At 67.8% G+C, this 107,467-nt stretch carries 126 protein-coding genes and 1 tRNA gene (2 of these 127 cut by a window edge); 35 read left to right on the top strand and 92 right to left on the bottom strand.

The window, feature by feature from the left end:
• Both AC07TY_RS10850 and AC07TY_RS10845 read left to right on the top strand, forming a co-directional pair.
• Positions 1 to 1,917: the 3' portion of a beta-glucosidase family protein gene (locus AC07TY_RS10850; RefSeq protein ID WP_494785350.1), read on the top strand. Its footprint begins 546 nt before the window's first position; 1,917 of the gene's 2,463 nt are visible here — the last part of the coding sequence; its start codon lies off the left edge, out of view; the stop codon is at positions 1,915 to 1,917.
• A 72-nt stretch (positions 1,918 to 1,989) separates the two neighbouring features.
• Entirely contained in the window at positions 1,990 to 2,601 is a 612-nt protein-coding gene (locus tag AC07TY_RS10845) for a TetR/AcrR family transcriptional regulator (protein WP_123506378.1), read from the top strand.
• A gap of 2 nt (positions 2,602 to 2,603) precedes the next feature.
• Here the strand turns inward: AC07TY_RS10845 and AC07TY_RS10840 are convergent, their stop codons facing one another.
• Positions 2,604 to 3,608, bottom strand: a complete 1,005-nt coding sequence (locus AC07TY_RS10840) for a LacI family DNA-binding transcriptional regulator (protein WP_488625588.1) — start codon at positions 3,606 to 3,608, stop codon at positions 2,604 to 2,606.
• A gap of 170 nt (positions 3,609 to 3,778) precedes the next feature.
• Between AC07TY_RS10840 and AC07TY_RS10835 the strand changes: the two genes are divergently transcribed.
• From AC07TY_RS10835 to AC07TY_RS10815, 5 genes are read left to right on the top strand one after another with little or no spacing between them, the layout of a single operon-like run.
• On the top strand, positions 3,779 to 5,107 hold the full coding sequence (locus AC07TY_RS10835; protein ID WP_494785349.1) for an MFS transporter: 1,329 nt from the start codon (positions 3,779 to 3,781) through the stop codon (positions 5,105 to 5,107).
• Positions 5,104 to 5,478 carry an L-rhamnose mutarotase gene (locus AC07TY_RS10830; RefSeq protein ID WP_123506377.1) on the top strand — a complete coding sequence of 125 codons (375 nt, stop codon included), beginning with the start codon at positions 5,104 to 5,106 and terminating at the stop codon, positions 5,476 to 5,478. Before AC07TY_RS10835 ends, AC07TY_RS10830 begins: the two co-directional genes overlap by 4 nt.
• Positions 5,475 to 6,641: an L-rhamnose isomerase gene (rhaI, locus tag AC07TY_RS10825; protein WP_488625591.1), complete on the top strand. Its 1,167-nt coding sequence runs from the start codon at positions 5,475 to 5,477 to the stop codon at positions 6,639 to 6,641. Before AC07TY_RS10830 ends, rhaI begins: the two co-directional genes overlap by 4 nt.
• A gap of 4 nt (positions 6,642 to 6,645) precedes the next feature.
• Positions 6,646 to 8,712, top strand: a complete 2,067-nt coding sequence (locus AC07TY_RS10820) for a bifunctional aldolase/short-chain dehydrogenase (protein WP_123506375.1) — start codon at positions 6,646 to 6,648, stop codon at positions 8,710 to 8,712.
• Positions 8,713 to 8,726: 14 nt separating this feature from the next.
• Positions 8,727 to 10,220: a rhamnulokinase gene (locus AC07TY_RS10815; RefSeq protein WP_494785348.1), complete on the top strand. Its 1,494-nt coding sequence runs from the start codon at positions 8,727 to 8,729 to the stop codon at positions 10,218 to 10,220.
• Between the two features lie 97 nt (positions 10,221 to 10,317).
• On the opposite strand, the gene AC07TY_RS10810 is transcribed toward AC07TY_RS10815, so the two are convergent.
• Positions 10,318 to 11,556 carry an alpha-hydroxy acid oxidase gene (locus AC07TY_RS10810; protein WP_494785347.1) on the bottom strand — a complete coding sequence of 413 codons (1,239 nt, stop codon included), beginning with the start codon at positions 11,554 to 11,556 and terminating at the stop codon, positions 10,318 to 10,320.
• 27 nt (positions 11,557 to 11,583) lie between these two features.
• On the bottom strand, positions 11,584 to 12,231 hold the full coding sequence (locus AC07TY_RS10805; RefSeq protein WP_494785346.1) for a GntR family transcriptional regulator: 648 nt from the start codon (positions 12,229 to 12,231) through the stop codon (positions 11,584 to 11,586).
• Between the two features lie 282 nt (positions 12,232 to 12,513).
• On the opposite strand from AC07TY_RS10805, the gene AC07TY_RS10800 reads away from it, so the two are divergent.
• Positions 12,514 to 12,933 (top strand): hypothetical protein, encoded by a 420-nt coding sequence (locus AC07TY_RS10800; protein WP_494785345.1) that lies wholly within the window; start codon positions 12,514 to 12,516, stop codon positions 12,931 to 12,933.
• Between the two features lie 178 nt (positions 12,934 to 13,111).
• Here AC07TY_RS10800 and AC07TY_RS10795 read toward each other — a convergent pair whose 3' ends face one another.
• The 4 genes from AC07TY_RS10795 to AC07TY_RS10780 form a co-directional block, all read right to left on the bottom strand.
• Positions 13,112 to 14,473 (bottom strand): RbtT/DalT/CsbX family MFS transporter, encoded by a 1,362-nt coding sequence (locus AC07TY_RS10795; RefSeq protein WP_494785344.1) that lies wholly within the window; start codon positions 14,471 to 14,473, stop codon positions 13,112 to 13,114.
• A gap of 324 nt (positions 14,474 to 14,797) precedes the next feature.
• Positions 14,798 to 15,865 (bottom strand): hypothetical protein, encoded by a 1,068-nt coding sequence (locus tag AC07TY_RS10790; protein WP_494785343.1) that lies wholly within the window; start codon positions 15,863 to 15,865, stop codon positions 14,798 to 14,800.
• Positions 15,846 to 16,613, bottom strand: a complete 768-nt coding sequence (locus AC07TY_RS10785; protein ID WP_494785342.1) for a TIGR03943 family putative permease subunit — start codon at positions 16,611 to 16,613, stop codon at positions 15,846 to 15,848. The genes AC07TY_RS10790 and AC07TY_RS10785 overlap by 20 nt, the downstream gene beginning before the upstream one ends.
• Positions 16,606 to 17,640: a permease gene (locus tag AC07TY_RS10780; protein WP_494785341.1), complete on the bottom strand. Its 1,035-nt coding sequence runs from the start codon at positions 17,638 to 17,640 to the stop codon at positions 16,606 to 16,608. Before AC07TY_RS10780 ends, AC07TY_RS10785 begins: the two co-directional genes overlap by 8 nt.
• A gap of 162 nt (positions 17,641 to 17,802) precedes the next feature.
• On the opposite strand from AC07TY_RS10780, the gene AC07TY_RS10775 reads away from it, so the two are divergent.
• Positions 17,803 to 19,023, top strand: coding sequence for a GAF domain-containing protein (locus tag AC07TY_RS10775; protein ID WP_494785340.1), 1,221 nt, complete (start codon positions 17,803 to 17,805; stop codon positions 19,021 to 19,023).
• A 203-nt stretch (positions 19,024 to 19,226) separates the two neighbouring features.
• Here the strand turns inward: AC07TY_RS10775 and AC07TY_RS10770 are convergent, their stop codons facing one another.
• The 4 genes from AC07TY_RS10770 to AC07TY_RS10755 all read right to left on the bottom strand — a co-directional run bounded on the left by AC07TY_RS10770 (position 19,227) and on the right by AC07TY_RS10755 (position 21,585).
• Positions 19,227 to 20,204 (bottom strand): epimerase, encoded by a 978-nt coding sequence (locus AC07TY_RS10770; RefSeq protein WP_494785339.1) that lies wholly within the window; start codon positions 20,202 to 20,204, stop codon positions 19,227 to 19,229.
• A gap of 19 nt (positions 20,205 to 20,223) precedes the next feature.
• Positions 20,224 to 20,844: a DUF4166 domain-containing protein gene (locus AC07TY_RS10765; protein WP_494785338.1), complete on the bottom strand. Its 621-nt coding sequence runs from the start codon at positions 20,842 to 20,844 to the stop codon at positions 20,224 to 20,226.
• Positions 20,845 to 20,920: 76 nt separating this feature from the next.
• Entirely contained in the window at positions 20,921 to 21,109 is a 189-nt protein-coding gene (locus AC07TY_RS10760) for a YegP family protein (RefSeq protein WP_123506366.1), read from the bottom strand.
• Positions 21,110 to 21,195: 86 nt separating this feature from the next.
• On the bottom strand, positions 21,196 to 21,585 hold the full coding sequence (locus AC07TY_RS10755; RefSeq protein ID WP_199738263.1) for a hypothetical protein: 390 nt from the start codon (positions 21,583 to 21,585) through the stop codon (positions 21,196 to 21,198).
• Positions 21,586 to 21,752: 167 nt separating this feature from the next.
• Between AC07TY_RS10755 and AC07TY_RS10750 the strand changes: the two genes are divergently transcribed.
• Both AC07TY_RS10750 and AC07TY_RS10745 read left to right on the top strand, forming a co-directional pair.
• Positions 21,753 to 25,574, top strand: coding sequence for an AAA family ATPase (locus tag AC07TY_RS10750; protein ID WP_494785337.1), 3,822 nt, complete (start codon positions 21,753 to 21,755; stop codon positions 25,572 to 25,574).
• A gap of 4 nt (positions 25,575 to 25,578) precedes the next feature.
• Positions 25,579 to 25,782 (top strand): hypothetical protein, encoded by a 204-nt coding sequence (locus tag AC07TY_RS10745; RefSeq protein ID WP_494785336.1) that lies wholly within the window; start codon positions 25,579 to 25,581, stop codon positions 25,780 to 25,782.
• A 127-nt stretch (positions 25,783 to 25,909) separates the two neighbouring features.
• On the opposite strand, the gene mscL is transcribed toward AC07TY_RS10745, so the two are convergent.
• The 3 genes from mscL to AC07TY_RS10730 all read right to left on the bottom strand — a co-directional run bounded on the left by mscL (position 25,910) and on the right by AC07TY_RS10730 (position 27,454).
• Complete coding sequence (gene mscL / locus AC07TY_RS10740; protein ID WP_123506363.1) at positions 25,910 to 26,416, bottom strand: large conductance mechanosensitive channel protein MscL; 507 nt, start codon at positions 26,414 to 26,416, stop codon at positions 25,910 to 25,912.
• A 69-nt stretch (positions 26,417 to 26,485) separates the two neighbouring features.
• Positions 26,486 to 26,848 (bottom strand): FmdB family zinc ribbon protein, encoded by a 363-nt coding sequence (locus AC07TY_RS10735; RefSeq protein WP_494785335.1) that lies wholly within the window; start codon positions 26,846 to 26,848, stop codon positions 26,486 to 26,488.
• Positions 26,849 to 26,872: 24 nt separating this feature from the next.
• Complete coding sequence (locus tag AC07TY_RS10730) at positions 26,873 to 27,454, bottom strand: 5-formyltetrahydrofolate cyclo-ligase (RefSeq protein ID WP_488625605.1); 582 nt, start codon at positions 27,452 to 27,454, stop codon at positions 26,873 to 26,875.
• Positions 27,455 to 27,505: 51 nt separating this feature from the next.
• Between AC07TY_RS10730 and galU the strand changes: the two genes are divergently transcribed.
• The 4 genes from galU (at position 27,506) to AC07TY_RS10710 (ending at position 30,346) form a co-directional block, all read left to right on the top strand.
• Positions 27,506 to 28,402, top strand: coding sequence for a UTP--glucose-1-phosphate uridylyltransferase GalU (gene galU / locus AC07TY_RS10725; protein WP_123506360.1), 897 nt, complete (start codon positions 27,506 to 27,508; stop codon positions 28,400 to 28,402).
• A gap of 59 nt (positions 28,403 to 28,461) precedes the next feature.
• A complete protein-coding gene (locus AC07TY_RS10720) occupies positions 28,462 to 29,106 on the top strand; it encodes a GNAT family N-acetyltransferase (protein ID WP_233579998.1) in 645 nt (214 codons plus the stop codon).
• 38 nt (positions 29,107 to 29,144) lie between these two features.
• Positions 29,145 to 30,212, top strand: a complete 1,068-nt coding sequence (locus tag AC07TY_RS10715; RefSeq protein WP_494785334.1) for a DUF3040 domain-containing protein — start codon at positions 29,145 to 29,147, stop codon at positions 30,210 to 30,212.
• A 61-nt stretch (positions 30,213 to 30,273) separates the two neighbouring features.
• A tRNA-Ala gene (locus AC07TY_RS10710) sits at positions 30,274 to 30,346 on the top strand.
• A 376-nt stretch (positions 30,347 to 30,722) separates the two neighbouring features.
• Here the strand turns inward: AC07TY_RS10710 and AC07TY_RS10705 are convergent.
• Positions 30,723 to 30,878 carry a hypothetical protein gene (locus tag AC07TY_RS10705; RefSeq protein WP_494785333.1) on the bottom strand — a complete coding sequence of 52 codons (156 nt, stop codon included), beginning with the start codon at positions 30,876 to 30,878 and terminating at the stop codon, positions 30,723 to 30,725.
• An 84-nt stretch (positions 30,879 to 30,962) separates the two neighbouring features.
• On the opposite strand from AC07TY_RS10705, the gene AC07TY_RS10700 reads away from it, so the two are divergent.
• From AC07TY_RS10700 to AC07TY_RS10690, 3 genes are all read left to right on the top strand, one after another.
• Positions 30,963 to 31,196, top strand: a complete 234-nt coding sequence (locus AC07TY_RS10700; RefSeq protein WP_494785332.1) for a hypothetical protein — start codon at positions 30,963 to 30,965, stop codon at positions 31,194 to 31,196.
• Positions 31,197 to 31,230: 34 nt separating this feature from the next.
• Positions 31,231 to 31,518: a hypothetical protein gene (locus AC07TY_RS10695; protein ID WP_494785331.1), complete on the top strand. Its 288-nt coding sequence runs from the start codon at positions 31,231 to 31,233 to the stop codon at positions 31,516 to 31,518.
• Positions 31,519 to 31,836: 318 nt separating this feature from the next.
• On the top strand, positions 31,837 to 32,151 hold the full coding sequence (locus tag AC07TY_RS10690; RefSeq protein ID WP_494785330.1) for a hypothetical protein: 315 nt from the start codon (positions 31,837 to 31,839) through the stop codon (positions 32,149 to 32,151).
• Positions 32,152 to 32,676: 525 nt separating this feature from the next.
• On the opposite strand, the gene AC07TY_RS10685 is transcribed toward AC07TY_RS10690, so the two are convergent.
• The 30 genes from AC07TY_RS10685 to AC07TY_RS10540 form a co-directional block, all read right to left on the bottom strand.
• Complete coding sequence (locus AC07TY_RS10685; RefSeq protein ID WP_494785329.1) at positions 32,677 to 33,021, bottom strand: GNAT family N-acetyltransferase; 345 nt, start codon at positions 33,019 to 33,021, stop codon at positions 32,677 to 32,679.
• 483 nt (positions 33,022 to 33,504) lie between these two features.
• Positions 33,505 to 33,948, bottom strand: a complete 444-nt coding sequence (locus tag AC07TY_RS10680; RefSeq protein WP_494785328.1) for a hypothetical protein — start codon at positions 33,946 to 33,948, stop codon at positions 33,505 to 33,507.
• Positions 33,945 to 34,409, bottom strand: a complete 465-nt coding sequence (locus AC07TY_RS10675; protein ID WP_494785327.1) for a hypothetical protein — start codon at positions 34,407 to 34,409, stop codon at positions 33,945 to 33,947. The genes AC07TY_RS10680 and AC07TY_RS10675 overlap by 4 nt, the downstream gene beginning before the upstream one ends.
• A gap of 27 nt (positions 34,410 to 34,436) precedes the next feature.
• Positions 34,437 to 34,907, bottom strand: coding sequence for a hypothetical protein (locus AC07TY_RS10670; RefSeq protein WP_494785326.1), 471 nt, complete (start codon positions 34,905 to 34,907; stop codon positions 34,437 to 34,439).
• A gap of 12 nt (positions 34,908 to 34,919) precedes the next feature.
• Positions 34,920 to 35,720, bottom strand: coding sequence for a M15 family metallopeptidase (locus tag AC07TY_RS10665; RefSeq protein WP_494785325.1), 801 nt, complete (start codon positions 35,718 to 35,720; stop codon positions 34,920 to 34,922).
• On the bottom strand, positions 35,717 to 35,887 hold the full coding sequence (locus AC07TY_RS10660; RefSeq protein WP_494785324.1) for a hypothetical protein: 171 nt from the start codon (positions 35,885 to 35,887) through the stop codon (positions 35,717 to 35,719). The genes AC07TY_RS10665 and AC07TY_RS10660 overlap by 4 nt, the downstream gene beginning before the upstream one ends.
• A gap of 2 nt (positions 35,888 to 35,889) precedes the next feature.
• The gene (locus AC07TY_RS10655; RefSeq protein WP_494785323.1) at positions 35,890 to 36,096 is read right to left on the bottom strand and encodes a hypothetical protein; all 207 of its coding nucleotides are present in this window, start codon (positions 36,094 to 36,096) and stop codon (positions 35,890 to 35,892) included.
• Entirely contained in the window at positions 36,093 to 38,495 is a 2,403-nt protein-coding gene (locus tag AC07TY_RS10650; protein WP_494785322.1) for an autotransporter outer membrane beta-barrel domain-containing protein, read from the bottom strand. Before AC07TY_RS10650 ends, AC07TY_RS10655 begins: the two co-directional genes overlap by 4 nt.
• A gap of 4 nt (positions 38,496 to 38,499) precedes the next feature.
• Positions 38,500 to 39,942, bottom strand: coding sequence for a hypothetical protein (locus AC07TY_RS10645; RefSeq protein ID WP_494785321.1), 1,443 nt, complete (start codon positions 39,940 to 39,942; stop codon positions 38,500 to 38,502).
• A complete protein-coding gene (locus AC07TY_RS10640) occupies positions 39,939 to 40,889 on the bottom strand; it encodes a hypothetical protein (protein ID WP_494785320.1) in 951 nt (316 codons plus the stop codon). Before AC07TY_RS10640 ends, AC07TY_RS10645 begins: the two co-directional genes overlap by 4 nt.
• Before the next feature lie 10 nt (positions 40,890 to 40,899).
• Complete coding sequence (locus AC07TY_RS10635) at positions 40,900 to 41,766, bottom strand: hypothetical protein (RefSeq protein WP_494785319.1); 867 nt, start codon at positions 41,764 to 41,766, stop codon at positions 40,900 to 40,902.
• On the bottom strand, positions 41,766 to 45,008 hold the full coding sequence (locus AC07TY_RS10630; RefSeq protein ID WP_494785318.1) for a phage tail tape measure protein: 3,243 nt from the start codon (positions 45,006 to 45,008) through the stop codon (positions 41,766 to 41,768). The genes AC07TY_RS10635 and AC07TY_RS10630 overlap by 1 nt, the downstream gene beginning before the upstream one ends.
• 30 nt (positions 45,009 to 45,038) lie before the next feature.
• Positions 45,039 to 45,449 carry a hypothetical protein gene (locus tag AC07TY_RS10625; RefSeq protein WP_494785317.1) on the bottom strand — a complete coding sequence of 137 codons (411 nt, stop codon included), beginning with the start codon at positions 45,447 to 45,449 and terminating at the stop codon, positions 45,039 to 45,041.
• A gap of 95 nt (positions 45,450 to 45,544) precedes the next feature.
• Positions 45,545 to 46,096, bottom strand: coding sequence for a hypothetical protein (locus AC07TY_RS10620; RefSeq protein ID WP_494785316.1), 552 nt, complete (start codon positions 46,094 to 46,096; stop codon positions 45,545 to 45,547).
• 82 nt (positions 46,097 to 46,178) lie between these two features.
• Positions 46,179 to 46,691, bottom strand: coding sequence for a phage tail tube protein (locus AC07TY_RS10615; RefSeq protein ID WP_494785315.1), 513 nt, complete (start codon positions 46,689 to 46,691; stop codon positions 46,179 to 46,181).
• The gene (locus tag AC07TY_RS10610; protein WP_494785314.1) at positions 46,688 to 47,041 is read right to left on the bottom strand and encodes a hypothetical protein; all 354 of its coding nucleotides are present in this window, start codon (positions 47,039 to 47,041) and stop codon (positions 46,688 to 46,690) included. The genes AC07TY_RS10615 and AC07TY_RS10610 overlap by 4 nt, the downstream gene beginning before the upstream one ends.
• 15 nt (positions 47,042 to 47,056) lie before the next feature.
• Complete coding sequence (locus AC07TY_RS10605; protein WP_494785313.1) at positions 47,057 to 47,497, bottom strand: hypothetical protein; 441 nt, start codon at positions 47,495 to 47,497, stop codon at positions 47,057 to 47,059.
• On the bottom strand, positions 47,494 to 47,904 hold the full coding sequence (locus AC07TY_RS10600) for a hypothetical protein (RefSeq protein ID WP_494785312.1): 411 nt from the start codon (positions 47,902 to 47,904) through the stop codon (positions 47,494 to 47,496). Before AC07TY_RS10600 ends, AC07TY_RS10605 begins: the two co-directional genes overlap by 4 nt.
• On the bottom strand, positions 47,897 to 48,307 hold the full coding sequence (locus tag AC07TY_RS10595) for a DUF6093 family protein (RefSeq protein ID WP_494785311.1): 411 nt from the start codon (positions 48,305 to 48,307) through the stop codon (positions 47,897 to 47,899). The genes AC07TY_RS10600 and AC07TY_RS10595 overlap by 8 nt, the downstream gene beginning before the upstream one ends.
• Positions 48,304 to 48,675, bottom strand: a complete 372-nt coding sequence (locus AC07TY_RS10590; protein ID WP_494785310.1) for a Gp19/Gp15/Gp42 family protein — start codon at positions 48,673 to 48,675, stop codon at positions 48,304 to 48,306. The genes AC07TY_RS10595 and AC07TY_RS10590 overlap by 4 nt, the downstream gene beginning before the upstream one ends.
• Positions 48,676 to 48,748: 73 nt before the next feature.
• Entirely contained in the window at positions 48,749 to 49,093 is a 345-nt protein-coding gene (locus AC07TY_RS10585) for a hypothetical protein (RefSeq protein ID WP_494785309.1), read from the bottom strand.
• Positions 49,093 to 50,124 carry a major capsid protein gene (locus AC07TY_RS10580; RefSeq protein WP_494785308.1) on the bottom strand — a complete coding sequence of 344 codons (1,032 nt, stop codon included), beginning with the start codon at positions 50,122 to 50,124 and terminating at the stop codon, positions 49,093 to 49,095. The genes AC07TY_RS10585 and AC07TY_RS10580 overlap by 1 nt, the downstream gene beginning before the upstream one ends.
• A 13-nt stretch (positions 50,125 to 50,137) precedes the next feature.
• Positions 50,138 to 50,527 (bottom strand): head decoration protein, encoded by a 390-nt coding sequence (locus AC07TY_RS10575; RefSeq protein ID WP_494785307.1) that lies wholly within the window; start codon positions 50,525 to 50,527, stop codon positions 50,138 to 50,140.
• 11 nt (positions 50,528 to 50,538) lie between these two features.
• Positions 50,539 to 51,144 carry a hypothetical protein gene (locus AC07TY_RS10570; RefSeq protein ID WP_494785306.1) on the bottom strand — a complete coding sequence of 202 codons (606 nt, stop codon included), beginning with the start codon at positions 51,142 to 51,144 and terminating at the stop codon, positions 50,539 to 50,541.
• Between the two features lie 90 nt (positions 51,145 to 51,234).
• On the bottom strand, positions 51,235 to 52,281 hold the full coding sequence (locus tag AC07TY_RS10565; RefSeq protein ID WP_494785305.1) for a hypothetical protein: 1,047 nt from the start codon (positions 52,279 to 52,281) through the stop codon (positions 51,235 to 51,237).
• Entirely contained in the window at positions 52,265 to 53,683 is a 1,419-nt protein-coding gene (locus AC07TY_RS10560; protein ID WP_494785304.1) for a phage portal protein, read from the bottom strand. Before AC07TY_RS10560 ends, AC07TY_RS10565 begins: the two co-directional genes overlap by 17 nt.
• A 15-nt stretch (positions 53,684 to 53,698) precedes the next feature.
• Positions 53,699 to 55,315 (bottom strand): terminase large subunit domain-containing protein, encoded by a 1,617-nt coding sequence (locus tag AC07TY_RS10555; protein ID WP_494785303.1) that lies wholly within the window; start codon positions 55,313 to 55,315, stop codon positions 53,699 to 53,701.
• On the bottom strand, positions 55,315 to 55,707 hold the full coding sequence (locus AC07TY_RS10550; RefSeq protein ID WP_494785302.1) for a hypothetical protein: 393 nt from the start codon (positions 55,705 to 55,707) through the stop codon (positions 55,315 to 55,317). The genes AC07TY_RS10555 and AC07TY_RS10550 overlap by 1 nt, the downstream gene beginning before the upstream one ends.
• A 116-nt stretch (positions 55,708 to 55,823) precedes the next feature.
• The gene (locus tag AC07TY_RS10545) at positions 55,824 to 56,168 is read right to left on the bottom strand and encodes a hypothetical protein (RefSeq protein WP_494785301.1); all 345 of its coding nucleotides are present in this window, start codon (positions 56,166 to 56,168) and stop codon (positions 55,824 to 55,826) included.
• A 333-nt stretch (positions 56,169 to 56,501) separates the two neighbouring features.
• Positions 56,502 to 56,753, bottom strand: a complete 252-nt coding sequence (locus AC07TY_RS10540) for a hypothetical protein (RefSeq protein WP_494785300.1) — start codon at positions 56,751 to 56,753, stop codon at positions 56,502 to 56,504.
• Positions 56,754 to 56,791: 38 nt separating this feature from the next.
• On the opposite strand from AC07TY_RS10540, the gene AC07TY_RS10535 reads away from it, so the two are divergent.
• Both AC07TY_RS10535 and AC07TY_RS10530 read left to right on the top strand, forming a co-directional pair.
• Complete coding sequence (locus AC07TY_RS10535; RefSeq protein ID WP_494785299.1) at positions 56,792 to 57,307, top strand: hypothetical protein; 516 nt, start codon at positions 56,792 to 56,794, stop codon at positions 57,305 to 57,307.
• A gap of 213 nt (positions 57,308 to 57,520) precedes the next feature.
• The gene (locus tag AC07TY_RS10530; RefSeq protein WP_494785298.1) at positions 57,521 to 57,934 is read left to right on the top strand and encodes a hypothetical protein; all 414 of its coding nucleotides are present in this window, start codon (positions 57,521 to 57,523) and stop codon (positions 57,932 to 57,934) included.
• Positions 57,935 to 58,171: 237 nt separating this feature from the next.
• Here the strand turns inward: AC07TY_RS10530 and AC07TY_RS10525 are convergent, their stop codons facing one another.
• The 3 genes from AC07TY_RS10525 to AC07TY_RS10515 all read right to left on the bottom strand — a co-directional run bounded on the left by AC07TY_RS10525 (position 58,172) and on the right by AC07TY_RS10515 (position 60,204).
• The gene (locus tag AC07TY_RS10525) at positions 58,172 to 59,104 is read right to left on the bottom strand and encodes a hypothetical protein (RefSeq protein ID WP_494785297.1); all 933 of its coding nucleotides are present in this window, start codon (positions 59,102 to 59,104) and stop codon (positions 58,172 to 58,174) included.
• A gap of 147 nt (positions 59,105 to 59,251) precedes the next feature.
• Positions 59,252 to 59,836 (bottom strand): hypothetical protein, encoded by a 585-nt coding sequence (locus tag AC07TY_RS10520; protein ID WP_494785296.1) that lies wholly within the window; start codon positions 59,834 to 59,836, stop codon positions 59,252 to 59,254.
• Positions 59,833 to 60,204: a hypothetical protein gene (locus AC07TY_RS10515; RefSeq protein ID WP_494785295.1), complete on the bottom strand. Its 372-nt coding sequence runs from the start codon at positions 60,202 to 60,204 to the stop codon at positions 59,833 to 59,835. The genes AC07TY_RS10520 and AC07TY_RS10515 overlap by 4 nt, the downstream gene beginning before the upstream one ends.
• 67 nt (positions 60,205 to 60,271) lie before the next feature.
• On the opposite strand from AC07TY_RS10515, the gene AC07TY_RS10510 reads away from it, so the two are divergent.
• A complete protein-coding gene (locus tag AC07TY_RS10510) occupies positions 60,272 to 60,721 on the top strand; it encodes a hypothetical protein (protein WP_494785294.1) in 450 nt (149 codons plus the stop codon).
• Between the two features lie 6 nt (positions 60,722 to 60,727).
• Here the strand turns inward: AC07TY_RS10510 and AC07TY_RS10505 are convergent, their stop codons facing one another.
• Genes AC07TY_RS10505 through AC07TY_RS10460 form a run of 10 tightly spaced genes read right to left on the bottom strand, consistent with a single transcriptional unit; the run spans position 60,728 to position 66,088 of the window.
• Positions 60,728 to 60,931: a response regulator transcription factor gene (locus AC07TY_RS10505; protein WP_494785293.1), complete on the bottom strand. Its 204-nt coding sequence runs from the start codon at positions 60,929 to 60,931 to the stop codon at positions 60,728 to 60,730.
• A 20-nt stretch (positions 60,932 to 60,951) separates the two neighbouring features.
• Complete coding sequence (locus tag AC07TY_RS10500) at positions 60,952 to 61,485, bottom strand: single-stranded DNA-binding protein (protein ID WP_494785292.1); 534 nt, start codon at positions 61,483 to 61,485, stop codon at positions 60,952 to 60,954.
• Positions 61,485 to 61,985, bottom strand: coding sequence for a hypothetical protein (locus AC07TY_RS10495; protein WP_494785291.1), 501 nt, complete (start codon positions 61,983 to 61,985; stop codon positions 61,485 to 61,487). Before AC07TY_RS10495 ends, AC07TY_RS10500 begins: the two co-directional genes overlap by 1 nt.
• Positions 61,982 to 62,494: a hypothetical protein gene (locus AC07TY_RS10490; protein WP_494785290.1), complete on the bottom strand. Its 513-nt coding sequence runs from the start codon at positions 62,492 to 62,494 to the stop codon at positions 61,982 to 61,984. The genes AC07TY_RS10495 and AC07TY_RS10490 overlap by 4 nt, the downstream gene beginning before the upstream one ends.
• Positions 62,491 to 63,000, bottom strand: coding sequence for an ASCH domain-containing protein (locus AC07TY_RS10485; RefSeq protein ID WP_494785289.1), 510 nt, complete (start codon positions 62,998 to 63,000; stop codon positions 62,491 to 62,493). The genes AC07TY_RS10490 and AC07TY_RS10485 overlap by 4 nt, the downstream gene beginning before the upstream one ends.
• Positions 62,997 to 63,446 (bottom strand): hypothetical protein, encoded by a 450-nt coding sequence (locus AC07TY_RS10480; protein ID WP_494785288.1) that lies wholly within the window; start codon positions 63,444 to 63,446, stop codon positions 62,997 to 62,999. The genes AC07TY_RS10485 and AC07TY_RS10480 overlap by 4 nt, the downstream gene beginning before the upstream one ends.
• Positions 63,443 to 65,170, bottom strand: coding sequence for an SNF2-related protein (locus AC07TY_RS10475; RefSeq protein ID WP_494785287.1), 1,728 nt, complete (start codon positions 65,168 to 65,170; stop codon positions 63,443 to 63,445). The genes AC07TY_RS10480 and AC07TY_RS10475 overlap by 4 nt, the downstream gene beginning before the upstream one ends.
• The gene (locus AC07TY_RS10470) at positions 65,167 to 65,526 is read right to left on the bottom strand and encodes a hypothetical protein (RefSeq protein ID WP_494785286.1); all 360 of its coding nucleotides are present in this window, start codon (positions 65,524 to 65,526) and stop codon (positions 65,167 to 65,169) included. The genes AC07TY_RS10475 and AC07TY_RS10470 overlap by 4 nt, the downstream gene beginning before the upstream one ends.
• On the bottom strand, positions 65,523 to 65,819 hold the full coding sequence (locus AC07TY_RS10465) for a hypothetical protein (RefSeq protein WP_494785285.1): 297 nt from the start codon (positions 65,817 to 65,819) through the stop codon (positions 65,523 to 65,525). Before AC07TY_RS10465 ends, AC07TY_RS10470 begins: the two co-directional genes overlap by 4 nt.
• The gene (locus AC07TY_RS10460) at positions 65,816 to 66,088 is read right to left on the bottom strand and encodes a hypothetical protein (protein WP_494785284.1); all 273 of its coding nucleotides are present in this window, start codon (positions 66,086 to 66,088) and stop codon (positions 65,816 to 65,818) included. Before AC07TY_RS10460 ends, AC07TY_RS10465 begins: the two co-directional genes overlap by 4 nt.
• 56 nt (positions 66,089 to 66,144) lie before the next feature.
• Here AC07TY_RS10460 and AC07TY_RS10455 point away from each other — a divergent pair, with 56 nt between their 5' ends.
• Positions 66,145 to 66,753 (top strand): hypothetical protein, encoded by a 609-nt coding sequence (locus tag AC07TY_RS10455; protein WP_494785283.1) that lies wholly within the window; start codon positions 66,145 to 66,147, stop codon positions 66,751 to 66,753.
• Positions 66,754 to 66,764: 11 nt separating this feature from the next.
• Here AC07TY_RS10455 and AC07TY_RS10450 read toward each other — a convergent pair whose 3' ends face one another.
• The 16 genes from AC07TY_RS10450 to AC07TY_RS10375 form a co-directional block, all read right to left on the bottom strand.
• Positions 66,765 to 67,457, bottom strand: coding sequence for a hypothetical protein (locus tag AC07TY_RS10450; RefSeq protein WP_494785282.1), 693 nt, complete (start codon positions 67,455 to 67,457; stop codon positions 66,765 to 66,767).
• Complete coding sequence (locus AC07TY_RS10445) at positions 67,450 to 67,791, bottom strand: GIY-YIG nuclease family protein (protein WP_494785281.1); 342 nt, start codon at positions 67,789 to 67,791, stop codon at positions 67,450 to 67,452. The genes AC07TY_RS10450 and AC07TY_RS10445 overlap by 8 nt, the downstream gene beginning before the upstream one ends.
• A gap of 39 nt (positions 67,792 to 67,830) precedes the next feature.
• The gene (locus tag AC07TY_RS10440) at positions 67,831 to 68,280 is read right to left on the bottom strand and encodes an HNH endonuclease (protein WP_494785280.1); all 450 of its coding nucleotides are present in this window, start codon (positions 68,278 to 68,280) and stop codon (positions 67,831 to 67,833) included.
• A complete protein-coding gene (locus AC07TY_RS10435; RefSeq protein ID WP_494785279.1) occupies positions 68,277 to 68,564 on the bottom strand; it encodes a hypothetical protein in 288 nt (95 codons plus the stop codon). The genes AC07TY_RS10440 and AC07TY_RS10435 overlap by 4 nt, the downstream gene beginning before the upstream one ends.
• Positions 68,561 to 68,944 (bottom strand): Lrp/AsnC family transcriptional regulator, encoded by a 384-nt coding sequence (locus AC07TY_RS10430; RefSeq protein ID WP_494785278.1) that lies wholly within the window; start codon positions 68,942 to 68,944, stop codon positions 68,561 to 68,563. Before AC07TY_RS10430 ends, AC07TY_RS10435 begins: the two co-directional genes overlap by 4 nt.
• Positions 68,941 to 69,309, bottom strand: coding sequence for a hypothetical protein (locus AC07TY_RS10425; RefSeq protein WP_494785277.1), 369 nt, complete (start codon positions 69,307 to 69,309; stop codon positions 68,941 to 68,943). Before AC07TY_RS10425 ends, AC07TY_RS10430 begins: the two co-directional genes overlap by 4 nt.
• Entirely contained in the window at positions 69,306 to 70,226 is a 921-nt protein-coding gene (locus AC07TY_RS10420; protein WP_494785276.1) for an AAA family ATPase, read from the bottom strand. Before AC07TY_RS10420 ends, AC07TY_RS10425 begins: the two co-directional genes overlap by 4 nt.
• Positions 70,223 to 70,426: a hypothetical protein gene (locus AC07TY_RS10415; protein WP_494785275.1), complete on the bottom strand. Its 204-nt coding sequence runs from the start codon at positions 70,424 to 70,426 to the stop codon at positions 70,223 to 70,225. The genes AC07TY_RS10420 and AC07TY_RS10415 overlap by 4 nt, the downstream gene beginning before the upstream one ends.
• 70 nt (positions 70,427 to 70,496) lie before the next feature.
• A complete protein-coding gene (locus tag AC07TY_RS10410) occupies positions 70,497 to 71,339 on the bottom strand; it encodes a PD-(D/E)XK nuclease-like domain-containing protein (RefSeq protein WP_494785274.1) in 843 nt (280 codons plus the stop codon).
• Positions 71,336 to 71,713 (bottom strand): hypothetical protein, encoded by a 378-nt coding sequence (locus tag AC07TY_RS10405; RefSeq protein WP_494785273.1) that lies wholly within the window; start codon positions 71,711 to 71,713, stop codon positions 71,336 to 71,338. The genes AC07TY_RS10410 and AC07TY_RS10405 overlap by 4 nt, the downstream gene beginning before the upstream one ends.
• A gap of 171 nt (positions 71,714 to 71,884) precedes the next feature.
• Entirely contained in the window at positions 71,885 to 72,067 is a 183-nt protein-coding gene (locus AC07TY_RS10400) for a hypothetical protein (RefSeq protein WP_494785272.1), read from the bottom strand.
• The gene (locus AC07TY_RS10395) at positions 72,060 to 72,209 is read right to left on the bottom strand and encodes a hypothetical protein (protein WP_494785271.1); all 150 of its coding nucleotides are present in this window, start codon (positions 72,207 to 72,209) and stop codon (positions 72,060 to 72,062) included. Before AC07TY_RS10395 ends, AC07TY_RS10400 begins: the two co-directional genes overlap by 8 nt.
• Positions 72,206 to 73,069: a hypothetical protein gene (locus tag AC07TY_RS10390; RefSeq protein ID WP_494785270.1), complete on the bottom strand. Its 864-nt coding sequence runs from the start codon at positions 73,067 to 73,069 to the stop codon at positions 72,206 to 72,208. The genes AC07TY_RS10395 and AC07TY_RS10390 overlap by 4 nt, the downstream gene beginning before the upstream one ends.
• Positions 73,070 to 73,494: 425 nt before the next feature.
• On the bottom strand, positions 73,495 to 74,238 hold the full coding sequence (locus AC07TY_RS10385) for a phage antirepressor KilAC domain-containing protein (RefSeq protein ID WP_494785269.1): 744 nt from the start codon (positions 74,236 to 74,238) through the stop codon (positions 73,495 to 73,497).
• On the bottom strand, positions 74,238 to 74,435 hold the full coding sequence (locus AC07TY_RS10380) for a helix-turn-helix domain-containing protein (RefSeq protein WP_494785268.1): 198 nt from the start codon (positions 74,433 to 74,435) through the stop codon (positions 74,238 to 74,240). Before AC07TY_RS10380 ends, AC07TY_RS10385 begins: the two co-directional genes overlap by 1 nt.
• Positions 74,432 to 74,653, bottom strand: coding sequence for a hypothetical protein (locus tag AC07TY_RS10375; protein ID WP_494785267.1), 222 nt, complete (start codon positions 74,651 to 74,653; stop codon positions 74,432 to 74,434). Before AC07TY_RS10375 ends, AC07TY_RS10380 begins: the two co-directional genes overlap by 4 nt.
• Before the next feature lie 91 nt (positions 74,654 to 74,744).
• Between AC07TY_RS10375 and AC07TY_RS10370 the strand changes: the two genes are divergently transcribed.
• The gene (locus AC07TY_RS10370) at positions 74,745 to 75,182 is read left to right on the top strand and encodes a helix-turn-helix domain-containing protein (RefSeq protein WP_494785266.1); all 438 of its coding nucleotides are present in this window, start codon (positions 74,745 to 74,747) and stop codon (positions 75,180 to 75,182) included.
• Positions 75,183 to 75,203: 21 nt separating this feature from the next.
• Positions 75,204 to 75,566: an ImmA/IrrE family metallo-endopeptidase gene (locus tag AC07TY_RS10365; protein WP_494785265.1), complete on the top strand. Its 363-nt coding sequence runs from the start codon at positions 75,204 to 75,206 to the stop codon at positions 75,564 to 75,566.
• Here AC07TY_RS10365 and AC07TY_RS10360 read toward each other — a convergent pair.
• The 3 genes from AC07TY_RS10360 to AC07TY_RS10350 form a co-directional block, all read right to left on the bottom strand.
• Positions 75,514 to 76,788, bottom strand: coding sequence for a tyrosine-type recombinase/integrase (locus AC07TY_RS10360; protein ID WP_494785264.1), 1,275 nt, complete (start codon positions 76,786 to 76,788; stop codon positions 75,514 to 75,516). The two genes, AC07TY_RS10365 and AC07TY_RS10360, sit on opposite strands and share 53 nt — an antisense overlap.
• Positions 76,788 to 77,213, bottom strand: a complete 426-nt coding sequence (locus AC07TY_RS10355) for a hypothetical protein (RefSeq protein WP_494785263.1) — start codon at positions 77,211 to 77,213, stop codon at positions 76,788 to 76,790. The genes AC07TY_RS10360 and AC07TY_RS10355 overlap by 1 nt, the downstream gene beginning before the upstream one ends.
• A gap of 203 nt (positions 77,214 to 77,416) precedes the next feature.
• Positions 77,417 to 77,665: a hypothetical protein gene (locus tag AC07TY_RS10350; RefSeq protein ID WP_494785262.1), complete on the bottom strand. Its 249-nt coding sequence runs from the start codon at positions 77,663 to 77,665 to the stop codon at positions 77,417 to 77,419.
• Positions 77,666 to 77,955: 290 nt separating this feature from the next.
• On the opposite strand from AC07TY_RS10350, the gene AC07TY_RS10345 reads away from it, so the two are divergent.
• The 3 genes from AC07TY_RS10345 (at position 77,956) to AC07TY_RS10335 (ending at position 80,822) form a co-directional block, all read left to right on the top strand.
• Positions 77,956 to 78,777, top strand: a complete 822-nt coding sequence (locus tag AC07TY_RS10345; RefSeq protein WP_123506358.1) for an alpha/beta fold hydrolase — start codon at positions 77,956 to 77,958, stop codon at positions 78,775 to 78,777.
• A gap of 42 nt (positions 78,778 to 78,819) precedes the next feature.
• Positions 78,820 to 79,095, top strand: a complete 276-nt coding sequence (locus AC07TY_RS10340) for a hypothetical protein (RefSeq protein ID WP_123506357.1) — start codon at positions 78,820 to 78,822, stop codon at positions 79,093 to 79,095.
• Between the two features lie 179 nt (positions 79,096 to 79,274).
• Positions 79,275 to 80,822 (top strand): DUF7059 domain-containing protein, encoded by a 1,548-nt coding sequence (locus AC07TY_RS10335; protein WP_494785261.1) that lies wholly within the window; start codon positions 79,275 to 79,277, stop codon positions 80,820 to 80,822.
• Between the two features lie 21 nt (positions 80,823 to 80,843).
• Here the strand turns inward: AC07TY_RS10335 and AC07TY_RS10330 are convergent, their stop codons facing one another.
• On the bottom strand, positions 80,844 to 81,734 hold the full coding sequence (locus AC07TY_RS10330) for an NAD-dependent epimerase/dehydratase family protein (RefSeq protein ID WP_494785260.1): 891 nt from the start codon (positions 81,732 to 81,734) through the stop codon (positions 80,844 to 80,846).
• Between the two features lie 633 nt (positions 81,735 to 82,367).
• Here AC07TY_RS10330 and AC07TY_RS10325 point away from each other — a divergent pair.
• Positions 82,368 to 84,830 carry a DEAD/DEAH box helicase gene (locus AC07TY_RS10325; protein ID WP_494785436.1) on the top strand — a complete coding sequence of 821 codons (2,463 nt, stop codon included), beginning with the start codon at positions 82,368 to 82,370 and terminating at the stop codon, positions 84,828 to 84,830.
• On the opposite strand, the gene AC07TY_RS10320 is transcribed toward AC07TY_RS10325, so the two are convergent.
• The 3 genes from AC07TY_RS10320 to AC07TY_RS10310 form a co-directional block, all read right to left on the bottom strand.
• The gene (locus AC07TY_RS10320) at positions 84,827 to 85,354 is read right to left on the bottom strand and encodes an RNase H family protein (protein ID WP_123506353.1); all 528 of its coding nucleotides are present in this window, start codon (positions 85,352 to 85,354) and stop codon (positions 84,827 to 84,829) included. The two genes, AC07TY_RS10325 and AC07TY_RS10320, sit on opposite strands and share 4 nt — an antisense overlap.
• An 82-nt stretch (positions 85,355 to 85,436) precedes the next feature.
• Positions 85,437 to 86,267, bottom strand: coding sequence for an aldo/keto reductase (locus tag AC07TY_RS10315; RefSeq protein WP_494785259.1), 831 nt, complete (start codon positions 86,265 to 86,267; stop codon positions 85,437 to 85,439).
• 24 nt (positions 86,268 to 86,291) lie between these two features.
• The gene (locus AC07TY_RS10310; protein WP_494785258.1) at positions 86,292 to 87,503 is read right to left on the bottom strand and encodes an MFS transporter; all 1,212 of its coding nucleotides are present in this window, start codon (positions 87,501 to 87,503) and stop codon (positions 86,292 to 86,294) included.
• Between the two features lie 346 nt (positions 87,504 to 87,849).
• On the opposite strand from AC07TY_RS10310, the gene nrdH reads away from it, so the two are divergent.
• The 4 genes from nrdH to nrdF are packed head-to-tail and all read left to right on the top strand — an operon-like array spanning position 87,850 to position 91,708.
• On the top strand, positions 87,850 to 88,083 hold the full coding sequence (gene nrdH, locus AC07TY_RS10305; RefSeq protein ID WP_123506349.1) for a glutaredoxin-like protein NrdH: 234 nt from the start codon (positions 87,850 to 87,852) through the stop codon (positions 88,081 to 88,083).
• A gap of 28 nt (positions 88,084 to 88,111) precedes the next feature.
• Positions 88,112 to 88,528 (top strand): class Ib ribonucleoside-diphosphate reductase assembly flavoprotein NrdI, encoded by a 417-nt coding sequence (nrdI, locus tag AC07TY_RS10300; RefSeq protein WP_123506348.1) that lies wholly within the window; start codon positions 88,112 to 88,114, stop codon positions 88,526 to 88,528.
• Positions 88,529 to 88,548: 20 nt separating this feature from the next.
• Positions 88,549 to 90,654, top strand: coding sequence for a class 1b ribonucleoside-diphosphate reductase subunit alpha (gene nrdE / locus AC07TY_RS10295; protein WP_488625614.1), 2,106 nt, complete (start codon positions 88,549 to 88,551; stop codon positions 90,652 to 90,654).
• A gap of 34 nt (positions 90,655 to 90,688) precedes the next feature.
• Entirely contained in the window at positions 90,689 to 91,708 is a 1,020-nt protein-coding gene (nrdF, locus tag AC07TY_RS10290; protein ID WP_488625615.1) for a class 1b ribonucleoside-diphosphate reductase subunit beta, read from the top strand.
• Positions 91,709 to 91,885: 177 nt separating this feature from the next.
• Here the strand turns inward: nrdF and AC07TY_RS10285 are convergent, their stop codons facing one another.
• Genes AC07TY_RS10285 through AC07TY_RS10275 form a run of 3 tightly spaced genes read right to left on the bottom strand, consistent with a single transcriptional unit; the run spans position 91,886 to position 93,320 of the window.
• Entirely contained in the window at positions 91,886 to 92,347 is a 462-nt protein-coding gene (locus AC07TY_RS10285) for a GNAT family N-acetyltransferase (protein WP_494785257.1), read from the bottom strand.
• Positions 92,348 to 92,351: 4 nt separating this feature from the next.
• Positions 92,352 to 92,513, bottom strand: a complete 162-nt coding sequence (locus AC07TY_RS10280; protein ID WP_494785256.1) for a hypothetical protein — start codon at positions 92,511 to 92,513, stop codon at positions 92,352 to 92,354.
• Between the two features lie 39 nt (positions 92,514 to 92,552).
• On the bottom strand, positions 92,553 to 93,320 hold the full coding sequence (locus AC07TY_RS10275; protein ID WP_494785255.1) for a class I SAM-dependent methyltransferase: 768 nt from the start codon (positions 93,318 to 93,320) through the stop codon (positions 92,553 to 92,555).
• An 80-nt stretch (positions 93,321 to 93,400) separates the two neighbouring features.
• Here AC07TY_RS10275 and AC07TY_RS10270 point away from each other — a divergent pair, with 80 nt between their 5' ends.
• Both AC07TY_RS10270 and AC07TY_RS10265 read left to right on the top strand, forming a co-directional pair.
• Positions 93,401 to 95,383 (top strand): bacteriocin-associated integral membrane family protein, encoded by a 1,983-nt coding sequence (locus AC07TY_RS10270; RefSeq protein WP_494785254.1) that lies wholly within the window; start codon positions 93,401 to 93,403, stop codon positions 95,381 to 95,383.
• Entirely contained in the window at positions 95,380 to 96,045 is a 666-nt protein-coding gene (locus tag AC07TY_RS10265; RefSeq protein WP_494785253.1) for an ATP-binding cassette domain-containing protein, read from the top strand. Before AC07TY_RS10270 ends, AC07TY_RS10265 begins: the two co-directional genes overlap by 4 nt.
• A 134-nt stretch (positions 96,046 to 96,179) precedes the next feature.
• On the opposite strand, the gene AC07TY_RS10260 is transcribed toward AC07TY_RS10265, so the two are convergent.
• Both AC07TY_RS10260 and AC07TY_RS10255 read right to left on the bottom strand, forming a co-directional pair.
• Entirely contained in the window at positions 96,180 to 97,388 is a 1,209-nt protein-coding gene (locus tag AC07TY_RS10260; RefSeq protein ID WP_123506339.1) for a kynureninase, read from the bottom strand.
• A complete protein-coding gene (locus AC07TY_RS10255) occupies positions 97,385 to 98,419 on the bottom strand; it encodes an amidohydrolase family protein (RefSeq protein ID WP_494785252.1) in 1,035 nt (344 codons plus the stop codon). Before AC07TY_RS10255 ends, AC07TY_RS10260 begins: the two co-directional genes overlap by 4 nt.
• A 54-nt stretch (positions 98,420 to 98,473) precedes the next feature.
• Between AC07TY_RS10255 and AC07TY_RS10250 the strand changes: the two genes are divergently transcribed.
• Positions 98,474 to 99,025, top strand: a complete 552-nt coding sequence (locus tag AC07TY_RS10250; RefSeq protein WP_488625623.1) for a GNAT family N-acetyltransferase — start codon at positions 98,474 to 98,476, stop codon at positions 99,023 to 99,025.
• Here the strand turns inward: AC07TY_RS10250 and arfA are convergent.
• From arfA to hrpA, 6 genes are all read right to left on the bottom strand, one after another.
• Positions 99,022 to 100,557 carry an arabinosylfuranosidase ArfA gene (gene arfA, locus AC07TY_RS10245; protein ID WP_494785251.1) on the bottom strand — a complete coding sequence of 512 codons (1,536 nt, stop codon included), beginning with the start codon at positions 100,555 to 100,557 and terminating at the stop codon, positions 99,022 to 99,024. The two genes, AC07TY_RS10250 and arfA, sit on opposite strands and share 4 nt — an antisense overlap.
• Positions 100,558 to 100,634: 77 nt before the next feature.
• A complete protein-coding gene (locus AC07TY_RS10240; protein WP_488625625.1) occupies positions 100,635 to 101,546 on the bottom strand; it encodes a carbohydrate ABC transporter permease in 912 nt (303 codons plus the stop codon).
• Positions 101,547 to 101,548: 2 nt separating this feature from the next.
• Complete coding sequence (locus AC07TY_RS10235; RefSeq protein WP_158614223.1) at positions 101,549 to 102,505, bottom strand: carbohydrate ABC transporter permease; 957 nt, start codon at positions 102,503 to 102,505, stop codon at positions 101,549 to 101,551.
• Positions 102,506 to 102,542: 37 nt separating this feature from the next.
• Positions 102,543 to 103,883: a type 2 periplasmic-binding domain-containing protein gene (locus AC07TY_RS10230; RefSeq protein ID WP_494785250.1), complete on the bottom strand. Its 1,341-nt coding sequence runs from the start codon at positions 103,881 to 103,883 to the stop codon at positions 102,543 to 102,545.
• A gap of 134 nt (positions 103,884 to 104,017) precedes the next feature.
• Complete coding sequence (locus AC07TY_RS10225) at positions 104,018 to 105,025, bottom strand: LacI family DNA-binding transcriptional regulator (protein WP_123506333.1); 1,008 nt, start codon at positions 105,023 to 105,025, stop codon at positions 104,018 to 104,020.
• 191 nt (positions 105,026 to 105,216) lie between these two features.
• Positions 105,217 to 107,467: the 3' portion of an ATP-dependent RNA helicase HrpA gene (gene hrpA / locus AC07TY_RS10220; protein ID WP_494785249.1), read on the bottom strand. Its footprint extends 1,562 nt past the window's final position; only the last 2,251 of its 3,813 coding nucleotides appear in the window; its start codon lies beyond the right edge, outside the window; it ends in the stop codon at positions 105,217 to 105,219.

Genomic DNA, 107,467 nt, shown 5'->3' with positions numbered 1-107,467 from the left:
TTCGAGAAGGCCGTCACCGAGTCGAAGACCTGGGCGATCATGAGCGCCTACAACTCGATCAACGGAGTCACCGCCACCGAGAACGAGCTGCTCGAGACCCCGCTCGCCACCGAGTGGGGCTTCGATGGAGCGGTCATCAGCGACTGGACCGCCGTGCGCAGCCTCGAGAGCGCGAAGGCGTCGCAGGACATCGTCATGCCCGGGCCCGACGGCCCGTGGGGCGAAGCGCTGGTCGCCGCGGTCCGAGCCGGCGAGATCGCTGAGGAGGCGGTGGATCGCAAGGTCCTGCGGATCCTGCGCCTCGCCCAGCGGGTCGGCGCCCTCGAGGGCTTCGACCCGGCGGTGGCCGAGCCCGCCCTCGTCGAAGACGGCATCGCCTTCGCCCGCGAGGCAGCGGCGGCCGGCAGCGTGCTGCTCGTCAACCGCGACGAGCTGCCCTGGGCCGACGCGGTCCCCGCCAGCATCGCCGTCATCGGCCACAACGCCGAGTTCGCCCGGAGCCAGGGCGGCGGCAGCGCGACCGTGCTGCCCGAGCACGTGGTGTCGCCGCTCGAGGGGCTCCGGAGCCGCTTCGGCGCCGACCGCATCACCTACTCCGTCGGCGCGGTCGTGCAGGAGGGCATCGCCGAGCTCGCCCGCGAGACCATCGCCAACCCCGTCTCGGGTGGTCCGGGCCTCCGTGCGGCCTTCCTCGACGCCGACGACGTCGAGCTCTTCGGCGAGGACCGCCTGGCGACGGCGCTGGTCTGGTTCGGCGGCGACGCCCCGATCTCGGAGTCGTCCACGCTCCAGCTGTCGACGGTCTACACGCCGACCGCCACCGGCACCATCAAGCTCGGCTTCGCCGCGGCCGGCACCGCCACGATCGTCGTCGACGGCGTCGAGGTGCTCCACGCCACCGTCGTGCCCGAGGGCACCGACCTGGGCGCGGCCTTCCTGTCGCCGCCGACGCGCTCGGTGCCCGTCGCGGTCACCGAGGGCGAGAGCATCGCCGTCACGATTCGCGTCGACCTGACCCAGCGCGACGCCGGCGCCCTCGGCAACGCCATGTCGTTCGCCTTCGGCATCGAGCCGAACGACGACGACCCCGAGGCCCTGATCGCCGAGGCAGCGGAAGCGGCCGCCGCGGCCGAGGTCGCCGTGGTCGTCGTCGGCACCAACTCGCGCGTGGAGTCCGAGGGTTACGACCGGTCGAACCTCGACCTGCCGGGCCGTCAGGACGACCTCGTCCGCGCCGTCGTCGCGGCGAACCCGCGCACCGTCGTGGTCGTGAACTCGGGCGCCCCGGTGCTCCTGCCGTGGCGCGACGAGGTCGCCGCCGTCGTGATCGGCTACTTCGGCGGCCAGGAGATCGGCAACGCCCTGGCCGACGTGCTCTCGGGCGACTCCGAGCCCGGCGGTCGCCTCCCCACCACCTGGCCGGCCGCGCTCGCGGACGTCCCCGTGCTCGACGTCACCCCCGAGGCCGGCGCGCTCCACTACGACGAGGGCATTCACATCGGCTACCGCGCATGGCTCCGCGCCGGCACGGAGCCCGCCTTCCCGTTCGGGTTCGGCCTCGGCTACACGACGTTCGAGCTCTCGAATGCGGCAGCCACCTCGACCGCTGCCGTCGGCGACACCGTCACGGTCACCGTCGACGTCGCGAACACGGGGGAGCGCCGCGGCAAGCAGGTCGTCCAGGTCTACGCCTCGAAGACCGATTCGGCGATCGAGCGCCCGGTGCGCTGGCTCGTCGGCTTCGCTCCCGTCGTCGTCGACGCGGGCGCCACCGAGACGGCCACGGTCGAGTTCCCGGTACGCCTCCTCGCCGACTGGCAGGGCGGCTGGCACCAGGAGTCCGGCGAGTTCGAGCTGCACGTGGGCGCGTCGGTCGTCGACCTGCCCCTGACGCAGACGCTCGTCATCTCCTCCTGAGACACCGCTCCGGACGCGCCGATCGGCCGTCCGGGGCGGTGGGCCCCCTCTCTTCTCGCATAGGATCACGACATGTCCGTCCCCGGGGCGCAGCGCGGCGCATACGCGAAGACGGCCCAGCGTCGCCGAGAGATCCTGATGGCAGGATTCGCGGTGTTCGCGAGCTCCGGCTACCGCTCCGGCTCCATCCGCGAGATCTCCGACCGGGTCGGCATGAGCCAGGCTGGCCTGCTCCACCACTTCCCCTCGAAGAGCGACCTGCTCGCCGGTGTCCTCGAGCTCCGAGACGAGGACGCCCGGAGTCGCGTGCCGCTCGACGTCGACGCCGGGATCGAGACGATCCGCGGCCTCGCCGAGCTGACCGACTACAACGCCACGATCCGGGGCCTCGTCGAGCTGCACTGCGTGCTGTCGGCGGAGGCGACCTCCGCCGAGCATCCCGCGCACGCGTACTTCGTGAACCGCTATCAGTGGAGCGTCGGCATGGTCACGACCTCCCTCGAAGTCATGCAGCGCACCGGGCAGCTCGTCGACGGCGTCGACCCTGCGGGGTCGGCTCGTGCGCTCATCGCCCTGATGGACGGCCTCCAGGTGCAGTGGCTGCTCGACTCGGACTCGGTCGACATGGGCGTCGAGGTGCGCCGCTACCTGCAGTCGCTCATGACCGTGCCGCTGGAGCCGTAGCCCTACGCCGTGCTGTCCCGCACCACCAGCTCCGGCTGGAACACGATCGCCTGCCGGTCGGCCGGGTCGCCTGACGCCGCCTCGGCGAGCACCAGGTCGATGGCGGTGCGGCCGATGAGCGCGCTCGGCTGGCTGATCGACGACAGCGGCACGACGGCCGTCGCGGCGAAGCCGATGTCGTCGTAGCCGATCACGGCGATGTCACGCGGCACAGCCACCCCGGCGGCGAAGAACGTCTGCAGAAGGCCGATGGCCACGAGGTCGTTGGCGGCGAAGACCGCGTCGGGGCGCCGGGCCGGCTCGCGGACGAGGAGCTCCGACGCGACGCGGCGCCCCTCCGGGATCGACAGCGCGTCGGTGGCGATGATCTCGAGGGGGACGCCGAGTTCCTGCGCCACAGTCGAGGCGCCGGCCGCACGGTCGGAGACCTGCCGGATGCCGAAGGGCCCGCCGACGAAGACCACCCGGCTCGCACCCTGCTCGATGAGGTGCCGCACCGCGAGGCGGCCCCCGGCGACGTCGTCGACCGACACGGAGCTCGCCACGGCGTCGGGGATGATCCGGTCGACGAGGACGGCCGGGATGCCCCGCGACCGCAGCCGCTCGAGCCGGGACGTCACCTCGCCGACGGGGGAGAGGAGCACGCCCAGCACCCGCTGCTCTTCGAAGAGGTCGAGGTACGAGCGCTCGAGGTCGGGCTTCTCGTCGCTGGAGCCGAGGATCACGGACTTGCCGAACGAGGCGGCGTGCTGCTGGGCACCGCGGGCGACGTCGGTGAAGAACGGGTTGGTGACGTCGAGGATCACGAGGCCGATCGCGTTGCTGTGGCCGGCGCGGAGCTGGCGCGCGGCGTCGTTGCGGATGAAGCCGAGCTCGCGGATCGCGCTCTGCACTCGGGACACCGTGGTCTCGGACACCTTCTCGGGGTGGTTGAGCACGTTCGAGACCGTGCCGACGGAGACCTGCGCGAGCGCGGCCACGTCGCGGACGCTCGCGGACTCCATCATGGCTGTGAGCGTAGGGCACGATTCGCGATTGCGGCGAACCCTGTCGGCCGCTATGGTTATGAAACGATTCAACTGTCGTCGTGAACGGCAGCGGATCGAACCCGAGCTCCCGGGGCGACCGCCCCGGGCCACAACCCGTGAACTGTCAACGACGATGGACGGAGGGGCCGATGACGGTCCGAATCGGAAGCACCAGTACCACCGGCTGGAAGGCGACCGTCTCGGTCGCCATGTCGAACTACATCGAGTCGGGGTCGATCATCGCGATCGCCACCAGCCTCGCGCTCTGGCAGGCGCAGTTCCACATCGGCGATCTCGCGGTCGGCCTGCTCGCGAGCCTCAGCGCCAACGCGTTCGGCGCGGCCGCCGGCGCCATCATCGGCGGGCCGCTCTGCGACCGCTACGGCCGCAAGTTCATCTACACCTACGACCTGCTGCTCTACATGCTCGGCATCGTGCTGGCCGTCTTCGCCGGCAGCTACGCCATGCTGCTGATCGGCTTCATCCTCACCGGCATCGCCGTCGGCGCTGGTGTCCCGGCGTCATGGACCTACATCGCCGAGCAGGCCCCTCCCGGCAAGCGCGCCGCCCACGTCGGCACCGCCCAGCTCGCCTGGTCGGTCGGCCCGATGGTCGGCTTCGCCCTCGCCATCGCGGCGGCGCCCCTCGGCCTCCTCGGCAGCCGCCTGATCTTCGCGCACCTCTTCGTCGTCGCGGCCGTCGTCTGGTGGCTGCGACGAGGCCTCCCCGAGTCGACCCTCTGGAAGGAGGAGCGAGCGAAGACGACCGCCGCCGCCCCCTTCTTCAGCGGGTTCAAGCTGCTCTTCACCAACAGGAGGAATCTCACGGCGCTCCTCTTCCTCTTCGGCGTCTACGCGCTCTGGAACACCGTGGCGGGCCAGGCGGGCATCTTCCAGCCCCGCGTCTACAGCGCCACCGGCGTCACGAGCGTGACCGAGCAGTACCTCCTGCAGATCCTCGTCTGGGCGTGCACGGTCGCCGTCACCTACTTCGGCTTCATGCGGTACGCCGACCGGATGAGCCGCCGGGTGCTCTTCGCCATCGGAGCCGCTCTCGCGATCATCGCCTGGGCCGCCCTCATCTACGCACCCGCGAACCTCGGCACGCTCCTCTTCTTCGCCATCGCCTGGGGCATCTCGTCGGGCATCGGCGCGCAGGCCTTCTACGGTCTCTGGACGAGCGAGCTCTTCGCCACCCGCTACCGCGCCAGCGCCCAGGGCGTGCTGTTCCTCGCCGCCCGCGTCGCCGTGGGCCTGCTCAGCATCTGGTTCCCGCTGCTGCTCGCCGACATCGGCCTCCAGGCGCTCGGCGGCCTCATCATCGGCCTGCTCGCCGTGTCGTTCCTCGTCGGCACGATCTGGGCGCCGGACACCCGCGGCAAGACGCTGGACGAGATCGAGGCCGAGCGCTACGGCACGGCGACCACCGAGACCGGCACCGTCCGCCCGATCCGCGACCGCGCCGGGAGCCGACGATGACCCGCGTGTGCTTCCGGCTGCGGGTGGCACCCGAGCGCATCCCCGAGTACCGCGCTCGGCACGAGGCGGTGTGGCCCGACATGCTCCGTGAGATCGAGCGTGCCGGCCGCCGCAACTACTCGCTCTTCCTCGACCCGGACGGCCTGCTCGTCGGCTACTACGAGGTCGACTCGGTGCTCGAGGCCGACCGCTACCTCGCGCACTCCGAGGTCGCCGCGACCTGGGAGCGCCACATGGGCGACCTCTTCGACGGCCTCGACGGCCGTGCCGACCAGACCGCCACCGAACTCGCCGAGGTCTTCCACCTCGAAGACCAGCTCGCCGCACTCATCCCATCCACCCCGTCTTCGCACCAAGGAGAAAGCGCATGACAACCTTCGCTGACATCACCTCCACCCTCGAGCGGCAGGCCATCGAGCTGCCGTCCTGGGCGTTCGGCAACTCGGGCACGCGCTTCAAGGTCTTCGGCACGCCGGGCACCCCGCGCAGCCCCGAGGAGAAGATCGCCGACGCCGCCACCGTGAACGAGCTCACCGGCCTCGCGCCGAGCGTGGCGCTGCACATCCCGTGGGACCTCGTCGACGACTGGTCGGCACTCAAGGCGCACGCCGAGTCGCTGGGCGTCAGCCTCGGCACGGTCAACTCGAACACCTTCCAAGACGAGGAGTACAAGTTCGGCTCCCTCGCGCACTCCGACCCGGCAGTCCGCCGCCGTGCGATCGACCACCACCTCCGCTGCCTCGAGATCATGACCGAGACAGGATCGCGCGACCTGAAGATCTGGCTGGCCGACGGCACCAACTACCCCGGCCAGGACAGCCTCCGCACCCGCCAGGACAACCTCGCCGCAAGCCTCGCCGAGATCTACTCGCAGCTCGGCGACGAGCAGCGCCTCGTGCTCGAGTACAAGTTCTTCGAGCCGGCGTTCTATCACACCGACGTTCCCGACTGGGGCACCAGCTTCGCCCAGGTGAGCGCCCTCGGCCCGAAGGCCTACACCTGCCTCGACACGGGCCACCACGCGCCCGGTACCAACATCGAGTTCATCGTCATGCAGCTGCTGCGCCTCGGCAAGCTCGGCTCGTTCGACTTCAACTCGCGCTTCTACGCCGACGACGACCTGATCGTGGGCGCCGCCGACCCGTTCCAGCTCTTCCGGATCCTGTTCGAGGTGATCCAGGGCGGCGGCCTCGAGCCCGACTCGCCCGTCGCGTTCATGCTCGACCAGTGCCACAACGTCGAAGACAAGATCCCCGGCCAGATGCGCTCCGTGCTCAACGTCCAGGAGATGACGGCCCGCGCCCTGCTCGTCGACCGCGTCGCCCTCGCCGCAGCGCAGGCATCGCACGACGTGCTCGGCGCCAACGGCATCCTGATGGACGCCTTCTACACCGACGTCCGCCCGGCACTCGCCGAGTGGCGCGAATCGCGGGGCCTGCCCGCCGACCCGATGAGGGCGTACGCCGAGTCCGGCCACGCCGAGAAGATCGCCGCCGAGCGCGTCGGCGGCAAGCAGCTGAGCTGGAGCGCCTGAGGCCATGACGACGACCACACCCGACAGCACGACGGGCACCACCACGACCGCCGCCGACCTGATCGCGCGCTCCAACCGCCTGGGCTCCGACCCGGCGAACACCAACTACGCCGGCGGCAACACCTCTGCCAAGGGCACGGCCGTCGACCCGGTCACGGGCGAGCCGGTCGAGCTGCTCTGGGTGAAGGGCTCGGGCGGCGACCTCGGCACCCTCGCCGAGAAGGGCCTGGCGGTGCTCCGGCTCGACCGGCTGCGCTCGCTCCGCTCCGTCTATCGAGGCGTGGACTCCGAAGACGACATGGTCGCCGCCTTCGACTACGCCCTCCATGGCAAGGGCGGCGCGGCGCCGTCGATCGACACGGCCATGCACGGCCTGGTCGACGCGGCGCACGTCGACCACCTCCACCCCGACTCGGGGATCGCCATCGCGACCTCCGCCGACGGCGAGGCGCTCACGAAGCAGATCTTCGGCGACCGGGTCGTCTGGGTGCCGTGGCGTCGGCCGGGGTGGCAGCTCGGCGAAGACATCGCCGCCATCAAGGAGGCCAACCCGCAGGCGATCGGCACGATCCTCGGCGGCCACGGCATCACGGCCTGGGCCGACACCTCCGACGAGGCCGAGGCGAACTCGCTCTGGATCATCGAGACCGCCGCCGCCTACATCGCCGAGCACGGACGCCCCGAGCCGTTCGGCCCCGAGCTCGACGGCTACGCCGATCTGGCGCAGGAACTCCGCCGAACCCGTGCGGCCGCCCTCGCGCCGGCCCTCCGCGGTCTCGTCTCAACCGACCACCCGCAGGTCGGCCACTTCACCGACGCTCCGGAGGTGCTCGAGTTCCTGCGCTCCTCGGAGCACCCGCGTCTCGCCGCCCTCGGCACGTCGTGCCCCGACCACTTCCTCCGCACCAAGGTCAAGCCGCTCGTGCTCGACCTCCCGGCGTCCGCGACGCTCGACGAGTCGTTCGCGCGCCTGAAGGAGCTGCATGCCGAGTACCGCGCCGACTACCAGGCCTACTACGACCGTCACGCGACGCCGGACTCGCCGGCGATCCGCGGGCAGGATCCTGCGATCGTCCTGATCCCGGGCGTCGGGATGTTCTCGTACGGCGCCGACAAGCAGACCGCCCGCGTAGCGGGGGAGTTCTACCTCAACGCGATCAACGTGATGCGCGGAGCCGAGGCGATCTCGACGTACGCCCCGATCGACGAGTCCGAGAAGTTCCGGATCGAGTACTGGGCTCTGGAAGAGGCGAAGCTGCAGCGCCGCCCGGCGCCCAAGCCGCTGGCCACCCGTATCGCGCTGGTCACCGGCGCGGCGTCCGGCATCGGCAAGGCGATCGCGACCCGACTGGCCGAGGAGGGCGCCTGCGTCGTCATCGCCGACCTCGACCTCGCCAAGGCCCAGGCCGCGGCCGCCGAGCTCGGATCGACCGACGTCGCGATCGGAGTCCAGGCGAACGTGACCTCCGAGCACGACATCGCGGCCGGCATCCAGGAGGTCCTCCTGGCCTTCGGCGGCCTCGACCTCGTCGTCAACAACGCCGGCCTCTCGCTGTCGAAGTCGCTGCTCGAGACGACGGTCGCCGACTGGGACCTCCAGCACGACGTGATGGCGAAGGGGTCGTTCCTCGTCTCCCGGGCGGCGGCGAAGGTGCTGATCGACCAGGAGCTCGGCGGCGACATCATCTACATCTCGTCGAAGAACTCGGTGTTCGCCGGCCCGAACAACATCGCGTACTCCGCGACGAAGGCCGACCAGGCGCATCAGGTGCGCCTGCTCGCGGCCGAGCTCGGCGAGTACGGGGTCAAGGTCAACGGCATCAACCCCGACGGCGTCGTCCGCGGCTCGGGCATCTTCGCCGGCGGCTGGGGCGCCAAGCGCGCAGCGGTCTACGGCGTGCCCGAAGAGGAGCTCGGCGCCTACTACGCGCAGCGCACCCTGCTGAAGCGCGAGGTCCTGCCCGAGCACGTCGCCAACGCCGTGTTCGTGCTCACCGCCGGCGACCTGTCGCACACGACCGGCCTGCACATCCCGGTCGACGCCGGGGTGGCCGCAGCCTTCCTGAGATGACGACGCGGTCGGGGATGACGACCCCCTCGGGCGGCTCGGTGGCCGCGGTCGACCTCGGTGCGACCAGCGGCCGGGTCATCCTCGGGCACATCGGGGCGCACGGGCTGCGGCTGCAGCACGTCGCGCGCTTCCCCAACCGCCCGGTGCGCCTCACCGAAGGCCCCGGCGCGGCGTCGCTCCACTGGGATGTGCTCGGGCTGTGGGCGGCCATCGAGGAGGGGCTCGCGAAGGCGGTGGCCGGAGTTCCTGCGCTCGCCTCCATCGGGGTGGACTCGTGGGCGGTCGACTACGGCCTGCAGCGCTGGGGACGCCTGCTGGGCGTGCCGTACCACTACCGCGACGCGCGCTCGGAAGCGGGCGTCGCGGCGGTGCACCGGGCCGTGCCGGCCGACGAGCTGTACCGGCGGACGGGCCTCGCGCACCTTCCGTTCAACACGGTCTTCCAGCTGGCGGCAGACCGGGAGGCAGGGGTGCTGCCGCTCGCCGATCGGGCGCTGCTGGTGCCCGACCTGATCGGGCACTGGCTGACCGGCGTCGACGTGACCGAGCGCACCAACGCGTCGACGACGGGGCTCCTCGCCGCCGAGACCGGCGAGTGGGATGCCGGGCTGTTCGACACGCTGGGGCTGCCGACGTCGCTGTTCGCGCCGCTGGTCGACCCGGGCACGGCGATCGGCGCCCTCACACCGGAGCTCGCGGCGTCGATGGCCGGCGGCCGGGAGATCCCGGTCACAGCCGTCGGCTCGCACGACACCGCCTCGGCGGTCGTCGGGGTGCCGCTCGCCGACGAGCACGCGGCCTACATCTCGAGCGGCACCTGGTCGCTCGTCGGGCTGGAGCTCGAGCGGCCCGTCATCACGGAGGCCGCGCGTGCCGCGAACTTCACGAACGAGGGCGGCGCCTTCGGGCGGATCCGCTTCTTGAAGAACATCTCGGGGCTCTGGCTGCTGAGCGAGTCGATGCGCACCTGGGATGCCGCCGCGGGCACGGACGCCACGCGGTCGAGCGACCTCGCGTCGCTCCTCGCCGCCGCGGCCGAGGTCACCGGGCCGGTCGCCGTGTTCGACGCGTCGGACGACCGCTTCACCGCGCCCGGCGACATGCCGGCGCGGATCCGAGGCTGGTGCGAGGAGCACGGAATCGCGGCGCCGACCACGCGCGCCGAGGTGGTCCGCAGCATCCTCGAGTCGCTGGCGGCTGCGTATGCGGCGACGCTCGATGAGGCGGAACGGCTCTCGGGGCGCACCATCACGACGGTGCACGTCGTGGGCGGCGGCTCGCAGAACGAGCTGCTCTGCCGGCTGACCGCCGACCGCACCGGACGCACGGTACTCGCCGGGCCCGTCGAGGCCACCGCTATCGGCAACGTGCTGGTGCAGGCGCTGGCTGCCGGGCTGGTGCCGGCAGGGTCGTCGTTGGAGGCGCTGCGTGACCTCGTGCGGCAGGCGTTCCCGCCGGTGCGGTACGAGCCGTCGGCTGCGGCTGCTGCTGCTGCGGCTGCCCGCTGAAGCCTCTGGCGGCTGAACCCTCCGTGTCGGCCTATCCGTCAGTCCGCGGGCTGTCGGATAGGACGATCGCGGGGGTCGAGCCGGCGCCGCCCCGGCGTCAGCTGCGCGCGCGGGGCGCCAAGCGCTCGAGCTGCGTCACGTGCGCGGGCGTGAGCTCCTCGAGCGAGTGCGCCCCGAGCAGCTTCATCGTGCGGCGGATCTCGTCGGAGAGGATCTCGATCATGCGGTCGACCCCGGCGCGGCCGCCGGCCATGAGCCCGTAGAGGTAGGCGCGCCCGACGAGTGTGAAGCTGGCGCCGAGCGCGATCGACGCCACGATGTCGGCGCCGTTCATGATGCCGGTGTCGACGACGACCTCGACGTCGCTCCCGACCTCCTTCACGACCTCGGGCAGCAGGTGGAACGGGATCGGCGCGCGGTCGAGCTGACGCCCGCCGTGGTTGGACAGCACGATGCCGTCGACCCCGAAGTCGGCGAACTTCTTCGCGTCCTCCACGCTCTGCACGCCCTTGATCGCGAGCTTGCCCGGCCACATGTCGCGGATGATCTTGAGGTCGTCGAAGTCGATCGTGGGGTCCATCGCCGAGTCGAGCAGCTCGCCGACGGTGCCGCCGGTGGAGGCGAGCGAGGCGAACTCCAGCTTGGGCGTGGTCAGGAAGTCGAACCACCACCACGGGCGGGGGATCGCATTCAGGACGGTGCCGGGCGTGAGCTGGGGTGGGATCGAGAAGCCGTTGCGCTTGTCGCGGAGGCGGGCACCGGCCACGGGAGTGTCGACGGTGAAGAAGAGGGTGCCGAAGCCGGAGGCGGCGGCGCGCTCGACCAGGCCGTACGAGATCTCGCGCTGGCGCATCACGTAGAGCTGGAACCAGTTGGTGCCAGTCGGGTTGGCGGCCCTGACGTTCTCGATCGAGGTCGTGCCGAGGGTCGACAGGGTGAAGGGGATGCCGGCGGCACCCGCAGCCCCGGCCCCGGCGGTCTCGCCCTCGGTCTGCATCAGGCGGGTGAAGCCCGTCGGGGCGATGCCGAACGGCAGCGCGGAGGCGGCGCCGAAGGTGGTCGTCGTGGTGTCGACGTCGGCGACGTCGCGGAGCACCTGCGGGTGGAACTCCACGTCTTCGAACGCCTGCCGGGCGCGGCTGATCGAGATCTCGCCCTCGGCCGAGCCGTCGGTGTAGTCGAACGCCGCCTTCGGGGTGCGGCGCTTCGCGATCGTGCGGAGGTCGGCGATCGTCAGAGCCGACTGCAGGCGGCTGCGCTTGAAGTCGAGGTCGGGCTTCTTGAACTGCATGTACTCGAGGAGCTCTTTGGGCTTCGGAACTTGTCGCTGCGTCATTGCGGTGCCTCCAGGGTGCGGGTGGTGTCAGCGGGTGCGGTCGACGTGATCGATGAGGCGATCGCGCGAGGTCAGGATGTGCTCGCGCACGAGGCGGGAGGCGAGCTCGGGGTCGCCGGCCACGACGGCGTCGAGCACCCGGGCGTGCTGGGCCGCGATGTCGGCCGGGCGCCACAGGGAGTTCGCGGCGACCTGCCCGATGCAGAGCTCGATCTCGCCCATGAGGCTCTCGTGCATGCGGCTCAGTCGCGGGCTCGACTGTCCCGTGACGAGCGCCCGATGAAAGGCGATGTCGTCGGCGGCGAACGGCGCCTCGTCAGAAGCGTCCGCGAGGGCGCGGTTGTGGAAGACCGCATCGGCAGGAACTGCCCCACCCTCGGCGAGCGCCCGAAGAGCGGCGCCCTCCACGAGCGCGCGGTTGTCGTACAGGTCGACGATGTCGGCGCGGCTCAGTGCCGGCACGCGCGCGCCGCGGTTGGCCTCGCGCCGCAGCAGGCCCGCGTTCACGAGCTGGTCGATGGCCAGCCTCGCCGTGGGCCGCGAGACGTCGAACCGGCTCGCGACGGACGCCTCGGTCACGGCGTCGCCGGGTCGGATGCGCACGGCGAGCACTTCGGAGCGCAGCGACTCGGCCACCGAGGCCGGTACGCGCGCGATCGATACGTCTCTGTCCATTGCCAGGCAATCTAGCAGATTGCTAGACAATCTGCGGGCGGTGACCGCCTCGAGTTCCTGCGCCCTCGTGGCGAAGGGCCGGCTAGAAAGCGAGAGGCCGTCGAGGTGGTCTAGGGACTCGCCCGTCTTCTCGGACGCTGACGACCACTCGCGCCGCATCGGTTCAGTCGTGTTCATTCCGCGGGATCGTCGTCACGTATGCCAAGAACGGAGGCAAGATCAGCGATGGTTGGGTCAAGTGAGTCGAGGGCTGAGCACCTGCGTTCAGCTGTAGCCGGGAATGTGTCGCTCGCTGTCGAACTGGCGCTCGAGATGTCGCCGCGGGCCGTCGATGCAGCGATCACGGACGACTTCACTGACGACGAGGCCAATGCCCGTGCGACAGATGACTTCTTCCTGGGGTGGCTGGGCGCGCTTCCGGCCCTTGAGCGGCTGGCAGCCGCGCGGCAGATCTCAGGCCGGTACATGCTCGACCTCGCGTGGCTCCCGGGTTCGTATGACAAGTCCGTCGGCATCGAGTTGAGTGCCCTCGGAGCCGCCCTGGTGCACCTGGCGGATGACTTCGACTATCTGCGCGACGTGTCGGAGGGCCCGGACGCGACGTTCGGACTTCCGCTGGTCGAGCGGTACGAGCGGGTCGCCCTGCAGTTTCGGGCCGTTGCCGCAGCTGCCGCTACCGACGGCCGTGAGCTGATGGGCTGAGCCCCGCAGGATTTCAAGGCCGGGCGCACCAGCAAGCTGCTGGGCGATAACGAGGCTGCTGCGGTCATCGTGCGTGAGCAGCTCGTGCTCGGCAGCGACGGTCTCCCGCTCGAGGGCGACGGCTGGTTCCTGCGCCCGGGGCTCGAATGCCGAGGGCGCAGGAACTCGCAGACCGCCGTCAGGCCGCGGCGAGTGCGCGCTTCTTGCGCTCGTCGCGCGCGTGGTCGGGGAACTTCAGGACGCTGAGTCCGACGAATGCCAGGAGGTAGAGGGCGACGAAGGCCCAGACGACTCCGGTGGGTCCGCCCCACGGAAGGACGGCCGCGACGACGACGTTTCCGGCGAACACGGCGCCGCCCGCTGCGGTCGCGTACATCGACATGGCGGCTCCGCGGTTCTCAGGGGTGAGGGCCGGGACGATGGCGCCCATCGGCGTGAATCCGGCGAGCAGGATGCCGAAGGTCATGCCGGCGGCCGTCGTCACCCAGAAGCCCCAGTCGCTGCCGGCGGGCACGAGGTGCGCCACGTACCACCAGGCGAGCAGCCCGGCGGCCGAGGCCAGGATGCCGAAGTACTTGACCGTGCGGATCCAGCCGATGCGGTCGCCGATGGCGCCGAAGAACACGTTGAAGACGATGTTGCCCGCGTAGACCAGCACGGTCATCGTCAGCCAGCGGGTCTGACCCCAGCCGAGCTCGGTGGCGATGATCGCCGGCATGATCACGAACATGCCGAATTCGGGTGCGGTGTTGATGAGGCGGATGACCATGGCGGCGAGCAGCTTCGGCTCGCGGCCGACGGCTGCGAACCCCGACAGCAGCACCTTTCCGGCCGAGTGTGCGGCGGGCGCGATGCGGCCCAGGCCGGTCTTCTCCTTGGCGCCGAACTGCACGACGAGGAAGCCGGCGATCACGAGCACGCCCGAGAAGAGCATGGTGCGGCTTTCGCCGGAGGTTCCGCCGCCGAAGGCGGGGATGGCGAAGACGGCGACGAGCGAGCCGAGCGTCGGGAGGCCGCCGGTGAAGGCGACGTAGAACCAGCCGACGGCGGTCGCGTTGCGTGACGGCGGCACGATGTGGTTGATCCAGCACAGGAACGAGAACGCGAACAGCGGGAACGCGAAGCCGCGGCCGAAGTAGGTGACGGCGCTGAGCGGCTCGGACTGGATGGCGAGGCTGGCGAGGAACGCCGCCTCGAAGACGATCCAGAGCACGAAGCCGATCGTCATGACGCGCTTCGGGCCCCAGAGATCGGACAGGACTCCCGAGAGGTACGAGGCGATGAGCGATGAGACGCCGTAATAGGCGATGATCGAGGCCGCGGTCTCGGTGGCACTCTGTCCGCCTCCGAAGACGGCCGCGATGTGCGGGGAGATGAAGTTCGACTCCACGCCGTTCCCGGTCATGAAGAGCAGGACGCCGAGGAATCCCCAGCGGAGAGGGTGGGGGATCCCGATGCGTTCGAGGAGGCCGGGGCGGCCTTCGGGAGAGTGGGCCGGTGATGCTTCTGAAGTGGTCGTCCGAGTATCGGTTGCGGTCATTTCGAGCTGTTTTCCTTTGCGAATCGTCGAGGGCAGATCCGCTCAGGCGAACGGAACCTCGAGGCGCAAAACAACAACAGTCGTACATCAAGCCCCGAGAAAACCCTCGCTGGCTTTAGGCACAGCTGACGACGCTAATGGTGTTTCGCGTCGTTTGTCCGGACTCGTTACACCTTCGTTACTAACCGCTGGTCGGTTTGTAGGGCGGGCCGAGGGGTCGCTCCTTGCCCGATTCAGGGTCGCCCAAGACAACGAGCGACCCTTCGGCGGCGGCGGCGGCGGCGGTGGGGCGGGGCGGCCGGCCGGCAGCCGCCAGCGGGCGCGTCAGCCCCAGCGCAGGCTCGACCCGGCGAAGCTCGCCACGACGGCGCCCGACGAGCGGTCGACGACGAGGGTGGTCGCTCCCACCGGCGCCGGATCGATCGTGGAGCGGTCGGAGGCGGCGCTCGCGGGGGCGCTGACGACGGTGACGAACTGCCCGTTCGGCGACGACCCGAGCTGCGACAGCCGGGCGCCCTTCGTGGCCGTGTAGACGGTCCGCCCGCTCACGACGACGGAGCGCGAGTCGGCCGCCAGGCTCGGCGCGGCGCCCTGGCTCGCGTCGTCCGCGGGCAGCGTCGAGCCCGCGTAGGGCGCCGACGTGTGGACTCCGGTGAGCGAGATGGTGTACAGCTTCGTCGCTGTGCCCCGCGCCGTGAACCGGAACACGAGCACTCCCGTGGGCGCGTCGAGCGCGAATCCGGTGACCAGCCCCGGGCCGGGCAGCAGGAGGTCTTCGGTCGTCCCGTCGCTCGAGACGACGGTGATCCGCGACGTGCGGCGGTCGTCTGAGACGACGACCAGGTCGGAGCCGATCGGCGCGTACGCCTGGATCCGCCGCGCCTGGTAGACGACCGAGCGGCCGACGGCGTTCATGGAGGCACGGACGATGCGATCCTGCCCCGCCGGATTCCGGTCGAGTGTCAGCACCTGAGCCCTGCCGGTCGTGAACTCCGTCGAGATCGTCGCCGCGCGCGAGCCGAACACGCTCGTGACGCCGCGGATCGTCACCCGGTACCGGGTGTCGTAGTCCAACCGGTGCAGGAACTGCACGGCCACCACCGTGCCCTGCGTGGTCACGGCGAAGCGGGCCGCCGGCGACACGGCCACCTGCTCCGCCCTCACCGTCGCGACCGACTCGTCGAGGAAGACCCGTGCCTGCTGGTCGGCCCGCAGCGTGACGGCCCGGCCGTCGACGATCGTCTCGCTCAGCCTCGGCCCCTGGCTGTGCGCGACGGCGACGAGGCCCGCGCAGAGCAGGGCGAGCACGGCGATCGTGACCGCGAAGGTCCGCACGAACGAGCGGTTCGACGGAGCCTCGTCGGTGCGCGGCTCAGTAGAGGTACGGATCATGCGGCTGGTCGATCTTCGAGACGGCGCGCGGGACGAGCGCGATCGTGGCCGACGACGCGGCGCTCAGGTTCGTGGCAAACGCCCCCTGGATGCGCACCCACTGGTTGGCCTTGAGGGAGTCCTTCCAGCCCGGCGCGTACACGGGCACGCCGACCGGCTGCGCGTCGACGGCGCAGCAGGTGATGACGAAGCGGGTCACGTAGAAGGTGTCGTCGGGATCGTCGGGCGACGGGCTCACGAACCCGGTGACGTCGACGCTCTCGTTCTCGTACGACCCGATGTCGGTCGAGGCGCGGAGCTTCGACGCCCAGTCGAGCACGGTGTACTTCGCCGTGGCGCCGTCGGTGCGGATGCTTCCGGTCGTCGTGACGGCGGCGCCCAGGCCGCGGGTGGAGGCGGTGGCGCTGCTCAGGACGGCGGGCGGCAGGACCACGAGGGCGACGGCGATGAGGGTGACGACGAGGGCGGCGCCGAGTGCGACGGGGGAGGGGCGGCGGGATCTCGGGAGGTCGGCGGCGCCGGCCCCGCCGCCGTCGGCTGCGGCGTGCTCGTCCTGCTCGTCGGAGTCGCCGCTGCGGGCCAGCGCCACGAGGGCGAGCCCCATGCCGCAGAGCGTCATGACGACGGTGAAGACGACGTAGCGCGGGTGGATGTAGAGGACGAGCTGACCGGTGGCGGCGAGCCACAGGGTCGCAGTGCCGATCACGAGGGTGAGGGCGAGGCCGGGCCAGTTCCTGCGGCTACGCAATCTGGTTCACCACCAGGCCGAGCACCGCTGCCACGAGCCCCACGACCACGCCGATCTGCGCCAGCACCGCCGGGCGGTACGTGGTGCGCAGCAGCGTCAGCATCTTGATGTCGACGATCGGCCCGAACACCAGGAAGGCGACGATCGAGCCCGGCAGGAAGGTCGAGGCGAACGGCAGCACGAAGAAGGCGTCGACGTTCGAGCAGATCGAGATCACGAACGCGAGCGCCATCATCGCCAGGATCGACCACACCGGATTCGATCCGAGGGTCAGGAGGACGCTGCGAGGCACCAGGGTCTGCACGCCTCCGGCTACCGCCGCGCCGACGAGGAGCGCCGGCAGCATGGTCGTCATCTCGCGCCGGAACAGCCCCGCCGACGACCCCACCCGCGAGTGCGAGTGGCCGTCGTGGCTCCCGGCGGGCATCCGGCACTCGCGCGCGAACGCCGTCGTCAGCAGGGCGTCCTGGTCGCGGTGCTTCGAGTACAGCCAGCCGAGCAGGTTCGCGACCAGGAAGCCGCCGACGATGCGCGACACCAGGATCCCGTCGCTCCAGCCGAACGCCTGGTAGGTCGTCACGATGGTGATCGGGTTGACGATCGGAGCCGCGATCAAGAAGGTCATCGAATCGGACACCGAGAACCCGTTGGCGACCAGCCCCCTCGCCAGCGGCACGTTGCCGCACTCGCACACCGGCAGGAGCACGCCCAGCAGCGACACGACTGCCCGACGCGCCACCGGGTTGCGGGGCAGCCACGCGGCGAAGAACCCCGCCGGCAGCCACACCTGGACGACGATCGACAGCAGGATCCCGAGCACGACGAACGGCATCGACTCCACGACGACGCTCACCGTCAGCGTCACGAAGTCCTGCAGGCGGTCGGGCAGGATCCCGGCCGGAAGCGTCGCCGTCCCGATCCGCGCCAGCGCGATGACGACGATCGCGCCCACCCCCGCCACCAGCAGCCGACCGCCGCCCGCGCGGGTGCCGTGCGCGTGCTCGCGGTGCGCCTCGGTGGTGGTCACGCCCCGACGGTAGCCGTCAGCGCCGCTCGGCCCCGGTCGCAACACGCGGCTCACTTTCTCCTGGTGCGGTGCGGCGCGGTGGGGCGGGGCCGGGTCCGCACATGTGCGGACTCCCCTAGTGGGGATTGATCGACACCTGTCGTGGCGAGGACAGTGTGAACCGTGCAGTCGATCCTTCATCACGCGGTCCTCCCGTTCCTCCGCAGCCGCTACGGCGCCGTCGGCGGACGCCTCTCCATGCCGCGACCCGACGATGCGCCTCGCGCGCACGCCCCCGGAATCGACCCCGACCGCATCCTCGTCTTCGGCAACGGCGCCGCCGTCGGCTGGGGCGTCCGCAGCCACGACCTCGCGCTGCCCGGCCAGCTCGCGCGGAAGATCTCGGCGCACACCGGCCGCGGCGTCGACGTCGACGCGGTCGCCGACCCGAAGCTCACCATCGAGTCGGCGGCGTCGGCCCTCCCCGCCGAGCGCCTCGGAATCTACGATGCGATCGTCGTGATCCTCGGCGTGAGCGACGCCCTCCGCCTGATGTCGCCGACCCGCTGGAAGCGCGGCCTCGCCGAGCTGCTCGACACGATCCAGGCGCACGCCCACGAGAACGCCGAGATTCTCGTCGTCGGAATCCACCGCCCCAGCTCCATCCCCGCCTTCAGCGTCAGGGAGGGCGGCATCGTCGATCGTCACGCCGCGCAGCTCGACCGCGTGTCGCGCCACCTGTGCGAGGAGCGCGAGCGCATCCACTTCGTGGTGCCGCCTGAGCTGCCCGTGTTCGACGGGCCTGCGCAGGGCACCGGGGCCGGCAGTCGTGCCGCAGCCGGGTTCCGGCTGTGGGCCGCCGCGCACGCCGACCTGCTCGCGCCGCTCCTCGACCAGCACGTCGTGCGAGGCCGCACGGCTCGCGGCAACCGCAACCAGCCGCAGAGCGACGACCTGCGCCTCGCCGCGATCCGCTCGCTCGGAATCCTCGACACCCCGCCCGAGAAGCGCTTCGACGACATCACCGAGCGCGCCCGCATCCTGCTCGGAACGGCCGGAGCGGCGTTCTCGATCGTCGACGAGGACCGCCTCTTCAACAAGTCGTACTCGGGCGTCGGCATGACCGAGGTCCCGCTCCGCGGGGCCATGTGCGCCGTGACCATCACCAGCGGCGTGCCGTTCGTGGTGCCCGATGTCTGGCACGACGACCGCTTCGTCACGCACCCGGCCGTGCGCTTCTACGCGGGGCACCCCGTCGAGACTCCCGACGGCGTCCGCATCGGCGCCCTGTGCGTCACCGACCCGAACCCGCGCACCGCCGACAGCGTCGACCTCGTGCTGCTGCGCGAGCTCGCCCTGTCGGTGCAGCGTGAGCTGGCGATGCCGGAGCCCGTCGGGGTGTGAGCCGCGGGCGGGCCCGCGGCGAGATGGCCCAGGGCGTCGCGTCGGCGGCTCGGACCCGACGGCGCGGGCCACCTCGCGAGAGGTGCCGCCCGCGCCCGCACCGCCCCGACTCCACGAGATGGCCCGGGGCGTCGCGCCGGCGGCTCGGACCCGACGGCGCGGGCCACCTCGCGACTCGGGGCCCGGCGCGCGACCAGCGACCCCTACGAAGCCGCCGCCCGCTCCGCGATGATCGCCTTGAGCGCCACGTCGAGGTACGGGTACTCGAACCGGTACCCGGCCTGCTGAAGCCTCTCCGGGACGACCCACCGGCTCTTCAGCACGAGCTCCACCTCGGTGCGGATCGCGGCAGACCCGAGTTCCAGCATCCATCGCGTCGCCGGCAGGCCGAGGCGCACGCCCAGCGCGTGGCGGAGATCGCGCATCATCGAGCGGTTGTCGCTGGGGTTCGGCGACGACACGTTGACGACCCCGTCGATGTCGGCGTGGTCGCGAACGAAGTCGATGCTCCCGACGACGTCGTCGATGTGCACCCAGCTGAACTTCTGGCGGCCCCAGCTCGTGCCGAACGCGTGGTGGGTGCCGGCCTTCGTCCGCGCCGCCGACGCGGGCCAGCGGCCGTCGATCTGCGGGCCGCCGAGGCCGAACCGGGCGAGGTTGATCAGGGGCACGAGCGCGCTGCCGTTGCCGAGCACGATGGCCATGCGCAGGGCGACGCGTCTGGTGCCCGGCAGGTCGCCCGAGAAGAACGCGGACTCCCAGGTCGTGGCGATCGACACCGAGAAGCCTGATCCGATGTCTCCGGTCGCCTCGGTCATCGGGCGGTCTTCGGCATGGCGGTAGATCGTGGCGGTCGACGAGTTCAGCCAGAGGGGCGGAGGCGTGGCGGCGGCGCGGATTGCCTCAGCGAGCTCGAGGGTGGTGTCGATCCGCGACCGCAGGATCTCGCTCCGGTTCGCCTCGTCGTACCGGCAGTTGACGCTCCTGCCGGCCAGGTTGACGACGAGGTCGGCACCGTCGACGAGCCGCGTGATGGCCGCCGTGTCGCCCCAGCGCGCATCCGGACCGGATCGGCCGATCAGCTTCACGTCGGCGCCGCGGCTGCGGTACACCTCGGCGAGGTGCCGCCCGATGAAGCCCGACGCGCCCGCGATGACGATACGTTCTCGATATGTGCTCATGTAAATAGATCCCCCGTTGCTATGACGTTTCCGGTACCACGGCGTACTCGAAGTACCCGCTGTACTCGTAGATCTTTCCGATGATCGGCATAGTCAGCGCGATCGACACGTGCTGCTGCTCGCGGTCGTCGTCGAAGCGCTCGGTCAGCACCACCCTCGGTGCAAGAGGGCGCAGGAACTCGAGGCGCGCGCGCCCGCCTCCGACCCCCACGCCGACGCTCCGCATCGTCAGCGCGCCATCCCGCACGTCGGCCTCCAGGTCGGCACTCACCAGGCCGTGCGGGCCGAGGTGGTCGACGAGCCCACGCGCCTCGGCCATGATCGCGTCGACCATGCGCCGCGTGCGGCCGGGCAGGTGGAACGTCCGCACGGCAGCCACCCCGATCGTGCCGTCGGCCAGCCGGATCGGCCGGTTCTCGACGTCGAACGGGACGTCCGTCGCCCAGCCCGGGAACGCGACGCCCTCGAGGCCGAGCAGCGCCAGCACGGGCCACAGCCACCGCCGCGGCGTCCCGACGGCGTCGAACACCCCGTGGCCGCGCCCGACGGACCCGTCCGGGATCGCGCCGAAGTACGCCCGAAGCCGCGGGTGCAGCGCACCGAGCTCGGCTCCCAGGACCATCTCGTAGGGCGACGCCATGCCCCGACGGTAGCGCTGCGGGAGCTCGAGTGGCGCAGGCGTCCTTCGGCGTCGAGAGTCAGCGGTCAGAAGCCGCTCAGTTCGACCCGGTCTGGTCGTCGACGATGGCGTCGGCGGCCGCCCGGCGTACCGAGTCGATGCCGTTCTGAGCGCCGCCCTTCGTCGAGTACATCTCTGACGACGCGATGACCTCGCCGTTGGAGGCCACGAGGGTGAAGTGGAACGCGCCGGAGTCGGATCTGGTGAGGACGAACTTGCTGGCCATGGCGCACCTCTCGGACGATCTCACCGACCGCCGTGGCCGGCTGGCCTCAGCCTAGGGCCGGCGGGGGTGCATCGGAAGGAGCAGAACTACTCGGAGAGCAGGACGGCGAGAGCGCTCTTGAGAGTCTCGCGATCGCGGCGGAGCTTGGCGACCTCGGCCTCGAGCTCGGCCACCCGGGAGTCGGCAGCCGCGCTGGCCGGCGGACGGCCGCGGCGCACGGGCGCCTCGGGCGCGGCGACGGCTTCGGGAGCAGGCTCGTCGGCAGCGGCGGCCGCCTCCGGAGCAGCCTCGGGCTCCGGAGTCGTCAACTTCTCGTGGACCCGGATCCAGCCGCGGAGCGACTGCTCGCCGACCTCGAACTCCTCGGCGGTCTCGCGGATGATCGCGCGGTTGCCCGGCTCGGCCTCGCGGCGCTCGAGCACGCGGGCCAGCGAAGCCTCGCGCGTCTCCGGCGTGTACTTCTGTTCGAACGGCATGGGACTCCAAGTCATCTACATGTACGGGGCGAAGTCGGGTTTATATGCGCATATTAGCCTACGAATCGATATGTAAACGATCACCGTCGGGCGCTCGTCGGGCTCGGCCTGGCAGAAACCCGCCCGTCCTCCCGGCATTCCCCAGGGCGACGCCTTAAGGTCGAGGTGTGTGGCGTGCTGACAGTGAGCAGGATGGCGGCGACGGAGAAGAGTCCGGTGCGCCGTCCGCTGGTCCTGCCACGATGCCCCACACCCTGAGCCTCGGCGACCCGACGCTGTCGGTCGGCAATGTCGCCCAGCCCACGTGGGACTCCTGGCGGTCGCGCCTCGCCGACGTCGGCGGCGAGTCCACGCTCCTCCACTTCCGCGACGCCCCGCGCACCCGCATCGAGCTGAGCACGACGCACCCCGGCGGCCTCGCCCAGTTCATCACCGGCAAGAAGACCTTCCTGTCGAGCCTGATCCGCGACGACCTCGCGCTCCGCTCCGCCCGCGTCGCCGCCGGCGAGATCGCGGCGAAGGGGCTCGAGCTCTCCACCGTCCGCGGCATTGACTCGGTGCACCTCGCCATCGGCATCGCGCAGTGGGTGTTCGCGGGGGAGTCGTACCGGGCCCCGCTGCTCCTGCGTCCGCTCGCGATCCGCCGATCCGGCCGCGACTTCGAGGTCAAGCTGCTCGGCTCGCCCTTCCTCAACCCGGCGCTGGCCGACGCGCTCCACGACCAGTTCGGCATCTCGCTCGACGCCGGAGCGTTCGTCGCGCTCGCCGACCGCGAGGGCTCGTTCACGCCGAACCCGGTCATCGACCGCCTCCGAGGCCTCACCGCCCACATCGACGACTTCACCGTGCAGCCCCGCCTGGTCGTCTCGTCGTTCGCCGCCGTCGCCGACCTCATGGTCGAGGACGCCCGCGAGCTCAGCCACCCCGTGCTCGACGCGCTCGCCGGCAACCCGAGCGCGCAGCAGCAGATCCGCTCGTCGTACCGCCCCGTCTCGCCGACGCCGCAGGACGAACGCAGCCCCGAGACCGACACGCTCCTGCTCGACGCCGACCCCGAGCAGGAGAGCGTGGTCGCGCAGATCACCGCCGGCAACTCCGTCGTCGTGAAGACGCTACCCGGCACCGGCGGCACCCAGACCATCGTCAACACCATCGGCACGCTCGTCGCGCAGAACAAGCGCGTGCTCGTGGTCAGCGCCCGCCGCGCCACCCTGCGCGGCATCGGCTCGCGCCTCACCGAGATCGGCCTGCCGGGCGTCGCCGTGTCGCCGGCCACGCTCCGTCGCGACGTGATCCGCGCCATCGGCCGCAACGAGAAGGCGAAGCAGGCCGGCATGGCCGAGGTCGACGACGCCCTCGTGCGCCTTCGCCGCGTGCTCGTCGACTACCGCGGCGCCCTCTCGCGCCAGGACCCCGTGCTCGGCGTCTCGGTGCTGGACTGCCTCACGGAGCTCGCGCGCCTCGCGCTCCTGCCCGCGGCGCCGGCCACGACCGCGCGCCTGAGCCGTCACAGCGTGGAGTCGATGGTGGAGGGCCGAGGCCGGGTCGCCGAGACCATGGTGGGTGCGGCGAACCTCGGCGAGTTCCTGTACGGACCGGGCGACTCGCCCTGGTACGGCGCGCGCTTCGATGACGGCAGCTCCGGCGGAGTCACGGCCGGGCAGGCGCACCAGCTCGCCAAGAACCTCTACCACCGCGACGTGCCGCACCTGCTCGAGCGCGCCAACGAGGTCGTCGGGTCGACGCGGATGCGGCCCTACGTCAGCATCCACGAGCTCGGCATCTACCTGCGACTGCTGGCCGACGTGCGCGACACTCTCGACAAGTTCCTGCCCGTGGTCTTCGAGCGAAGCGTCACCGAGCTGATCGAGGCGACCAGCGGCCGCACGTCGTCCGACCGGATGTCGGGCGGCGATCGGCGACGCCTCAAGAAGCTCGCCCGCGAGTACGTCCGCCCGGGAATGCACGTGCCCGACCTCCACGAGGCCCTCCAGAAGGTGCAGCAGCAGCGGATCCTCTGGCAGCGCTACGTCGCCGCGGGCACGCCGCCCGAGGTGCCGACCGGCGTCACCGACACCATCGCGCTCTACAAGCACGTCGCCGACGATCTCGCCCAGCTCGACAAGCCGCTCGGCCTCTCCGGAGAGGACCTGCTCGAGGCCATCGGCATCGACGAGCTGCGTCAGAAGCTCGAGGTGCTCGCCGCCGACAGCGACGTTCTGAACAACCTGCAGGAGCGCACGGAGCTCATGACGACGCTCCGCGACCTGGAGCTCGCGCCGCTCGTCACCGACCTCGCCAACCGCCACGTGCCCGAGACGCAGGTCGCGGCCGAGCTCGAGCTCGCCTGGTGGCGCTCCGCCCTCGAGTCGCTGCTCGAGGCCGACCGGGCCCTGCTCGGCGCCAACACCGCGATGCTCGACCGCCTCGAGGCCGACTTCCGTCTGGTCGACGAGGCCCACGCCGCCGGCAGCGCGCAGCAGCTCGGGTGGCAGCTCGCCGAGAACTGGAAGCTCGGCCTGGTCGACTGGCCCGAGGAGGCCACCCAGCTCAAGCAGCTCCTGCGACACGACCACGTCACCAGCCGCCTGCTGCAGGACGCCGCGCCGCACCTCGCGCGCTCGGTCGCGCCGGTCTGGCTGGCGTCGCCGTACGAGGTGCACCGCATCGCCGACACGGTCCCGTTCGACACGGTGATCCTGGTCGACGCCGGAGCCACGACCCTGGCCGAGAACGTCGGGGCCATCCGCCGCGGCCGGCAGACGGTGGCCTTCGGCGACCCGGTGACCGAGACGCCCTCCGACTTCTCGATCGCGATCCCGCCGTTCGTCGACGAGGCTCCCGTGGCGCGCAAGCCGCACGCCGCCGACTCGGCCGACGACTTCGACGCCGTCGCCACCGCCGAGTCGCGACTCGAGCGCCTCCACGAAGAATCGGCGCTCGCCCGCCTCTCGACCCTGCTGCCCACGCTGTCGCTCACCCGCAGCTACCGCGCCGGCGGCGAAGACCTCGCCGAGCTCGTCAACCGCCGCTTCTACGGCGGACGCATCGAGTCGCTTCCCTGGGCCGGCAGCTTCCTCGGCCACGGCAGCATCTCGCTCGACTACGTCAGCGGCGGCACCGCCGTGCCCGACCCCGAGTCCGGAGCCGTCGAGAGCGTCGAAGCCGAGGTCGACCGCGTCGTCGCCCTCGTCGTCGATCACGCCCGCACGCGCCCTGCCGAGTCGCTCATGGTCATCACCGCCAGCGCCAAGCACGCCATCCGCGTGCAGCAGGCCGTGCTGTCGGCGATCTCGGGTCACAAAGACCTGACGGAGTTCGTCATCGGAGAGCGCCGCGAGCCGTTCACGATCGCGACCCTCGAGCAGAGCGTCGCCCAGAGCCGCGACCACGTGATCTTCTCGATCGGCTACGGCCGCACCCCGCACGGCCGCGTGCTCAGCGACTTCGGCTCGCTCGGCCAGCCCGGCGGCGAACGGCTCCTCGCCGTCGCCATGACGCGGGCCCGCCGGTCGATGGTCATCGTCACCTGCTTCCAGCCGAGCGACATCGATGCCGGGCGCATGGGCCACGGAACCGTCGCCCTCGCCGAGATCCTGACCGAGGTCCAGGTGCGCACGTCGGCCGAGCACGTGCCCGACGACTCCGACCCGATGCTCGTCGACCTGGCGCGCCGCCTCGAGGCCAAGGGCATCCCGGTCGCCCTCGGGCACCGTGGCAAGCTCGGCCTCGTCTGCGCCAACGACGGAGTCTGCGTCACCATCGAGACCGACTCCACCCTCGTCGAGTCGAGCCTCCGCGAGTCGCTGCGCGAGCGACCCGAGATCCTGCGCCGCCTCGGCTGGCACTACGTGCGCGTTCACGCCTTCCAGCTGTTCACCGATCCCGACGCGGTCGCCACGCGGATCGCGGACGTCCTCGGCATCGGCGCCACGCACACCCAGCCCGTCCCCGTCGTGTCGGCTCGCGGGCACGTCAACCACGCCTGAGCCCGTGTCACCCGACGAGAGGCCTGCCGAGGGCGATCGGGCGCAGGAACTCCCCGCCCCCGCCGTCCACGGCCTCCGCCGGCGCGGCCGCCGAGTCACGACCCAGCCCGCCCCGGGCACCGACCCCACGCCCGCGCCGTCCGACCGCCGCGTCGACAGCTCGGCCAACGACGAGCGCTTGAAGGCGAACAAGCCTCCCCACTGGTAGTCCTGGCGGCTGGCGCCGCGGGGTCGGCCTCAGTGCTTGCCGCTCATGAGATCTGTCCTGCGGACGGTCGCACCCACGGGGGACGCGGCGAGATGGCCCTCGGGGCATTTGGCGCGAAGGGGCGTGGCTATGCCGACGGCATCCCGGGGACTCCGGTGGTGCCGGTCGCCGTGGGCGGCGTCACCTCGGCGGCGTGCGTGCCGTGCGTGTCGCTGAGCGACGTGTTCTGCGCGCGGAGCAGGTCGCGGATCTCGCTGAGGATCTCGACGTCGGTCGGCGGGGTGTCCTGAGGCTTGCCCTCCTCCTGCTGCTGCTTCGCGAAGGCCCGCTTCAGAAGCGAGTTGACCGGCAGGACGAGGCAGAAGTAGACGACCGCCGCGATGATGATGAAGTTGATCGCCGAGCCGATGACCGCGCCGAACATCAGCGTCGCCGGCTTTCCGCCGGCGACGGTCGGGATGTCGACCTTGAGGGCCTCGTCGAGCATCGACGCATTGAAGAGCGCGCCGATCAGCGGGTTGAAGATGTTCGTCACGAGCGAGGTGACGATGGCGGTGAACGCAGCGCCGATGACCACGGCGACTGCCAGGTCGATGACGTTGCCGCGCAGGATGAACTCTTTGAAGCCCTTCACGGGTGCTCCTTCGGGTCGGGGATCAGGACGCGAATCTCCGTCGACTCAACCACGAGGAGCGTATCGGTGTCAGGACGACGAAGTCGAACCGCCGGAGGAGGAGGCCGAGCCCGACGGCTTGGAGGCCGGGGCGGCGGAGGTGCTCGAGGAGGAGCCGGACGTTCCTGCGCCCTTGGACTCGGAAGACGAGCCCGACGACGACGAACCGCCCGACGAGTTCGATGAGCCCGACGACTCCGACCCTCCCGCCGGCTTGGCGCGCGAGTCGGTGCGGTAGAAGCCGGAGCCGTTGAACGTCACGCCGACGGCCGAGAAGATCTTGCGCAGCTTGCCGCCGCAGACGGGGCACTCGGTCAGGGAGTCGTCGGAGAAGGACTGCTGGATGTCGAACGCGTTGCCGCACTCGGTGCAGCGGTAGCTATAGGTGGGCACAGGGTCCTCAGGGAGAGAAGGGGGTCAGAACCGGTGGACGGCCGAGGGGGTGACGACGCCGTCGACGGGCTGGTCGTGCCGCTCGCTGGGCACCGACTCGACGTACTCGGAGTCGAACACCACAGCATAAACCGGCGGGCGCCGGGCCATCGACCCGAGGGTCTTGTCGAAGTAGCCCTTTCCCCAGCCCATCCGCATGCCGGAGTGGTCGATCTGGGCGGCCGGCACGATGATGAGATCGACGTCGTTGATGGCCATGGGGCTCAGGATCTCGCCGACGGGCTCGGGCAGACCGAACAGCCCCTCCGTCTCGGACTCGAAGTCGGTCGAGACGGCCCAGTCGAGGAGTCCGTCGGCCCGGGTGATGGGGAAGAGCACGCGGATGCCCTGCTCGTTGGCCCAGTTCAGGAAGGGCCGGGTGTTCGGCTCGTTGATCGCCGAGAGGTAGGCGGCCATCGACGACACCCCCAGTTCGGAGGCCAAGCCGACCAGGTGCGTCGTGAGCGCCTCAGTTGCTGAGACCCCCTCGGATTCAGTCATTGCGCGGCGTCGGGAGCGTAATTCCTTGCGAAGCACGCGCTTGGCATCGCCTACGGGATCGGTCATGCCCGCAATCTTAACCGCCACGTAACGTGACGAATAGATACGCTGAGCGGCATGGGATTCACCATTTCAAAAGCCGTCATTCCCGCAGCAGGGCTGGGAACACGATTCCTTCCCGCAACCAAGGCCATCCCGAAGGAGATGCTCGCGGTCGTCGACAAGCCGGCCATCCAGTACGTGGTCGAGGAGGCCGTCGCGGCCGGACTCACCGACGTGCTCATGATCACGGGGCGTAACAAGAACGCACTCGAGAACCACTTCGACCACGTGTCCGAGCTCGAGGAGACCCTTCGCAAGAAGGGCGACCACGAGAAGCTCGCCAAGGTCAACCAGTCCACCGACCTCGCCGACATGCACTACGTGCGCCAGGGCGACCCGCTCGGCCTCGGCCACGCCGTGCTCCGCGCCTCCATGCACGTCGGCCGCGAGCCGTTCGCCGTGCTCCTCGGCGACGACATCATCGACGCCCGCGACCCGCTCCTCAGCCGCATGATCGAGGTGCAGGGCAAGAAGAACGCCTCCGTCGTCGCGCTGCTCGAGGTCCCCGACAACATGACCCACCTCTACGGCGTGGCCACGGTCGAGGCGACCGACGAGGACGACGTGGTGAAGATCACCGGGCTCGTCGAGAAGCCCCCGCAGGGCGAGGCCCCGTCGAACCTGGCCATCATCGGCCGCTACGTGCTGCGCCCCGAGGTCTTCGACGTGCTCGAGAAGCAGGCCCCCGGCAAGGGTGGCGAGATCCAGCTGACCGACGCCCTCGAGAAGATGGCGGCGGCCGACGAGTGGACCGGCGGCGTGTACGGAGTCGTCTTCCGTGGACGCCGATACGACACGGGTGACAAACTCGACTACATCAAGGCGATCATCCAGCTCGCCAGCGACCGCGAGGACCTCGGCGAAGACCTGAAGGCGTGGATCCTCGAGTTCGCCTCGGGCCTGGAGAAGTAGCCGTAGCGGCCCTGCGCGATCGCAGGGCCGTCCACCCTTCCTGAAGTTGGCAATCACAAGTGACCACCATCCCCACGCTGGTGTCGGGGCGGGTCGGCATCCGACCCCTGCGGCTGCGTGACACGCGCGATCTCGATCGTGCCCTCGCGGCCAACCGCTCCTGGCTCCGGCAGTGGGAGGCCACCAACCCCCACGGCTTCACCACGATCGACGTGAGATCGAGCATCCGCTCGCTGCAGACCAATGCGCGCGCGGGGCTCGGCCTCCCGTTCGCGATCGAGCTCGACCAGCAGTTCGTCGGGCAGCTGAACGTCTCGGGGATCACCTACGGGTCTCTCGCCTCGGCCACCATCGGCTACTGGGTCACCCAGCAGGCCGCCGGCAACGATGCGACCCCGACGGCCGTCGCCCTCGCGACCGACCACTGCTTCCAGCGCCTGGGTCTCCACCGCATGGAGATCTGCATCCGGCCTGAGAACCACCCCAGCCTCCGAGTCGTCGAGAAGCTCGGGTTCCGGTACGAGGGCCTCCGTCGCCGCTACATCCACATCAACGGCGACTGGCGCGACCACTTCTGCTTCGCGCTCGTGGCCGAGGAGGTGCCCGAGGGCGTCCTGCGCCGCTGGCACGAAGGCCGTGTGCCGCCCGGCCAGGGCAGCGTCCCGCCGTCCGCGCTCGAAGAAAGCCAACACACCCCGCGATAGCCGCGGGTCGGAGGCGAGTGGCTCCTACCCTGTCCCACATGGGAATCGGGTCATGGGGTGGAGGCATCGTCCTCGGGCTGGTCGCCGTGCTCTGGCTCGTCTACCTGATCCCGTCATGGGCCCGTCGTCAGCAGTACCTCGCGACCGAGCGCAACGCGATCCGCCTCCAGCAGACGCTCCGCATCCTCGCGCAGACCGCCGAGGTGCCCGAGGAGTTCCAGGTCGAGGCCAACGCGAAGTCCGTCGCCACGGCCCAGCGCATCCTCCGCACCGAGGAGGCCAAGCGCGAGGCTATCCGCCGTGCTCACGAGGCCGCCCGGCAGCGGGCCATCACCCGCGAGCTCGCCGCCACCGGTCCTGCCCTGCGCGCCGCCGACAGCGACCCCGCCCTGGCCGCGCGTCGGCTCCGGCGCACCCGTCTCGCCACCACCCTCCTGCTCGTGCTCGGCCTCGTAGCCGTCGTCGCGGGTGCGGTGCAGATCGCCTCGGCGTGGCCGCTGATGGTCGCAGGAACTCTGGCCACCGCCGGCTCCCTCCTCGTCCTCGGCCAGCTCGCCCAGGTCTCGCGGGCCCGCGCCCGCCGGACGATCGCCGCCCCGGGGGTCAGCGACGCGGCCCCTGTCGCCCAGCCCTTCCAGGACTTCGCGCCGCGGCAGACCGTCGAGGCTCCCGCCGCCGAGTCGCCGATCGCGGCTGAACGCGAGTGGACGCCCGTGCCGCTTCCGCGCCCGCTGTACATGCGCCGTGGCGCCGGTCGCGCGCTGGCACGCTCCTCCGCCGTCGCCGGGTCGCCGACGACGTCCGCCGATGCCGAGGCCCTTCGCGAGGCCGCCGCCGAGCAGGTCCGCCAGGGCCAGGAGGCCGCGCGCCTCGAGGCCCAGCGCGAGGCGCTCCGCGAGGTCGCCCGGGCCGAGGCGGCCCTGCAGAGCCACCGCGAGCCCGCTGCGCCGGCCGCTCCCGTCGTCCGGGCCGCCCCTGCGTCGGCCCCCGCGCCCGTGGAGCCGCCCGCCCCCGCGAGCCCCTTCGCCCGCATGGGCTACGTCGACGAAGAGGCTCTCGAAGAGCTCCGGCTCGATGAGGTGCTCCGGCGCCGTCGCGCCGTCTGACGACGACAGCCCGTGGTGTCACGAGCGATCCCGACGGTCTGATATCGTTGAAAAGCAGTTGGGGGCCTTGGCGCAGTTGGTAGCGCGTCTCGTTCGCAATGAGAAGGTCAGGGGTTCGAATCCCCTAGGCTCCACCCACAGAGGCCAGTCTCCGTAAGGGAACTGGCCTCTTGCCGTAGTCAGTCGTGTAGCCCAGAGTGTAGCCCGCCGCTTGTTTATTCAAGGAATGATCAGTTGTTGAATGTGAAGAAGCCCAAAGTCGCCATCGGTTTCGGAGTATTTTTCGTTCTCTTCGGAATCGCAGGTCTGATCTTCAGTTCGGGCGAGGGAGCAGGAAAATTGGTGTACCTCTTCGCCCTCGTTGTCCCAGGGGTGATCTTCATCATTGCCGGAGCACGAGCCCTGAGTCGCGGCAACGGGGCCTAACCCGCTGACTATGTCAAGTGGACTGCTGTCGGTCTAGTTGATTCGTCTTGTTTGGAGTTTTCAGGCCGCGTAAACGGCCTCTCATTAGATCCGGGCCTCGCAGGTGCTGAGCGGGCGGTCAATGCGCCGCACGTACCGTGCCGGCGTCATCCCAAGTTCCTTGATGATCGCGCCGTGCTTCCGAACACCCTGGAGGTCGCGGGTTTCGAGAGCGAGTAGGCGGCGGTCGTCGGGTGTCATGCCGACAAGTGTCTCGCTGGCCACTGACAGTCGTCGTCTAAGTCAGGAAACGGCGGGCATTGGCACTTTGCTAGAGTCCGATGCATGGCAGAGAAAGCACCCTCCCGAGGAACTGTTCAATTGACGTTCGGCGGCATTTGCGTGCTCATTGCGGTCGTCTACCTCATCCGCACCATCGGATCGCTTATCGATGGCGAGTCCACCGCCTTCATCGTCGGTAGCACGGTCGGCTTACTTGTCTTCGTATTGCTTGCCACCGGCCTCATGCGAACTGGACTGAAGCGGCGACGAGCCTTTATCGATCGCGCGTCCGAGTAGTTGACTGTCAGAGGCCCGTGAAAGCCTCTCCTGCATGGGAGTGAGCGCACCGTTTAAGGGCACGATCGAGGAGTGGCTCGAGACGAACGGCCTGGCCTTCGACGTCCTAGAAACCTCCGGCCGGTGGGAGCTGCGAGTCAGTAGCGGCCTCCGGCTCGTGACGATCGCCGCGGCCTCGAGCCCCATCAAGGGCGAGGCCAGCATCGAGCGCACACCAGAGGGCTGGAAGGTGCACGGCAACCAGACCGACATGCCCGCCCACGCCCCGTTCGAGGACCCGCGTCAGGCGTTTCATTGGTGGCTTGAGTTCGCCAACCAGTAGCGAAGAGGCGACCGGCCGTTGACGCATTACGGTCGATCGGCGTAGCCCTAAGCCTGCGGCGTAGTAGAAATAACCGTGGACAGCGATTACGACTTCGAGGGCCTTCCGCAGGCCCGCCCGCCGCGGCTGGTGAGCGACATTGTTGGCGGGCGTGTGCCGCGTCTATCGTCCGGGGGCCCGAGGATCCAGGTTGCCCCCTGGCGGCTGCCCGCGTACGTGTTGGAGTTCAACCCACCTTCGCCCCGGTGGCCACCAAGAGTCTTGGACTGTTCTCAAACCCAGACCCCGGCCCCATTGCGGCGGCCCTAGTATCTGAGCGTGGATTTCGATTTCTACGCCAGATGGTGCAAGGGCGAGTTCGTCTACGAGTTGAAAGACGACGGCTTTGCGTTGCGGCTGGTGGAGAACTTTCGCGGCGAAAACGTTGCAGTCACACTGTTCGGCAAGAACGACATCACATCGGTGAAAGTGAGCAGAGACGACAGGTGGGCTTACTTCTGCGTCGAGAGCACGAGACGGAATGTGGAGTTTCCCGCCATGGTGCCCACTTCGCAAGCAATCATGCACAGGCTGCGCAAACACGCGCAGACGAACGCACAATTTAGGGACTTCCCACACTCGCCATTCCTCTGAACGCATCGTGCCAAACCGGCCCTTAGTTGAGGCGGTCGTGCAGGCCTTGTCACACTATTGCCGTGGAAGGGGACAGCACCTACGAGCGGGAGCCTGGTGTGCCTCCGGCTAAAATCGGTGTCTACCCGAAGGCTCAGTTGACCGGCAGGACAAGGCGACGACCAGCAGAGATCGACATCAAGCCATACCTTCGCCGACCCAACGACGGACCCTCCTACGAAAAGTTGATCGAGCTTGCCGCACAAGCCTTGCAACAGGACGACCAGACCGGCTGAGCGAGGCGAGACCTATCAACCGAAGAATGCGTGCACCAGCATTGACCAGAGCGGGAGTCGGGAGTACTTTTTGCGTGCCGGCCGCGATCGCCCGGCGAGCACCCCGGCTGACGCGCCTTCCCCAGGTCCAGTAACAGCCGGGGTGTTCCCGTTCTCAAACCAAGCAGCGATTCGACGCCAGCTGCATGGACAAGTGAGGTGGTCGGCCAGGAGCCATTCCTCCTGGGCACAGCGGAACGGGTCCTCTTAGTCACAAGAGGTCATGAACCCACACTTCATTCGGGTCACTGTCAAACTCCCCTAGGTTTTCAAACCCCAGCTTGCCGAACAGTCCCTGACTAGCAAAGTTGTCACGATGGATTCGCGCAAACGCCCCACAGGCACTGTTGTTCTGATCTCGCACGTGCTGCAAGACCTTAATCAGGGTATGCAGTGCAGCGGACCCAACTCCCTGGTTTTTGAAATTGTTGTCGACCGCGAACGTAAGGATGGCTAGTTGCGGCTCTTCGCCGGGGTCTTCCGTCCAAGCTATGTGATTTACAGTCGCTAGAGCGTTGCCCATAAATCCAAGGAGCAGTTCCTCCGATTTTCCCATCGGAGGTGTCCGCGTTCGTATATCCGACTGAACAGCCAAGGCCCAGGGTTGCGGATGGGGACGCTCGACATGGCGTTTCTTGTCCCAAACTTTCCCAGGAGGCTCGGCACAAGCGAAATGCTGGAGGTGTTGTCTGTCTTCTCTCGTAGCAACCCGCCAACTGAGTTGGTCAGCGATTTCTGCGCTCTTCTAGGGCATGCAAGATGGCGTTGCGTGCTGAGGGAGAAAGGTGCCTGCTTCCTGCGCTAGCTCGGTGCTCGGCCGCGTAGAGGTTCCTCTCCTCATCGGTCAGTCCATCAGAACCAGTGACAGGTGCGTCGTTCACTTCTGGACGAGCGAGCGTCAGGAGGGGAGGCATGGAGTCAGACTAAACCCTCAACCCTGCAGCGGCGCGCATCCCAGAACGGGTGGCACGATCTAGCTGACCGCTTACACAAAAAAGCCCCGCCCGCTGACCGAAGTCAGGGGCGGGGCGTTTGTATGTCACTCGTCAATGCTGTCGATGGTCTCGTCTTCATCCCTGATGGACTGACGAATACTGTCCATCATTGCGGCGGTTTTGGTGTCGCCCTCGTCTTCCTCAAGCATCTTCTTGATGCGGGGGTCAAGTGGCGGGGTGTCTGGACCCAGCTTGCGGTGGGTAGCGAGGTAGAACTGACGGAATTCGGCAATGACGAGGGCGTACTTGTCGTACAGGGAGGCAAGAACGCGCTTGACGCCGCCGAGCTCGGTCCGTATCTGCTTCGTCTGCTCAGCCACCTCAACGGCAACCTGCTGGCGAATGTACTTCGTCAACTCAAACGACTGCGTGAAACCGGTCGATGCCTTGTCATCGCTTGATTTCCGCCGAGCAATGAAGATGCCGCCCAAGGTGGTGAGCGCCACGCCGAGGAGGGCTAGCAGTGCGACGGTGGTGTTTTCGGTCATTGCCAGCCGTTCTTCTTGCGGTCCCGGTAGATGTCCTGAACGCGCCACCAGGGAAGTTCAGTGAGGGCGAATAGGACAGCCCCAACACCGAGACGGCCGATGTCAGGAGACATGGTGCTGGCGGCGATGAGAGCGACGATGTACAGGAAAATCCACCCATTCAAGGCCATCGCCGCAATCGCTTCGACGCGCCACAGGTGTGCCGGATAGGCAAGCCCTAGGAGGCATGCCAACGCCGTAAGCGTGACCAGGAACGACCAGGCATGCGCGTACGGATCGCCGAATGTCTGGCGGAGTGCGGGTGTGCCTCCGAGTGCTCCGAAGAGGCCGAACACAGCAACGGCGATGTAGAACCTTGGGATTGATCGGCGGAGCAACCCGTCGACCCGAGCGTCAGCAGGTGACACTGCGCCCTGGCCCCAGATGGACGACCGCCAGAGGCGGCTGATGGTGCGTTTCATGGCTCCCCCTGAGAGCTCGAGGGTGGCCTAGGCGTCAGTGTCGTTGGCGGTGGCCGCCACCGCTTCTGCGGAAGCCGGAAGGGTGCTGATGTCGAAGACGTCGGCTGAGCTCACGCGGGCGACTGCGGGGTCGACGCGGATGGCGACGCCCAGCTCGGTGCCGATGGCCTTGATCACGCCGATGACGACGAGGAGGACCTCAGGTCCGCTGATGTGGCCGGCGATCGCGTACGGCAGCACGAGGGCGATCAGGGCGGTCAGCAGCTCGACGCCGGTCTTGAGCTTGCCGCGCCACTTTGTGCCGACCAGCGGCAGAAAGTAGGTCAGGCCGGAGCCCGCCGCGAGGGAGACGAGCTGCAGAATCACGACGAGGCTGAATGGCCCTGTCGCGGCGGCGGTCTGCACTGCGCCGATGACGAGCACGGCGAACGAGATGAGGGCGGGGGCGTACCGTTGTGCGACGGTCTGCAGGGTGTCGGTGGCTTCGTGGTCGGCCATGGGGGTCTCCTTCTACTTCTTCTTGGTCTTGGCGGCGGGGATGCCGAGCTTGGAGCCGATGAGGCGTAGCTGCCCCGAGAAGCTGTTGCCGTTCGTGAGGACGAAGGCAGCGATCGCACGGGGCAGGTCGGCGAGGGTCTTCTGGATGTCCTCGGCGCGCGAGGCAGCGTTCGAGGTCTGGTTGGTCAGCGTGTCCCAGGCCTGGCTCTTCAGGAGGCGCGAGAGCACCTCGTCGGCGGCGAGGGTCGCGATCTCTTCCTTCTCGGTCTTGGTCAGGGGCATGTCTTCCTCCAGGGGTGATGTGTCGAGGCCCGCCGCGGCGAGCACCGCGTCGAGGTCCGGGTTGTTGTCGGGGTCGTCCTCGAAGTGCCAGGCCTCGTTGCGAGACAAGCCGCGAGCAACGAACGTGTTGCCGGCGGCGACCAGGCCGAAGCGGCCGCAGTTCGCGTCGGCCCAGATCTTCTCGAGCGACCCGTACGTCTCGACTCCGGATCCGAAGTCGACGGCGCGGGCCCAACCGTGGATGGATGTGCCGGGGGTGGCGGCGAGGACGCCGGTGGTCTTCTCGTCGGCCTTGTAGAGGCCCTGCACGTAGATGCTGCGGAACATCTCGGAGACGTTCAGCGGCTTGTGGAAGTGAGCCTCGAACGCGGCCTGGAAGGCGGCGACCTTCTTGACGAACGAGGGCTTGCCCTGGTTCGACATGCGGGTAGCGCTCGAGTGCGTCCCGGGGATGGGGACGAAGTTCTTGCAAGGGCTGAGGTCCGCGTCGGTCATGCCGCCGTTGTCGAAACCGCCCCAGACGAGACTCATGACTCCTCGACCGGCTCGGCGGGTTCCGTGAGCTCGGCGATGCGTGCGTTCGCCTGCGCAAGTGCCGCCTTCGTCATCGCCAGCTCGTGATTGGCGTTCGCGAGCATCTGCGAGTACGCGTTCAGTGCCTGGCTGGGGTCGACGGCGATCTGCTGAAGGTTGTCCATGGTCAGCTGCTTTCTGTGGAGGGAGTGAGTGGTGTGCCGAGGCACCGGTCGCCGAGGTGGCGGCGGGCGAAGGTGCCTCGGCGGGTGTGGATGGTGCAGTCGGGCGAGGTGTTGCCGATGTCGACGAACCCGCACGGTTGCTTCTCGCAGGGGCAGTCGGTCTCGGTGTCGACGCCGGGGACTGCTTGGGCGACGTGGATGGCTGTCATGGGCTCGCCTTCAGCTCGTCGAGTTCGGCCTGCATTCGCTTCAGCCATGCCCATTCGATGGCGGGGACGCGGTCGTACCAGAGACCCTCGACGCGGTCGGTCATCTCGCCGTTCTCGTCGGCGCCGTAGTCCACGTACTCGTGGAGGCCGGCGTCGTGGAAACGCTCGGCGATGAATCCGCCTTGGCGCTGCGGAGTCTCGCGGAAGTCGCTGTCGACGAGGAACGTGCTCGGCGAGATCGACATGACGGCCTCGAGGAGATCGTCGGTCATAACGAGCTCCTCGACGTCGTACTTGTGCCGCTCCGTCGACGAGGCGTACCCGAGGGTGCCGTTTGAGTTGATGACGACGTTGCGGCCCGTCACAACCTGTGCATACGTCAGCGACGAGTTGATGAGTGCGTTGTCGACCTGCCAGTAGTTCGCGTTCAGCCACGCAGTGGGAACGATCGCTGAGGCTGAGGCTCCCGGCATCGTGAGCTGCACTGAAGAGGCGCCGGCCACAATGCGCGAGGGCACGCCCGCGGCGGTCGTGGTGCCGCCGTAGAGATTGCCCTGGTTGGAGGTGAGGGACAGGTAGCCACCGGTCCCGTTTGCGACCCCGGGGGCACCGGCTGCCAGCACGACGTTCGACGTGGTCGGCCTCTGGTTGGGCACAAAGTTGTCGGTCATGCCGGAGCCCATGCGCAGGAACGCCGCGTCGGAGTCGGAGTACCCGCCGAGGATGAGGACGTTCCCGCCGCCCATCTTGTTCGCTGCGGCGGCTCGCTGTCCTGTCCAGCCGAGGGTTACCGATGCCTGCGAATAGTTGCCCTGCGTCCCGGGCCCGTTCATGTCGAGGTTGGAGTCCGACAGGTACAGCGACGTCGCGCCGGCCGCGCGCACGCCACCGCCCTGAAGCATCGTCGAGGCCGTGTCGTTCAGCGCCATGCCGGAGAACGACGGGCCGGTCTTGCCGTTGTTGAGGTTCGGGGCGCCGAAGATCAGCCAGTAGTCCGTGTTCGATGCGACGTTCGCCGTGTTGAGGAACCACCCGATGCCTGGCGCTCCAAGCAGATGCACGGGGTTGGTACCGCCGTACACAGGCTGGGTGAAGACGATGCCGCCGCCGGTCCAGGTGGTGCCGTTGATGGTGACGGTTCCCGAGTTCTGCTGCGACATCCGGATGAGGCCGCCGCCGGATGTGTCGAGGCGGAAGAACTCGAGGTTGTTGGCCGCGGTGGTGCCGGCGAAGCCGAGCATCGTGGAGCCTGCGAGGGACAGACGAGGCGTCAGTGCTGCCGGGTCCGCCGTCTGGAAAGTCGCGCCCGTGATCGTCATGCCGTTGATCGCGTCGGCGCTCAGCAGTGCTGTGGTGATCGAAGCGGCCTTGATCTCTCGGGCCGTCACGGTGTTCGCGACTAGCTTGTCGCCAGTGATGGTCCCACCGGTGATGTTCAGTGCGACGACCGAGTTCGCGGCGAGCTTGCCCGCTGTGACCTCGCCGGCCTTGATGTTCCGCGCGAGGACGGCGTCAGCGGCCAGGGTCGCCGCGGTGATGCCGTCGGCGGCGATCTGCGAGGCGGTGATGGTGTTCGCCGCGATCTGCGCGGACGTGATCGTGCTCGCGGCGATGACGGCGGCCGTGACCGAGTTTGCCGCCAGATTCGCCGTCTTGATCGTGTTGGCAGCAATGAGGTCGCCTGTGATGGTGCCGGCGGCGATGCGCGCGGCCGAGATGTAACCGGCCGTGATCTTGCCCGCGTCTAGGCTCGCGATGACGGCAGACGCAAGAGTCCTCGCCATCCAGTTGCCGGCCGACGTCCACTCGAACTGGGCCGAGACGACGCCCGTGGTCGAGTTGCGCACGAACCACTGGTCGCCGACGGTGACACCCTGAGGCGTCCACGTACCGTCACCGTTATCGACGGGCGGGTTCGGTGAGTACTTCGTGGTCGTCTTACCGTTCGCGCTCGTGAGGGCAGCCTCCGCGGCTCCCTGCGCGGTACTCGCAGCGGTCGAGGCGTCCTGGGCGGCGTTGAGAGCGGCCTGCCCCTTGGTGACGGCGTCCTCGGCCGCTTCGACGGCGTCGGCGGCGTTCGCCAGCGCCTCGTCGGCCGCCTCCTGTGCCTCAGCTGCGGCCGCGAGACCGTCCTCGCCGGCCTGCGCCGCGGCCTCCGCTGCGGCGTCCGCTTGAGCGCCGGCCGCGGCGACATCGTCGGCTGCCGAGTCGAGGATGTCCTGCAGGCCACCGAAGGACGAAGCGACGTCGGCAGCATCCGCGACAGCGTCGGCGACCGAGACTGTGTCGTCGTCAGTGCCCACCGTGGAGTTCTCGAGCTGGACGGATCGCTCCATCGCAATGAGGCGCCGCCCGAGCTCGAAGATGGTGGATGCCTGGTCAACAGCGTCAGACGCCATGTGCCTACCCTCCGTAGTTAAATGAGTCGCTTCGCGCGAGCGAGAGCTTCGCCTTGTCCTCGTTGATGAGCGTCCAGGAGGTGATGCGATGCCAGATCTGCTGCTGTCCGAGCCAGGGCACGTCGAAGTCGACGAGGATGTCGTCGCCGACGACCCACGAGCCGATCTCCGCGTGAGGATGGTTCCGAACGGTGATCGAGTCGACGGTGAGCGTCTGGTGGTGCGCGGTCAGCTGCTTCCGGATCTGCGAGTCGAGAGTGGTCGTCTTCTTCACGGTCTTCGCCGTGTGGACGAGCACCCTGCGCAGGCGACCGTCGTCGACCGCCGTCGTCCGCCGGAGCGACCCCTTACCTTCGCCTGCACCGATTCCGATGACGCCGTTGACGTACGTGTCCCCGTTCGTGCCGGCCTGGACGACCTCGACGATGTTCTCGCCCTGCACAAACGTCAGGTCGTCTCGGCGCCGGCCAGCTCGCGGGTACCAGATGCGGATCTCGGTCTCGATGTCGTCGCCGGACCAGTAAGAGCGCTCGGTCCAGTCGAAGGGGGTCTCCGTGGCGAGGCTGTCGATCGAGTCGCCGCAGTCGGGCGCCTCCCACCAGGAGAGGCGGTAGGCGCCGCCGTCGTCCCTTGCTGCCTCCGCCGTCGAGACCTTCGTCTTGTAGGTCTTGTCTTTGACGGCCTTCGCGCTGGCGACGTTGTCGGCGTAGGAGTCCGCGAACGCGTCGAGCTGGTTGACGGTCGCCTTCTGCGCATCGGCGGAGGCCTTCGCGTCCGCGACGGCGGCCTTGGCCTGAGCGATCCGGGCTTGGTCCTTCGACTTGTTGGCCGCGGTCAGCTCCTTGTTCGCCGCCGTGCGCGTGGCGACGCGAGCCGAGTAGACCTTCCGCGCTGCCGACGTGGCCGCGCGGCGCCTGGCGAGCTCGGCCTGCGCCGCCTCGTAGTCCTTTTTCGCGGCGTTGTACGCGTTGAGAGCGGCTGTCGCGATCGAGGTCGAGCGGGTGCCCACGGTCTTCTTCGTTGAGCCGACGACCGTGACGTTGAGATTCGACGACCGAAAGCTCTGCAGGTGCTCCCAGAGCATACGGACGACGTCGGCGGGGTCGACGACCTCCCCGGTGTAGTCGCCCTGAAAGGGCAGGCCGTGCGGGAACGTCGAGATGCCGGCGGCCTCGATGGTCCAGTCGGGCCCGTTGAAGGTCGTCTTGGTGACGATCCCGCCCCAGCGGATCTCGCCATCGGCCTCCGCGTAAAGGAGAGTGCTCCACTCCTGGAGGAGCAGCTGGTCGTCGTTTGCCCGTAGGGCGCCCGTGTCAGGCGACACGGTGCCAACGAGCGACCCCACGGAGGAGAGGCTCCAGGTGGGGTCGCCGAACGAGTTGAAGGGCACGTCGTAGTCGAGAAACTCGCCAGTCGTGGCCCGACGGGCGATGAATCGCCAGGTCACACCGGCACCTCGTAGAACTCGACGTCGGCGATGTAGAACCCCTTGACGACGGTCCGGATGTTTCCGGTCCCGCCCGACCGCTTCGCCTGCATCTTGAGGGTCTGAGTCGTCCCGCGCTGGGCCGCGGCGACGCCGGCAGACCCGGCGACCGTGAACGTCATGCGCTGCGCGGTACCAGTCCCGTTGAGGCTGAAGTCCTGCACCTGCACCTGCTGGTCACCGAGCGTGATGCGGAACGTCCCGTCGATGTCGGTGTTGTCCATTGCACCAAAGACGTCCAACTTCACGACGATCTTTGTCGCCCACTCGGGCACGTCGATCGCGATGGTCTCCTGCGGCCAGTTCGTGTAGGCGGCCGTGTTGTTGTTGACGACCGCCGGCTCGATGTTGAACAGCTGCCGCTGGGAGCGGGGCTGGGCCACCTTGCGGAGGTCCGTGATCATCGCATTCGTGATCGCCGCGGTGGAGACCGGCACATCGACGCGCGCGAGGGCGATCGCCGAGTTCCCCTCGTAGCCGGGGACGTCCTGCAGCCGCTTGGTCCCTGCCGGCACATTCGGGATGACACGGGTGAATATGTACGGGCCCACGATCGGGTTCTCGGGGTCCTGCCACGGTTCCCCGGCCATGTTCGGGTCCTCGACGCGGGCGACGACCAGGTCAGACCGCTTGCCGCTCGCGTCCGTCGCCGCGATCTGCGGGTCATCGACGCTCGTCGCTCGGCCAGCATAGGTCTGACGCTCGCCGCCGACGGCGCGACTTCGGATCAGGCACGCGCCGGTTCCAACCGCCACCGACCCGCCGGGTACGTCGAGGGCTGTCACCTTGAGTGAGGCCGTGTCGATGACCCCCTCGGACCCGTTAGTTGACGCGTAGGCCAGAGTCCGCGCGACCTCGGGCGAGTGCTCGGCTCCGCCGCCGACAAACCATGGCACTGGATCCCACATGCGAATCTCCTTAGGGGGTTGGGTATGCGGGTCGCCAACGAACGCGGGCGACGGGGTTGCCGGCTGAGGTGCCGCGCAGGACGATCTCGTGACGCCCTGGGGGCAGGGCCATGGCCGAGAGTCGGCTGGAGCGTCGGCTCGCCTTTCCGGCGCGCGAGCCTCCGTTGAGGAGGACCGAGCGGACCCAGGGACGGGAATCGATCGTCAGCACTTGATTCGGCAGGAGGGTGATGGCGTACTCGAGAGCGAAGATGCCGACGACCTCGACCCACAGGTTCGTGATCGGGCCGACGACCTCGACGACCGGCCATGAGGGCAGGGTGCCGGCGACGTCGAACACCTGCGAGCGGTCGCTCGAGGCGGTCGTTGACATAGGAGACTGGAGGGGGCTGACCAGCCCGCCGGACGCGGCGGGGATCAGCCCGACCTCCATCGACTCTTCGGGGCCGTACCAGAGGTCGTCTGCCGTCTGGAAGTCGGCCTCGACGTCGATCTGGGGCGGGTAGTTCTTCAGCCCGAAGTTCGACGGCGCCAGGCGACGCGGCCGACCGAAAGCCGAGCGACCGGTGTCCGAGACGAGTTCCGCAATCGCCGCCGGCGTGTTCCTGACGGCGTCGGCTCGCCAGAGGCGCGAGAGCTCCTGGTAGCGCTCCTGAGCTTCCGAGGCGGTGGCGCCCTCGACGCCGAATGACAGCCCGACGGTGCGCCCGCCGATGAAGTCGGACCCGAAGACCAGGCCGTCCCCACGGGGGGTGGAGCCGTCGTCGTTCGTGCGGTCGGGGTCACCGATGTCGGGATACGAACGGAGGAAGATCCTCGATTCGTCCGTGAACTCGACATCGGTGCCCGGGTATCGCAGAGACCACGATTCGCTCATCAGTGACCTCCTCGCTGCAGCCGTCGGTACTCGAACATGACGTCGCCAGCGTCCTTGCGTACGTCACCGGAGGAGACGAACGTCGGCGCGAACGTCGTGCTCTGGCCGCCACCCGCCTGGACGACGATGGTCGGCGCGGGCGCCGGCGCGTAGCGAGCCGGGGCAACAGGCCCACCCGCAGCTAGCCCCTGCATCGACGCGGCCGCCATCAACTGCTGCTTCGACAGCAATCCCTGGTTGAGGGCATGCATGAACGGCTGTCCGTAATGGCGCACAGCGGCCGTCCGCATCATGAACTCACCGTTGGACGCCCAGATCGGAACGTCGTCGGATGTGCCAGTGCCAGGACCCGAGATCGGGCCACCACCAGCCTTCCCGACCTGGGACGCGAATGACGCGTCCACAGGCAACCCGGTCGTGTTGGTCTTGACGATCGCCGAGATGGACAGAAGGCGCGGCACGGATTCCAGCTGCCGTTTGAGCGACGTGATGCTCGCCTCGGCCGTTGCAATCTGCGCTTCGAGAACGGTGTTCTTGTGACCAGGGATGCTCTGGAGCTTTGCCTTCAGGGCCGCGACGTTCTTTTCAGCTGCGGACTTATCCGCCTCCAACTGCGTGCGGGTTTTCTTCGGGACGGCGTCCAGCTTGCCCTTGTACTTGTCGACAGCCGAACCCTGCTGGGGCGCATTGTTAGCGAACAAAGTGGCCCAGCTCTTCGGAGTGCCGATGATCTTGTCCGCGTACCTCTGCGCAGCCGTGCCTGTGATGCCGTACTGGTCGAGAGCCTTGATCAGCTCCTCGCGTCCAGCCGAGAGCGAGGCAGTGGCCTTGTCCTGGTCGCCTGTCTGGTTGTAGAGCGCGCTGGCGGCGTTCTCGGCCGACTGCGCGATCTGGTCCAGGGCGGCCTGGTTCTTTCGGCCCTCCTCCGTGTGAATGTCCATCGAGGTGCCAGCGTCTTTGTACGCTTTCGCATTGTCCGCGATGGTCGACGTCACGGCGTCGACCGCAGCCTGGAAGTCGCGCTCGGCGGACCGGGCGTCGAGGATCGGGGAGGTCAGATCCTTTAGGGCGCTGACCGTGTCCTCGATCGACTTCGCCGCCTCCTCGGCAGAGGTGTCCATCTGCTTGAGGGCGTCGACGTTCTCCTTCGTCGGATCCGTGGCTGTGGCGGCCGCGGCGGCGTACTTCCCGGTCGCGAGAAGCAGAAGGTTCGACTTCGAGGCGCTGATGCCGAGCGACGTGGCCTGGTTCGTCAGGGCGGACTTGTAGTCCTTCATGTTGTCGAGGAGCAGGGACTGCTCGTCTCGGCTGAGCTTCTGCGACTTGACGAGGTCGTTGAACGACTTCGACGCCGCGGGAGCATCGGCTGAGGCCACCTGGGCGAGAGCCGATCCGTAGGCTTCGAGGGACTTCGCCTGCTCGCGCAATCCGAAGAGTTGGCCCGTAAAATCGATGCTTTCCCGGTTCGCGCCCGAGATGTAGTCCTTGACCGAGCGGAGGGCTGTTCCTGCGGAGAACCCCTCGGTGCCGAGATCGCGAAGCACCTTGGGAAGGTCCTTGAGGTCCTGGCTGACATCGCCGACGAAGAAGTTGGAGATACCGGAACGCTTGCCGGCAAGCTCGAGCGTCTTCATCGCGTCCGCGCTCGTGGAGATGGCGTTGGTCAGCTTCTCCTGCGAGACCGCTCCGGAACCGACTGCGACGCTGTACCCAGCTACGGCGGCTGCACCGATACCAAGGGCAATACCCCAGGGTCCGGTCAGGAACGAACCGGTTGCGGCGAGGGCCTTGCCCATGCCGGCCGACGCGCCCACGACAACGCGCGTGGCCCGTGACAGTCCTGCGGTGCGAACTGCAGCGCCGGTCATGCCTGCCCCAAAGGCCGAGATACCGCGGAGGGCCGTGGCGGACGCTGCGGAGGCAATCGGGATGCGCGAGAGGGCGAGCACTTTGAGGGCTTCGCCAAACGCGACGACCTTCGGGATACCAACCAGCAGGGCGGCGGAGCTGAGCCCAACTCCAGCGGTCAGAGCACCAATCCCGAGGACGACGCCTTGCACTGCACCAGGTGCGCGCGAGTAGGTGTCGATCATGTCGGTGACGACCTCGACTGCTGCCCTCAGAGGACCGTCTGCCGCCTCACCCGTAACGATCGCTGCCGTCTGGAACGAGGCCTTGAGCTTCGTCAGATCGCCGTTGAGGTTGTCCATCTTGCCGACGGCCTGCTCGGTTGCGAAGCCCTGCTCGTCAACAGACTTGGTCCACTTGTCGACCTCCTTTGCGCCGCCCTTCATGAGGATCGTTGCGGTGGTGATCTGCGCGTTGCCGAAGATAGTTCCGAGGGCAGCGTTGCGCTGCGCGTCATCGAGCGTGCCGAGCTTGGTCTTCAGCTGCTCGGCGACACCGTTGAACCCGATGAACTTGCCGTGCGCGTTGTAGACGGAGATCCCGTACTTCTCCATCGTCTTGCTGGCAAGTTCCGATGGTGCAGTCAGGGACAGGAGCATGCCGCGCAGGCCCGTGCCGGCCTGCTCGCCCAGGATTCCGTTCTGGGCGAGGAGCGCAAGGGAGCCCACGGTCTGCTCGAGCGAGACGTTCGAGGATGCGGCCACGGGGCCGATGTACTTCAGGCCCTCGCCGAGGTCGGAGACACCACCGAGGGCCTTGTCGGCACCTGCGGCAAGCAGATCGGCGATGTGCGTGACGTCTTTGCCCTTGAGGCCGAACTGGGTAAGGGTCGAGGCGGCAATGGAGGTCGCGTCGGCGACGTCGATCTGCCCGGCCGCGGCGAGCTTGAGGGATCCTGCGAGGGCACCGCCGTAGATGTCGGCCGCGGAGGTACCCGCCTTGACCAGTTCGATCTCGGCGTCGGCGGCCTCGGTCGCAGAGAACCCGATGGCGGTGCCGGTGGTGAGCGCAGCCTGCTTGAGCTGGTTCATCTCGTCGGTCGTCGCGTGCGAGAGCGATTTGACCGACGACATCTTCTCGTCGAAATCGGCGTAGGCCTTGATGGCGTAGCCGATACCGAGCGCCGCGACGGTGCCGATGGCGGCGAGCGGCTTCGCAACGGACTCGGCCGCCTCTTTCTGCTTGACGAGCGCCTGGGTTCCGGTGCGCGCAGAGGCTGCGACGGTGCTGGAGAACTGGCGTGCGGCGGCGGACCCTCGGTTGAGGGCTCCCACCATTCCCTCTACGGTGGCGCCGACGGCAAGCCGGACGCTGCGGTTGTTGCCAAATGCCACGGGGCACCTGCTCTCTGCCCCGTGAGGGCGTTAGGACGGGGGCGGCGGCGGCGATGTGCGGCGGACGCGCTTTCGCTCCGTGGGCGTGCGCGTGTAGCGCCGCACGGGGACGATGAGGCCGGCGAGGGGGTCGTGCTTCTCGTCCCGCAGGTCCGCGATGTAGTCGAGGCGGGCCTTCTCCGCGAAGTCGAACGTCGGAGAGAAGACGGTGTTGCCCTCAGGTGTCACCTGGGGCGTGCCTGCGACGAAGCGGAAGTGCGACTCGTGTCGGGACGGGTCCGCGTCAGGGTCTGTCGCTTCTGACATGGGGTAGCCGTGAGGGCCTTGTTCGATTTCGACCTCGCGGAGGGCGGACAGCCACTCGAGGTCGGTGGGTCCGAACTCGGGCTCGAGGGTCGTCGTGGACGACGAGAGCCGCCCCTCCGCATCGTGTTCGTACACGGTGCGGTGAGACGGCTCCCACCCCTGCAACCTCCGGACTGAGACGCCGAGATCTCGTGAGAGCTCGACGGTTAGGCGGAGGGCGGGATCCTCGATCAGTCTTTTTTCAGACGCCCCAGACGGTGGGAGGCCTGCAGGACGTTGAGGTTGATGACGACGTTGACGATGTTGTCGACGTCCCAGCCGGCGCCGACTTCGAGGATTGCTGCCCAGTCGTCGGCGTCGAGGGGGACTTCCTTCACCTCGTCGCCCTCGGAGACCAGCTCGACTGTGATCGGCTGTCCGGCCTCGGTGATGTGCTGGGCGGCTGCGATGGCGGTGGCGTGGTGGTTGTAGCCGAGGTCGAGGTCGAACTGCACGTCGAGGCGAGGCGGGTATTTCGCAGCGAGGTCAGCCCATTCGAGGCCGGGGAGCTTGGTGATGCGCAGCTCGTGGAGGTTCTCGCGTTCGCGCTCAGTGAGTGCGTCGAGCTCTTCGGTGAGCTTCTTGAGCTTCGGGGTGACGAGACGGCCTTTGGACTCGTCTCGAGCCTCCTCGATGCGGTCCAGGATCAGCTTTCGTTCCTTCGACAGCTTGGCGTCGAGGACGATGAGTACGGTTCCTGTTGGAGGCTTGTAGCCCTCCTGTGCTTTGGCGATGGCGCCCATGGTGTTCCTTCCCGGATGATCCCGGATGGCGTGTGAAGTGCGGGCGACGGCTCCGGGAAGGACCGCCGCCCGCACGCTTGGGTCAGGCTGCGGCGAGGACTCGGTCCTCGAGCACCTGCTGACGCGGGGCGAGCGCCTGCGTCTTGGTGAACTTCGCGCCGACAGCCGTGTTGCGGACCTTCGTGCCGGCGACGACGGAGAAGACGTCGAACTTGTCCGTCTGGACCAGTTCGTCGTCCCACGGGGTCGCGTAGCGGGCGAAGAGCACGTATTCCTCGCCTTCCTGCAGGAGCGGGTCGGCGACGTCGTCCTCGTCGGCGCCGTAGACGTAGGTCAGCGACGCGGTGTGGGTGACGGCGCCGAAGCCGCCGAGGACTTCGCGCAGGGCGAAGCGGGGGTCCGTCGTGGAGTCCTGGGCCTTGCCGTGTGTCCACCCGTCCGTGGTGAGGGAGTATGTGATGTCCTTCGTCGTCTCGGCGATGACGTCGGTGAACTTCGGGGGCCAGGTGGTGATGGCCGACTTGGGAGCGGCGAGGAGGGCGAAGTTGCCGTCGACGTCGATGCTCGGGGGCAGGATGAGATCGCGAGGGGTCACGGCGTGACTCCTTCCGTTGTCACGCCGGCCTCGCCGGCTGTGGTGTCGGTCGTGGCGGTTGCCGCGGCCGGGTCTGGTGCGGACGGGAGGTCGTCCGGGCTATTGAGCGGAGCCGGCTTGGCATTCCGCAGATCCTTGGCGCGCTTCGCGGCCGCAGAGGGACGCTTGCGCGCTGGCTTAGCGCTGTCGCTGGTCTCGGTCGCGTCTTCGTCACCGCCGATCGTGGCGGGACGGTAGATGTCCGGCCAACGGTCAGCGGTGGCCTTGGCGACCGTGATGATTCGCTCGTCGCCGGCCTCCTTGCTGCCGATCACGACGTCGACTCGGTCGACGAGGGGCTTCTCTTTCACGAGGTGTTCTCCTTCTCAGGGCGTTTTGGTGATGGGGTCGGACTCGAACGCGTAGACCGCGATCGCGTACCAGACGGACGGTTGGACCGCGTCGTCTTCAGCGTTGCCGGGGCGCTCAATGCGTCGGATCGGGCCAGTCCTGCACCCGGGCACTGGGGGTCGGATGCCTTTAAGACGCGCGTGCACCCAACCGAGAACGGCGACGGCCGCGAGTTCGGACTCACCCACCGCATGGGCGGTCCACGACGGCACTCGGTTGCTGGTTGGGCCCGCGAACCGTTCCTGCCGTTCCTCCGTTCTCGAGCCTGTGAGCACGAGATAGGGCGGCGCGAGGATCTCGCCGTCGGCACCCGTAGGTGCTCGACCGATGCCAACACGGCCCTGAAGACGCGGGTCCGCCTCGACGAGTCCCCGCATGGCGATCGCCTCGTTGAACTCGGTTGTGTCGTCGCTCAAAAGTCGATCGCTCTCAGTCCGTCGTCGATTGCGCGACCGATGCCCTGCTCGAGGTCGGCGAGGTTCGACTGGAGGTTCGAGAGGCCGAAGCCTCGTGCGCCGAGGCCTCGAGCCGGCGCACCGTACTCGAGGAGCAACGCGACGCCACCCTGCTTGCCAGTGCCCTTCTCAGCGCCGATCTCGGCTTCGACGCCGTTGCTGACGTTCTTGATCGTGTACGTGATCGAGTACGGCACCCGAGGCGCGAACTCGTTGCCCTGAAGGTCGCTACGCCAGCCGTCCTTCACGAGCCTCGCGTTGAACGCGACAGCGCTACGAACGAAGGGCAGGGTGCGCGCGGGCAGCTGATCGAGCTGCGCAATGGCGCGGTCGAATTCGGTGGTGTCGATCGTCATGCCGTCAGGCATTGCTAGTCACCTCCACTGTGATGCGTCGAGACACAGCCGACGTCTGGTGGTGGCCACCTCGGACGCGAGCCCTCACGACGACTGGTTCCTCGCCGTTGTTGAACAGAGTGATGACCACGGTGTCGCCGGCGGCGATGGTGGACGACCCGGGGTCATCGACTGGAATCTTGAGGACGGCACCCTGCTGGGTAAGGTCCCGACCAGCCGATTCGATCTCACGAGCCTCAGTGTCGGCAGCGACGAACTCGCAGCGGCCGGAGTAGATCGGGGACGTACTCTCGGCAGACTTGCCGGTCGCGGGATCGGGATCTCGTGATGCTGTAGTCCTGCTGACTACGCACGCGTCTTTCATGCCCGCCTCGGCGAACCGTCGGCCTCGAAGCGTTGCGGACGCGCGGCTCATGAGGGGACGATCGTGAATGCGCCCCGTCGACGGCGGACGACCGGGCGTAGCCGTTCGACCTCATCATCGGTGGGGACGAGTGCTCCCGACGAGACTGCGCTGTCTCGGCGGTACATGTAGCCGTCGATGGTCTCAGTGAGAATGCCATCGGGGTTCTTGAGGACCCGGATGACCATGCTGGCGACAGCCCGGACGTAGGCGCGCTGGCCTCGCTCGGTGGTCGGCATGGAGATGCCCTCCGCCTCGGCATCGTCCTCGAGAATGTCCTGGGCGTCGCTGATGACCTTCTCAACGATGCCGGCCTCGTCTGGTTCGAGGGGCCGCCATCGACTGACGATCTCGTCGGCGGAAACGGGGATCCAAGCCACGGCGCACCTCCGGCTATGAAGTTGAGTGGGGGTGAGCCGCCAGAGCGTGTCTGGCGGCCCACCTGGGTGAGAATCAGCCCTTGTCGGGCGTCTTCTCAGTGGCCGGCTTTGCGGCCTTCTTCTCGTCGACGAGCTTGATCACGTCTTCACGCGTCGCTCCGTCGGGAACCTCGATCTCGAGGCTCTTGGCGTAGGCCTCCCACACGGGGAGGCCCGAGCCGCGACCGGAACGAGCCGGCTCATCCTCAGAGCCCTCGTCGTCGGCTGCCTCGTCGTCGAACTCGGGGACGTCGCCGTCCCAGGCCGAACGGTTGGTGATCTTCTTCTGAGCCCATTCGGGCACGTCCGAATCGGGCCCGAACACGTGGTTCGTTCCCTCGTCGTCGCGCACGTGGACGCTGGTGAGGAGCTTCACCATCAGATCACCGTCGCGTCGAGCGACAGGGCCGCGTTGGCGAGGACGGGCAGCGCAATCGCGTCGGAGATGACCTCGGCGATGACCGGGGGCTTCTCGTTGCGGTACACGCCGGCGACGACGCCAGGCTGCTCGGAGGGTTCGATCGCCCAGGCGTCCTCCTGCGAGGTCAGCGTCTGACCCCAGAAGGTGTTGCCCAGCGGGTTCGGCTCCTCGGTGTTCGGATCGACCGGCGTCGGCAGCAGGAGCAGCTTCGTCTCCGGGAGGACACGCGTTGCACCGGCGCCGAGGTCGACCTTGCGGTCGTAGCGGACGATCGGGGCCAGCCCGGCCGATTCGATCTGCGCGTTGACCTCGTCGACCGTCGCCGGACGCGAAGCCCCGTTGAGCAGCTGGGTCGCGAACTCGTTGCCAGAGGCGAGCAGCCGGAACACCCGGTTCGACATGACCATGGCGCCCGGGTCTTCACCCGTGGCGTCGCGGTACGTGTCGGACCACGCCTCGAGGTCCGAGAGACGGCTGACCGTCTTGTCGGTCCACGCGGTGGCGGCCGTGACGCTGTTGCCAGCCGGACGACCGAAGTCGTCCACGGACTTGAAGTTGTCCTGGTCGATCGTCGCCTTGCCGGTGTTGAGCACCACGCCGCGGAGGTACTCGATGGCGTCGGCGACGGCCTGAACGACCTGGTCGGTCGTCTTCTGGATCGAGACGAGCAGCTGGTCCTCGGACGCGTTGCGGCTGCGGAGCTGCTGGTACTCGCTCATGGGGATGTTCTGACCGAGCGCGGGCAGTTCCAGGGTGACGCGACGGCCGCCCTGTGCCTTGCCGACCTCGGGCTCCGCGTCGTAGGCGCGGAACTTGGCGGCCTGCACGAGGCCGGTCTGTCCGACGACGAAGCGCACGACGACGTCGGCGACGTTGAGGTTGGGCAGCCAGCGGGCGAGCGTGCCCTTGCGGATCTCGTAGGCCTCGAGAGAGGCGCGAGCGTACCCGGTCAGTGTGGCCGGGTCGATGACATCAGTCCAAAGTGCCATGGTTCACCCCTCCTTAGATGTAGACGATGGTCGTGGCGTTCTTCGCAGCCGCTGGGGCTGCGAAGTTCGCGAGGATGGCGGCGATCTTCGACGTCTTCACGCGGCCGTGGTCAAGGACCGGGGCCGGCAGGTCGAGTGCACCTGCGACCTTGAGATCGGTGAAGAGGTGCCCGGCGAGGATGCCGGCGCCGTTGACGGTGCCCGCGGTCGGGTCGTAGGGGACCATGAGGCCGCCGACCTTCGCGAGGGGCATGCCCGAGGGGATGAACCCGTTCGGGAAGTGGGTAGCTGCGGTGAATGCCGAGATGTCGATCGTCTCGGTGCGCGCGTTTGCGATGCCGTGAGCCGAACCGAGCCAGGACTGGTCGCCGCCGCCGAAGGTCTCAGAGGTGAGACGAGGCATGGTGTTCCTTTCTAGGACGTGGATTTTTTGTGTTTGTTGTCGAACAGTTCGCGTCCCGACGCGACCGTGCCGCCGCTTGCGCCGCCACCATTGCCCTGCCCGGGGATCTTCCCGGAGCCAGCGCTGAGCCGTGCGATGCGGTCGGCCTGCTTGTCGAGCTCTTCCTTCGTGGTGCCGGTGAGGAGGATCAGGTCGTCTTTCGCGATGCCCTTGTCGATGGCGACCTCGCTACGGAGGAGCCGGACTCGAGTCGTCTCGAGTTCGGTCTGCGTCTCGGTAGCTGTCTTCTCAGCCGCGGTGACGCGCTCCTCGAAGGCCGTGAGACGTTTCGCGACGTCGTCGCCCTCTCCAGAGCCGCCTGCCTGCTGAGCAGCGTCGAACTTCGCGGCCTTCTCCTTGAGCGAGTCGAAGTCCTTGAACTTCTCGCGCTCCCGGGTCAGCCGGTCGGTGATGATGCGGTCGAATTCCTCCTGCGACTCGGGTGCTTTGTACCCGGAGCCGCCGGCTCCTTCTCCGCTTCCACCTTCATCGACGAAGCGGATCCCCATGAGCTCGAGCCGGCAGGCTCGACGAGGTCCGAAGGTCGGGTAGGACTTGTTCTGTTCGATTCCAGTCATGGGGGACTGTGCCCTTTCGTGATTCCGTAGGCCCGTCGGCATGGCCGCGCATTCGCTGCACGTGGGCGCTTCCACCGAGACGGTGGGAAGTCAGTTGAGGTACCCGTACTGGCCCAGGAGGCGGCGGAGCTTGGTTGCGTCGCCGCCAGACATCTGGACGATGGTTTCTGGCATGAGTCGGGCGTTGACGGTTCGCCGATAGCGGTCGTTCGCGCCTTTTGTGAGTTCCTGCTGACGCCTGTATTCGGCTCGCCCGTAAGCTCCCCGGATGGTGGTGCCCTCGCTTGTGGTGAAGACCGTGATCGGGTTGCCCAGGGAGTCGTACCCAAGAGGAGCGCGAAGCCCCGAGCGCATGGGCACGATCCCGCCCGAGGTGAGCGAGGCCCCGCGCCTGGCGTTGACGACACTCTGCGGCGACGCACCGTTCCGGATAGCTTCGGCCCCGGCGTTCGTGAAGATCCGGTCCTGTTCCGCCCGACTGAGGGAGTCGAAGTAGTCCTCAGGCGAGGCGAAAAAGCCTCGGGGGATCGGTGCGTTTCCGGCGGGAAGGGGGCAGGCGGTGCAGTGGCAGTTGTTGTGCCTCTCGAACGCGTGCGCGGCCGAGCCAGAGCCCGCCAAGATGGCACACCGAGAGCACGCTCCTGGCGAGATGACCCGCACGTACCGAGTGATCTGCTTGCCGACCATCGAGACGCGGTCAGCCTGCCGCCCAGCGTCGGCGATCGCGGACTGCACGACCGTCGCGAGGAACGCGGCGCCTGACTCGAATGCTCGCGCAGCCGGCAACCCGGCGCCGATGAGCGTCTTGGTATGCGTCACCGCCCCGTACATGGCGGGTCCGATCTCGCGGCCGTCGATCGTGACGCCCGTGAAAGCATCCGGGTTCACGCTGGAATCACCAGCGGAACCGCCCTGCGATGACACGGCAGCATCAACGAAGGAGTCGGACCGTGTCGCCGCCACCCGCTGAGCCTCAGCGACTTGATCCACGAGGACAGGAGCGATGACGCCCCAGGACGCGTCGAGGTAGTCCAGATCAGTGGCCCGCCAGGACGCAGCTGCTCGAGCTACGGTGTCGTTTGCGAGACGAATGCGGCTTTGCTGGTGCTCGACACCGAGGTCATACGGTGTTGGCATCGGGCGCTCCTGCAGCCGCACGTTCTGCGTCCGCCGCGGCCTTCACGCCGGCCGCGAGGGTCGCGTCGTCGGAGACCTGATCGGCCGCTTTCATGCGGTCCCGCTGGCCCTGCGTGTAGCCCAGGTCCTCGCGCGCTTGGTCGACAGTGATGATCGACCTGCCCGAGGAGTCCTTCGCCTGCACAAGCTTCACGGTGGCATCGGCCTTCTGCGCCAGGGTCGGCGTCGAGGGGTCTCCCCACATCGTCTCGATCTGACGGATCTTCTCGTCGTCAGGCTTGCCCTGCGTCAGGAGGACGAGACGCTGCACGCGCTCCCACCGCGTGGAGAGGACCGACTGCTTGCGCTCGGCACGCTTCACCAACTGCGACTCGGACGAGCGGATAGCGTCGGCCGAGGCGGGGTTGTCGCCGATGAATGGCAGGTAGTGCGCCGGCAGGCCGAGCATCATGAAGGCGAATTGAACGAGCAGTTTCGCGGTGTCGTGGAAGTTGCTTAGCGTCGCTTCAGGGAACTGCCCGAACTTGGCCTTGTCGTTCTCGACACCCCAGATTCGGCCTGCGATCATCTCGAAGGTGCCGATGGGGTTGCCGTTCTCGTCGGTGAAGTCCGTCTCCTTCAGGCCAGTCGCCCACCGGCGGGGCATGGCATGGAACTCGGAAGACACCATCATGTCCGTGAGGGTCTTGTTGAGCGCCTCCGTGGGCCCCAGGAGATCGTGGAACACCGATCGACCGAGGCGCTGGTCAGGCCGGCCGCTGATCTGCCGGCCCAGAACGCGCGGGTCATTGATCATCGGAACCAGGCGGGGGATCCCGAAGGCGTTGGCCTCAGCCTTGCCGTCGGGCACCCACTCGCCTCCCCGCTTGCCCTTCTGGACCCAGGTGACGCGCCCCTCGGGGTGGAAGAGGTTGATCCAGCGGGCACCATCTTCGTCGACCCACCGGTTGATGCCGTAGCGGACGTTGTGCGTGCGCGGATCGTCCTCGTGGATGGCGTCGAAGGCCGACTGCCCGGTGATGAGTGGCATGTCGTCGTCTCCCTCGCCGACGAGGACGTAGGAGCGGCCGAGAGCGAGGCTGTCGCGGTGTGCCTGCTGCGAGAGCATGTCGCCGTCGTTGTGCTGCCAGACCGTCCAGAGCCCCTTGTCGCCGCTGTCGGCGCCGGGCAGCCGGAAACCTTCGACGTCGAGCCGGTTCTCGTACACGTCGGTCGTGTAGCGGGGGAGGTTGATCAGGAGGTCGACCAGACGCGTGCCGATCTGTGCCCGCACCTCGGGGGCCAGGTACTTGAGTCCCTGCTCGCCCTCGAAGTAGTCGTCGTTCTTGATCAGAAAGCGACGTTCGACGTTGAGTTTCCGGACCAGGCGGTCGCGGATCTTCTCGGGGTTCTCGATCACCACGAGGACTCCCTTCAGTCACCGCCAGACGCGGGCTTTTTTCTTCGGTTGTTCCGGTTTCCAGCCATCGGCGATGGCATCGGCGCGTGCCTCGTATGCGAGAGTGGCGCCGACGACGGAGTCGATTTTGCGATCGCTGTTCGGGTTCTCTTTGCCGACGAGGCGATGGGGGCCGCGCTTCTTCACGTACGCGTTCCGGAAGTGCTCCATGAACACCGGGTCACCGGAGTGCCACGCCTGACCGGTCTTCAGATCGATGTGGAGTCGGTCCAGAGCGGCGGCCATCGGCACGTATCGGGTCGTGGCCCACGGAACGACGGTCTCGCCGAACTCCTGCTCGAGGTCGTCGATGTCCGTGCGCCACTCGTGAGGGTCCATGTAGGCGCGAGCGATCTTGTAGTCCGTGTACGCCTGCCGGACGGCGGCGATAACCTCCGAGCGAGGCACCTCCCACCACATCCCTGCGGGGCCGGTCGGTTTCGACCAGATACCAAGCACGAACAGCAGGCCGTCCGACATGCGGCACCCGATGAGCACCGTGGAGTCGTCGTTGAGGCTGCCGTCGAAGCCGATGGCAATCGCGGACCCGAGCTCAACAGGTTCGGGCCGCGGACGCTTGTCCTCGTCCGACGCCGGCACCGATGCATCCTGCTTTTCGACGATCGCGGCCGGGATCCAAGCGTCCTGCGACGAGAGAGGCCTGTTGAGGTAGTACCGGGCCGCGGTCTCTTCGTCCGGGCACTTCCGGGGGTCGTTCATGTCCCGCCACTTGCGGTCCATGTCCTGCCACGGCACCGACGCGCCGTACACGTAGTTCAGCTGCTTGATCGTGTGCTCGTAGTTCGCAATGTCGATCTTGCCCTTGGCCTCGCGGTGATCCACGAGCACCCGGGCCGAGAGCTCTTTCTTGCGCCAGGCGGTCAGAGTGTCCTCGAAGACACTCATCTCGCCAGGGCGGTAAGCGGTCGACGTCTGCAGCATCCACGGTTCGGCTTGCTTGCGCTTCGAAAGGTTGCGGGACATCGTCTCGAACATGCGCTTGAGCTCTTTGAGCACGTAGAGGTGCGTCTCGTCCGCAACGGCGAACGTCTCCTTGCCACCGTCCTTTGAGGCGGCACCGGAGGTGACTGCGGCAATGTAGCCGCCGTCCGGAAGGTAGATCGTCGTCGCGGCGTGTACCTGCCGGATGCCGGCAGAGCCCGCGTAGACCTCGGGGAGGTTCTCCATGCCCCAGCTGACTATGTACGCAGCGTTCTCGAACGTGTTGCCGGCCTGCGACTCTTCGGTCGCCATGCACTTGATCACGGGGGAGACGACGCGGCGCCCGACGGGCTGGCCATCCTCATCCCAGTGGTCGAAGCGGCAGGCTCCGTACGCCTCCCAGACGACGATGAAGCCGGCGATCTCGGACTTGGCGCGACCCTTCGGCCTCGAGAGCACGCCCTCGTCGTAGGCGCGGTGCCCCGTCTCTGGATCCAGCCGGTACATCTCGATGATGAAGTCGGCCATCTCGTCGTCGACATCGATAGGCGTGCCTTCGATGTCGCCGGGGCCGTGGACCATGCACTGCTCGATGAAGTCGATCGCCGCGTACCCGAGGGAGCAAACCTGGCCCTCGAACAGCGGCTTGAACATCAGCTACCGCCCGCAGCCTTCTGCCGCGCCCGCTCGAGACTCGACACCCGGGCCGTGCCGGTAGCTGCTCCGCTGGTCTTCGGCTGGTAGGCACCCCGGGCACCACCACGCGCCTGCGGACGCTTGCCCGAGTCGATGTCGGGGAGACGCAGCGCCGCGATGAGCTGCTTCATCAGGTTCGCCGTGGTGTTGGCAGCTGCCAACGCCTGGTCGATCTTCAGCTCGTAGTCCTCGGTCAGCAGTCGGTGCGTAAGAGACACCCACGTGTTGACGTCGCCGCGGAGGAGCTCGTCGAGCTTGTCGAGCCGGTCCTTGGCGCGGCACGCTTCAGTGAGCGTGACCCGCTGTGCGACGTCGAGATCGTGGTCTGAGGCGACCTCTTCCCAGAGCATTTTGCCGCCTGAAGCCAGGCCAGTCGGGGCCTCGGCGGGAACGTGATCCGACATATCGAGGACCCCTTTCAGCGACATTTCAGGTCTGTGGACTGCGAGAGACCTCCCCGGCGGTCCTACATGACAGGGTTCTGGGGGTCATCCCCCCACCCCTGTACCGACATATCGGCTTGGATAAGCGACGAGTGTTGGTCATCGGGTGCTTGATGGAGCTGATCCATGACTCCCTGCCTCGTCTCGTCGTCGAGATCGAGAGGCTGAGCCACGTCGAGGTCGCCGTCGGCCATGACCCACAGTGCGGAGGCCCCGGTCTGCCCGATGATGGCGGTTGCCGCCATGTTGAGGCGGTCGATACCTTCCGCCGTCATGTCGTCCAGCTGATCGACGACGAGGACGAACGGCGTGGCTGTGTGGTCACCCACGCTGAGCGTGGGCAGTGGCATCACCTGGATACGTGCCATCAGGTCACCCCTCCTTCTAGCGCTGGTGTGACGCCCTGCCTGCTGCGGCACGGTTGCACTGGTTCGCATGCTCGGGTCCGCGGTACTTCGACCGGTCGTTGTCGTCGTGCCCGAGGTCCCACGGTTCGCCGGCTCGTAGGTAGTGGCCACATCGCCAGCACTTGACGGTGCCGGTTGCTACCTTCGGTGCCCACTCACGCCGCAGCTGCGTGTGTTTGGCGCCGTAGCCGCGCTGCTGCCGTGTCCCTCGCGCCTTGTCCTCGGCCTTGGCGTGAACCAGGCAGCGGCCTGACTTGGGGATGAGGGTCGGGCATCCAGGTGTAGAGCACACCTTCACAGGTCTTCTATGGATCCGGTCTCGGCGCGCATGCGGGAGGACCAGTAGTCGAGTAAGCCGAGCGGGCGATGGTAGGGCGCGTCGTCCGGGTACTCGATCATGTAGCCAGCCTGCTTCTCGTCGACGAGATCCAGGGTGTTGTACTGCACGCTGACGATGTAGTCGGCGGTGACTGCACCGTCGCCGAAGAGGTCGCGCACGTGCGCGTCGATGGCGGCCTCGAGTTCACGGCGAGTGGTGGCGCTCATGCTTCTCGTCCCCCTCGGGTGCTCGCTAGGCTCGCGCCATGGACGTATTAACGGTGGTTATCAGCATCGTGTCTACAGCCGCTGGGATCGCGAGTGCCATTGTCGCCATTGTGCAGGCGCGCTCAGCCAAGGCCAGTGAGAGCGACGCTGTAGCTGCGCGGAATGACGCCCGGATAGCAAGAGACGAGAGCCAGCGGCTGGCGACGATCGCGAATGCGGCGTTCATTCGCCAGGCCGAGGCCCAGGAGCGAGCGAACGAGATCAAGGAAAAGGAACTCGCTCCGCCCGACTGGGCTGTGCGATGGATCCGGGGTGAGTTGTACGCGGTCACGAACACATCGATGCGCACCATCGTGGTAGATCGCTTCGAAGTCTCGCCGGATGCGACCGAGCATTTGGTGCAGGTGTCTGGGCCGCAGTCAGGGATCTACGAAGCGGGTGACTCTTTCGAGTACCTCGTGCTTCGCTTATCCGGGCCCAAGCCGATGAAGCTCACCGCGTTCTGGCGATATGAGGGCGAGGCCGACGAGAGCTCGTTCATCATTCCGCTCTAGTCCCAGCGGCGCATAGCTTCCCACCGTGCACGCCAGAGCATGCGGTCGTAGGCGGTGAGCAGCGGGTAGTAGTCGTGTGAGCCTCGACAGACGAAGCAACTGACCTTGGGTGGTGAGCTGTCACAGTTCGGGCAGAACCCGAAGCGGAGGCGCCAGAGGCCGCGCCAATAGGTGAAGATGCCCATCGTGTCTCCTGACTCGTAGAGTGCACGGATGGGGCTCTTCAGGAAGAAGCAGAAGGCGATCACCGACTATCCGCAGATCGGTAACCAGCACAAGAACGGCGACCGGATGTTCGGGATAGCTGGCGAGTACGCGAGGGTGATGGCAGAGCGTGGCACCCCGAAGGCGTCGAGCCTGCTGAAGTCGTCGACGACACCGCTGATCGAAGCTGTCCGCGTCGGTGATCGTCTGCGCGTGGAGTGGGATGGACGGCACTGGTGGGTGTCATCGGAGGTGGGTCGTGTTGGCCGACTGACCTGGTCCATCGGGCTGAGAACCAGCGTGGCGAACGCTGACGGGCCGAGCCCGTACGACTTCGACGATGGCACCTTGAACGTTGAGACGGTGACGATCAACACGGAGGGCGTCGTGGTCGACGTGGGTGGCGTCGTTGTCCCCGACTAAAGGGTTCCCCGGGCTCTCAGCGCAGCAACGTGTGTGTCGCTCGGTCGCGGGGAAGTAGATGCTCGGATTTTCGTGGCGAGCCTGCACGGCGTCAGCGAGTCCCAGGCACCCGAAGGCTTGGTCGCTGGCGTCTTCCCCTGTTCACGAGGGGCGTTAACGCACGAGGGCCCAAGCGTTTCCGCTTGGGCCCAGTCGTTTGCTACACACAGTGTAACTGGTTTTGTCTCACACGCGCAGTCATGCGGATCGTGTCGGCTTGTGCTCCTCCCGGTAGTCGGCCCAGCGCTGGTCGCGTGATGCTTTCTGCCTGATTCGCTTGGTCCGCCACATGTCGAGGAGTTCCTCGACGCGGACGAAGACGGACCCTGCGGCCGTGTAGGTGGGCAGGCCCTCGGCGATGTACCTGTCGAGCGTGGACTTCCCTATCTCCAGCTCGATGATTGCCTGCCGTTTCGTCCACCACTCGGCTTTCGGGTCGGCGTGCTCCTCGCGGAGTTCGTGCATCAGCTCCCGGACGCGGCCTGCCTTGACGAAGTCGGCGCCGTCCTGCTGGTGGCCGCAGAACGAGCACCGCAGACGGAACTCGTTGACGTCGTCGCTGAGCCAGTCGGCGCCATAGGTGAACCGGTCGCAGACGGGGCAGGCGCGGTCGAGCACGGGTCTCTGCCTGCGGGGTGACGTCGGGTACTTCGAGTGGAGTGTCTGCACGATGTCGGCGACGTCGTCGAAGTAGGGGCGCGCGGCCTCGTGTGGGGCGATGCGGTCGTGGCGGCCGAGGAGCCAGGTGGTGGCGGCCGCGGTGAGCGCGTGCGCTCCTTCCGTTGTTACGCCGGCCCGGAACCCCTGGACGTCACCAGCGACCCGCCAGTGCGTCTGCACGAGCGCAGGCGGCTGCATCTCGAAGACGCCCGCCCAGTATGACACCCAGTCGAGGATGCGGGCGAAGGCCTGATCGGAGTCGTCGACAGCATCCGCGCGGAGCGGGAGCGGGGCCGTCTTCGACGCAGCGCGAGGCATGCCATCCTGGGCGCCGCCGAGGCCCGGGGTGACCTGTGCGCGCACCCACCCGATGACAGGCGGTGCTTCGACGAGGCGGTGGCGGGCACGAGCGCCGGCGAGCTGCAGTTCGGTGCGCTCGTCCATGTCGGCAAGTGTTGTGAGTTCAGTCATGAAGACGCCTCTTTCGGTAGATCGTCAGCTCCCAGGTCCAAAAGACCAGGCCGACTCGGGTGATGGGGGCGGGAGCATAGAGCCGGCCGCCCCTGCGGTAGAAGATCATCGCGAACGCCGGTTGTCGCGCTGGGAAGAGGTGAGACTTCATATCGCGTCCCCGGGGATGTTGTGCTCGGCTCGCCTCTTGGCAGCTCGAGTTCGGAGCCTGCGAAGCACTTCGGTCGCTCCGGCCGCAAAGGTTTTCCTCCTGTGCATCGTCCAGCTGTCGGCGATGCCGTCCATGTCGAAGTAGTCGTGCCCCATCGAGTCGTTAATCTCGACCGCCAGCTCTTCCAGCGCCTCGGCGTCGTGCTGGGCAAGCGCGGATGTATCAGCGTTAGTCACGATGCCTTCGAGCACAGGCACCCACTCGGGCACCGGCAGCGGATCGGCCCACCGTTCGGCTCCATGTCGATGCTTGGCCGCGAGCTTGGCAACCTGCTCAATGGTCGCCCCGGCTTCGACCCCATGGTCGCGCTCGGAGGCCAGGGCGGATTCGAGTTGCTCGATTCGGTCTAAAAGGTCGCTGGCCACCTGAGCGGTGTTCGCCAACATTCGGCCAGCCCCAGCGAAAGCGAAGTGCTTGCGACCTTCATGGCCCGCCGCCTCCGCAAACCACCCCTCTGAATCTTCGCGGGCCTTCAGAATCGTGATGCGGGCGAAGACCTTTAGCTTGTTGTTGTCACTCATGTCGTGGTCGCCTCCTTCGCGGCGTCGTATTCGGCCTTCCAGCAGTCGCACTCGTCTTCGTCCATGACCTCGTCGTGCGGCTCCCCGTCGTAGAGATCCCCCGGCGTCTCGGTCCAGCCTGCGCACTCCCCGCCATGCGGCCCATCGGCGATGGCTTGCTCGGCGAGATCGACCATTTCGCGCAGCGCGTCGACCTCGGACAGAAGGGCGGGCACGTCGGCGGCTGAGGTAGATAGCCGGTGAAGAGTGGTCTTCCTGCCAGCACGCGGGTTCATGACTGCGACGACTACGGGGGATCGCAGCGACTCTGATACTGCGTCGGCACGAGCTTGCATGCCGGCGAGCTGGGCCTCGGTGAGGTGGGTCACGGGTTGTTCCTTTCCATGTGGATGGTCATGTCGTGTGAATGCGGTGGCTGCCGATACGCTCGGCGGCATGAGCGATTGGGCGGACTGGGTTCGATGGGGGCCGACTTCGGCAGTAGCACTTGGCGGTCTGGTGCTGGGTATACGCGCGGAGATCAGAAACGTGCGTTTCAGGGCGTTGTGGACAGTGCAGGCTGAGCGCACGGGGGAGGTGACACTGATCAATCGGACAGGTGAGGACGCGATCGAGGTGACCTTCAGTGTTCCGAACACGCACTATGCCCGGGAACTTTCCCGCTGGACGATCGTCGAAAAGGACAAGATGGTCGAAGGGGACATTGATCCGCGCTCGCTGGACGAGGGCCCGATACGTGTCCAGTGGACCAGGCCCTCGACGAACGTCATCTACTTCTTCGACAACAATGACCCTGACCGTCGTCCACGCAGGCAGCGGTGGGCAGAAGGCCGAGCTGTGGCGTCGAAAAAGGGCCCGCGGGGCTACGTGTTCAAGCGCGAGTAGTCGTCGCTATGCCGGCTCCTTGTCTTCGTGTGTCATTGCGAAGGCCCTGAGGGCCTGCGCGGTGTTGCGGGCGCCGAGCTTGGCGTAGGCGCGTTCGCGGTACTCCTTGGCAGTGGAGTAGGTGACGCGCATCGCGACGGCAGCTTCCTTGGTGGTGAGGCCGGCGTGGACTTGGAGCATTAACTCCGTCTCTCGTTGGCTGAGGGGCATTCCGGGTCTCGGTGTGCCCATCAGAACGGGGTCTCGTCGTTGTAGGTGCCGCCAGGGGGTGTGTTCCAGACGTCGCCGGACTGCTGGCCGCCTTGTGCTGCAGGCTGGCCCCATGGCTCGTCGGCCTGACTTGCTCCGGGCTTGCTCGAGTCCCACGTGTTGGCCTGCTGGGCGCCGCCGCTTCGGGATGAGGTCGCCCGGGTGATCTGGGCGGTGGCGTAGCGGAGCGAGGGGCCGATGTCGTCGATCTCGAGCTCCATCGAGGTGCGCTTCTCGCCCTCTTTGGTCTCGTACGAGCGCTGCTTCAGGCGCCCCTGCGCCATGACGCGGGAGCCTTTCGTCAGCGAGGCGGCGACGTGCTCGGCGAACTCACGCCAGACGGAGGCGCGGAGGAAGAGGGCGTCGCCGTCTTTCCACTCGTTCGACGCCTTGTCGAAGGTCCGGGGTGTGCTGGCGATCGTGAAGTTCGCGACGGCGAGCCCGTTCTGCGTGTACCGCAGCTCCGGGTCCGAGGTCAGGTTGCCCACGACGGTGATGATGGTTTCGCCGGCCATCAGATGTCCTCCTCTTCGATTGGCTCTGTGCACTCGGCGCACTCTGATTCGGGGATGGGGATCCGAGTGCCGACTCCATGGGTGCCGTGCGAATAGTGGTCGTGGTGGTCGAGTTCAGGGCCGCATGGGTATGGCTTGATCTGGTTCGGGTCGATGCCGTAGTGCTCGGCGCGTTCCCAGAGGAACTCGTCTGCCTCCTCGTTGACACGAACGTCAGCCCAGTCCCACGCTTCCTGACCGACCATGTCCTGGTGCAGGGCGTCCGCGAGGAACGCGATACGGGCTGCCTCGAGGAACGTCGAGACGCGTTCGCCGGCGGCGGTCTTCGGTTCGACCTCCATCCACGACGTGCCCCAGATGGTGAACCCCATCGCTCGGGCGATTGAGTAGGGCACCTCCTTCGACAAGGGTCGAGTCGTGCCGTTCTCTGGCCCAGGCGGGTAGAGCTCGTGGGCGTAGCGGCGCTTCGTGCGTCTCGTGCTCACGGTGGCATCGCTCACTTGGACACCGCCCCAAGGTCGAACTTGACGGCCTCCAGCAGGCCGAGCTGCTTCAGCCCGGTGATAGTGAACTCGTCGACCGGAGTGTCCTTCAGGTACGCCTCGGCATGGTCGAGGAGCGCGAGCTCTCGACGAGCGGCCTCGGCCGTATCGACGCCCTTCTTGATCTCCTGGCGCTTCACCTGGTCAGCGCGGGGCATCGCGTAGTCCTGGCCGCGGCGTGCGGTTGCGGGCGGCTCCGCACGGTCTGTGAACTGCATCTGCTGCGCGTGCGCGTAGAGATCATCGGCCGGCGCGGATGCGTCGGCGCTCGAAGCCCATTTGCGGGCTTGAGCCGCGAGCTCCGTGAGCTTCTTGGCCCTGGCCTCCATGAACGCGATGATCTCCTGCCGGCGGTGGTCGTCGTAGGCATCCGCTGCCGTCTCTCCGGCGGTGATCTTTGACTGGAGGCTTGCCTTTCGGGCAGCGATGCGGTCAAGGACGTAGGTCTTGGGGAAGGTGTTGCTCATGATGTGGCTCCAGTCTTTTCGGGGATGGTGTAGCCCGTGCGCCCGATGAGGTCGACGGTTTCGGGGTGGAGGGTGCGGAGCCCGAGGGCGCCGCGGTACGGGATGGGGTGGAACAGCTGGCGCGGGTTGCCCAGCACAATGTGGTGGTGCCCCGGCTGCGCCCACGGCGAGCAGTGCCGGCCGGCGGCCGGGGCAAGTGACTCGTCGCGCGTGGCTCGGAGAGCGCGCACATCGGGGTTGGGTGTGTCGTACCAGCACCAGTCGGCGTGATGCACCCCGACGAGGTCGACGACGCCGATGATCACGCCGTAGTCGAAGACCCGCGGGACGCCGTTCGGCGCACGCAACGGCAACTTCCGGAGCGCATCCTCGTCGGCCTTCAGTGCCGTGTGGATGGCGACGGGCCCGCGGTAGCTGCCGGCCACGTTCCGGACGCGATTCTCGACGCCCTTGCCGGACTGGATGATATGCAGTGCCCACGGCTGGCGCACAGTGAGGACCCTCAAGCCGCAGCCTCCCAGACCGGGTTGGACAGGAGCACGTCGTCTTCGTAGGCGCGCATCAGCGTCCACGTGTGGCGGCCGCATCGGGGGCAGTCCGCGGAGTAGCCAAGGGCATCGCCTACCTCGTGGAAGACGAGTGCCGTCCCGCTGGGGAGCATGTGCTGGCATCTGGCGCAGGTGGGGATGACGTCACTACCGCCGAACATCCACTCGTAGAAGCCGGTCGGGTCGTGCATCGGGCAAGGTGTCTCGGGTTCATGCTCGCTGTCGAGGTCGAACAGAGAGTGCCCGTAGTCCGGGTGGCAGTACGTGTCCGGGTAGCTTGCGCCGAATGCGGACCAGGTGAACCAGGTGGGGCACTCGGTTGTCAGGGCCGGTTCCTCGCGGCGCCCGAGCGCGGCGAGGTAGTTGCGGCGATCGCGGTGATTGTTGCGCTGTGTAGCCGTCATGGCTTCCTGCTTTCGAGGTACTGAGCGGCTAGGGCTCGTGCCCGGCCGGTGTCTTGGGTGGCGTTGGTGAGGAGCTTCCCGTCGCCGGAGATGAGTTGTTCCGCCTGGTTGCGCTTCACCTGCAGCGCTTCCATGAGGGCCGGGTCGGATCCTTCGGAGCTGTTGAGGAAGTAGGCGACGGGTGGTTCGTCACCCATGCCGTCGCGTCGGAGGCGGCCGATGGCTTGCTCGTGGACTTGGGGGGACCAGTCGAGTTCGCCGAAGACGGCGATGTTGGAGGCGAGTTGGAGGCCGTCGACGCCGGCACCTGACCGGAGGGACATGATGAGGATCCGGGCGTCGCCGTGCACGAACGCTTCCTGTGCGGCTTCCTTCTGCTTCGGCGACTCGGACCCCGTGTACATGACGGGGTTGAACTCCCTGAGGAGCTCGTTCCAGATGTCGTAGACGGCCCGGTGCCATCCGAAGAGGACGACCTTGCCTTCGGCTTCGAGCAGCAACTTGGTGAACTCGGCGACGTATGGCGCTTTCGCAATTCCGGTCGCTTCGCGGAGACGCCAGTCGAGCTCGCCGGCGGCCTGGAACTTCTCTTGGCGGGAGGAGGTGTCGTCAAGGATGAGGCGCGCCATCGCGGCGGCGTCGCCCGCGACTGCCTCGAGCGCTTTCGGGTCCGCGTTGACGAACTGCGGCACCTTGATCGTCTTGGGCAGCTCTCGGCCGACCTCTTTGCGGGTGCGGCCGAGCATGATGCCCTGCTCGCGGAGGTAAAACCCGAGGGAGGCGGGGTCGGTGACTGTGGCGTGGGTGCCCCAGCTGCCGCCCCACTCGCGCATGAACTCCTCGTGAGTCCCAAGTACCCCGGGGGCGAGGATGTTCATGAGCTCCCAGATCTCGCCGCCGTAGTTGTAGACCGGGGTGGCGGTGAGACCCAACCGGTACTCGGCCGAGCCGGCGATCATCTGTGCCGCCCGGCCCTTGTTCGAGTCGGTGCCGCGGCGGAGGTCCTGCACCTCGTCGAACACGACTGTGCGCGCCCACCCCTGCAGGTAGTGCGCCCATCCGGCGAGCCGCGAATACGGGACGATCAGCACGTCGGGGCGATCGCCTGCCTCGAACTCGGGCGATACCTTCGTGCCCTTGGCCACGTCAAACCGGAGCATCGGGAACGACTCTCGGATCTCGGTTACCCACCGCGAAGGCAGGTGGGTCGGTGGCACGATGACCGCTGGCAGTGCGTCGGAGTGCGCCAGGGCGAGGAGCCCGGTAAACGTCTTGCCGAGACCGACCTCGTCTGTGAGGAGGAGGCTCCGGGTGGTCCGGAGCAGGTCGACGGCGGACCGCTGGTAGTCGCGTGCCGGCCGGGCCGGTTCCACGGTCAGCGCTTGCATCTGATGCGTCCCGGCGAGAATATCGCCGACCTGTTGCTCGAGGCGCTCATGCTCCGCGGAGTGTGCCGCCAGGGTCTCCTCGGTGCGGGCGTCCGCCGCGTCGAGCGGGTACCGCTGCATGAACCATCCGAGGTCGTGGGCAACCTCGGGAGTGGCGCTCACTGTGACGGTGCCGACCGACGTCGAGCGTGCCCGAGCGAAGTGCCGCTTCGCGCGAATTGCTACGGCCGGCTGCAACGTCAGGGACCACATCGGCTTGCCGCGGTCCCGCATGGGGATGCTGGCGTCGTTCGTGCCGGTCGAGAGGTAGGCGTAGGTGCCGTACGTGCGGGTCATAGTGCGGATCCGATCAGGGAGACGAGGTGGAGGGGCTTTCCGCCGATCTCGGCAGGCATCTGGTGGTGACGGGCACGAGTGGTGACGAGGACCAGGGCATCTAGCTCGGAGCAGTGGGAGTAGCGGAGCAGCTGGCGCAGAACATCGGCGCGGCCGCCGTTCGTCTTCACCTCGATTCCGACGCGGCCCGCCAACAGGTCGATGCGTGATCGACCGTCCGACAGGCGGACCTCCCGTGCTGCCTCGATTCCCTCTCCCGTCAGCGCGGCAGCGATCTCGCGCTGGAGGTCGTCCTCGGTGATGAAGGTGAGCTGGGCGTCGGTCAGCACCTTGGAGATTTCCGCTGCTGAGCTCATGCTGCGGTGTCCTTTCGTGCGCCCCGGATCAATCGGTTCGGGGGTAGGTGGAGGCGCCGCCGCTGGTTGGTGACGGCGCGGTTGGTCATGTCGAGTTGGCGTCCGATCTCGGAGTCGGAGAAGCCAAGGGCATGGAGGCGCTGCACTGAATCGAGAGCTGCCCCGCGGATGCCGGCCATCCGAAGCCCGGTACTGAGCAGGAAGTCAGCGACGGTCTGGCCAGCAATCTCGGCGGCGTCTGAAAGCGGGAAGAGGGCCCTGTCGGGGATCTCGATGACGATGCGAGTCGTCATGCCGTGACTCCTCTCGTCATCCGGACACCCTCGGGATGCCGGCCGCACTGGCACTGGCCGAGCACCTGCCGATGGCACTCGTACGAGCCGCACTCGCCGTTGATGCCGTAGACCGTCTCGCAGGTCAGTGACCGCTCGATGATGAGGTCGAACGGCACGGGGCCGGCGTCGGTCTCGAGCATGATCCTCGTGGGCGGCCGGAACGCTGGCGGTGCGTACAGGCTGATGCGGTCGCCGGACGGAGAGCCGAACGTGTGTCCCTCGTCCATCGGGGACTCCTTTCGGGGGTCGTGAAAGCGCCCGCCCCGGTCGATAGGGTTCGGGCATGAAATGTCATTTGGGGGAGATTGCGTGCGCGATCGATCGGCTTACTCAGGCGGTTCAGCAGCCGACAGGACACGACGCCTTCGATTGGTGGACGCGGGTCGTCATTCCGATCGCGCTCGGGCTCATAAGCGCGGGCGTTGCCGTAGCCAGCCTCAGGCTTGGTTTCGTCGCAAATTCGTTGGCCAATACGGTCCAGCGGGACGCAGTAGCTGCCCGTGAAAGGGAGGACCGAGCTGACGCTTCTCGTCAAATGATTGAGCTCGTGGACCGAGGCTTAGCCCTGGTCCTTGAGGGCAAAGAACCAACGACGGATCTTGCGTTCAACAACCTGCATTCCGCCGTCATGTCTCGGGCCGTTGCGTCTGCGTCTTCCTCGGCTCCGCGGCTGGTTCTGCATGTGATGCGCCTTTTCTCGGAGGATGAGCGCAATGCGTCGAGTCCGCTCGCTATTCCGGCGGCCATAATGGCGAGCACACGATCACGGGTAGCAATCGAAGCGTGGGTGCAGACCGGAGAGCTGGATCTGCAGGCATCCCAGGTGGTAAGGGGTGAAGAGTTCGTCACGTACGCCCATCCACTCCCAGAGGATGACCTTCCGCCCAGCTGACCCGCACACTCTTAGGCGCGAATCGACTCTTGCTCACCGTCGTCGATCAGTTTCTGAAACTCGAATGGGTCGCGAGCGATGGCGCCTGTGACGAACGCTGTCGGGTGCCTCGGCACCTGCTTCGCCCGCTCCAGGACGGTCCCGATGATCCTGAATGCGTCGGTGTCTGAGCACTCCCGCCCACAGTTCTTCTGGACCGCTGACTTCACCTTCATCAGGTCAACTTCGGGGCCCTCGCGACTACCAACGTAAGAGGACGTAGAAGAGTCTTGGTGTGTTGTCTCTGTCTCTGACTGTGACTCTGTCTCTGTGTACGATCTCGCTTCGGTTTCGCTTGGCGGGTCGCTAGCAACTCGCTTCGCTTTCGCTTGACCGCCCCTACGACCGTTGGCACGGTTCCGCTCCTGCTGCGCCTCGATCTCTGCCTTCGTGGCCTGATGCTCGGCGAAGTCGTGGATCCAGTAGTCGTCGCCGTCCTTTCGCAGCGATGGGGTGTCTGGGTCGTTGGTCGTCAACTCGATCAGCACCTTCGGCTTCGCGAAATAGCGGGCCATCGGGCCCGGAACCTTCCCGTCCGTGAGCATCCGCCGCGACCAAAGCAGCATGCGAATGTAGGCCCGGAAAGCAGCATCGGTGAGCGGTGCGATCTTGTGAGAGTCAGCGAAGTCGAGGGTGAGCTTGGCGTAGAGACGTGACTCAGCCATCGATCCACCACTTCCCGTCAAGTCGGAGAAGCGTGTAGGCGTCGCTCGCGGGCTTCTCGAACTGTGCTCGTTCAGCCTCAGGGGTGACGTTCCACGTCGGCTTCTCGAGCCGGATCGCACGTGCTTCTGCGACAGCTCCGGACCACCGATCCGGGAACTCCTCGACGTAGACGCGGACCGCAAAGGGCACCCACCGCGAGTGCTCAGCAGCGTGCTGGCGAAGCCTCCGGAAGACGTTGACTGACAGTCCGACGTAGAGGAGCTGCCCCTGATCGTCGTAAGCCCGGTACACGTCGTGCAGCAATTTAGAGATGCGTCGTTGGGCTTTGTTCACCGGGCACCTCCTTCTGGGCCTTTCGTGTGTTGCAGATCCTCAGGACCGGTTTCGACGAGGCGAACCGGTCGTCGACTTTGAACCAGGCCACGATCGACCTCCTTCCATGCGTCTGGCGGCGTCCTGGTCGCTGATCTCGAACCAGTCGCCGTCGTCCTCGTAGAGAACCCATGCCGCCCGGAACACTGGGCCGTTGCGGATCCACCTACGAGCGGGCCACTCACCCGGGAGCGCCCAAGATGGGCACGCCCAGCCCTCCTCAAGTGCCGCCTTCGGGTGCTCGGTCTTCCACTGGTGGCAGCGGAGACCGAGAACCTGCAGATTCGACGCGCGAGTGTTGCCGGCCTGACGGTTCTGCCGATGATCGCGGGCTGTCGGCCCGCAGTCGCGCAGACACCGCTGGCAGGTGTCGTCGTCTCGTTCCGTGGCGATGTTGTAGGCGCGGCGCTCCTCCCGGGCGGTGAGACGCGGGGTCTTCGGGGTGATCATGATGCTTCTCTCTCGAGGCTCTGGTGCTCGAAGTCGGCGAGGGTGAGCCGCGGGTATCTGGTCCAGTGCTCGACGAGCTCCTCGGACGCGTATGCGTACGCTCGGGCCGAGGTGCCCATGAAGAGCGAGTACGGGTCGATGCCGGCCTGGATCCCGCGCTGATTTAGAAGCCGCCCGTTGCAGGCCGTCTCGGCGCGCTCGTACGCGTTCTCCCGGACTACCTCGTACTCCGCGCGCATCGCCCGCCACTGCCCCGCTGCGAGAGCGAAAAGTGCCGAGGTCATGTGACGGATTCTGACTTTCGGGGGCGGCCGCGTCGCACGCTCGGGAGGTGGAGTGCGCGTCTCCTGGTGCCGACGGCCCCGGCCGTGAAGCCGAGGACACGGCCGATATCGGCGTTGTTGCGCCCCGCGGCTGCCATTGCGATGAGGATCCGCTTGTCCTCAGCGGTGAAGCTTCGGCGCCGACGAGCTTCTGCCGCCCGGGCCGCTCGCTGGGCGAGCACCTGCTTGCGGTAGCCCCACTCGCGAACGAAGCGGCGCTGAGCTTGCGCGCACGACTGCTCTTCCGCGGGACACCAGTTCCCGCGGCAGCCTGCGTCCCAGCCGTCGACCGTGCCGTGCGGGAAGTCGTCGGCCTCGAGCTCTCGGCCTGAGGCGATCACGGGGCGATCGCCTCGATGAGCAGCTCCATGTGAGGCTGCCCACCTTTCTCGTATCGGATGATCGGCATGATCTTCTCCATGAATTCGTGGGTGTCGTCGGTGACGAGCCCCGCGTCCACGAGGCCGTCACACATGGGCTTGAGGGTCGCTACCGGGTTCTCGTCGTCACGCCGACCGCGGGTAGTTACGAACCAGGTGAGGGTGACGCGGCAGCGACCGAGCGCCGGGATCCGAGCGTTCCGGGCCAGCAGATAGGTAGCGGCCCTCACCTGTTTTGTGAGGGCCGCTTCCTGCATGCGGTGCAGCCGGTAGTTCAAGCTCAGGGGCGGACGCGGGTAGTCGAACCGGAGCGTCCAGGCCGTCACTCCGAGGTCGCCTTCCGAACACGCGAGTACTCGCCACGGATCACCTCGAGCGTCGCCGGGAGTGCATTGGCGGCACGAGCGGCGGCGCCGAGGGCGGTGATCGCGTCGATGTCGTTGCCGGCATCGGCCAGCTCCTTCAGCCAGTCGCGGCCGGACTCGTCCAGCTCCCCGAGCGCGTCGGCGTTCGGCGCCGCGTACGCGGACTGCGCTGTCTCTGTTTCGTGAAGGCCGAGGGCCCGCCAGAACGCGTCCATCGTGAAGTTCGGCCAGTCCCGCGGCCGTTCGAGCGAGAGGCGAACCGAGCGCACCTTCGAGACCGTGTAGACGCCGCGCACGGGCATGTGGATCACGGCGTCGACGTCGTAGGGCAGGCCCTTCTCGGCCTTCACCTTCCAGAGTTTCTCGCCGGTCGGCTTGCCCTTGACGACCTCGGCGACCTCCTCGTATCGGGCCGTGATGATGGCCGGGCCGTCGTGATCGCGAAGGGCATTCACGATCGCCCACCAGTGGGCCTTGTGCTTGTTCCAGATGTCGACGCCGATCACGGCGTCTTCCTGCTTCTTGCGCCGGTTGGCGTCCTGCTGCGCGTTCTCGGAGACCTGGTCCCAGACCTTCGTCCCGGAGTCGACGACGATGAGGGTCGGCTTGTCGCCCTTCGGCTGGGCGGCGATCTCACGCACGAGGGCCTTCAGCGAGGCCACCGTGCCGTCGTGCTCGACGATGTCGAAGTCGGCTCCCGGGATCAGCGCGTACTCGTCGGGATCCTGCTCGCCGTAGCCGATCCAGTAGGTGCGGCCGATGAGGTCAGAGGCGGATGCGAGAGCTGCGAGGTAGGACTTGCCGGCGCCTTCTCCACCCGCGGCGAGGGTGAGCGGCCAGGACGGCTTGCCGGTCGGCTTTCTGGTCGTGATCGTCACTGCGCCACCGCCTCGTACGTCTGCTCGAAGATGTCGGGCTTGCACGGGTAGAACTCGCCCTGCACGCCGCGGATCACCCAGTCGCCCAAGGAGGCTTCCATGTCTCCCTCAAGGGTGTGGATGATGATCGCCGTGTGGGGCGTGCCACCGACCCGGAGCATGGCCGGCCCCTGCTTGTCACGGCCATTGACGAAGTCCATGACGGGGATCGCTCCGGCCAGCGTGCCGTCGAATTGGCCGCTTCGATCTCGACTGGCTTCTTGCGGAACTTCACGAGATGTCTCCTTCTTGAAACATGAGCCACGTAGGCGGCTGGATCGGATCGGGGTTGGTGTCGTAGCCCGGCCAGATGCCGGAGGCGGAGCACTCGGCGTAGAGCTCGAGGGCGCGCTTGACCTTCTTGCGGCCCATCTCCGCGAACTCCGTGGCGAGTGAGTAGACGCCGACGAGGTGAGGCGCGGAGGTCTCGACGACGACGAACTTCATGCGGGCCATGAAGTCGCCGGTCGCGATCGCGTAGTCGTGGAGGTACCACTCCTGCTGCACGTGATATCCGAGGTTGGCGACCGTCTTGGCGAAGTCCTCGGGTGATGCCGACTTCGCCGTGGTCTTCAGGTCGACGGTGCACGGGTCATCGACCGTGAAGTCGGGGAGGTAGTCGAACCGGGCACGCATGTCGACGCCGGTCGTCGGGTCGGTAGCGAAGACAGACGCTTCAGGGTTGCCGGACTGCTCGAACAGGACGCGTGCGACTGGGTGCCCGAGTACGGCCTCAGCCATGGCGTCAACTGTGGCTGCGACGTCAGCCTTGACCGGCGTGAGCCCCTTGGCGCGGGCTTCGGCGATGAACTCCTTGGCCGCGGCGGTCGATGCCGCCCCGTTCGACGCGAGGATTCCCTCGGGGATCGCGATCTTTTCGGCGCCGGTGCCCAGCACCTTCGAGTGCACAGCGGTCCCCAGGTCGAACGCGGCCTTGGACCCCTGCGGGTGGTCGAGCGCGTACCGGAACTTCGCCGGCGACTCGAGCAGCTGTCTCGCACGGGTCGAGCTCAGCGCCGGGTCGGCGTGGTAGATCGTCTCGTCGAGGTCGTAGTCGATGCGGGCCCCGCTCACTCGGCGACCGCCTCTTGAGCCGCGGCCGTTGCGGCGTCGAAGATGACGGTCCACGTCCATTCCGGAAAGCCGACCTGGCTCGGTTTCGTCAGCTCGTCCTCCAACATGGACACCGTGTAGGAGCCCCAGTGCCCATCGATGTCGAGAACAAGGTGGCCGTAGTTCGAGTGCAAGATCACGCTGCCCGGGGCGGTCGGTGGCGTCAGTACTTCGAAGGCTTCGCCGACCTCGCGGGCGATGAGGGTTCTGCCTTCGCCCAGACGGTCGATGAGGTCTTGCGCTTCCTTCTGCGAATTACCTATCCAGAGGTCGTTGTCTGTGGTGAAGGTTCCGTCGATGCGCTTGTGGCGGATGCCGTATGCGTAGCTGGTCATGGTGTCTCTCTCTTTGGTCTGGCCGCCTGCGCGGCCCTGAATCGTTGGTCATGTGGCCAGGTGCGGAGTGAGCCCTGGACGGTTGTGCACCGTGTGCCGGCGATGCCTTGGCAGCTGGGCACTGGGCAGGGGAGCCGGTACTCGGGCACGTTGGGTGCGGGGTTCGTCGGCTTACCGATCGGTCTCTCGCTTCCTGTGGTGCTCGAGGAGCCGGTCGTCTCTCTCGGTCCACTCGCGGGCCTCGCGGCGGTCGTGGATCGCCATGCGGATGCAGGAGGCGATCACGAGGATCGTGACGAAGCACCAGAACGCGAGGACGATGTAGCCGATGACGGCTGCGATGGCGTTAGCCACGGTTGGCCCTCCGCTTCGCTCTCCTCTTGCGCCACTTGATGACGCGCTGGCGGCCGTTAAAGAAGACCCAGAAGAAGATCGCCCAGACGAAGATGAGCGGCGGGATCAGGTCCGGGATCGGGGTGGACATCTCGGGGTTCACGAGCGGGCCACCTTCCTGCGGTCGAGGATCTTGAGCGCGATGCCGGCAGCGATGGCGAGGCCGACCCAGGGGAGAAACGGGCGCAGATCGCGGGTGCCCGTCATGGCCAGGGCCGGCTCGGTGGCGGCCACAGGGTGCGCGACAGTGGGTGAGGCTGCTGCAGCGACAGCAGGTGTTCCGCCGTCGGTGGCGCCTGGGCCGGCGGGCGCCGCGGGCGTCTTGCCGGGGTCGGCCGCCGCAGGTGCCGGGCAGACCTTCTCCTCGTCCGTGATCAGCTTCGAAAAGTCCCACTGCGTCTGGCCGGTGAGCACGTAGCCGTCGTCGGCAGTGGCCGTGACCACGATGTGGTTCATGCCGGCCTCGTCGTCGACCAGGTAGCTCACGTGCTCCTGCGTCGCCGCGGTGACGTACTGATAGCCGCCACCGGTGGGAGAGCAGACGACGTGCACGGTGGGCGTGATCGTCTCGACGGAGACGGGCACAACCTCGCACGGGGCGGTCGCCGGGATGTCAGCGTTGCTGAGGTAGACGCTCGAGTCCTCGGCAGCCGAGGCGAGCACGCCACCCGCGATCAGGGCGTCGACCGCGGCGAGCGCTTCCGGTGTGTCGTATCGGTAGGTGTCGACCTGCAGGATGGGCTGGCCGCAGGCCCCGATGGTGCCGCCGAAGAGCGTCTGCGGTGTGGCGAAGCGATTGGCGAAGTCGCCCGAGGTGACGACCCATGCGACCGTCTTCTGAGGCGCCTCGTCGGCGTGCGCAGCGCTCTGGGGGAGTAGGGCGCCTACCGCGAGGGCAGCGACGCCGGCGGTGATGGCGGCCGAGCGCCACCGTGCGAAAAGTGCTGATTTCTTGGAGCTCATGCGATGCCTTTCGGAAGGGCGACTGAAGTTGCCGAGAGTGAAGAGGGGATAGGAGTGCCCTCGCCGCGACTGGACGCGGAAGACCCGTGAAGGCTTCGAGGGCTCACCGGTGTTGCCTCGCGGAATCGACGCGCCTACGTCTTCGTCCCGCGGTGTGGCCACGCGCAGCCCCCGAAGGGATGGCGAACTGCGCGCCCCGTAGCACCGGTGTGGTGCTGGTTGATCGGCAAGATGAGTGGCTCCGCAGTTCGTCGTCGCGACGATCGCTCCACCCAGGTGTTGCCCTGTGTTTTCATGCGCGCACACCACTCGTGCCCGACCGGACGGATCAGCGGGGAGGTGATGCAGCTATCTCGTGTGCCTGGTGCCGGCCCGGTTTCGGGCGCGACGAATACCGCCCATGTCGGGCGGAAGAATGCGAGGTGCTAAGCGGTCAGGTCGAGAGGCTTGGAGAGGCGCTGACGCAGCTTCTCGATGCCCTTGACGGTGACGCGCACCTGGGGCGGATCGATGACGAGGTCACCGGTACCGGGGTGATAGTGCGACTGCGGCTTCTCGGCGAGGTAGCCCAGGTCGACGGCGGTCTGCCTTGCCTTCCAGCTGCCGTTCGGGGAGCGGTAGATCCACAACAGATCAGCGAGCTTGGCGAAGAGGCGGCCTCGGCCGGTCTCGATGCCGGCGCGGGCCAGGATCTTGGCGGCGTCGCCGACTTCGTAGTCGCCGGTTGCCGCCGCAAGCTGGTCCCAGGCCTCGGCCCGAGGGGCGAGCTCGGCGACCTGTGTCGTGGCCGCCTGGAGCATCTGCTGAGCAGCGACTAGACCACGGGCCATGATCTGCTCAGGGGTCTCAGCGACGGCATACGAGCCTGTCTTGCGAATGGCGGGCAGGACCTCGTGCGTGACCCAGCGCTTGAACGTCTGCGCCTCCGCTTTCTGTGAGCCGAGGATGAGCGAGAACATGCCGGGCTCATTCACCGTGGTCAGTTGCTGGTCGCCGCCAGGGGTGTGGATGAGATCCACCCCCTTGTCGTCGGCGTCGACGCGCCGAAGGGCCGTCCGGTCGAGCTGCAGGATCGCGATGAGGTCCGCGGCGACAAACCAGGGCGCGCCGTTGACGAGGAGCGTGCGAACTTGCTGGTCGCCGAATGCGAACGTCTCGAGGTTCTCCATCAGGCGTCCTTCATGCTGTCGATCCATGCTCTGGCCTGCTCGGGGAAGATGAAGATCGCCTGCCCCTCCTTCTTGGCCGGGAGCCGGTTCGCCTTGATGGCGTTGCGGACCAACTGTGGGCTCTTGTCGATGGCGGCGGCCAGGGTCGCCACCGTATAGACGAGCGGCGTCTCGGTGTTTGGTGCGGTGGTGGTCACTTCACGCCTCCAAGCGCGTCGTAAGGGCTGAAAAGCAAAAAGCCACCGACACGCACCAGGTCCTCGAACGTGAGACTCGACGGGGTGTCGAGTCGTTCACGGAGTGAGGACTGGTGAATGTCGGTGGCTTGAGCGAGGCTCGCGAACGAAGCACCCGATGCGTTGAGCGCCGACGAGACCAGGGCTGGAATCGTTGCGGCGGGGGTTCTTCTGTCCATGTGGATCAATTTATAGTCCGAACGGATCAAGTGCAAGCTATTTGGCCCAAATGGGCTAAATAATCACGCTGTGGGGCCATAAAGTGTCTATGTGGAACTAGACGACGGAACGATCAACGGAGCGATGGCTGCTGAACTGCGAGCCGAGAAGGCCGCACTAGGCCTGTCTGTGCGCGTGCTTGCGGAGCGATCGGGCATCACGGCCGTGACCTTGAACCGGATCCTCCGTGGCGAGCGTTCGATCAACGTCGACCAGCTCTACCGTCTCAGCGCGGTGTTCGACGTCGAAGCCAAGGAACTTGCCGAGCGGGCGACGAATCGACTCGGCGGCATGGAGGCCCTCAAGGCGAGCGCGAAGGCGCGGGCCGCTCGCAAGGGCGTCGAGATGCCTGGAATGTCGGAGGGTGCGCCTAACAATGTGACCGCACTCCCGCGCCGCGTCGAAGACATGTCGCCGGAGGAGATCGAGGCACAGCGCCACGCCGCGACTCAGGACGAAGAGATGGATCAGCCCGAGCAGTTCGACTGAACGGGCTCCACAAGGGGGAACGTGTACGACCCGTACCAGCACGCGGAGGAGCTAGGCCTAACCGTCCTGCACCGCCCCATCCGCACCGCGCACGAGCTCTGGCTCCCAGACCACAACACCGTGGTCGTTCGGAGCGGGCTGCGAGCGGTCCATGACCGATCAGCTCTCGCCCACGGCGTCGCTCACGCCGTTCTCGGCCACACCGACGACCGGCCCAAACACGAAGTCCAGGCCGACCGGATGGCTGCTGCCCATCTGATCGACCTGGACGAGTGTCGAGAGCTAATGAAGTGGACGCCGGACTGTCACCGTCTCGCGCGCGAGCTCGGTGTCACGACGCGATTGACCCGGGTGTTCCTGAACGTGAATCATCTCGCTGGGTGACGTGCCCGCTGAAACGAGTCATTGCCTCGCGTAGGCGGACGATGTCGCGAGACGCGTAGGCGCGGGTCATCGTGACCGTGGAGTGGCCGACGAGCTGCACGATGACGTCCTCGGGGACGTTCGCGGCATAGAGAAGGTCGACAGCGGTGTGCCTCAGGTCGTGGAGACGGATGTGCTTCTTGATGCCGGTCTCGCGGAGGATCTTGGCCCACGCCTTCGAGTCGTTGTCCGGGTCGACGGGCTGGCCCGCGTGGGCGAAGACAAGGTTGTGCTTGCCGACCGGGTTGCGCTGCAGGTGCAGTTCGATGATCGACTTCAGCGGCTCGACCAACGGGATGATGCGCCAGCCGGCCTTCGACTTCGGGCGCGTGAGATAGATGGTGTCGGTGAGCATCCGGTACTCGTGGTCGTTCGGCACCTCGAAGTGCCTGTCGGGGCACAGGTGGTTGCGCCCCAAGCCGCAGGGGTAGGAGCGGCGCTTGCCGACAAGGGTCGGCTCGCCGCATCCGTGCTCCCACGGGAATCGCTGCAGCTGCCACGAGAGGTCGATGACGTCCGTGACTCGGTCTACCTCGAGCCCGAGGATCTCGCCGCGGCGCGCGCCAGTGAGGAGCGCAATCGCCCACCGGGCGCCGTACTCCTCATCCTGCGCCACGTAGTTGATCACCTGCATCGCCTCCGCGCGCGTCAGGAACTCCAGCTGCGGCACGTTCTTCCGCGGCGCGGCCATGAGCTTGCACGGGTTCCGGCCGATACGTCCCTCGCGGACGGCGGACTCGAATGCCGACGACATCACCTGATGGATCTTTAGGGCCGACGATGGCTTCGCGCCGGCCGCGATCATGCGGTCCGTGACGCGGCGGACGCTGCTCGGGGTGACGCGTGCGAGACGGACGGCGCCGATCTCAGGCACGATGTGGCGATCAATCGCCGAGCGGTAGCTGCCCGCCGTCTTGGGCCGGACTTCCTTCACGACGATCTGCGAGTACCAGTACCCGAACCACTGCGCGACGCTCATGTCAGCCGTCGGGAGGTCGCCACGCTCTTCGAGTTCCCGTTGCATGGCCCGCAGGGCGAGGACGACGTCGGCCTTGTTCTTCCGACGGACGGTCTTCCGGCGTCGCTTCCCATCGCGGGGCGGCAGCTCGATGATGCCGTTCCAGAGTCCGCGGGAATCCTTGAAGACGGACCCCTCGCCCTTGCCTCGCGTCTTCGTCGCCATCAGGCTTCGATCGCCTGCTGTGTCGAGCGGTAGACGGCGTACATCGTCTGCCCGGTGCTGTCGACCATGTAGGGCATCATCACCTCGTCGAGCGTGGCGAGCTGCGCGTCGATGAGCGCGGACTGTGCCTCGAGCCAGTCCTTGGCGATTCGCCACGCCACCCGTGCCGCTTGAGCCGGATTGATCGACGATCGTGCGACCTTCGTGTCCGCCTTCATGGCGGCGAGGACACCATCGGTCCGGACGGGGAGCTCGAAGTCTCGAAGGCCGTACTCGGTCTTCATGGTGAACCCGAGGCCGGCCGCCACCCCGTTGTCGTCGAACAGGGTCGAGATGCGGGTTACGCCTCGTCGAGCGAGGGCCCCCTGGATCTCGCCCATGGTCTTGGCGACGTCGATCGACGTCGTGTAGTTCAGGATTGGCATCTCAACTCCGTCTGGTGGGGAGGGCGCCTCGGCCCCCGACTCTTCTTCTGTCGTGCGCGACCCACATTCCGTCGCTCAGGACTCCGATGTGCGTCTGTCTTCTACGTCGGTTGCTGTTGCTACCGTGCATGGTGTTCCTCTCGCTGGTCCTTCAGTGATTGGGGCTGACGGCCGCGACCCTGCCAGGTTGCGGCCGTCCTTAGTTATCCGCGCTCGTGGGGGCGATGCGTCCGCGCGAGGTAGCGGAACGAGGTCACCGAATCTCCGGTGCCGTCCTTCCGCGAGACGTGTACGGCGCCGTCCGAGTCGATCTTCATGACGACGATGACCCCGCCGTCATGCTTCGACTCGAGCTCGTCGCCGGGGGCGAGCCGCCGGCCACCCTCGCTGCCTGTGCCGGTCATCTTCTTCTTCCGGTCGGTGTAGTCATCGTCTGTCTTTCGTGTCGCCATTGCTTCGCGCCCACATGGTTCTCAGTGGGCCATATGGCAACACTATAGGTCCGAATGGATCGAAAGCAACCCCAATTGGACTATTACCATCGTGTTCGCAATGAGAAGGTCAGGGGTTCGAATCCCCTAGGCTCCACGATGCAAATGGCTCTCCCTCTCGGGAGGGCCATTTTGCGTGGTGGTCCTGAACGTGCTTCTCCTGGGCGTCGGTGCTCGTCTGGGCGCCGGCGTAACGAAGCGGCAACGTTCGATGAGCCGGGGTGAAATGCGCCGGGGTTAGCGTCGAAGACATGACGACACCGACGGTCACGAAGCACTACGTCGACCTCGAGCACGGGCAGCTTCACGTCCGGCTCGCCGGCCCGGACGACGGCCCCGCCCTGCTGCTGATCCACCAGGTGCCGAGCTCGTCGCAGATGTGGGAGGCGGTGATCCCGCGGTTCGCCGACCGCGGGCACCGAGTCATCGCCGTCGACCTGCCCGGGTACGGGATGTCCGATCCGATGCCGACGGCCCCGGAGCTCGAGGACTACGCCGCCGTCCTCTTCGCCGCCCTCGACCAGCTCGGCGTCGTCCGGGTCGCGATCGTCGGACACCACACCGGCTCGTCGGTCGGCGTCGCCATGTCGGTTGCCGACCCGTCGCGGGTCACGGCCGTCGCCGTCTGGGGCTACGCCATGGTCGACCCGGAGCACGCCGCCGTCCTCGCGAGCGAGCAGCCTCCCGTCTTCGACGACACCTACGTCGACGATGTCGCCGACTGGTGGCACCGCCGCAAGAGGTGGGCGACGCCGGGTAATGACGGCTGGGTCATGGCCCGCTCGCTGATGGAGTACGTCGTCGCCGGGCACCACCGCCCCGACGGGCATAACGCCGTCGGCCGTGCCGACCACCGCGCCCTCCTCGACGCCGTGACCGTGCCGGTGCTCTTCCTCACCGGCGACCGCGAGATGCTCGACGCCGACACCCGCTCGGCGTTCGAGGTCGCGCCGCCCAGCGTCGAGCTGTACGGCTTCGGCGACGAGGGCATCGACATCGCCGACGACATCCCCGAGCGCTTCGCCGCCGTCGTGCACGAGTTCGTGGCGAAGGCGGCCGCGCCGGTCGCCTGATCACCGTGCGGGAGCCCTGGTGCGTGCCGGTAGCCTGAACCGGTGACCGCCGCAGACGCCGCTCGCATCGAGCTCACCCTGACCAAGCCGCCCGTGGGCTGGTTCCCGAAGCCGACCGTGGTCGTCGGCGGGCGGGGGCATCCTGCGCAGTGGGGCACCGGTACGTGGCAGGTGGAGCCCGGGGCCATCGTGGGCGTCTACCTCTTCAACCGGGTGTGGCGGTTCGGCGCCGCCGAGATCGCCGTCGACGGCCGGCCGCTGCGGTATCGGGCGCCGCTGCTGCCGTTCCTCCGGGGTCGCCTGGTGCCGTCTGAGTGACCTCGCTCGGCGTGACTCCACGCGAGCCTGAAGCGGTCGCGCGTGACCTCGACCACGCGTGAAGTCACGGGACGGTGAAGTGGTCTGGAGAGACTTTCCCTGGGCGTGAATTCACGCCCAGGGAAAGCGGCTCCAGACGAAAGCCCGGGCCCCGGCCCGCCGTGCGGCAGGATGGTCGCGTGCCTCCCGCTTCGCGCCCTGCCCTGCTCGCCCGCCTCCGATCCGACCTCGGCTCGTCGCTCTTCACCGTCGCCCGCCTGAGCGGCGCCGGAGCCTGGGGTGCGTCGGGCGGCGCGGCGCTGTTCCGGGGCGAGCGCGTGGCTGCCCGCCGTGCCCTCGCGAGCCGCACGCCCGCGTCGGAGGCCGAGCGCCGATCCGACACGCTGGCCCTGCTCTTCGTTCTCGGGTACCCGCAGCCCGCCGCCGACGTGGCGGCAGCCCTCCCCGAGCTGGGCCTCGCAGGAGCCACCGAGCTCGGCCTCGTCGCCGACGACGACGACCGTCAGGTTCGCGCACTGGTCGACCTCCGACCCTACTCGTTCACCGACTCCGCAGGCGAGGCCAACTGGTGGATCGCCTCCGACCTCGGCGAGCTCGCCCTGCAGGGGCCCCTGCGCGAAGACCACGTGCTGGGCATCGGCGGTGCCTCGGCCACCCTGAGCTCGCTCATGATCCCGCGCCCCGTCGACCGGGCCCTCGACCTCGGCACCGGCTGCGGCATCCAGGCGCTGCACGCGGCCCGCCACGCCCGTCACGTGGTCGCCACCGACATCTCGCAGCGTGCCCTCGACTTCGCGGCCTTCAACGCCGAGCTCAACCTGGTCGACGGGATCGAGTTCCGCCTCGGCAGCCTGTTCGAGCCGGTCGCCGGCGAGACGTTCGACCACATCGTGTCGAACCCCCCGTTCGTCATCACGCCGCGCACCGAGGGCGTGCCCGCCTACGAGTACCGCGACGGCGGCATGGTCGGCGACGCCCTCGTGGCGCGCGTGGTGGCCGAGGCGGGGCGCCACTTGACGCCGGGCGGGGTGGGCCAGTTCCTGGGTAACTGGGAGACGGGGCAGGGGGCGAAGCGGGGTGCGTACTCGGTGGCCGACTGGGCGGAGCAGGGTGGCGTGCCCCTCGACGTCTGGGTGGTCGAGCGCGAGACTCAAGACCCGGCGGCCTATGCCGAGACGTGGATCCGCGACGGTGGCACCCGTCCGGGCACGCCCGACTTCGAGCGGCTCTACGGCGCATGGCTCGACGACTTCGACGAGCGGGGCGTCAGCGAGATCGGCTTCGGCTACATCACCCTCAGACGACCGCAGGAACTCCACGCCGCCGCCCCACCGCGCATCGAACGGCTCCTCGCCCCCGTCGCCGCCGGCCTCGCGCCGCACATCCTGGAGTGTCTGGCCGCCCAGGACACCCTCCGCGACCTCCCCGACGACGCCCTGGCAGCCGCGACACTGCGCGTCGCCGGCGACGTCACCGAGGAGCGCCACTACTGGCCGGGCAACGACGACCCGACGGTGATCACCCTCAAGCAGGGCGGCGGGTTCGCGCGCTCGGTCGACTCGGGCACGGCGCTCAGCGCGCTCGTCGGCGCCTGCGACGGCGACCTGAGCATCGGGGCCATCGTGGGGGCGTTGGCGCAGCTGCTCGACGCACCCGGGGCCGACCTGCGGGCCGAGCTGCTGCCTCAGGTGCGCGAGCTCGTCGCGACGGGCATGCTGCGGTTCTGACGCGCCTCAGGGCGGGGCGGCCTAGCGGCCGACCCGCTCCCCCCAGCCGCGCCAGGAGAACTGCGGCACGAAGCCGAGCAGGTCGCGGGCCTTGTCGCTCGACAGCAGCGGCATGGTGCCCTCGATCGACGCGCGGCGCTCGACGTGGGGGAGGAACTCCTCGGCCAGCACGGCGGTGTCCGTCGTCATCACGGTGTCCGATGCGGCGATGACGAACGCCTCGAACCCGGTCAGGTCGGACTCCAGGGCGAGACGGACGGCCAGCGCGCCGTCGCGGGCGTCGATGTACGACCAGAGGTTGAACGAACGCGACGCGGCGTCGTCGTCGAACGGGAACGCGCCGTAGTCGCCGTCGTCCATCACGTTCGAGAAGCGGAGGCCGAACATCTTGAGCGAGGGGTCCCAGCGGGTGAAGTGGCGGGCCATCTCCTCGTCGACGGCCTTGCCGAGCGAGTACGACGACTCGGGGCGAACGGCGTACTTCTCGTCGACGGGGATGTACGGCGGGTCGACCTCGAACGGCAGCCCTAGCAGGGTCTCGCTCGACGCCCAGACGACATTGCGGATGCCCGCGGCCTTAGCTGCGGCGAACACGTTGTACGACGAGGTCACGTTGTTGGTGAACAGCGCGGCGTTCGGCACCTGGCCCGGCGCGGGGATCGCCCCCAGGTGCACGACGGCGTCGACGTGGTCGTACCGGTCGTCGATCGCGGTGAGCGACTGCAGCACCTGGCCGAAGTCGGTCAGGTCGACCCGAGTGAACTGCACGCCGGGGACCGGCTCGGGCGAGGGGATGCGATCGAGCAGGACGACGTCGTAGCCGTGCTCGGCGAGGTCGCGCACGACAGCGCGGCCGAGCTTGCCGGAGCCTCCGGTGACGGCGACGCGGACGGGGTTTTCGGGTGACGGCATTGTCGGTCCTTCGAGCTCGGTGGGGGAGTGCGGTGGGTACCGCGGCATCGTCTTCACCGTAGCGGAGGCGTGCTCCCGTGGTTCGACGACCACCGGGTAGAGCACGAGAAGATCGATCCTGTGCCCCGAATGACGAATTACGTACCCCGCGTAGGCAGTTATGCCTGTGGACCGAGTTGTCTATCACCCGGTTTTCACCCACACTTCGCATGCGTTGGCATATAGGTTGATAAAGCTCTCGGCTGGTTACCGAGGCAACACGTCCACCATCTGGCTCCATGTGCGCGGCAGTCACCTGATCCGATTCCGCTCGCATGGCATCACCAGGGGCGTGCGATGCGCCCTCCGTTCCGAAACTTGTTTCGTCGAGCAGGGGGCGCATCCCTCTGTATTGCCTCGGCGGCTTTGCCGCGGGGTCGGCCGCCGACGCTGCCGCTCGTGAGATCCGTGCCTCCGGCACCGTCCGACCGAGGGATCTCTCGTGCTGAAGAGGCGGCTGGCGCCGCGCGCTCCGAGTAGGCCTGCGAGGATAGGGAGATCATGCCGACGTACCCCCTTGCTGCGCTGCTGTCCCAGTACTACGGGCCGAACGACACCAAGGGCGACGGCGAGTTCGACGCCGACACCGTCTACATGGACTTCGCCACCTGGGCCGAGTCTTCGGGCCGCCCCCTCTACCCCGCCCAAGACGAGGCCATGATCGAGCTCGTGTCGGGCGCATCGGTGATCCTCTCGACCCCGACCGGAACCGGCAAGTCGCTCGTCGCGGCCGGCGCGCACTTCGTCGCCCTGGCCACGGGCAAGCGCAGCTACTACACGGCACCGATCAAGGCCCTGGTGAGCGAGAAGTTCTTCCAGCTCGTCGACCTCTTCGGCCCGGAGAACGTCGGCATGGTCACCGGCGACTCGTCGGTCAACTCCGACGCCCCGATCATCTGCTGCACGGCCGAGATCCTCGCCAACCTGGCCCTGCGCCACGGACCGGCCGCCGAGGTGGGGCAGGTCGTCATGGACGAGTTCCACTTCTACGCCGACCCGAGCCGCGGATGGGCGTGGCAGGTCCCGCTGCTTCTGCTGCCGGAGGTCCAGTTCCTGCTCATGTCGGCCACGTTGGGCAACGTCGAGGCCATCAGCGACGACCTCGGCCGACGGACGGGTCGGCCGGTCGCCCTGGTCACCGGGGTCGAGCGACCGGTGCCGCTGCACTACTTCTACGCGACCACCCCGGTGCACGAGACGGTCGAGGAGCTGCTGTCGACCGGCGAGGCCCCGATCTACGTCGTGCACTTCTCGCAGGCCGCAGCGCTCGAACGGGCGCAGGCGCTGTCGAGCATCAAGGTCGCCACGCGCGAGCAGCGCGACGAGATCGCCGAGCTGATCGCGGGGTTCCGCTTCTCGACCAGCTTCGGCAAGACGCTCAACCGCCTCGTGCGGGCAGGGATCGGGGTGCACCACGCGGGCATGCTCCCGAAGTACCGCCGCCTCGTCGAGCAGCTTGCCCAGCGCGGGCTCCTGCGCGTCATCTGCGGCACCGACACGCTCGGCGTGGGCATCAACGTGCCGATCCGCACCGTGCTGCTCACGGCGCTCACCAAGTTCGACGGCACGCGCATGCGCCAGCTGAGCGCGCGGGAGTTCCACCAGGTCGCCGGTCGCGCGGGGCGTGCGGGCTACGACACGGCCGGCACTGTCACCCTGCAGGCTCCCGAGCACGAGATCGACAACCTGCAGCAGATCAAGAAGGCCGGCGACGACGCCAAGAAGAAGCGCAAGATCGTGCGCAAGAAGGCGCCCGAGGGCTTCGTCTCGTGGGGCGAGCCGTCGTTCTTCAAGCTCGTCGAGGCCGAGCCGGAGCCCCTGTCGTCGAGCATGCAGATCACGCACGCGATGATGCTGAACGTGATCGCGCGCGGCGGCGACGTCTTCGGCAACGTGCGCTCGCTCGTGTTCGAGAACCACTCGACGCGCACTCAGAAGTACGCGCTGGCCCGGCAGGCCATCTCGCTGTACCGCAGCCTCCGCGAGTCGGGGGTGGTCGAGCAGATCCCCGATCCCGCAGGAACGGGCAGCCCCACCATCCGCCTCACCGTCGACCTGCAGCCCAACTTCGCCCTCAACCAGCCGCTGTCTCCGTTCGCGCTCGCCGCCTTCGAGGTGCTCGACCCCGAGTCCGACACCTACGCGCTCGACATGGTGTCCGTCGTCGAGTCCACCCTCGACGACCCGCGGCCGATCCTGTCGCAGCAGCAGTTCAAGGCGCGGGGCGAGGCGGTCGCCGCGATGAAGCAGGAGGGCATCGAGTACGAGGAGCGCATGGAGCTGCTCGAGGAGGTCACCTGGCCGAAGCCGCTCGACGAGCTGCTCGGCGCCCTGTTCGAGACGTACAAGGCGTCGCAGCCGTGGATCGGCGACTTCGAGCTGTCGCCCAAGGCCGTCGTTCGCGATCTGTTCGAGCGCGCCATGACGTTCGGCGACTACGTGAACTTCTACGGGCTGGCGCGCTCGGAGGGGCTCGTCCTGCGCTATCTCTCCGACGCCTACCGGGCGCTGCGCCAGACGATCCCGAACGAGGCCAAGACCGACGAGCTGCTCGACATCATCGAGTGGCTCGGCGAGCTGGTGCGGCAGGTCGACTCGTCGCTGCTCGACGAGTGGGAGGAGATGGTCAATCCGACCGAGGTCGCCTCGCACGACGCCATCGTGCCGCCCACCCTCCGCACGCTCACGGCCAACCACCGGGCCTTCACAGTGCTCGTGCGCAACGAGCTGTTCCGTCGCGTGCAGCTCGCGGCCCGCGACGACGCCGATGCACTGGGCGAGCTCGACGCTGCCGCAGGCTTCGACGCCGACGCGTGGGGCGCGGCCCTCGACCGCTACTACGACGAGTACGACACGATCGGAACAGGCCCGGTCGCTCGAGGCGCGTCCCTCCTGGTCATCGACGAGGGCGCGACGGCATGGACCGTGCGGCAGATCCTCGACGATCCCGAGGGCGACCACGACTGGGGCATCTCGGGCACCGTCGACCTGGCGGAGTCGAACGAGCAGGGCCAGGCGGTGCTGCGGGTCACGGCTGTCGGGCCGGTCGGCGCCTAGAAGAGCGTCGCGGGCGGCGCCGGGTCGACGGCGGCAGCGTCGCTGACCGTCGTCACGGGCTTGTCGGGCCAGCCGGGTCCGTGCGGCACGGCGGTCTTGCGCTGGAACGCCTCGGCGGCCGTCCGTGCCCGGATGTCGGCGGCCTCGTTCATGACGTGGCCCACGTGCCCGCGCACCCACTCGAACTTCACCCGTCGACCCTGCAGAGCCTCGTCGAGCTCCTTGATGATCTCGACGTTCATCACCGGCTTGCCGTCGGCCTTGCGCCAGCCTTTGCGCTTCCAGCCGGCGAGCCACTCGGTGCACGCCTTGATGGCGTACTGGCTGTCGCACAGGATCAGCAGGTCGTCGTCTTCATCGGCCGTCGCCCGCAGCAGCTCCAGCACGGCCGTGAGCTCGCCCACGTTGTTGGTGTTGCGCGGCCAGCCGCCGGCCGCCCAGCGCTCGTCGTCGACGTACCAGGCCCAGCCGGCGGGCCCGGGGTTGCCGAGGGCGGATCCGTCTGCGGCGGCTCTGATCGTCATGGTGCTCCTAGCTCTCGGGGTGCCCCACAACGGTACCGGGCTCGAGCCGATGCTCCGATCACAGGGCAGCGCCGTCGACCGGCTAGCCCACCTCGTCCGGGTGCGACCCGACGCGCTCGCCCGAGTCGAGACCCGCGATCGTCGCCATCTCGTCGTCGGAGAGCTCGAACCCGAACACGTCGAGATTCTCGGCGATGCGCGACGGCGTCACCGACTTCGGGATCACCACGAGCCCCGACTGGAGATGCCAGCGGATCACGAGCTGAGCGGTCGAGACGCCGTGCTTCTCGGCGAGGCCGGTGAGGAGGGGCTCGTCGAGGATCCGCCCGCGCGCCAGCGGCGACCACGCCTCCGTCGCGATGTGGCGGGCGTCACCGAAGGCCCGAAGCTCGGTCTGCTGCAGCCACGGCTGCACCTCGATCTGGTTCAGCACCGGCACGACGTCGGTCTCGCCGAGGAGGCGCTCGAGGTGATGCACCTGGAAGTTCGAGACGCCGATCGAGCGGGCTCGTCCCTCCTCGCGGATGCGCTCGAGGGCGCGGTACGTCTCGACGTACAGGTCCTGACGTGGTGCCGGCCAGTGGATCAGGTAGAGGTCGACGAAGTCGACGCCGAGCTTCTCGAGGCTGCGGTCGAACGAGTGGAGGGTCGAGTCGAAGCCCTGCTGGTCGTTCCACACCTTGGTGGTGACGTAGACGTCGTCGCGCGGGAGGCCCGAGGCTGCGAGGGCGCGGCCCACGCCGGCTTCGTTCGCGTAGTACTCGGCCGTGTCGAGGTGGCGGTAGCCGGCGTCGAGGGCCGTGGCGACCGTCCGCTCGGCGGTGTCGTCGTCGACCTTGTAGACCCCCAGCCCGAGCTGCGGGATCGAGTTGCCGTCGTTGAGTCGGATCCGAGGGCCCACGTCGTTCGCCATGTGTCGATTATCGCCGACGCGGCGTCAGCTCGCCTGGATCGGCACCGGCTCCGTGTCGGCGAGGGGCCCGGCATCCGTGCCGCGGAGGTCGGGCAGCACGCGCTGGAAGAGCGTGGGCACGAGGACGCCCAGCAGCGCGAAGCCCGCAGCGACGTAGAGCCCGCCGACGGTGCCCGTCTGGTCGATCAGGGCGCCGGCGATGGCGGAGCCGATCGCCGCTCCGATGAGCTGGCCGGTACCGGCCCAGCCGTAGGCCTCGGCCGTGTCGCTGAAGCGCACGCTCGACGAGATGATCGCGAACATCACGGCCAGGGCGGGGGCGATGCCGACGCCGGCGATGAGCAGGGTCACGCACAGCCAGACGAACGACGTCGGGATGAAGATCGTGAGCGCGATGCCCGCGAACACGATCACCATGCGGATCGGCAGCGACCACGGACCGACCGGGAGATGGCCGAGCAGGAGGCCGCCGGCGAGCGAGCCGATCGCGAAGACGGCGAGCACGAAGCCGGAGTTAGGGCTGCCGTCGCCGAACGCCGAGATGACGCCGGCCTCGACGGCGGCGCAGGTGCCGATCAGGAGGAAGCCGGTGATCGTCGACAGGAGCACCGTCGGTCGGGCCAGCACCTTGCCGAACGAGCGCTTGCTCTTCGGGATCCGCACCTGGCCGACCTCGGGCGAGGCGATGAACCAGATGCCGCCGCCGATGAGGAAGGCGGCCGCGGTCAGGATCGCGTAGGTCGTGCCGATCTGCGTGCCGACGAAGGTGGTGATGACGGGGCCGGCGACCCAGATGATCTCCTGCGCGGAGGCGTCGAGCGAGAAGAGCGGAGTCAGCTGCTTCGAGTTGACCATCTTCGGGTAGATCGTGCGCACGGCCGGCTGGACCGGGGGTACGCTCAGGCCCGCCACGAAGCCGACCACCATGTACAGGGGGAGCGTCAGCGGAGCGAGCGCGAAGACGAGGAGGCTCGCGAAGCAGACGGCCAGCGTGAGCAGCAGCACCGGGCGCATGCCCCAGATGCCCATCCACCGGCTGGTGAGCGGACCCGAGATCGCCTGGCCCACGCTCGTGGCGGCGAGGACGATTCCCGCGGCGCCGTACGAGTGCGTCACGTGCTCGACGTGGAGCAGGAAGGCGAGCGAGAGCATGCCGAACGGGAACCGGGCGGTCAGCTGCGCGGCGATGATCCGCGCGACCCCCGGCGTCTTCAGAAGATTGGAATAGGCGCCCACGAGGTGACCAGTCTACGGAGCCTCCGCAGCCTGCCGGGAGGGGCGATTCACGCGACACGCCGCACCCCCGAAATGGGGGCGCGACGGGTTATCCACAGTTTCGAGTGTCGGGGGTGGGGAGGAGGCTGTGGAGAAAGCCGATTTTCCGGGGATAAGCGCCCCCAACTGTGCACAACCCCTGTGGATAATCCGGCGATCGTAATTACAGCCGTGTAACACCGGATCTAGTGGTGCCTTCCAATGTCGGCCCCTAGATGTAGTATCGATCCGCAGCACCAACCACACCCCGCAGAAGCCGTCGCAGGCACTCGCGGGTCCGCGAACCGTCGTTTTTCTAGGGGAGAACATGGCCATCACCGTCTACACGAAGCCGTCCTGCGTCCAGTGCACGGCCACCTACCGCGCTCTCGACAACAAGGGCATCGAGTACGAGGTCTTCGACGTCTCCGTCGACGACAAGGCCCTCGAGACGGTCAAGGCCCTGGGCTACCTGCAGGCTCCCGTCGTCGTCACCGACGAAGACCACTGGAGCGGCTTCCGCCCCGACAAGATCGCCGGCCTCGCAGCCGCCATCGCGTAGTTCTGAAACCACCCCGAGGAGGAGTGTCGTGACTCACCTCATCTACTTCTCGAGCGTGTCGGGCAACACTGCGCGCTTCGTCGAGAAGCTGGGCCTCCCGGCCGAGCGGATCCCGCTCTTCCCGACCGACGAGCCGCTCCACGCCCGTGACCCCTTCGTCCTCGTCCTCCCCACCTACGGCGGAGGCGAAGGGCGAGGCGCCGTCCCCAAGCAGGTCATCCGCTTTCTGAACGACGAGGTCAACAGAGACCTCATCCGCGGAGTCATAGCGACGGGCAACACCAACTTCGGAGAGGGCTACTGCCTGGCTGGCGAGATCGTCAGCGCCAAGTGCGGAGTGCCCCTCCTCTACCGTGCCGAGGTCTTCGGCACCCCGGACGACGTACGAGCAGTACAAGAAGGATTGGACCAATTTTGGACGCAGCAGTCGATGACCTCGAGGTAATCGCGGGGCCGAACGCGGGTATGGACTACCACGCGCTGAACGCCATGCTCAACCTCTACGGGAGCAACGGCGAGATCCAGTTCGACAGGGATCGCGAGGCGGCCAAGCAGTACTTCCTGCAGCACGTCAACCAGAACACGGTCTTCTTCCACAACCTCAAGGAGCGTCTCGACTACCTGGTCGAGAACGACTACTACGAGCAGGCGACGATCGACATGTACTCGTTCGAGTTCATCGAGAAGCTCAACGACCTCGCGTACTCGAAGAAGTTCCGCTTCCAGACGTTCCTCGGCGCGTTCAAGTACTACACCTCCTACACGCTCAAGACCTTCGACGGAAAGCGCTACCTCGAGCGCTTCGAGGACCGCGTCGTCATGACCGCCCTCGGCCTCGCCCAGGGCGACGAGCAGCTCGCGATCGACCTCGTCGAGGAGATCATCGCCGGCCGCTTCCAGCCGGCCACTCCGACCTTCCTCAACACGGCCAAGGCCCAGCGCGGCGAGCTCGTCAGCTGCTTCCTCCTGCGCATCGAAGACAACATGGAGTCGATCTCGCGCGGCATCAACTCGTCGCTCCAGCTGTCGAAGCGCGGCGGCGGCGTCGCCCTGTCGCTCTCGAACATCCGCGAGGCCGGCGCGCCGATCAAGCAGATCGAGAACCAGTCCTCGGGCATCATCCCCGTCATGAAGCTCCTCGAAGACAGCTTCAGCTACGCCAACCAGCTGGGCGCACGCCAGGGCGCCGGCGCGGTCTACCTGTCGGCGCACCACCCCGACATCCTGCGATTCCTCGACACGAAGCGTGAGAACGCCGACGAGAAGATCCGCATCAAGACGCTGTCACTCGGTGTCGTCGTGCCCGACATCACGTTCGAGCTCGCGAAGAAGGACGAGGACATGTACCTGTTCTCGCCCTACGACGTGGAGCGCGTCTACGGCGTCCCCTTCGGCGACATCTCGATCACCGACAAGTACCGCGAGATGGTCGACGACGCTCGCATCAAGAAGACGAAGATCAACGCTCGCGAGTTCTTCCAGACCATCGCCGAGATCCAGTTCGAGTCGGGCTACCCCTACATCGTGTTCGAGGACACGGTGAACAAGGCCAACCCGATCAAGGGCCGGATCAACATGTCGAACCTCTGCTCCGAGATCCTGCAGGTCAACACGCCGACCACCTTCAACGAAGACCTCTCGTACGACGAGATCGGCAAGGACATCTCCTGCAACCTCGGGTCGATGAACATCGCCCTCTCGATGGACAGCGACAACTTCGGCCGCACCGTCGAGACCGCCATCCGCGGGCTCAGCGCCGTCAGCGACATGAGCCACATCACTTCGGTCCGCTCCATCGAGGTCGGCAACGACTCTTCGCACGCCATCGGTCTCGGCCAGATGAACCTCCACGGCTACCTGGCCCGTGAGCGCGTGCACTACGGCACCGAAGAGGCCATCGACTTCACGAACATCTACTTCTACACGGTGCTGTTCCACGCGCTGCGCGCCTCGAACAAGATCGCGATCGAGCGCAAGGTGAAGTTCGGCGGCTTCGACGACTCGAAGTACGCGTCGGGCGAGTTCTTCGATAAGTACACCGAGTCCGAGTGGATCCCGTCGACCGAGCGCGCTGCGAAGCTGTTCGCCGACGCGAACGTGGAGATCCCGACGCAGGACGACTGGCGCGCGCTCAAGGCCAGCGTCATGGAGCACGGCATCTACAACCAGAACCTCCAGGCCGTCCCGCCGACCGGTTCGATCTCGTACATCAACCACTCCACCTCGTCGATCCACCCGATCGCGTCGAAGATCGAGATCCGCAAGGAGGGCAAGCTGGGCCGCGTCTACTACCCCGCGCCCTTCATGACCAACGACAACCTCGACTACTACACCGACGCGTACGAGATCGGCCCCGAGAAGATCATCGACACCTATGCCGCGGCCACGCAGCACGTCGACCAGGGCCTCTCGCTCACGCTGTTCTTCAAAGACACGGCGACCACCCGCGACATCAACAAGGCCCAGATCTACGCATGGCGCAAGGGCATCAAGACGATCTACTACATCCGTCTCCGTCAGATGGCGCTCGAGGGCACCGAGGTCGACGGCTGCGTCTCGTGCATGCTGTGACCGTCGACACCGATAAGAATTCAGGAACTCGAGAATGACTGTTACAGACCCGGCCCACGCCCTCGGGCCCACTCCCTCCACAAGCCGGCAGATCCCGCTCGTGCGGGCCGTGAGCGCGATCAACTGGAACCGCATCCACGACGACAAAGACGTCGAGGTCTGGAACCGGCTCGTCAACAACTTCTGGCTCCCCGAGAAGATCCCGCTGTCGAACGACGTCCAGTCGTGGAACACGCTGACTCCCGAAGAGCAGCAGCTGACGATGCGCGTCTTCACGGGCCTCACCCTGCTCGACACGATCCAGGGCACCGTCGGGGCTATCAGCCTGATTCCCGATGCGATCACCCCGCACGAGGAGTCCGTCTACACGAACATCGCGTTCATGGAGTCGGTGCACGCGAAGAGCTACTCGTCGATCTTCTCGACGCTCGCGTCGACGCCCGAGATCGACGACGCGTTCCGCTGGTCGGAGGAGAACGTCAACCTTCAGAAGAAGGCCCAGATCGTCCTCGACTACTACACGGGCGACGACCCCCTGAAGCGCAAGGTCGCCTCGACGCTGCTCGAGTCGTTCCTCTTCTACTCGGGCTTCTATCTGCCGATGTACTGGTCGTCGCGTGCCAAGCTGACGAACACCGCCGACATGATCCGCCTCATCATCCGCGACGAGGCCGTTCACGGGTACTACATCGGCTACAAGTTCCAGAAGGGGCTCGAGGGCGCCAGCGAGGAGCGCAAGCAGGAGATCAAGGACTACACGTTCAACCTCCTGTTCGAGCTCTACGACAACGAGGTGCAGTACACGCAAGACCTCTACGACTCGGTCGGGCTGACCGAGGACGTCAAGAAGTTCCTCCACTACAACGCCAACAAGGCGCTGATGAACCTCGGCTACGAGCCGATGTTCCCGAAGGACGTCACCGACGTGAACCCCGCGATCCTCTCGGCGCTCTCCCCGAACGCCGACGAGAACCACGACTTCTTCTCCGGCTCCGGCTCGTCGTACGTCATCGGCAAGGCGGAGACCACCGAAGACGAGGACTGGGACTTCTAGAACCGTCTCGTTCAGGCCGAACACAAGCCCCTGAGGGAGCCCAGACACTTGGGATCAGGGAAGAGCCGCTTACCCGGGCGGCGAAGTATCACCTAGCAGGGAAGGGCGTCGGCACAGCCGGCGCCCTTCTTGCGTGCTCAGCTGCCTCAGCGCGGGCCGAATACCGTTCCGAATCCGTCAGAGCCCCTTCTTCATCTGCACGGACGTCGTCTCGTAGCCGAGCGACTCGTAGAGGTGGCGGGCGATGGTGTTGTAGCCGAACACGTTGAGTCCGATGGAGGCTGCGCCGAGTTCCTGCGCCGTCGTCTCTGCGAGCTGCATCGCGGCCCGGCCGTAGCCGCGACCGCGTTCCGACTCGGAGATCTCGACGTCGAAGACCCACCAGTCGTTCGAGGCGGAGTCCATGACGCCGATCCACAGGATGCCGACCGGCGCACCGTCGGCGACGACGTCGAACACGTGCTGGCCCGCCGCTGGTATGCCGTGGGGAAAGTACGTCTTGAACGACCTGTCGGCGTTCGCCGTGGCCTGTCCGAGCGTCTCGCCGGCCTTCTGCCGTGATTCGATGTACTCGGACCGCGACCGGTCGAGCCACGCGGTGCGGCGGTCGGCGGGCATGGGCTCGAGCGTGACGGTCATGCCCCTAGGGTGCCACCGTGGCGGACGGCGTGGGTGTGACGCTCTGCACAGGGTCGGTCTTCGAGAGCTCGCGTCCGGCGACCAGGGCGGCGGCCACGCCGACCCCGACGAACGCGACGACGATCACGACGATGGCCGAGGCGGCCAGTGTCCGTCGGGCGTTCATGCTCCGAGCCTAGGGCCAGGGCGCAGGAACTCGGGCCGGTCACCCGGCAAGACGCGTCGCCTTCGAGCACCGCGTCACGTACGGGACGCCCACTGTCGCCCGGCCCGCCGTGTCGGGGTGCGTCGCCAGCAGGGTCCGCACCCGTTCGAGCTGCTCGAGCCGTTCGCCCTCCGGGAGGGTCAGGATGTAGCTGCGCGAGGCGACCATGTCGATCACCTCGTCGGGCGTGATCTCGTTGACCCACCCGAAGTCGCGGCGCTCGATCTCCGAGAACGGCGGGCCGACGCGAGGGCTCTCGGACTCGGCGTCGCTCTCGCTGGCCGGGGCGATGACCTCGTCGAGGGCGATCATCCACGGGTCGGTGACGATGCGGATGTTCCAGAGCAGAGCGAGCACGCCGCCCGGCCGGAGCACTCGGGCAGCCTCGGGCACAGCCCGGTCGACGTCGACCCAGTGCCAGGCCTGCGCCGCGAAGATCGCGTCGACGCTCTCGCCGTCCAGGGGCAGCCGCTCGGCCGATCCTGGTAGCGCCTGGGCGCCCGGGACCGACCGCACCAGCTGCTCGCGCATGCCCTCGGAGGGCTCGACAGCCGTCACCAGGGGCACGCGGTCGACGAGCATCCGCGTCAGCTTGCCGGTTCCGGCGCCGAGGTCGACCACGTGGTGTGCGCCCTCGGGCAGCAGCCAGTCGACGGCCGCGGCCGGGTAGGACGGCCGCCCGCGCTCGTACACCTCGGCCGCGGCCCCGAACGAAGTGGCGTTGGCGGCGTAGCGCTGGTCGGGTTCGAAGGCGTCTCCGGTGGTCATGAGTCCACCCTGGCACGGTGATTTGGGCGCGTGCACAGGTCTGTGTAGTGTGTGGAATTCCAGTATCGGCGGAGGTGGGGATGGCTCTGCGAATCAGCGTCGGGGCGGCAATCGCGCTCGCCCTGCTTCTGGCGTTCTTCTTCGTGCGCACGAGCGATGAGCTCGCGCCACGCGGCACTCAGACGGTCGTGACCGTCTGGGACAAGGGCGACGGTCGGACCCGGGCCGAGGCCCGACAGCTCATGATCGACGAGGCTAGGCGTCAGAACCTGTCGCTCTACAAGAGCGCTCCCGTCGCCGCTGACGGTGCGACCAAGAGGACTCTCTACGTCATCAACGCGGAGCCGGGATCTCATCTCGCCATGGCCTCGACGGATGGGTACGACGACTTCAGCAGGAACGTGACGACGGTCTTCGCGCGTGCTGACGACCTCCCCGACGCCGAGCTGGACGGCATGTACGTGTCGGATGCGGGCGAGTCGGGTGCCGACGCCTACGCGCTGGCGCTCAATGCCGCGGGCATGTCGGTCTCCACCGACCCGTTCGGGGCGCTGGGCGTCGGGCTCTGGATCGGCGACGAGCTTCCCGTCGGCGCCGTCGGTCTCGCTGCGGGCCTCACTCTCGCGCTGGGCTGCGTCTCGGACGCGGTGTCCGGCAGACGACGAACGGCGCTGGCCCTGCTGGCGGGCAGGCGGCGATCCGCGATCGTCGCGAGGGCGGTCGCTACGACCGGCGCGACCGGGCTGGCGTTCGCCCTGGGCGCGGCCGTTCCGGGATTCGCCGCGATCGTCGTCTACAACGGCGGCGCCCAGATCGGACGGCTGGCCAGTGCGGCCGGAGTGGCGTGCGGGGCGGCTTGTCTTGCGGCGATGGCGGTTACCGGCATCGCGGTGCTCGTATCGTCACGGTCAGGTCTCGAGGCGGTTCTCCCTCTGGCGGCACCTCCGAGGCGGCTGGCCGTCGGCGCCGCCGCGGTACACGGGGGAGTACTTCTTCTCATGCTCGTGACGCTGACGCCCACGGTCCTTTCAGCCGGCACGGTTGCGGCGAACACGCGCGAGCGGCAGCAGTGGGATTCAGTCAGCGACTGGTTCGCGCTGTCCTTCCGCTCGACCTTGGCGGAGTCCTACGACAGCGAACCTCTCGTCGCGGAGGTGATTCGATCGCAGCTCGAAAGCGGTCGCGCCATGGTCGCGTCCAGTGCGCATGATCTCGAACCGGGCTACGAGCCGGATCGGGGAAACAGCCTCATCGTCTCCCGTCGGTACCTCGACGACGTAGCCGTCCGCCGAGCCGACGGGTCGCGGGTGACCGAAACCGACCTCGAGGGAGGGGCGTTGACACTCCTCCTGCCCGACTCTCTCATGCGCCATCGCGGTCAGATCGTGGGCGAGTACCGAGACTGGCTCCACTTCCAGCTCGGTGAAGAGAACCATGGTGATTCCCGAGTGCCACCCATCCGTGTCGCCTCGATCGCATCCGGACAGCAGATCTTCACGTTCCACACCGCGTTGGCAGACCGAAGCTCGCTCACCGAGCCAGTGATCGCCGTGCTGCCGTCTGAGGCCTCGCTCCTCTCCGACAACTGGCTCAGCTCGACAATCACCTCGGCGGAGATCCTCTTCGACGACCCCGCCTCCATTCAGGCGGCGATCGACGCGGCGGGCCTCACCGACCAGATCGGCGCCATCGAATCAGTGAAAGATCTCGCCGCCGTCCGGCTGGCCGAGCAGTCCGTGACAGTGAGAGCAAGCCTCTTCGTCGGAGGCGTGGCGATCGTCTCGCTCGTCCTGTCCGCCCTGGTCCTGGCGACAATCGTCGCTCAGCGGAGCCGGCGTGCGGTCGCTCTTCGGTTCATCCACGGCGACACGCTCTTCCGTGTCATGACACCGGCACTCGTCTGCCTGGCCGTGCTCAGCGCGGCGATCCTGGTCGCTGCTTTCTCCCGTGGCTCGAGTGCAGACGGCGTCCGGTGGGCGATGACCCTCTGCGTGGTCGCCGATGCCGCGATCGTGGCTCTGGCGCTGGGCGCGCAACGCCGCACCGAAAGGAATCTCCGATGACCGACCCAGCCCTCTCCGTCTCCGGAGTCTCGAAGGCGCGCGGCGCGAACACCCTGTGGAGCGACCTGTCCTTCGACGTCGCCGCGGGGCAGAGCATCGCCATCTGGGGCCGAAGCGGCTCCGGCAAGTCGACCCTGCTCGACTGTCTCGGCCTGGTCGACCGCTTCGACGCGGGGAGCCTTCGAGTCGAGGGCGACGACGTCACTCGCCCCCACGAGAGCCGACGCCGCGCTCTGTTTCGCGGGGTAGTCGCTCACCTCCGCCAGGACTACGGGCTCGAGGGCTCGTGGACCGTTGATCGCAACCTCGACCTGGGGCTGATCGGCAGCAGGATCAGCCGCTCCGAGCGCGCTCGGCGACGGTCGGCAGCGCTCGACCGCGTCGGGCTCGCCGGCGCGAACCGACGGCGAGCGCACACGATGAGCGGCGGCGAGCAGCAGCGGGTCGCTCTCGCGCGACTGCTCCTGCGCCGCCCGCGGATCGTCCTCGCGGACGAGCCGTCCTCGGCGCTCGATGCGGAGAACGCAGGCCGAGCCGTCGACGTGCTCGACGAGCTGCGCAATGCCGGGGCAGCGATCGTCGTGGTCACGCACGACGTCGATCTTGCGTCGTGGTGCGACTCGCGGATCGACCTGGGAGGCGAGGGCGTGACCCGCCGCTGAGGCACATGCGCCTCGCGAGATGGCCGTGGCCGTCGGCGGCGCCGGACGCTGGCGACGACAAGGGCCATCTCGCGCCGCCGAGCGTAGCAGCGCCGAGCGCGGCAGCGCAGCAGCGGCGCCCCGCACCGCGGCCGTCAGGCCGCGCCCGAGGCGAGCGCCTCGCGCACCGCCGCAACGCCCGCCTCCACCTCGGCGAACGACGTCGAGAGCGGTGAGAGCCCGAGGCGCAGGGCGTCGGGGTTGCGGAAGTCGGGGATCACGCCGGCGTCCCAGAGGCGGGGGAGGAGCGCCTTGAAGTCGGGGTGGCGGAGGGTCACGTGGCTGCCGCGCACCGCAGGGTCGCGCGGAGTGGCGGTGACGACGCCGAGCGGGGCGAGGTGCTCGTCGGCCAGGGCGAACGCGTGATCGGTCAGCGCCAGCGACTTGGTGCGCACCGCGTCGATGCCGACCTCCTCGATCAGGTCGAGCATGTCCTGCATGGGCAGCATGCCGAGGACGGGCGGGGTGCCGCTGATGAACCGGCGGATGCCCGGCGCCGGCTCGTAGGACGCCGCCATCGCGAAGACGTCGGCTGCGCCCATCCATCCCTGGATCGGCTGCTCGAGTCGCGCCTGCAGATCGGCCCGCGCGAAGAGGAACGCCGGGGCTCCTGGTCCGCCGTTCAGGAACTTGTACGTGCAGCCCACCGCGAGGTCGGCGCCCGCCTCGTCGAGCGACATCGGCACGACGCCGGCCGAATGGCAGAGGTCCCACACGACGAGGGCCCCGGCGTCGTGGACGATCGCGGTGATCGCCGGCAGATCGGCCAGGAACCCCGACCGGTACGACACGTGATTGAGCAGCACGACCGCCGTGCCGGGTCCGACGGCGTCGCCCACGAGTGCGGGCGTGACGCCGGCATCCGGGTCGACGTGGATCCAGCGCACCGTCGCACCTCGCTCGCGGGCGATGCCCTCGACGACGAATCGGTCGGTCGGGAACTGGTCGTCGTCCAGCACGATCTCGTGTCGTCCGGCGCGCTGCCCGATCTCGAGAGCGGCGCGGAGGGCCTTGTACAGCAGCACCGTCGTGGAGTCGCCGACCACGGTCTGGCCGGCGGCCGAGCCGAGGGCGAGCGCGCCGATGCGATCGCCGACGACGGTGGGGAGGTCCATCCACCGGTCGTCCCACGAGCGGATGAGGCGGGTGCCCCAGTCGTGCGCGACGAAGCCGGCGATCCGGTCGGCGGTCGCGCGCAGCGGTCGGCCGAGCGAGTTGCCGTCCAGGTAGGCGGTCACTCCGACGGCGGGCACGAAGCGGTCGACGTACGCGGCGAGGGGGTCGGTGGTGTCGAGATCGGTCATTCGGCGAGCTCCTGTTCGTCTGCCAGTGAGAGGAGGGCGGGTGGGGACAGGACGGCGGCTCGAGCGAGGTCCTCGAGCCGGGTCGGCCGCGCCGGCAGCCAGGTGACGAGACGCGTGTCGAACCCGGTCTCGCCGCTCCCCGGCGTCAGCGCGCGCACGACGTCGTCGAGCCCGAGGCCGGCGGTGGCGAGGGCGGCGATCTCGCGGCCGTCGAGGCCGGGCGGCAGCGCTCCGTTGCCGAGGTCCGTCCCGTACAGCACGGCCCCGCCGAGGCGATGGAACCGGGCCAGGTTGTCGACGGCGATGTCCTGAGCCGCGGTGCCCCGGTGGATGTCGAGCGTCGAGATCCACGCCATCGAGCGCGCGAGGTCGGCGATCAGGTCGTCGTCGAGGCGCTCTGAGAACGGCGTGTGCGCGAGGGCGTCGACCCCAGCTCGTGCGGCGCGCCGCACCTGGCCGAGGCCCTGCGCGTGCGCGACGACCGGCAGCCCTCGCTTGTGCGCGGCAGCCACCACGGCATCGAGCGTGGCGTCGTCCCACACCGGCCCGGCGTCCGTGTTCAGTGCGATCTTGACGAGCGTGGCGGCGGCCCTGGCCACGCCGTCGACCACCGCATCGGCGTCGTCGGGAGCCGCCACGGCCACGGAGGCGGTGTCGGGCGCCCAGCCCGAGCGCGACGGGTAGCCGTTCGGCGCCGTGAGGAGGGGCCCGGCGACCGACACCTCCGGCCACGTGCTCGCCGGGTCGCGCGTGAGGGAGGGCCACGTTCCTGCGACCTCGGGGTCCCAGCCCAGGTCGACGACCCGGCCGATACCTCCCGCGATTAGCGCCCCCGCGTCGACGAGGCCGAGGTGCACGTGCGAGTCGGTGAAGGGCGCGAGCACGACGCCCGGGATGTGGGCCTCGGGCTCTGACACGGCAGAGGGCGCAGGAACTACCGGGCCCCCGAACTCCACCCGCCCGCCGGTGACCACAAGGGTGCTGGGCCCGCGCCAGCCGCCGAACCAGACGTCGTCGCAGGTGAGGAGCATGCGTCCATCCTGCCGTGCCCGGGCGGCGCCCGGCCGCGCCGCTACGCTCGGAGCATGCGCATCCGCCTCGCGTCCGAAGCCGACTGGCCCGCGATCTGGCCCTTCTACCGCGTCATCGCCGAGGCGGGCGAGACGTACTCGCTCCCGGACGAGCCGATGGAGACGGCGATCGCGCAGTGGTTCGCACCCGGCCACACGGTCGTCGTCGCGGTGGAGGACGACGGCACCGCACCACGCGACGACGGCGGGCCGCGCAGTGACGGTGCACCGGCCGGCGGCACCGTGCTGGGCTCGGCGCACTACGGGCCGAACCGCCCGGCGCGAGGGTCGCACGTGTCGACCGCGAGCTTCATGGTCGCGCCCGAGGCGGCGGGCCGGGGCATCGGCCGCGCGCTCGGCGAGCACGTGGTCGCCGCGGCGGCCGCCGACGGCTACCGGAGCATGCAGTTCAACGCCGTCGTCGAGACGAACACCGCCGCCGTGAAGCTCTGGACGAGCCTCGGCTTCCGCATCATCGGCACAGTGCCCGAGGCCTTCGATCACGCGACCGAAGGCCTCGTCGGCCTGCACATCATGCTCAAGCCGTTCGAGCGGGCCGACAGCTAGGCCCGCGAGACCTCGACCTCGACGACCGCCCACGACAGGGCCGGCAGCGAGAGGCTCACGCCCGAGCCGTCGACGCTCACGCTCTCGAGCGGCACCAGACCCACGGAGTCCTGAGCCTCGAGCGTGTTCGCCGTGTGGCGCGAGCCGCCCTGGGGCACCTCGAGCAGCTCGGCGCGCACGACCCGTCCGCCGGTGAAGCCGTTGAGCGCGATGTCGACGGACGCCGCCTCGTCGAGCCCGCGGTTGGCGAGGAAGAACGCGACCTTGCCCGACTCCTCGTCATAGGTCGCCGAGACGTCGACCGCGTCGGCGTCGCCGAACGTTCCTGCCGCCACCTTGTCGCTGATGACGGACGTGCGCAGGATCTCTCCCCGCGCCAGTGCGGCCATCCGGGCGAAGGGCCAGAAGATCGTCTGCTTCCACGCCGGGCCGTTCTCTTCGGAGCGGATCGGCGCGATCACGTTGACGAGCTGCGCCTGGTTCGCGATCGACACGCGGTCGCCGTGGCGGAGGAGCGAGTTGAGGAGGGTGCCCACCACGACCGCGTCGGTGACGCTGTAGGCGTCCTCGATGAGGCGGGGGTGCTCGCGCCACGACTGCGAGACGGCGTCGGGCTGGTCGTCGGTGTCGAGGCCCGACTGGTACCAGACGTTCCACTCGTCGAACGAGAGGTTGATGTACTTCTTGGCCTTGCGCTTGGCGCGCACCGCGTCGCAGGTCGCGACGACCGACTCGATGAAGTAGTCCATGTCGACCGACGAGGCGAGGAAGGACGCGGCGTCGCCGTCGTGCTCCTGGTAGTAGGCGTGCATCGACATGTAGTCGACTTCGTCGTACGCGTGCGACAGGACGGTGTGCTCCCACGAGCCGAAGGTCGGCATGCCCGAGTTCGACGAGCCGACCGCGACGAGCTCGATCGACGGGTCGACGAAGCGCATGGCCTTGCCAGCCTCCTGCGCGAGGCGGCCGTACTCGTCGGCGGTCTTGTGGCCGATCTGCCAGGGGCCGTCGAGCTCGTTGCCGAGGCACCAGAGCTTGATGTCGAACGGGTCCTTGGCGCCGTTCGCGATGCGGCGGTCCGAGAGCGCGGTGCCGCCGGGGTGGTTGGCGTACTCGACGAGCTCGCGAGCCGCGTCGACGCCGCGGGTGCCGAGGTTGATCGCCTCCATGACCTCGACGTCGGCCTCCTTCGACCACGCGACGAACTCGTGCAGGCCGAAGGCGTTGGTCTCGACGGTGTGCCAGGCGCCGTCGAGGCGGCGCGGGCGGTCTTCGACCGGGCCGACGCCGTCTTCCCAGTTGTAGCCCGAGACGAAGTTGCCGCCGGGGTAGCGGACGACCGTCGGGCCGAGCTCCTTGACGAGCTTGAGGACGTCCTGGCGGAAGCCGCGGTCGTCGGCCTCGGCGTGGCCGGGCTCGTAGATGCCGGTGTAGACGCAGCGGCCCATGTGCTCGACGAACGAGCCGAAGAGGCGGCGGGGCACCGGACCGATCGTGAAGTCGCGGTCGATGACAATGCGGGCGGAGGGCATGGGAATCCTTACGTGTGGGGGTGTGGAAGAGGGGCGCGGTCGCCCGCGCCCCTCTCGAATCGGTGGAGCGGCGCAGGTCAGCCCTTGAGGCCCGACCCGGTGACGCCTTCGACGATCTGACGCTGGAAGGCCAGGTACAGGATGATCAGCGGCAGGGCGGCCAGGAGGGCGCCGGCCTGGATGTCTGCGTAGCGCTGGCCGAAGCTGCCCTGGACGGTCGCGAGACCGACGGGAATGGTCATCAGGTTCGGGTTCGAGAGCACGAACAGGGGCAGGAGCAGGTTGTTCCAGACCCCGACGAAGGTGAGGATCACGACGGCCGCGATGACGGGACGCGACAGCGGCATGATGACCGACCAGTAGACCTTCCACAGGCCGGCGCCGTCGATGCGCGCCGCCTCCTCGAGCTCGCGGGGGATGCCGTCGAAGAACTGCTTGAAGATGAAGACGGCGATGGCTGCGGGCACCTGCGGGAAGATGACCGACCAGTAGGTGTTCAGCAGGTTGACCGCGCCGAGCTCCTGGAAGATCGGGATGATCAGCACCTGGGTCGGGATCATGATTCCGAACAGGATCGCCAGGAGCGCGAGGTTCGAGCCGCGGAACTTCAGCCGCGACAGCGCGAACGCGGCCATCGAGGCGAAGAGCACGGTCAGGGCGGCGGTGATGACCGACGTGATCCCCGAGGCGAGGTACCAGTTCCAGATGTCTCCGGCCTGGAACAGCGACGCGTACGAGTGCAGCGTCGGGTTCCAGTTCTTCAGGATCTCGGGGGCTCCGAGCGCGGCCACGCCGTTGTCCGAGAGCGAGGTCTTCAGGGCGAAGAGGCTCGGGATCAGCCAGATGATGGCGAAGACGGTGAGGACGATCGCCGAGACGATGCCGAACGTCTTGCCGCTGGTGCCGACGCGGGCGCCGGTCGGGCGGGGTGCGGGAGCTGCGCCCGAGATCGGGGACTTCGGCCGGCGGGGTGCGTCGGTGATCGCCATGATCAGGCCGCCTTTCGTTCTGCTGCGCGCTCGATGAGCTGGCGGATCACGGCGATGGCCACGATCACGATGAGAAGGAGGACGGAGGCGGCGCTGGCCGCTCCGAGCCGGTTGTCGGTGAAGCCGGTGTTGGTGACCAGGCCGAGTGCGACCTGCGTCGAGATACCGGGCCCTCCCGAGGTCATCAGGTACACCTGGTCGAAGATCTTGAGGCTGGCGATGATCTGAAGCAGGATCACGAGGGTCGTCGTGCGGTTGAGGAGGGGAAGGGTGATGTAGCGGATCTGCTCCCAGTTCGATGCGCCGTCGACGGCCGCGGCCTCGTACAGCTCGCGCGGGATCTCCTGGAGGCCGGCGAGGTAGAGCACGAAGTTGAATCCGAGGGTCCACCACACCGTTGCGATCGCAATGCCGATCATCGCGGTCTTCGGGTCGGCGAGGACTCCGCTGCCGGCCGTGATGCCGACCCAGCCCTGCGCCGTCGCCCAGAGGCCGGAGCCCGGCGTGAAGATGAACAGCCAGATCAGCGAGATCGTCGCCGACGGGAGGATGTAGGGCAGGAAGAACGCCAGACGGAAGAACCACTGACCGCGACGCACCCGGTTCGTCAGGATCGCGAACACGAACGCGATGATGACCAGCGGCGGCACGGTGTAGAGCGTGAACTGGAGCGTGTGCCACATGGCGCTCCAGAAGTCGGCCCGGGTCAGCATCTCGGCGTAGTTCGAGAAGCCGGCGAACGAGCCGAGTCCGGTCCGCACGGTCGACGTGTTGAAGAAGCTCGAGATGAGCATCCACACGGCGGGTCCGAGCAGGAAGGCGATGTAGAACAGGCCGAACGGGGCGAGGAAGAGCCAGGCTCCTCGTCCCTCGCCTCGGGCCAGGGCAGACCCGATGCTGCGTCGGGCCTTCGGTGCGGCCGCTTGCGAGCGGCGGGTGAGAGCAGGTGCGGCGGTCACGTCGTTGTACCTCCAGGGTCGGGAAGAGAGAGGGGGATCAGAGCGGGCTGGGGGTGTTCGTGTAGACCTTGAGCTGGCCCTTGATGGCCGAGAGCGCGCCCTGCGGCGAGACGGCGAGCTGCTGCACGAGGCCCAGCTGCGCGCCGACCGTGTTCTCGAAGGTCGAGCCCGAGCCGCCGTACCAGGCCGGATCGTCGTAGATCGCGTAGCCGGCAGCCGACGCGTAGTCGGCCTGCGGCTCGAGCGCCTTGTACGCCGAGCTGTCGAGGGTGGGGAGGTACGCAGGAACGTGGCCGCCCATCGCCCAGGTCTGGCTCTGGTCCAGCATCGACTTGATGAAGGTCATCGCCTGCTTGCGCTGCTCGGGCGTCCGGTCTTTGCGGGGCAGCACGAACGTGTGAGAGTCGGCCTGCGCGGCCGGCTTGTCGAACAGGTTCGGGATCGGCACCATGCCGAACTTCAGGCCCTTGATCGACTGCGCGGTGGTGATCTCCCACTCGCCCTCGAGGTAGAAGCCGGCCTTCCCGGTGAACATCTGCGTCTGGGCTCCGGCGTAGTCGAGGCCCTTGTTCAGCCAGCCCTTCTTGACCCACTCCTGGATCTTCGTGAGGACCTTGACGAAGGCGTCCTCGTCGACCGAGATCTTCGCGCCGTTGTCCGAGAGGAAGGGCGAGACGCCGTTGATCTGGTGGTACAGCGTCGTGAAGACGCGCCACGGGGTGGCGTTCTCGTTGACGTTTCCGACCGTGATCGCTGTTCCGCCGGTGACCTTCGCGATGGCGGCGAGGGCCGACTCGAAGGCGTTGAGCCCGGTGAGGTCTTTCAGCTTGCCGTCAGAGTCGAGGAGGCCCGCTTTGCCGACGACGTCGGAGTTGAAGAACATCACGAGCGGGTGCGTGTCGAGGGGGATGGCGATGTTCTTGCCGTCGGTCTTCTGGGCGTCCCACGAGGCCTGGTTGAAGTCGGTCGACGACAGGCCGACCGACGCGAGGTCGGCGTCGGTGATCGGGTCGAGGATCCCGCCGTCCCACAGCGGCTTCGCGCGGGTGAGGTGCGCGACCGCGACGTCCGGCGGCTTGTTGCCGACGGTGGCCAGCGTCAGCTTCGAGTAGTACGGGTTGCCCCAGGCGAAGACCGTGGCCTGGAGCGCGCCGGAGCCGCCATGCTGCTTCTCGTAGCCGGCCTCCATGGTCTGCATGCGGCTGCCGTCGCCGCCGCCGAACAGGTTCCAGAAGATCAGCTGGTCGGGGTTGAGCGGGCTGCCGACCAGGCCGGCGCCGATGGGGCTGGTCGCGCAGCCTGCCAGTGCGACCGTGCCTGCGGCAGCGAGTGCGCCGCCCAGGAATGCTCGTCGTGAAAATGCGTTCGCTGTCGCCATTTCGACCTCCTCGTCGGTGTGACAGTGCAAGTGATTGCACGATGCCGCGGTCGGGTGGCCGGGCTTCGTAGAAGATGACTATTACATCGTTGTAACGCGGCGTCAAGACCTTCTTGACGGAAGTATGCGCGTCTTCACGCCGAAACGGTCGATGCGCGGATCACGATCTGATGCGGAATGTAGATCCGACGGGGCGCGAGAGCGCGGTCGGCGATGCGATCGGAGAGAAGCGACAGCGTGGTCTCGGCGAAGGCCCGCTTGTCGAAGGACACCGTCGTCAGCGGCGGGGATGCGAACCGGCCGCTGTGCACGTCGTCGAACCCGGCGACGGCGATCTGCTCGGGAACCCGGATCCGGCGTTCGAATAGAGCGCTCAGCACGCCGTTGGCCATCGAGTCGGTGAAGCAGAACACGGCGTCCATCTCGAGGCCCGCATCGAGGGCCCGCACGATCGCCGCTTCGGCGACACCCGGTACCCAGTCGTCGGCGACGAGCTCGAGAGCGGGGTCGTGCGGAACGCCCGCCTCGGCGAGAGCCTCCCGGTAGCCGCGGGTCCGGGCGCGAGCCGAGGCGGTGTCGAAATCGGGTCCGTCGGCTCCGACCACGGCGATCCGGCGGTGGCCGAGCGAGAGCAGGTGAGCGGTCATGTCGCGTGCCGCGGCCACGCTGTCGACGGCGACCCGGTCGACGAGATCCTGCTCGACCTCGCCGATCAGCACCACGGGAGGCAGGTCGTCGGTGCCGACGATCGCGCTCGACTCCAGGTTGACCGGGTTCAGCACCAGGCCGTCGATCAGGTGCTCGCGACCCCGCGACAGGAGCTCCCGCTCGCGCTCGGGCCGCTTGCCGGTCTGCTCGAGCTGCACCGACCAGCCCTGCTCGTGGGCTACCTCGACGAACTGGTCGAGCATCTCGGCGCTGTACTCCATGCTGAGGTCGGGGAAAGCGAGCGCGATCGCGCCCGTTCGCCCGTTCCGGAGACCTCGCGCGCTGAGGTTCGGAACGTACTGGAGCTCGGCGACCGCGAGCTCGACCCGTTCGCGCGTCTCGGGGCGCACGAAGACGACGCCGTTGATCACGTTGGAGACGGTCTTCGGGCTCACCCCGGCCAGGGTCGCCACGTCTCGGACGGTTGCGCGCATCGCCTCACAGTAGCGCGGCGGGTGTCGCGGCTCGCGGGGTGCTTGTACCTACGCCGACGCGGCTCGTCGGGTGAGGGGTCGCTGCTTGCTCGCCATTGGCCGCGGGCGGACAACGAGCGACTCCTCACCGGCGCGGGGCGGCGCGGGCCGGCGCGGGGCGGCGCGGGCCGGCGCGCCGGCGGGGGCCGAGGCTAGGCCGTTGCGAGCATCTTCGCGATGCGCTGCAGCGAGACCGACTCGCTCGGGCGCAGATCTTGCGCGAAGAGCGAGAGGCGGAACTCCTCGAGCATCCACCGGGCGCGGACGAGCGGCGCGGCGGCACCGATCGCCGGCGGGAACGCGCCGCCGGCGTCGACGTAGCGCTGCGTCGCCTGCTGCACCTCGACCATCCAGGCGCGGTCGCGCGCCGGATTCTCGAGGAGCTTGACGATGCGGCGCTGGATGCCGACGAGGTACACGGGTACGCGCTGCATCTGCGCCAGGCCGGTGCGTGACACGAAGCCCGGGTAGATCAGGCGCTCGCGCTGCTCGCGCGCGTCGGTCAGGGCGGGAAGCAGCGACATGTTGGTCGCCTGCTTCAGCGCCTTGTCTGCGTCACGGGCCGCCGTCAGCGTGCGGGCGACGAGCGACACCGTCTGGAACATGCTGTCCATGACGGCGGCCGAGACGCGGTCGCGGACCGTCTCGAACTCCTTCTTCGTCAGCACCATGCCGTCGGGCTTCACGCGGAACAGAACGTCGTCGACGACCGCCGTCAGGCAGTCCGCGAAGAGCGCCGCCGTGTTCTGGTACGGACTGGTCGCGAGGATCAGCTTCTCGGGGCTGGTCAGGTGCTGCTGCACGTACGCGACCGGCGACGGCGTGCCGAGCATCAGGAGTCGCCGCACGCCCTTCGGGGTCGCGAGGGCCTGGTCGGCCGCCGTCGCCATGAGCTGGATGGACACGCTGGTGCCGTCGTCGACGAGGGCGGGATAGGCGCGGATCGTCGTCTCGCCGTGCCGGGTGTCGACGGAGGCGGGGAGGTCGTCGAAGTCCCACTTCGCGATGCCGTCGCGCTGAATCGTCGTCTGGGCGCGCGGCGTCTCGGTGGCGCGTGCCACGCTGCGGCGGGTGTCGGCGGCGAGCGACGTCTGCAGGGCGCCGAGGTCTTTGTCGATGCCGACCACGCGCCCCCGCTCGTCGACCACGGCGAAGGTCATGCGGAGGTGCGCTGGGAGGCGAGAGACATCGAAGTCGTCGCCCGTGATCGGCGCGTACGTGAGGCGCTTGATCACCGACGCGACGGTGGTCGTGAACGGATCGGGGAGTTCCTGCGCGGGGGTCGCGGGGAGCTCGGCGGTGATCTTCGCCGCCCAGTCGGCGGCCGGCACGACGTTCTTGCGGATCTGCTTCGGCAGCGACTTGATGAGCGCCGTCACGAGCTCGTCGCGGAAGGCGGGCACCTGCCAGTCGAACCCGGCGGGCGAGAGGGTCGCGAGCAGGGGCAGCGGCACGAGCACGGTCACCCCGTCGTCGTGCGAGCCCGGCTCGAAGCGGTAGCGGAGGGTGAGCTGCTGGTCGCCCTGCTGCCAGATCGACGGATTGGCGGTCTCGTCGACCTCGGCCTCCTCGTCGCCGAGGAGGTCCTCGGCCTTCATCGTCAGGAGATCGGGCGTCTCGGCGCGGGCCTTGCGCCACCAGCCCTCGAAGCCGCGCGTCGTCGACACGTCGGCCGGCACCCGGCGGTGGTAGAACTCGAACGCCGCGTCGCCGTCGACGAGCACGTCGCGACGGCGCGTGCGCTCCTCGAGCTCGGTCAGCTCGTCGATGAGGGCGTCGTTCGCGTCTTGGAAGCGCTGATGCGACTCCCAGTCGCCCTCGACCAGGGCGTGCCGGATGAAGAGCTCGCGAGCGTAGACCGGGTCGATCCTGTTGAACTGGACCCGCTGCCTCGGGATGATCGGCACGCCGTAGAGAGTGACGCGCTCGAACGCGACGACGGCGCCCTGCTTCTTCTCCCAGTGCGGCTCGGAGTGGCTGCGCTTGACGAGATCGCCGGCGATCGGGGCCGCCCACGCCGGATCGATCGAGCCGTTGACGCGAGCGAAGAGGCGGCTGGTCTCGACGAGCTCGGCGCTCATGATCGCATTCGGCTGCTTCTTCGCAAGCGCCGACCCCGGGAAGATCACGAAGCGCGACTGGCGAGCGCCCACATAGTCTTTCTTCTGCAGGTCCTTCAGGCCGATCTGGCTGAGCAGGCCCGCGAGCAGCGACTTGTGCACGCCGTCGGGGTTGGCGCTCGGCTCGCCGACGTGCAGCCCCAGCGTCTTCGATGCGCGGACCAGCTGCCGGTAGACGTCCTGCCACTCGCGGATCCGCAGGTAGTTGAGGTACTCCGCCTTGCACAGGCGGCGGAAGGCGCTCGAGCCGAGCTCCTTCTGCTTCTCCTCGAGGTAGTTCCAG

This window comes from Frondihabitans sp. GW821-FHT04F02 (genome assembly GCF_059420045.1).
Note: the sequence above shows the minus strand (reverse complement) of the source record. Positions and strands in the feature narration are given on the sequence as shown.

Excerpts from the sequence above, each read along its gene's own strand:
- AC07TY_RS10845 (WP_123506378.1), top strand. The coding sequence starts at position 1,990 with ATGTCCGTCCCCGGGGCGCAGCGCGGCGCATACGCGAAGACGGCCCAG.
- AC07TY_RS10840 (WP_488625588.1), bottom strand. The coding sequence starts at position 3,608 with ATGATGGAGTCCGCGAGCGTCCGCGACGTGGCCGCGCTCGCGCAGGTC.
- AC07TY_RS10835 (WP_494785349.1), top strand. The coding sequence starts at position 3,779 with ATGACGGTCCGAATCGGAAGCACCAGTACCACCGGCTGGAAGGCGACC.
- AC07TY_RS10830 (WP_123506377.1), top strand. The coding sequence starts at position 5,104 with ATGACCCGCGTGTGCTTCCGGCTGCGGGTGGCACCCGAGCGCATCCCC.
- rhaI (WP_488625591.1), top strand. The coding sequence starts at position 5,475 with ATGACAACCTTCGCTGACATCACCTCCACCCTCGAGCGGCAGGCCATC.
- AC07TY_RS10820 (WP_123506375.1), top strand. The coding sequence starts at position 6,646 with ATGACGACGACCACACCCGACAGCACGACGGGCACCACCACGACCGCC.
- AC07TY_RS10815 (WP_494785348.1), top strand. The coding sequence starts at position 8,727 with ATGACGACCCCCTCGGGCGGCTCGGTGGCCGCGGTCGACCTCGGTGCG.
- AC07TY_RS10810 (WP_494785347.1), bottom strand. The coding sequence starts at position 11,556 with ATGACGCAGCGACAAGTTCCGAAGCCCAAAGAGCTCCTCGAGTACATG.
- AC07TY_RS10805 (WP_494785346.1), bottom strand. The coding sequence starts at position 12,231 with ATGGACAGAGACGTATCGATCGCGCGCGTACCGGCCTCGGTGGCCGAG.
- AC07TY_RS10795 (WP_494785344.1), bottom strand. The coding sequence starts at position 14,473 with ATGACCGCAACCGATACTCGGACGACCACTTCAGAAGCATCACCGGCC.
- AC07TY_RS10790 (WP_494785343.1), bottom strand. The coding sequence starts at position 15,865 with ATGATCCGTACCTCTACTGAGCCGCGCACCGACGAGGCTCCGTCGAAC.
- AC07TY_RS10770 (WP_494785339.1), bottom strand. The coding sequence starts at position 20,204 with ATGAGCACATATCGAGAACGTATCGTCATCGCGGGCGCGTCGGGCTTC.
- AC07TY_RS10765 (WP_494785338.1), bottom strand. The coding sequence starts at position 20,844 with ATGGCGTCGCCCTACGAGATGGTCCTGGGAGCCGAGCTCGGTGCGCTG.
- AC07TY_RS10760 (WP_123506366.1), bottom strand. The coding sequence starts at position 21,109 with ATGGCCAGCAAGTTCGTCCTCACCAGATCCGACTCCGGCGCGTTCCAC.
- AC07TY_RS10755 (WP_199738263.1), bottom strand. The coding sequence starts at position 21,585 with ATGCCGTTCGAACAGAAGTACACGCCGGAGACGCGCGAGGCTTCGCTG.
- AC07TY_RS10730 (WP_488625605.1), bottom strand. The coding sequence starts at position 27,454 with ATGACCGATCCCGTAGGCGATGCCAAGCGCGTGCTTCGCAAGGAATTA.
- galU (WP_123506360.1), top strand. The coding sequence starts at position 27,506 with ATGGGATTCACCATTTCAAAAGCCGTCATTCCCGCAGCAGGGCTGGGA.
- AC07TY_RS10715 (WP_494785334.1), top strand. The coding sequence starts at position 29,145 with ATGGGAATCGGGTCATGGGGTGGAGGCATCGTCCTCGGGCTGGTCGCC.
- AC07TY_RS10705 (WP_494785333.1), bottom strand. The coding sequence starts at position 30,878 with ATGACACCCGACGACCGCCGCCTACTCGCTCTCGAAACCCGCGACCTC.
- AC07TY_RS10700 (WP_494785332.1), top strand. The coding sequence starts at position 30,963 with ATGGCAGAGAAAGCACCCTCCCGAGGAACTGTTCAATTGACGTTCGGC.
- AC07TY_RS10695 (WP_494785331.1), top strand. The coding sequence starts at position 31,231 with ATGGGAGTGAGCGCACCGTTTAAGGGCACGATCGAGGAGTGGCTCGAG.
- AC07TY_RS10685 (WP_494785329.1), bottom strand. The coding sequence starts at position 33,021 with ATGGGAAAATCGGAGGAACTGCTCCTTGGATTTATGGGCAACGCTCTA.
- AC07TY_RS10680 (WP_494785328.1), bottom strand. The coding sequence starts at position 33,948 with ATGACCGAAAACACCACCGTCGCACTGCTAGCCCTCCTCGGCGTGGCG.
- AC07TY_RS10675 (WP_494785327.1), bottom strand. The coding sequence starts at position 34,409 with ATGAAACGCACCATCAGCCGCCTCTGGCGGTCGTCCATCTGGGGCCAG.
- AC07TY_RS10670 (WP_494785326.1), bottom strand. The coding sequence starts at position 34,907 with ATGGCCGACCACGAAGCCACCGACACCCTGCAGACCGTCGCACAACGG.
- AC07TY_RS10665 (WP_494785325.1), bottom strand. The coding sequence starts at position 35,720 with ATGAGTCTCGTCTGGGGCGGTTTCGACAACGGCGGCATGACCGACGCG.
- AC07TY_RS10660 (WP_494785324.1), bottom strand. The coding sequence starts at position 35,887 with ATGGACAACCTTCAGCAGATCGCCGTCGACCCCAGCCAGGCACTGAAC.
- AC07TY_RS10655 (WP_494785323.1), bottom strand. The coding sequence starts at position 36,096 with ATGACAGCCATCCACGTCGCCCAAGCAGTCCCCGGCGTCGACACCGAG.
- AC07TY_RS10650 (WP_494785322.1), bottom strand. The coding sequence starts at position 38,495 with ATGGCGTCTGACGCTGTTGACCAGGCATCCACCATCTTCGAGCTCGGG.
- AC07TY_RS10640 (WP_494785320.1), bottom strand. The coding sequence starts at position 40,889 with ATGTGGGATCCAGTGCCATGGTTTGTCGGCGGCGGAGCCGAGCACTCG.
- AC07TY_RS10635 (WP_494785319.1), bottom strand. The coding sequence starts at position 41,766 with ATGAGCGAATCGTGGTCTCTGCGATACCCGGGCACCGATGTCGAGTTC.
- AC07TY_RS10620 (WP_494785316.1), bottom strand. The coding sequence starts at position 46,096 with ATGGGCGCCATCGCCAAAGCACAGGAGGGCTACAAGCCTCCAACAGGA.
- AC07TY_RS10600 (WP_494785312.1), bottom strand. The coding sequence starts at position 47,904 with ATGCCTGACGGCATGACGATCGACACCACCGAATTCGACCGCGCCATT.
- AC07TY_RS10595 (WP_494785311.1), bottom strand. The coding sequence starts at position 48,307 with ATGAGCCGCGCGTCCGCAACGCTTCGAGGCCGACGGTTCGCCGAGGCG.
- AC07TY_RS10585 (WP_494785309.1), bottom strand. The coding sequence starts at position 49,093 with ATGGTGAAGCTCCTCACCAGCGTCCACGTGCGCGACGACGAGGGAACG.
- AC07TY_RS10580 (WP_494785308.1), bottom strand. The coding sequence starts at position 50,124 with ATGGCACTTTGGACTGATGTCATCGACCCGGCCACACTGACCGGGTAC.
- AC07TY_RS10575 (WP_494785307.1), bottom strand. The coding sequence starts at position 50,527 with ATGCCTCGTCTCACCTCTGAGACCTTCGGCGGCGGCGACCAGTCCTGG.
- AC07TY_RS10570 (WP_494785306.1), bottom strand. The coding sequence starts at position 51,144 with ATGACTGGAATCGAACAGAACAAGTCCTACCCGACCTTCGGACCTCGT.
- AC07TY_RS10565 (WP_494785305.1), bottom strand. The coding sequence starts at position 52,281 with ATGCCAACACCGTATGACCTCGGTGTCGAGCACCAGCAAAGCCGCATT.
- AC07TY_RS10555 (WP_494785303.1), bottom strand. The coding sequence starts at position 55,315 with ATGTTCAAGCCGCTGTTCGAGGGCCAGGTTTGCTCCCTCGGGTACGCG.
- AC07TY_RS10550 (WP_494785302.1), bottom strand. The coding sequence starts at position 55,707 with ATGCTCTGGGAAGAGGTCGCCTCAGACCACGATCTCGACGTCGCACAG.
- AC07TY_RS10545 (WP_494785301.1), bottom strand. The coding sequence starts at position 56,168 with ATGGCACGTATCCAGGTGATGCCACTGCCCACGCTCAGCGTGGGTGAC.
- AC07TY_RS10540 (WP_494785300.1), bottom strand. The coding sequence starts at position 56,753 with ATGAGCGCCACCACTCGCCGTGAACTCGAGGCCGCCATCGACGCGCAC.
- AC07TY_RS10535 (WP_494785299.1), top strand. The coding sequence starts at position 56,792 with ATGGACGTATTAACGGTGGTTATCAGCATCGTGTCTACAGCCGCTGGG.
- AC07TY_RS10530 (WP_494785298.1), top strand. The coding sequence starts at position 57,521 with ATGGGGCTCTTCAGGAAGAAGCAGAAGGCGATCACCGACTATCCGCAG.
- AC07TY_RS10525 (WP_494785297.1), bottom strand. The coding sequence starts at position 59,104 with ATGACTGAACTCACAACACTTGCCGACATGGACGAGCGCACCGAACTG.
- AC07TY_RS10520 (WP_494785296.1), bottom strand. The coding sequence starts at position 59,836 with ATGAGTGACAACAACAAGCTAAAGGTCTTCGCCCGCATCACGATTCTG.
- AC07TY_RS10510 (WP_494785294.1), top strand. The coding sequence starts at position 60,272 with ATGAGCGATTGGGCGGACTGGGTTCGATGGGGGCCGACTTCGGCAGTA.
- AC07TY_RS10505 (WP_494785293.1), bottom strand. The coding sequence starts at position 60,931 with ATGCCCCTCAGCCAACGAGAGACGGAGTTAATGCTCCAAGTCCACGCC.
- AC07TY_RS10500 (WP_494785292.1), bottom strand. The coding sequence starts at position 61,485 with ATGGCCGGCGAAACCATCATCACCGTCGTGGGCAACCTGACCTCGGAC.
- AC07TY_RS10490 (WP_494785290.1), bottom strand. The coding sequence starts at position 62,494 with ATGAGCAACACCTTCCCCAAGACCTACGTCCTTGACCGCATCGCTGCC.
- AC07TY_RS10480 (WP_494785288.1), bottom strand. The coding sequence starts at position 63,446 with ATGACGGCTACACAGCGCAACAATCACCGCGATCGCCGCAACTACCTC.
- AC07TY_RS10475 (WP_494785287.1), bottom strand. The coding sequence starts at position 65,170 with ATGACCCGCACGTACGGCACCTACGCCTACCTCTCGACCGGCACGAAC.
- AC07TY_RS10470 (WP_494785286.1), bottom strand. The coding sequence starts at position 65,526 with ATGAGCTCAGCAGCGGAAATCTCCAAGGTGCTGACCGACGCCCAGCTC.
- AC07TY_RS10465 (WP_494785285.1), bottom strand. The coding sequence starts at position 65,819 with ATGACGACTCGCATCGTCATCGAGATCCCCGACAGGGCCCTCTTCCCG.
- AC07TY_RS10460 (WP_494785284.1), bottom strand. The coding sequence starts at position 66,088 with ATGGACGAGGGACACACGTTCGGCTCTCCGTCCGGCGACCGCATCAGC.
- AC07TY_RS10455 (WP_494785283.1), top strand. The coding sequence starts at position 66,145 with ATGAAATGTCATTTGGGGGAGATTGCGTGCGCGATCGATCGGCTTACT.
- AC07TY_RS10450 (WP_494785282.1), bottom strand. The coding sequence starts at position 67,457 with ATGGCTGAGTCACGTCTCTACGCCAAGCTCACCCTCGACTTCGCTGAC.
- AC07TY_RS10440 (WP_494785280.1), bottom strand. The coding sequence starts at position 68,280 with ATGATCACCCCGAAGACCCCGCGTCTCACCGCCCGGGAGGAGCGCCGC.
- AC07TY_RS10435 (WP_494785279.1), bottom strand. The coding sequence starts at position 68,564 with ATGACCTCGGCACTTTTCGCTCTCGCAGCGGGGCAGTGGCGGGCGATG.
- AC07TY_RS10415 (WP_494785275.1), bottom strand. The coding sequence starts at position 70,426 with ATGGACTTCGTCAATGGCCGTGACAAGCAGGGGCCGGCCATGCTCCGG.
- AC07TY_RS10405 (WP_494785273.1), bottom strand. The coding sequence starts at position 71,713 with ATGACCAGCTACGCATACGGCATCCGCCACAAGCGCATCGACGGAACC.
- AC07TY_RS10390 (WP_494785270.1), bottom strand. The coding sequence starts at position 73,069 with ATGAGCTCCAAGAAATCAGCACTTTTCGCACGGTGGCGCTCGGCCGCC.
- AC07TY_RS10385 (WP_494785269.1), bottom strand. The coding sequence starts at position 74,238 with ATGGAGAACCTCGAGACGTTCGCATTCGGCGACCAGCAAGTTCGCACG.
- AC07TY_RS10375 (WP_494785267.1), bottom strand. The coding sequence starts at position 74,653 with ATGGACAGAAGAACCCCCGCCGCAACGATTCCAGCCCTGGTCTCGTCG.
- AC07TY_RS10360 (WP_494785264.1), bottom strand. The coding sequence starts at position 76,788 with ATGGCGACGAAGACGCGAGGCAAGGGCGAGGGGTCCGTCTTCAAGGAT.
- AC07TY_RS10355 (WP_494785263.1), bottom strand. The coding sequence starts at position 77,213 with ATGCCAATCCTGAACTACACGACGTCGATCGACGTCGCCAAGACCATG.
- AC07TY_RS10350 (WP_494785262.1), bottom strand. The coding sequence starts at position 77,665 with ATGGCGACACGAAAGACAGACGATGACTACACCGACCGGAAGAAGAAG.
- AC07TY_RS10345 (WP_123506358.1), top strand. The coding sequence starts at position 77,956 with ATGACGACACCGACGGTCACGAAGCACTACGTCGACCTCGAGCACGGG.
- AC07TY_RS10330 (WP_494785260.1), bottom strand. The coding sequence starts at position 81,734 with ATGCCGTCACCCGAAAACCCCGTCCGCGTCGCCGTCACCGGAGGCTCC.
- AC07TY_RS10325 (WP_494785436.1), top strand. The coding sequence starts at position 82,368 with ATGGACTTCGCCACCTGGGCCGAGTCTTCGGGCCGCCCCCTCTACCCC.
- AC07TY_RS10320 (WP_123506353.1), bottom strand. The coding sequence starts at position 85,354 with ATGACGATCAGAGCCGCCGCAGACGGATCCGCCCTCGGCAACCCCGGG.
- AC07TY_RS10315 (WP_494785259.1), bottom strand. The coding sequence starts at position 86,267 with ATGGCGAACGACGTGGGCCCTCGGATCCGACTCAACGACGGCAACTCG.
- nrdH (WP_123506349.1), top strand. The coding sequence starts at position 87,850 with ATGGCCATCACCGTCTACACGAAGCCGTCCTGCGTCCAGTGCACGGCC.
- nrdE (WP_488625614.1), top strand. The coding sequence starts at position 88,549 with ATGGACTACCACGCGCTGAACGCCATGCTCAACCTCTACGGGAGCAAC.
- nrdF (WP_488625615.1), top strand. The coding sequence starts at position 90,689 with ATGACTGTTACAGACCCGGCCCACGCCCTCGGGCCCACTCCCTCCACA.
- AC07TY_RS10285 (WP_494785257.1), bottom strand. The coding sequence starts at position 92,347 with ATGACCGTCACGCTCGAGCCCATGCCCGCCGACCGCCGCACCGCGTGG.
- AC07TY_RS10280 (WP_494785256.1), bottom strand. The coding sequence starts at position 92,513 with ATGAACGCCCGACGGACACTGGCCGCCTCGGCCATCGTCGTGATCGTC.
- AC07TY_RS10275 (WP_494785255.1), bottom strand. The coding sequence starts at position 93,320 with ATGACCACCGGAGACGCCTTCGAACCCGACCAGCGCTACGCCGCCAAC.
- AC07TY_RS10270 (WP_494785254.1), top strand. The coding sequence starts at position 93,401 with ATGGCTCTGCGAATCAGCGTCGGGGCGGCAATCGCGCTCGCCCTGCTT.
- AC07TY_RS10265 (WP_494785253.1), top strand. The coding sequence starts at position 95,380 with ATGACCGACCCAGCCCTCTCCGTCTCCGGAGTCTCGAAGGCGCGCGGC.
- AC07TY_RS10260 (WP_123506339.1), bottom strand. The coding sequence starts at position 97,388 with ATGACCGATCTCGACACCACCGACCCCCTCGCCGCGTACGTCGACCGC.
- AC07TY_RS10255 (WP_494785252.1), bottom strand. The coding sequence starts at position 98,419 with ATGCTCCTCACCTGCGACGACGTCTGGTTCGGCGGCTGGCGCGGGCCC.
- AC07TY_RS10250 (WP_488625623.1), top strand. The coding sequence starts at position 98,474 with ATGCGCATCCGCCTCGCGTCCGAAGCCGACTGGCCCGCGATCTGGCCC.
- arfA (WP_494785251.1), bottom strand. The coding sequence starts at position 100,557 with ATGCCCTCCGCCCGCATTGTCATCGACCGCGACTTCACGATCGGTCCG.
- AC07TY_RS10240 (WP_488625625.1), bottom strand. The coding sequence starts at position 101,546 with ATGGCGATCACCGACGCACCCCGCCGGCCGAAGTCCCCGATCTCGGGC.
- AC07TY_RS10230 (WP_494785250.1), bottom strand. The coding sequence starts at position 103,883 with ATGGCGACAGCGAACGCATTTTCACGACGAGCATTCCTGGGCGGCGCA.
- AC07TY_RS10225 (WP_123506333.1), bottom strand. The coding sequence starts at position 105,025 with ATGCGCGCAACCGTCCGAGACGTGGCGACCCTGGCCGGGGTGAGCCCG.